This window comes from Natronolimnobius sp. AArcel1, assembly GCF_011043775.1.
Lineage (GTDB): Archaea > Halobacteriota > Halobacteria > Halobacteriales > Natrialbaceae > Natronolimnobius.
Genome location: NZ_JAAKXY010000004.1, coordinates 282,469 through 393,166 on the forward strand (window position 1 = coordinate 282,469; position 110,698 = coordinate 393,166).

General features: G+C 59.9%; 122 protein-coding genes (2 of these 122 running past the window's edge). 54 read left to right on the plus strand and 68 right to left on the minus strand.

Annotated elements, in window-relative coordinates; translation table 11 throughout:
* From G6M89_RS13680 to G6M89_RS13690, 3 genes are all read left to right on the plus strand, one after another.
* Positions 1-976, plus strand: the 3' portion of a protein-coding gene (locus G6M89_RS13680) for an ABC transporter substrate-binding protein (RefSeq protein WP_165162379.1). The gene continues 14 nt to the left of window position 1, outside the view; 976 of the gene's 990 nt are visible here — the last part of the coding sequence; its start codon lies off the left edge, out of view; it ends in the stop codon at positions 974-976.
* A complete protein-coding gene (locus G6M89_RS13685) occupies positions 973-1,473 on the plus strand; it encodes a desampylase (RefSeq protein ID WP_165162380.1) in 501 nt (166 codons plus the stop codon). Before G6M89_RS13680 ends, G6M89_RS13685 begins: the two co-directional genes overlap by 4 nt.
* A 62-nt stretch (positions 1,474-1,535) precedes the next feature.
* The gene (locus tag G6M89_RS13690; RefSeq protein WP_165162381.1) at positions 1,536-2,030 is read left to right on the plus strand and encodes an SHOCT domain-containing protein; all 495 of its coding nucleotides are present in this window, start codon (positions 1,536-1,538) and stop codon (positions 2,028-2,030) included.
* A gap of 36 nt (positions 2,031-2,066) precedes the next feature.
* On the opposite strand, the gene G6M89_RS13695 is transcribed toward G6M89_RS13690, so the two are convergent.
* The gene (locus G6M89_RS13695; protein ID WP_165162382.1) at positions 2,067-2,525 is read right to left on the minus strand and encodes a hypothetical protein; all 459 of its coding nucleotides are present in this window, start codon (positions 2,523-2,525) and stop codon (positions 2,067-2,069) included.
* A 75-nt stretch (positions 2,526-2,600) separates the two neighbouring features.
* A complete protein-coding gene (locus G6M89_RS13700) occupies positions 2,601-4,082 on the minus strand; it encodes a sulfatase-like hydrolase/transferase (protein WP_165162383.1) in 1,482 nt (493 codons plus the stop codon).
* Between the two features lie 114 nt (positions 4,083-4,196).
* Between G6M89_RS13700 and G6M89_RS13705 the strand changes: the two genes are divergently transcribed.
* Positions 4,197-4,553 (plus strand): hypothetical protein, encoded by a 357-nt coding sequence (locus G6M89_RS13705; RefSeq protein ID WP_165162384.1) that lies wholly within the window; start codon positions 4,197-4,199, stop codon positions 4,551-4,553.
* Positions 4,554-4,559: 6 nt separating this feature from the next.
* On the opposite strand, the gene hisS is transcribed toward G6M89_RS13705, so the two are convergent.
* The 4 genes from hisS to G6M89_RS13725 all read right to left on the minus strand — a co-directional run bounded on the left by hisS (position 4,560) and on the right by G6M89_RS13725 (position 7,439).
* The gene (gene hisS / locus G6M89_RS13710; RefSeq protein ID WP_165162385.1) at positions 4,560-5,858 is read right to left on the minus strand and encodes a histidine--tRNA ligase; all 1,299 of its coding nucleotides are present in this window, start codon (positions 5,856-5,858) and stop codon (positions 4,560-4,562) included.
* Positions 5,859-5,945: 87 nt separating this feature from the next.
* The gene (locus tag G6M89_RS13715) at positions 5,946-6,536 is read right to left on the minus strand and encodes an alpha hydrolase (RefSeq protein WP_165162386.1); all 591 of its coding nucleotides are present in this window, start codon (positions 6,534-6,536) and stop codon (positions 5,946-5,948) included.
* Positions 6,536-6,883 (minus strand): DNA-binding protein, encoded by a 348-nt coding sequence (locus tag G6M89_RS13720; RefSeq protein ID WP_165162387.1) that lies wholly within the window; start codon positions 6,881-6,883, stop codon positions 6,536-6,538. The genes G6M89_RS13715 and G6M89_RS13720 overlap by 1 nt, the downstream gene beginning before the upstream one ends.
* 100 nt (positions 6,884-6,983) lie before the next feature.
* Positions 6,984-7,439: a 30S ribosomal protein S19e gene (locus G6M89_RS13725; protein ID WP_165162388.1), complete on the minus strand. Its 456-nt coding sequence runs from the start codon at positions 7,437-7,439 to the stop codon at positions 6,984-6,986.
* 101 nt (positions 7,440-7,540) lie between these two features.
* On the opposite strand from G6M89_RS13725, the gene thiL reads away from it, so the two are divergent.
* The gene (gene thiL / locus G6M89_RS13730) at positions 7,541-8,449 is read left to right on the plus strand and encodes a thiamine-phosphate kinase (RefSeq protein ID WP_165162389.1); all 909 of its coding nucleotides are present in this window, start codon (positions 7,541-7,543) and stop codon (positions 8,447-8,449) included.
* Between the two features lie 95 nt (positions 8,450-8,544).
* On the opposite strand, the gene G6M89_RS13735 is transcribed toward thiL, so the two are convergent.
* From G6M89_RS13735 to G6M89_RS13745, 3 genes are all read right to left on the minus strand, one after another.
* Positions 8,545-9,702: a site-2 protease family protein gene (locus tag G6M89_RS13735; RefSeq protein ID WP_165162390.1), complete on the minus strand. Its 1,158-nt coding sequence runs from the start codon at positions 9,700-9,702 to the stop codon at positions 8,545-8,547.
* 295 nt (positions 9,703-9,997) lie between these two features.
* A complete protein-coding gene (locus tag G6M89_RS13740) occupies positions 9,998-10,243 on the minus strand; it encodes a hypothetical protein (RefSeq protein WP_054862461.1) in 246 nt (81 codons plus the stop codon).
* Between the two features lie 250 nt (positions 10,244-10,493).
* Positions 10,494-11,330 carry a molybdopterin synthase gene (locus G6M89_RS13745; protein ID WP_165162391.1) on the minus strand — a complete coding sequence of 279 codons (837 nt, stop codon included), beginning with the start codon at positions 11,328-11,330 and terminating at the stop codon, positions 10,494-10,496.
* A 119-nt stretch (positions 11,331-11,449) separates the two neighbouring features.
* On the opposite strand from G6M89_RS13745, the gene G6M89_RS13750 reads away from it, so the two are divergent.
* From G6M89_RS13750 to G6M89_RS13765, 4 genes are all read left to right on the plus strand, one after another.
* Positions 11,450-12,463 carry a GDSL-type esterase/lipase family protein gene (locus G6M89_RS13750; RefSeq protein ID WP_165162392.1) on the plus strand — a complete coding sequence of 338 codons (1,014 nt, stop codon included), beginning with the start codon at positions 11,450-11,452 and terminating at the stop codon, positions 12,461-12,463.
* 102 nt (positions 12,464-12,565) lie between these two features.
* Positions 12,566-13,312 carry a UMP kinase gene (gene pyrH, locus G6M89_RS13755; protein ID WP_165162393.1) on the plus strand — a complete coding sequence of 249 codons (747 nt, stop codon included), beginning with the start codon at positions 12,566-12,568 and terminating at the stop codon, positions 13,310-13,312.
* Positions 13,309-15,009: a lysine--tRNA ligase gene (gene lysS / locus G6M89_RS13760; RefSeq protein WP_165162394.1), complete on the plus strand. Its 1,701-nt coding sequence runs from the start codon at positions 13,309-13,311 to the stop codon at positions 15,007-15,009. The genes pyrH and lysS overlap by 4 nt, the downstream gene beginning before the upstream one ends.
* 91 nt (positions 15,010-15,100) lie before the next feature.
* Positions 15,101-16,942 (plus strand): site-2 protease family protein, encoded by a 1,842-nt coding sequence (locus G6M89_RS13765; protein WP_165162395.1) that lies wholly within the window; start codon positions 15,101-15,103, stop codon positions 16,940-16,942.
* Here G6M89_RS13765 and G6M89_RS13770 read toward each other — a convergent pair.
* Complete coding sequence (locus G6M89_RS13770; protein WP_165162396.1) at positions 16,939-17,463, minus strand: PadR family transcriptional regulator; 525 nt, start codon at positions 17,461-17,463, stop codon at positions 16,939-16,941. The two genes, G6M89_RS13765 and G6M89_RS13770, sit on opposite strands and share 4 nt — an antisense overlap.
* 183 nt (positions 17,464-17,646) lie before the next feature.
* On the opposite strand from G6M89_RS13770, the gene G6M89_RS13775 reads away from it, so the two are divergent.
* Positions 17,647-19,179, plus strand: coding sequence for a heme-binding protein (locus G6M89_RS13775; protein WP_165162397.1), 1,533 nt, complete (start codon positions 17,647-17,649; stop codon positions 19,177-19,179).
* A 51-nt stretch (positions 19,180-19,230) separates the two neighbouring features.
* Here G6M89_RS13775 and G6M89_RS13780 read toward each other — a convergent pair whose 3' ends face one another.
* The 3 genes from G6M89_RS13780 to G6M89_RS13790 form a co-directional block, all read right to left on the minus strand.
* Positions 19,231-19,404, minus strand: a complete 174-nt coding sequence (locus G6M89_RS13780) for a hypothetical protein (RefSeq protein ID WP_165162398.1) — start codon at positions 19,402-19,404, stop codon at positions 19,231-19,233.
* Between the two features lie 99 nt (positions 19,405-19,503).
* Complete coding sequence (locus G6M89_RS13785) at positions 19,504-19,893, minus strand: DUF5611 family protein (protein ID WP_165162399.1); 390 nt, start codon at positions 19,891-19,893, stop codon at positions 19,504-19,506.
* A 156-nt stretch (positions 19,894-20,049) separates the two neighbouring features.
* The gene (locus tag G6M89_RS13790) at positions 20,050-21,045 is read right to left on the minus strand and encodes a hypothetical protein (protein ID WP_165162400.1); all 996 of its coding nucleotides are present in this window, start codon (positions 21,043-21,045) and stop codon (positions 20,050-20,052) included.
* A 202-nt stretch (positions 21,046-21,247) separates the two neighbouring features.
* Between G6M89_RS13790 and G6M89_RS13795 the strand changes: the two genes are divergently transcribed.
* The 3 genes from G6M89_RS13795 to G6M89_RS13805 all read left to right on the plus strand — a co-directional run bounded on the left by G6M89_RS13795 (position 21,248) and on the right by G6M89_RS13805 (position 24,078).
* On the plus strand, positions 21,248-21,547 hold the full coding sequence (locus tag G6M89_RS13795; protein WP_165162401.1) for a DUF6432 family protein: 300 nt from the start codon (positions 21,248-21,250) through the stop codon (positions 21,545-21,547).
* Positions 21,548-21,676: 129 nt separating this feature from the next.
* Entirely contained in the window at positions 21,677-22,792 is a 1,116-nt protein-coding gene (locus G6M89_RS13800) for an aminomethyltransferase family protein (protein ID WP_165162402.1), read from the plus strand.
* 86 nt (positions 22,793-22,878) lie between these two features.
* On the plus strand, positions 22,879-24,078 hold the full coding sequence (locus tag G6M89_RS13805; protein WP_165162403.1) for a C45 family peptidase: 1,200 nt from the start codon (positions 22,879-22,881) through the stop codon (positions 24,076-24,078).
* Between the two features lie 30 nt (positions 24,079-24,108).
* Here the strand turns inward: G6M89_RS13805 and G6M89_RS13810 are convergent, their stop codons facing one another.
* Positions 24,109-25,194 carry a glutamate-cysteine ligase family protein gene (locus G6M89_RS13810; RefSeq protein WP_165162404.1) on the minus strand — a complete coding sequence of 362 codons (1,086 nt, stop codon included), beginning with the start codon at positions 25,192-25,194 and terminating at the stop codon, positions 24,109-24,111.
* Positions 25,195-25,556: 362 nt separating this feature from the next.
* On the opposite strand from G6M89_RS13810, the gene G6M89_RS13815 reads away from it, so the two are divergent.
* The 3 genes from G6M89_RS13815 to G6M89_RS13825 are packed head-to-tail and all read left to right on the plus strand — an operon-like array spanning position 25,557 to position 27,467.
* Complete coding sequence (locus G6M89_RS13815; RefSeq protein WP_165162405.1) at positions 25,557-26,165, plus strand: NAD(P)/FAD-dependent oxidoreductase; 609 nt, start codon at positions 25,557-25,559, stop codon at positions 26,163-26,165.
* A gap of 4 nt (positions 26,166-26,169) precedes the next feature.
* Positions 26,170-26,790 (plus strand): VOC family protein, encoded by a 621-nt coding sequence (locus G6M89_RS13820; RefSeq protein ID WP_165162406.1) that lies wholly within the window; start codon positions 26,170-26,172, stop codon positions 26,788-26,790.
* Positions 26,787-27,467 (plus strand): alpha/beta hydrolase, encoded by a 681-nt coding sequence (locus G6M89_RS13825; RefSeq protein WP_165162407.1) that lies wholly within the window; start codon positions 26,787-26,789, stop codon positions 27,465-27,467. The genes G6M89_RS13820 and G6M89_RS13825 overlap by 4 nt, the downstream gene beginning before the upstream one ends.
* A gap of 20 nt (positions 27,468-27,487) precedes the next feature.
* Here the strand turns inward: G6M89_RS13825 and G6M89_RS13830 are convergent, their stop codons facing one another.
* Positions 27,488-28,099 (minus strand): GNAT family N-acetyltransferase, encoded by a 612-nt coding sequence (locus tag G6M89_RS13830; RefSeq protein WP_165162408.1) that lies wholly within the window; start codon positions 28,097-28,099, stop codon positions 27,488-27,490.
* A gap of 132 nt (positions 28,100-28,231) precedes the next feature.
* On the opposite strand from G6M89_RS13830, the gene G6M89_RS13835 reads away from it, so the two are divergent.
* Entirely contained in the window at positions 28,232-28,675 is a 444-nt protein-coding gene (locus G6M89_RS13835) for a hypothetical protein (RefSeq protein ID WP_165162409.1), read from the plus strand.
* Between the two features lie 52 nt (positions 28,676-28,727).
* Here G6M89_RS13835 and G6M89_RS13840 read toward each other — a convergent pair whose 3' ends face one another.
* The 5 genes from G6M89_RS13840 to rpl18a form a co-directional block, all read right to left on the minus strand.
* Positions 28,728-30,365 carry a Coenzyme F420 hydrogenase/dehydrogenase, beta subunit C-terminal domain gene (locus G6M89_RS13840; protein ID WP_165162410.1) on the minus strand — a complete coding sequence of 546 codons (1,638 nt, stop codon included), beginning with the start codon at positions 30,363-30,365 and terminating at the stop codon, positions 28,728-28,730.
* Positions 30,355-32,073, minus strand: coding sequence for a nitrite/sulfite reductase (locus G6M89_RS13845; RefSeq protein ID WP_165162411.1), 1,719 nt, complete (start codon positions 32,071-32,073; stop codon positions 30,355-30,357). The genes G6M89_RS13840 and G6M89_RS13845 overlap by 11 nt, the downstream gene beginning before the upstream one ends.
* 414 nt (positions 32,074-32,487) lie before the next feature.
* On the minus strand, positions 32,488-33,912 hold the full coding sequence (gene ftsY / locus G6M89_RS13850) for a signal recognition particle-docking protein FtsY (RefSeq protein WP_165162412.1): 1,425 nt from the start codon (positions 33,910-33,912) through the stop codon (positions 32,488-32,490).
* A 35-nt stretch (positions 33,913-33,947) separates the two neighbouring features.
* Complete coding sequence (pfdA, locus tag G6M89_RS13855) at positions 33,948-34,403, minus strand: prefoldin subunit alpha (protein WP_165162413.1); 456 nt, start codon at positions 34,401-34,403, stop codon at positions 33,948-33,950.
* The gene (gene rpl18a, locus G6M89_RS13860; RefSeq protein ID WP_165162414.1) at positions 34,403-34,585 is read right to left on the minus strand and encodes a 50S ribosomal protein L18Ae; all 183 of its coding nucleotides are present in this window, start codon (positions 34,583-34,585) and stop codon (positions 34,403-34,405) included. The genes pfdA and rpl18a overlap by 1 nt, the downstream gene beginning before the upstream one ends.
* A 106-nt stretch (positions 34,586-34,691) precedes the next feature.
* Between rpl18a and G6M89_RS13865 the strand changes: the two genes are divergently transcribed.
* On the plus strand, positions 34,692-35,003 hold the full coding sequence (locus G6M89_RS13865) for an ASCH domain-containing protein (RefSeq protein ID WP_165162415.1): 312 nt from the start codon (positions 34,692-34,694) through the stop codon (positions 35,001-35,003).
* 39 nt (positions 35,004-35,042) lie between these two features.
* On the opposite strand, the gene G6M89_RS13870 is transcribed toward G6M89_RS13865, so the two are convergent.
* The 4 genes from G6M89_RS13870 to G6M89_RS13885 form a co-directional block, all read right to left on the minus strand.
* Positions 35,043-35,390, minus strand: a complete 348-nt coding sequence (locus tag G6M89_RS13870) for a hypothetical protein (RefSeq protein ID WP_165162416.1) — start codon at positions 35,388-35,390, stop codon at positions 35,043-35,045.
* A gap of 172 nt (positions 35,391-35,562) precedes the next feature.
* A complete protein-coding gene (locus G6M89_RS13875) occupies positions 35,563-36,228 on the minus strand; it encodes a translation initiation factor IF-6 (protein ID WP_165162417.1) in 666 nt (221 codons plus the stop codon).
* Positions 36,229-36,230: 2 nt separating this feature from the next.
* Positions 36,231-36,509 carry a 50S ribosomal protein L31e gene (locus G6M89_RS13880; RefSeq protein ID WP_165162418.1) on the minus strand — a complete coding sequence of 93 codons (279 nt, stop codon included), beginning with the start codon at positions 36,507-36,509 and terminating at the stop codon, positions 36,231-36,233.
* Positions 36,510-36,511: 2 nt separating this feature from the next.
* Positions 36,512-36,664 carry a 50S ribosomal protein L39e gene (locus G6M89_RS13885; RefSeq protein ID WP_165162419.1) on the minus strand — a complete coding sequence of 51 codons (153 nt, stop codon included), beginning with the start codon at positions 36,662-36,664 and terminating at the stop codon, positions 36,512-36,514.
* Positions 36,665-36,794: 130 nt separating this feature from the next.
* On the opposite strand from G6M89_RS13885, the gene G6M89_RS13890 reads away from it, so the two are divergent.
* Positions 36,795-37,811, plus strand: coding sequence for a M48 family metalloprotease (locus tag G6M89_RS13890; protein WP_241175346.1), 1,017 nt, complete (start codon positions 36,795-36,797; stop codon positions 37,809-37,811).
* Here the strand turns inward: G6M89_RS13890 and G6M89_RS13895 are convergent.
* Together G6M89_RS13895 and thpR are read right to left on the minus strand one after the other, a co-directional pair.
* Entirely contained in the window at positions 37,787-38,791 is a 1,005-nt protein-coding gene (locus tag G6M89_RS13895) for a hypothetical protein (protein WP_206335560.1), read from the minus strand. The two genes, G6M89_RS13890 and G6M89_RS13895, sit on opposite strands and share 25 nt — an antisense overlap.
* Before the next feature lie 127 nt (positions 38,792-38,918).
* Positions 38,919-39,476 carry an RNA 2',3'-cyclic phosphodiesterase gene (gene thpR, locus G6M89_RS13900; protein WP_165162724.1) on the minus strand — a complete coding sequence of 186 codons (558 nt, stop codon included), beginning with the start codon at positions 39,474-39,476 and terminating at the stop codon, positions 38,919-38,921.
* 114 nt (positions 39,477-39,590) lie between these two features.
* Here thpR and G6M89_RS13905 point away from each other — a divergent pair, with 114 nt between their 5' ends.
* From G6M89_RS13905 to G6M89_RS13920, 4 genes are all read left to right on the plus strand, one after another.
* Positions 39,591-41,234, plus strand: a complete 1,644-nt coding sequence (locus G6M89_RS13905) for an FAD-dependent oxidoreductase (protein ID WP_165162420.1) — start codon at positions 39,591-39,593, stop codon at positions 41,232-41,234.
* 93 nt (positions 41,235-41,327) lie between these two features.
* Positions 41,328-42,227 carry a tetratricopeptide repeat protein gene (locus tag G6M89_RS13910; RefSeq protein ID WP_165162421.1) on the plus strand — a complete coding sequence of 300 codons (900 nt, stop codon included), beginning with the start codon at positions 41,328-41,330 and terminating at the stop codon, positions 42,225-42,227.
* A gap of 9 nt (positions 42,228-42,236) precedes the next feature.
* On the plus strand, positions 42,237-42,530 hold the full coding sequence (locus G6M89_RS13915) for a DUF424 domain-containing protein (RefSeq protein WP_165162422.1): 294 nt from the start codon (positions 42,237-42,239) through the stop codon (positions 42,528-42,530).
* 146 nt (positions 42,531-42,676) lie between these two features.
* Positions 42,677-43,264 (plus strand): SHOCT domain-containing protein, encoded by a 588-nt coding sequence (locus G6M89_RS13920; RefSeq protein WP_165162423.1) that lies wholly within the window; start codon positions 42,677-42,679, stop codon positions 43,262-43,264.
* A 15-nt stretch (positions 43,265-43,279) separates the two neighbouring features.
* On the opposite strand, the gene G6M89_RS13925 is transcribed toward G6M89_RS13920, so the two are convergent.
* Both G6M89_RS13925 and G6M89_RS13930 read right to left on the minus strand, forming a co-directional pair.
* On the minus strand, positions 43,280-44,155 hold the full coding sequence (locus G6M89_RS13925; RefSeq protein WP_165162424.1) for an ABC transporter permease subunit: 876 nt from the start codon (positions 44,153-44,155) through the stop codon (positions 43,280-43,282).
* Between the two features lie 3 nt (positions 44,156-44,158).
* A complete protein-coding gene (locus tag G6M89_RS13930) occupies positions 44,159-45,172 on the minus strand; it encodes an ABC transporter ATP-binding protein (protein ID WP_165162425.1) in 1,014 nt (337 codons plus the stop codon).
* A 156-nt stretch (positions 45,173-45,328) separates the two neighbouring features.
* On the opposite strand from G6M89_RS13930, the gene G6M89_RS13935 reads away from it, so the two are divergent.
* The 5 genes from G6M89_RS13935 to G6M89_RS13955 all read left to right on the plus strand — a co-directional run bounded on the left by G6M89_RS13935 (position 45,329) and on the right by G6M89_RS13955 (position 49,380).
* Positions 45,329-46,396: a hypothetical protein gene (locus G6M89_RS13935; RefSeq protein WP_165162426.1), complete on the plus strand. Its 1,068-nt coding sequence runs from the start codon at positions 45,329-45,331 to the stop codon at positions 46,394-46,396.
* A gap of 120 nt (positions 46,397-46,516) precedes the next feature.
* Entirely contained in the window at positions 46,517-47,761 is a 1,245-nt protein-coding gene (locus tag G6M89_RS13940; protein WP_165162427.1) for an aminotransferase class V-fold PLP-dependent enzyme, read from the plus strand.
* A gap of 169 nt (positions 47,762-47,930) precedes the next feature.
* Entirely contained in the window at positions 47,931-48,320 is a 390-nt protein-coding gene (locus G6M89_RS13945) for a hypothetical protein (RefSeq protein ID WP_165162428.1), read from the plus strand.
* 111 nt (positions 48,321-48,431) lie between these two features.
* A complete protein-coding gene (locus tag G6M89_RS13950; protein WP_165162429.1) occupies positions 48,432-49,064 on the plus strand; it encodes an HD domain-containing protein in 633 nt (210 codons plus the stop codon).
* 76 nt (positions 49,065-49,140) lie between these two features.
* Positions 49,141-49,380 (plus strand): hypothetical protein, encoded by a 240-nt coding sequence (locus tag G6M89_RS13955; protein WP_165162430.1) that lies wholly within the window; start codon positions 49,141-49,143, stop codon positions 49,378-49,380.
* Between the two features lie 57 nt (positions 49,381-49,437).
* On the opposite strand, the gene G6M89_RS13960 is transcribed toward G6M89_RS13955, so the two are convergent.
* The gene (locus G6M89_RS13960) at positions 49,438-50,883 is read right to left on the minus strand and encodes an MATE family efflux transporter (RefSeq protein WP_165162431.1); all 1,446 of its coding nucleotides are present in this window, start codon (positions 50,881-50,883) and stop codon (positions 49,438-49,440) included.
* A 106-nt stretch (positions 50,884-50,989) separates the two neighbouring features.
* On the opposite strand from G6M89_RS13960, the gene G6M89_RS13965 reads away from it, so the two are divergent.
* Positions 50,990-51,613, plus strand: coding sequence for a hypothetical protein (locus tag G6M89_RS13965; protein ID WP_165162432.1), 624 nt, complete (start codon positions 50,990-50,992; stop codon positions 51,611-51,613).
* Positions 51,614-51,634: 21 nt separating this feature from the next.
* Here the strand turns inward: G6M89_RS13965 and G6M89_RS13970 are convergent, their stop codons facing one another.
* The 10 genes from G6M89_RS13970 to G6M89_RS14015 all read right to left on the minus strand — a co-directional run bounded on the left by G6M89_RS13970 (position 51,635) and on the right by G6M89_RS14015 (position 58,395).
* Positions 51,635-51,919, minus strand: coding sequence for a type II toxin-antitoxin system RelE/ParE family toxin (locus tag G6M89_RS13970; RefSeq protein WP_165162433.1), 285 nt, complete (start codon positions 51,917-51,919; stop codon positions 51,635-51,637).
* Complete coding sequence (locus G6M89_RS13975) at positions 51,909-52,205, minus strand: ribbon-helix-helix domain-containing protein (protein ID WP_165162434.1); 297 nt, start codon at positions 52,203-52,205, stop codon at positions 51,909-51,911. The genes G6M89_RS13970 and G6M89_RS13975 overlap by 11 nt, the downstream gene beginning before the upstream one ends.
* A 324-nt stretch (positions 52,206-52,529) precedes the next feature.
* Positions 52,530-53,240 (minus strand): PGF-CTERM sorting domain-containing protein, encoded by a 711-nt coding sequence (locus G6M89_RS13980; protein WP_241175348.1) that lies wholly within the window; start codon positions 53,238-53,240, stop codon positions 52,530-52,532.
* Positions 53,241-53,343: 103 nt separating this feature from the next.
* Positions 53,344-54,435, minus strand: coding sequence for a geranylgeranyl reductase family protein (locus G6M89_RS13985; protein ID WP_165162436.1), 1,092 nt, complete (start codon positions 54,433-54,435; stop codon positions 53,344-53,346).
* 87 nt (positions 54,436-54,522) lie between these two features.
* Positions 54,523-55,299, minus strand: coding sequence for a pirin family protein (locus tag G6M89_RS13990; protein ID WP_165162437.1), 777 nt, complete (start codon positions 55,297-55,299; stop codon positions 54,523-54,525).
* Between the two features lie 49 nt (positions 55,300-55,348).
* Positions 55,349-55,933, minus strand: a complete 585-nt coding sequence (locus G6M89_RS13995; protein WP_165162438.1) for a GTP-dependent dephospho-CoA kinase family protein — start codon at positions 55,931-55,933, stop codon at positions 55,349-55,351.
* A gap of 33 nt (positions 55,934-55,966) precedes the next feature.
* Entirely contained in the window at positions 55,967-56,164 is a 198-nt protein-coding gene (spt4, locus tag G6M89_RS14000) for a transcription elongation factor subunit Spt4 (protein WP_165162439.1), read from the minus strand.
* 2 nt (positions 56,165-56,166) lie between these two features.
* Entirely contained in the window at positions 56,167-56,739 is a 573-nt protein-coding gene (locus G6M89_RS14005; RefSeq protein WP_165162440.1) for a DNA-directed RNA polymerase, read from the minus strand.
* Positions 56,740-57,141, minus strand: coding sequence for a PIN domain-containing protein (locus G6M89_RS14010; protein WP_165162441.1), 402 nt, complete (start codon positions 57,139-57,141; stop codon positions 56,740-56,742). It abuts the gene before it with no gap.
* 21 nt (positions 57,142-57,162) lie between these two features.
* A complete protein-coding gene (locus G6M89_RS14015; RefSeq protein WP_165162442.1) occupies positions 57,163-58,395 on the minus strand; it encodes a translation initiation factor IF-2 subunit gamma in 1,233 nt (410 codons plus the stop codon).
* A gap of 188 nt (positions 58,396-58,583) precedes the next feature.
* Here G6M89_RS14015 and G6M89_RS14020 point away from each other — a divergent pair, with 188 nt between their 5' ends.
* The gene (locus tag G6M89_RS14020) at positions 58,584-59,591 is read left to right on the plus strand and encodes a DUF5787 family protein (protein ID WP_165162443.1); all 1,008 of its coding nucleotides are present in this window, start codon (positions 58,584-58,586) and stop codon (positions 59,589-59,591) included.
* 26 nt (positions 59,592-59,617) lie between these two features.
* On the opposite strand, the gene G6M89_RS14025 is transcribed toward G6M89_RS14020, so the two are convergent.
* Positions 59,618-60,448, minus strand: a complete 831-nt coding sequence (locus G6M89_RS14025) for an MBL fold metallo-hydrolase (protein WP_165162444.1) — start codon at positions 60,446-60,448, stop codon at positions 59,618-59,620.
* Between the two features lie 69 nt (positions 60,449-60,517).
* Positions 60,518-60,895, minus strand: coding sequence for a hypothetical protein (locus G6M89_RS14030; RefSeq protein ID WP_165162445.1), 378 nt, complete (start codon positions 60,893-60,895; stop codon positions 60,518-60,520).
* Positions 60,896-61,022: 127 nt separating this feature from the next.
* Here G6M89_RS14030 and G6M89_RS14035 point away from each other — a divergent pair, with 127 nt between their 5' ends.
* Positions 61,023-61,667: a DUF192 domain-containing protein gene (locus G6M89_RS14035; RefSeq protein ID WP_165162446.1), complete on the plus strand. Its 645-nt coding sequence runs from the start codon at positions 61,023-61,025 to the stop codon at positions 61,665-61,667.
* A gap of 42 nt (positions 61,668-61,709) precedes the next feature.
* Here the strand turns inward: G6M89_RS14035 and G6M89_RS14040 are convergent, their stop codons facing one another.
* Positions 61,710-63,164: an ATP-binding protein gene (locus G6M89_RS14040; RefSeq protein ID WP_165162447.1), complete on the minus strand. Its 1,455-nt coding sequence runs from the start codon at positions 63,162-63,164 to the stop codon at positions 61,710-61,712.
* Positions 63,165-63,309: 145 nt separating this feature from the next.
* Between G6M89_RS14040 and G6M89_RS14045 the strand changes: the two genes are divergently transcribed.
* The 8 genes from G6M89_RS14045 to G6M89_RS14080 all read left to right on the plus strand — a co-directional run bounded on the left by G6M89_RS14045 (position 63,310) and on the right by G6M89_RS14080 (position 70,375).
* Positions 63,310-63,681 carry a universal stress protein gene (locus tag G6M89_RS14045; RefSeq protein WP_165162448.1) on the plus strand — a complete coding sequence of 124 codons (372 nt, stop codon included), beginning with the start codon at positions 63,310-63,312 and terminating at the stop codon, positions 63,679-63,681.
* Positions 63,682-63,683: 2 nt separating this feature from the next.
* On the plus strand, positions 63,684-64,247 hold the full coding sequence (locus G6M89_RS14050; RefSeq protein WP_165162449.1) for an N-acetyltransferase: 564 nt from the start codon (positions 63,684-63,686) through the stop codon (positions 64,245-64,247).
* 155 nt (positions 64,248-64,402) lie between these two features.
* Positions 64,403-65,611, plus strand: a complete 1,209-nt coding sequence (locus tag G6M89_RS14055; protein WP_165162450.1) for a DUF4157 domain-containing protein — start codon at positions 64,403-64,405, stop codon at positions 65,609-65,611.
* A 2-nt stretch (positions 65,612-65,613) separates the two neighbouring features.
* Positions 65,614-66,555 carry a hypothetical protein gene (locus G6M89_RS14060; protein WP_165162451.1) on the plus strand — a complete coding sequence of 314 codons (942 nt, stop codon included), beginning with the start codon at positions 65,614-65,616 and terminating at the stop codon, positions 66,553-66,555.
* A 210-nt stretch (positions 66,556-66,765) separates the two neighbouring features.
* Positions 66,766-67,779 (plus strand): DUF4157 domain-containing protein, encoded by a 1,014-nt coding sequence (locus G6M89_RS14065; RefSeq protein WP_165162726.1) that lies wholly within the window; start codon positions 66,766-66,768, stop codon positions 67,777-67,779.
* 5 nt (positions 67,780-67,784) lie between these two features.
* A complete protein-coding gene (locus G6M89_RS14070; protein ID WP_165162452.1) occupies positions 67,785-68,702 on the plus strand; it encodes a hypothetical protein in 918 nt (305 codons plus the stop codon).
* A 90-nt stretch (positions 68,703-68,792) separates the two neighbouring features.
* Positions 68,793-69,467 carry a DUF4157 domain-containing protein gene (locus G6M89_RS14075; protein WP_206335561.1) on the plus strand — a complete coding sequence of 225 codons (675 nt, stop codon included), beginning with the start codon at positions 68,793-68,795 and terminating at the stop codon, positions 69,465-69,467.
* A complete protein-coding gene (locus G6M89_RS14080) occupies positions 69,464-70,375 on the plus strand; it encodes a hypothetical protein (protein ID WP_165162453.1) in 912 nt (303 codons plus the stop codon). Before G6M89_RS14075 ends, G6M89_RS14080 begins: the two co-directional genes overlap by 4 nt.
* A 129-nt stretch (positions 70,376-70,504) precedes the next feature.
* Here the strand turns inward: G6M89_RS14080 and G6M89_RS14085 are convergent, their stop codons facing one another.
* Positions 70,505-70,966 carry a universal stress protein gene (locus G6M89_RS14085; RefSeq protein ID WP_165162454.1) on the minus strand — a complete coding sequence of 154 codons (462 nt, stop codon included), beginning with the start codon at positions 70,964-70,966 and terminating at the stop codon, positions 70,505-70,507.
* Positions 70,967-71,080: 114 nt separating this feature from the next.
* Between G6M89_RS14085 and G6M89_RS14090 the strand changes: the two genes are divergently transcribed.
* Both G6M89_RS14090 and G6M89_RS14095 read left to right on the plus strand, forming a co-directional pair.
* The gene (locus G6M89_RS14090) at positions 71,081-71,545 is read left to right on the plus strand and encodes a universal stress protein (protein ID WP_165162455.1); all 465 of its coding nucleotides are present in this window, start codon (positions 71,081-71,083) and stop codon (positions 71,543-71,545) included.
* 69 nt (positions 71,546-71,614) lie between these two features.
* Positions 71,615-72,838, plus strand: coding sequence for a DHH family phosphoesterase (locus G6M89_RS14095; protein ID WP_165162456.1), 1,224 nt, complete (start codon positions 71,615-71,617; stop codon positions 72,836-72,838).
* A gap of 22 nt (positions 72,839-72,860) precedes the next feature.
* Here the strand turns inward: G6M89_RS14095 and G6M89_RS14100 are convergent, their stop codons facing one another.
* The 3 genes from G6M89_RS14100 to G6M89_RS14110 form a co-directional block, all read right to left on the minus strand.
* Complete coding sequence (locus G6M89_RS14100; RefSeq protein WP_165162457.1) at positions 72,861-73,559, minus strand: hypothetical protein; 699 nt, start codon at positions 73,557-73,559, stop codon at positions 72,861-72,863.
* 77 nt (positions 73,560-73,636) lie between these two features.
* Positions 73,637-74,071 carry a DUF5807 family protein gene (locus G6M89_RS14105; RefSeq protein ID WP_165162458.1) on the minus strand — a complete coding sequence of 145 codons (435 nt, stop codon included), beginning with the start codon at positions 74,069-74,071 and terminating at the stop codon, positions 73,637-73,639.
* A 54-nt stretch (positions 74,072-74,125) separates the two neighbouring features.
* Positions 74,126-74,581, minus strand: a complete 456-nt coding sequence (locus G6M89_RS14110) for a hypothetical protein (protein WP_165162459.1) — start codon at positions 74,579-74,581, stop codon at positions 74,126-74,128.
* Between the two features lie 194 nt (positions 74,582-74,775).
* On the opposite strand from G6M89_RS14110, the gene G6M89_RS14115 reads away from it, so the two are divergent.
* Both G6M89_RS14115 and G6M89_RS14120 read left to right on the plus strand, forming a co-directional pair.
* Positions 74,776-76,434, plus strand: a complete 1,659-nt coding sequence (locus G6M89_RS14115) for a methyl-accepting chemotaxis protein (protein WP_165162460.1) — start codon at positions 74,776-74,778, stop codon at positions 76,432-76,434.
* A 1-nt stretch (position 76,435) separates the two neighbouring features.
* On the plus strand, positions 76,436-76,906 hold the full coding sequence (locus tag G6M89_RS14120) for a chemotaxis protein CheW (protein WP_165162461.1): 471 nt from the start codon (positions 76,436-76,438) through the stop codon (positions 76,904-76,906).
* A 16-nt stretch (positions 76,907-76,922) separates the two neighbouring features.
* Here the strand turns inward: G6M89_RS14120 and G6M89_RS14125 are convergent, their stop codons facing one another.
* The 3 genes from G6M89_RS14125 to G6M89_RS14135 all read right to left on the minus strand — a co-directional run bounded on the left by G6M89_RS14125 (position 76,923) and on the right by G6M89_RS14135 (position 80,478).
* A complete protein-coding gene (locus G6M89_RS14125; RefSeq protein WP_165162462.1) occupies positions 76,923-78,464 on the minus strand; it encodes a methyl-accepting chemotaxis protein in 1,542 nt (513 codons plus the stop codon).
* 80 nt (positions 78,465-78,544) lie between these two features.
* Positions 78,545-79,681 (minus strand): chemotaxis protein CheW, encoded by a 1,137-nt coding sequence (locus tag G6M89_RS14130; RefSeq protein ID WP_165162463.1) that lies wholly within the window; start codon positions 79,679-79,681, stop codon positions 78,545-78,547.
* Positions 79,678-80,478: a ParA family protein gene (locus tag G6M89_RS14135; protein ID WP_165162464.1), complete on the minus strand. Its 801-nt coding sequence runs from the start codon at positions 80,476-80,478 to the stop codon at positions 79,678-79,680. Before G6M89_RS14135 ends, G6M89_RS14130 begins: the two co-directional genes overlap by 4 nt.
* A 343-nt stretch (positions 80,479-80,821) precedes the next feature.
* On the opposite strand from G6M89_RS14135, the gene G6M89_RS14140 reads away from it, so the two are divergent.
* From G6M89_RS14140 to G6M89_RS14175, 8 genes are all read left to right on the plus strand, one after another.
* A complete protein-coding gene (locus G6M89_RS14140; protein ID WP_165162465.1) occupies positions 80,822-80,977 on the plus strand; it encodes a hypothetical protein in 156 nt (51 codons plus the stop codon).
* A complete protein-coding gene (gene cheB / locus G6M89_RS14145; protein WP_165162466.1) occupies positions 80,977-82,041 on the plus strand; it encodes a chemotaxis-specific protein-glutamate methyltransferase CheB in 1,065 nt (354 codons plus the stop codon). The genes G6M89_RS14140 and cheB overlap by 1 nt, the downstream gene beginning before the upstream one ends.
* Entirely contained in the window at positions 82,029-84,032 is a 2,004-nt protein-coding gene (cheA, locus tag G6M89_RS14150; protein ID WP_165162467.1) for a chemotaxis protein CheA, read from the plus strand. Before cheB ends, cheA begins: the two co-directional genes overlap by 13 nt.
* A gap of 173 nt (positions 84,033-84,205) precedes the next feature.
* Positions 84,206-84,532: a hypothetical protein gene (locus G6M89_RS14155; RefSeq protein WP_165162468.1), complete on the plus strand. Its 327-nt coding sequence runs from the start codon at positions 84,206-84,208 to the stop codon at positions 84,530-84,532.
* Between the two features lie 167 nt (positions 84,533-84,699).
* The gene (gene cheY / locus G6M89_RS14160) at positions 84,700-85,056 is read left to right on the plus strand and encodes a chemotaxis protein CheY (RefSeq protein ID WP_165162469.1); all 357 of its coding nucleotides are present in this window, start codon (positions 84,700-84,702) and stop codon (positions 85,054-85,056) included.
* 6 nt (positions 85,057-85,062) lie between these two features.
* Entirely contained in the window at positions 85,063-86,277 is a 1,215-nt protein-coding gene (locus tag G6M89_RS14165) for a chemotaxis protein CheC (protein ID WP_165162470.1), read from the plus strand.
* Positions 86,278-86,716: 439 nt separating this feature from the next.
* Positions 86,717-87,490, plus strand: a complete 774-nt coding sequence (locus G6M89_RS14170; protein WP_165162471.1) for an SDR family oxidoreductase — start codon at positions 86,717-86,719, stop codon at positions 87,488-87,490.
* Positions 87,491-87,937: 447 nt separating this feature from the next.
* The gene (locus tag G6M89_RS14175; RefSeq protein WP_165162472.1) at positions 87,938-89,590 is read left to right on the plus strand and encodes a BCCT family transporter; all 1,653 of its coding nucleotides are present in this window, start codon (positions 87,938-87,940) and stop codon (positions 89,588-89,590) included.
* Between the two features lie 44 nt (positions 89,591-89,634).
* Here G6M89_RS14175 and G6M89_RS14180 read toward each other — a convergent pair whose 3' ends face one another.
* The 4 genes from G6M89_RS14180 to G6M89_RS14195 all read right to left on the minus strand — a co-directional run bounded on the left by G6M89_RS14180 (position 89,635) and on the right by G6M89_RS14195 (position 95,472).
* Positions 89,635-90,561, minus strand: coding sequence for a CheF family chemotaxis protein (locus G6M89_RS14180; RefSeq protein WP_165162473.1), 927 nt, complete (start codon positions 90,559-90,561; stop codon positions 89,635-89,637).
* A 78-nt stretch (positions 90,562-90,639) separates the two neighbouring features.
* Positions 90,640-92,313 (minus strand): type II/IV secretion system ATPase subunit, encoded by a 1,674-nt coding sequence (locus G6M89_RS14185; protein ID WP_165162474.1) that lies wholly within the window; start codon positions 92,311-92,313, stop codon positions 90,640-90,642.
* Positions 92,314-92,328: 15 nt separating this feature from the next.
* Positions 92,329-93,087, minus strand: a complete 759-nt coding sequence (locus tag G6M89_RS14190; protein ID WP_165162475.1) for an ATPase domain-containing protein — start codon at positions 93,085-93,087, stop codon at positions 92,329-92,331.
* Positions 93,088-93,093: 6 nt separating this feature from the next.
* Positions 93,094-95,472, minus strand: coding sequence for a FlaD/FlaE family flagellar protein (locus G6M89_RS14195; protein ID WP_165162476.1), 2,379 nt, complete (start codon positions 95,470-95,472; stop codon positions 93,094-93,096).
* A 333-nt stretch (positions 95,473-95,805) separates the two neighbouring features.
* Here G6M89_RS14195 and G6M89_RS14200 point away from each other — a divergent pair, with 333 nt between their 5' ends.
* Positions 95,806-96,618 (plus strand): flagella cluster protein, encoded by an 813-nt coding sequence (locus G6M89_RS14200; RefSeq protein WP_165162477.1) that lies wholly within the window; start codon positions 95,806-95,808, stop codon positions 96,616-96,618.
* 15 nt (positions 96,619-96,633) lie between these two features.
* Here G6M89_RS14200 and G6M89_RS14205 read toward each other — a convergent pair whose 3' ends face one another.
* From G6M89_RS14205 to G6M89_RS14225, 5 genes are all read right to left on the minus strand, one after another.
* Entirely contained in the window at positions 96,634-96,774 is a 141-nt protein-coding gene (locus tag G6M89_RS14205; RefSeq protein ID WP_165162478.1) for an archaellin/type IV pilin N-terminal domain-containing protein, read from the minus strand.
* A 104-nt stretch (positions 96,775-96,878) separates the two neighbouring features.
* Complete coding sequence (gene flaJ / locus G6M89_RS14210; RefSeq protein ID WP_165162479.1) at positions 96,879-98,606, minus strand: archaellar assembly protein FlaJ; 1,728 nt, start codon at positions 98,604-98,606, stop codon at positions 96,879-96,881.
* 106 nt (positions 98,607-98,712) lie between these two features.
* Positions 98,713-99,813, minus strand: a complete 1,101-nt coding sequence (locus G6M89_RS14215) for a FlaD/FlaE family flagellar protein (RefSeq protein ID WP_165162480.1) — start codon at positions 99,811-99,813, stop codon at positions 98,713-98,715.
* A 22-nt stretch (positions 99,814-99,835) separates the two neighbouring features.
* Positions 99,836-100,336 carry a flagellin gene (locus G6M89_RS14220; RefSeq protein ID WP_165162481.1) on the minus strand — a complete coding sequence of 167 codons (501 nt, stop codon included), beginning with the start codon at positions 100,334-100,336 and terminating at the stop codon, positions 99,836-99,838.
* Positions 100,337-100,912 carry a flagellin gene (locus G6M89_RS14225; protein WP_241175350.1) on the minus strand — a complete coding sequence of 192 codons (576 nt, stop codon included), beginning with the start codon at positions 100,910-100,912 and terminating at the stop codon, positions 100,337-100,339.
* On the opposite strand from G6M89_RS14225, the gene G6M89_RS14230 reads away from it, so the two are divergent.
* Positions 100,911-101,087 carry a hypothetical protein gene (locus G6M89_RS14230; protein ID WP_165162482.1) on the plus strand — a complete coding sequence of 59 codons (177 nt, stop codon included), beginning with the start codon at positions 100,911-100,913 and terminating at the stop codon, positions 101,085-101,087. The genes G6M89_RS14225 and G6M89_RS14230 overlap by 2 nt on opposite strands.
* Positions 101,088-101,129: 42 nt before the next feature.
* Here the strand turns inward: G6M89_RS14230 and G6M89_RS14235 are convergent, their stop codons facing one another.
* From G6M89_RS14235 to G6M89_RS14265, 7 genes are all read right to left on the minus strand, one after another.
* Positions 101,130-102,452, minus strand: a complete 1,323-nt coding sequence (locus tag G6M89_RS14235) for an RNA-guided endonuclease TnpB family protein (protein ID WP_165162483.1) — start codon at positions 102,450-102,452, stop codon at positions 101,130-101,132.
* 313 nt (positions 102,453-102,765) lie between these two features.
* A complete protein-coding gene (locus G6M89_RS14240; protein ID WP_165162484.1) occupies positions 102,766-103,248 on the minus strand; it encodes a hypothetical protein in 483 nt (160 codons plus the stop codon).
* 3 nt (positions 103,249-103,251) lie between these two features.
* A complete protein-coding gene (locus tag G6M89_RS14245; protein WP_165162485.1) occupies positions 103,252-103,842 on the minus strand; it encodes an Rrf2 family transcriptional regulator in 591 nt (196 codons plus the stop codon).
* Positions 103,843-104,069: 227 nt separating this feature from the next.
* Positions 104,070-104,636 carry an archaellin/type IV pilin N-terminal domain-containing protein gene (locus G6M89_RS14250; protein WP_165162486.1) on the minus strand — a complete coding sequence of 189 codons (567 nt, stop codon included), beginning with the start codon at positions 104,634-104,636 and terminating at the stop codon, positions 104,070-104,072.
* A gap of 44 nt (positions 104,637-104,680) precedes the next feature.
* Positions 104,681-105,622, minus strand: coding sequence for an archaellin/type IV pilin N-terminal domain-containing protein (locus G6M89_RS14255; RefSeq protein ID WP_165162487.1), 942 nt, complete (start codon positions 105,620-105,622; stop codon positions 104,681-104,683).
* A 286-nt stretch (positions 105,623-105,908) separates the two neighbouring features.
* Positions 105,909-106,880, minus strand: a complete 972-nt coding sequence (locus tag G6M89_RS14260; RefSeq protein WP_165162488.1) for an archaellin/type IV pilin N-terminal domain-containing protein — start codon at positions 106,878-106,880, stop codon at positions 105,909-105,911.
* Positions 106,881-107,541: 661 nt separating this feature from the next.
* The gene (locus tag G6M89_RS14265; protein WP_165162489.1) at positions 107,542-108,513 is read right to left on the minus strand and encodes an archaellin/type IV pilin N-terminal domain-containing protein; all 972 of its coding nucleotides are present in this window, start codon (positions 108,511-108,513) and stop codon (positions 107,542-107,544) included.
* 332 nt (positions 108,514-108,845) lie between these two features.
* On the opposite strand from G6M89_RS14265, the gene G6M89_RS14270 reads away from it, so the two are divergent.
* The gene (locus G6M89_RS14270; RefSeq protein WP_165162490.1) at positions 108,846-109,040 is read left to right on the plus strand and encodes a hypothetical protein; all 195 of its coding nucleotides are present in this window, start codon (positions 108,846-108,848) and stop codon (positions 109,038-109,040) included.
* A gap of 153 nt (positions 109,041-109,193) precedes the next feature.
* Here the strand turns inward: G6M89_RS14270 and G6M89_RS14275 are convergent, their stop codons facing one another.
* The 3 genes from G6M89_RS14275 to G6M89_RS14285 all read right to left on the minus strand — a co-directional run.
* Positions 109,194-109,700, minus strand: coding sequence for a hypothetical protein (locus tag G6M89_RS14275; RefSeq protein WP_165162491.1), 507 nt, complete (start codon positions 109,698-109,700; stop codon positions 109,194-109,196).
* Between the two features lie 9 nt (positions 109,701-109,709).
* Positions 109,710-110,267: a hypothetical protein gene (locus tag G6M89_RS14280; protein ID WP_165162492.1), complete on the minus strand. Its 558-nt coding sequence runs from the start codon at positions 110,265-110,267 to the stop codon at positions 109,710-109,712.
* Between the two features lie 182 nt (positions 110,268-110,449).
* A protein-coding gene (locus G6M89_RS14285; RefSeq protein WP_165162493.1) for a CheF family chemotaxis protein crosses the window boundary here: on the minus strand, positions 110,450-110,698 show its final stretch. It continues 615 nt past the right edge of the window; 249 of the gene's 864 nt are visible here — the last part of the coding sequence; its start codon lies beyond the right edge, outside the window; it ends in the stop codon at positions 110,450-110,452.

Below are 110,698 nucleotides of genomic sequence, written 5' to 3' on the forward strand. Positions count from 1 at the left end.
GACGCTTCCCTCGGCGACCGAGATCGTCGCCGCGCTCGGCCACGATCCGGTCGGCGTCTCTCACGGCTGTGATTTCCCGACGAGAGCCGCGTCGATTCCATCCATCACGCGCTCGCGAATCGACGCCGACGCCTCGAGCGGCGAGATCGACGAGCAAGTGCTGGAAACGACCGCTGAAAGCGACGACACCGGCGTTTACGACATCGACACGGCAACGCTCGAGGCGCTCGAGCCGGATCTGATCGTCACGCAGGGAATGTGTGACGTCTGTGCGGTCGACGAAGTGATCGTCGCGGATGCGGTCGACGAAATAGATGCAGATCCCGACATTCTGACGACGGACCCACACAGTATAGCGGACGTGCTCGAGGATATCGAGCGAATCGGGCAGGCGGTGGGCCGCGAGGACCGCGCTCGCGAGCTTCGGGCCGACCTCGAGGCACGGATCGACCGGATTCGAGAGCGAACGCGAGCCGCAGACCTCTCGAGTGCGGACCGCCCTCGAGTCACGGTTTTCGACTGGACGGACCCCGTCATGCTCGCAGGCCACTGGACGAACGAACTCGTCGAGTGGGCCGGCGGCGAGTACGGGCTGGGCGGAACCGGCGAGCGCTCACGGCCGCGCGAGTGGGATGAAATTCTCGAGTACGATCCCGAGTGCATCATCGTCGGCCCCTGTGGGTTCGACCTCGCCCAGACTGCAGCGAATCGAACCGACCTGACCAACCGCGAGGGCTGGGAAGAGTTGACGGCAGTGCAAGAGGGTCGCGTCTGGGCGATAGACGGCAATCACTACCTGAACCGACCCGGCCCGCGGCTGGTTGATACCCTCGAGACGCTGGCCCCGATCATCCAACCGGACCTGTTCGACCAGTCGGTGACGCCCGCGAGTGACGGTCGAATGGCCGCCCGCTTCAACAACCTCGAGACGCACGCCGCGGGCGACAGAGAGACTCGAGCAGAGACTAGGCCGTGACGCCAGCGCCGGACTCGAGCGACGAAGCGCGGACTGCACCTCCGGACCAACAGCCAGTGCTCGTCATCCCAACTGCTATTCGAGACGAGATTCGCGAGCGCGCTCGGGGCGGCTCCCCCGCCGAAATCTGTGGCGTTCTGGGCGGCGAGTTCGGTACCAAAAAGAGTCGCGTCGACTCGCAGTATCCCGCCGAAAACGTCGCCGACAGTCCGCGGACGCGCTATCGAATCGACCCCGAGGAGCAACTCGAGGTGTTCGAGCGACTCGAGGCCGGCGGCGAGGAAATCGTTGGCTTCTATCACTCACATCCCCGTGGGCCGGATCAGCCGAGCGAAACGGACGCCCGACAGGCGACCTGGCCCGACCGCTCGTATCTGATCGTCTCGCTCGAGCCACCCGCGGTGGGGTCCTGGCGGTGGCGAACCGGAGACGGCCGCGACGAGTCGGTGGCGTCCACCGGTGGTCAGTTCGAGCGCGAGCGACTCGTCCTCGAGTAGCACACAAAAGCGACAGCGCACTCATGGCCACAATTATGTCGGTCAAAGAATAACTATCCGATATGAGAGTCGATCTGCGCGAGTTCGTCGCGGAGGACCTCTGGTTACTGATCGGTCTCGTGACGTTCGTGTTGATCAGTCTCGCCGGCGTGGTCGGCCTCGAGATGCTTGCGGGGGTACTCGCGATCATCGGCTGGTTCCTTCTGGTACCGATTTTTCTCTTCTGGGGCGAGGAAGCCGCTGCGCTCATGTTTGACGAGGAGACGATCACCGCCACACAATCGCCGGATGGAGACCGTGATCGCGACCGCGATGCGTTCGAGGAACTCAAACACCAGTACGCCAGCGGGACGATCAGCGAAGCCGAGTTCGAACACCGACTGGACCGCCTGCTCGAGGCCGACGACGCCTTCGAGGACGGGACGCGACCAGACCGGGCGGGCACAAGCCGGAACGATCGGACGGGAACAAACCGGAACGGCCGGACGGGACCGAGAAAAGACAGACAACAGCGCGAACGAGAGCGGGAACGGGAACGAGACCGAGAGTTCGAATAACAATTCGCTCGAGTGTACCACTCGGAGGCGATTCGATTACGCGTCGTCTGCAGCGGACTCGAGGTCAGCCGCGCGCTGGCGCGCCTTCGCGGCCTGTTCGCGAAACTCGTCCATCTTATCTTGCAGTTTCTTCCCGACGAGGTATTTGAAATCGTCCGGCATCAGGCCGGGCTGAATGTCGATCGTAACCATCACGTCGCAGTCGTCGACGATTTCGGGAGCCCACTTGCCCTGAGCGAGTTTCGACTCGTCGGTGACGATTGCCTCGCCGTCCTCGATATCGATAAACGCCGTGACTATGTTCCAGATACCCGGGTTACTCGTTGTCGCCTCGTCGAACAGTCCCTCGAGTCGTGACTCTCGAATCGGCTCATCGCGAAGTTCGACGACCAGGTCCTCGAGTGCGTCGACGGTTTCCTCGTACTCGGCGGCTTCCGCGCGCAGGTCGGCGGGATCGGGGTCGGGATCAGCACCGGAATCCGGCTGTGGGGTCATGTCGTGACGGTAGCCGCTTTAGGACCGTAAACGTACGCTTCCCCGTCGGTGGATCACGGGGGAGACGGGCAGTTGTCACTCGTCCGCGCTCGAGGCGCGTTCTAATACATCGGGCACCCAGCCCTGATTCGGATCGTCCGTCTCCGCCATCCAGTCGATGAGTCGCTCGCGCATCTCCGCGCGAACGTCGCCGTACTCGGGGTGGTCGATCAGGTTGGTGAGTTCAGCCGGATCGCGCTCGAGGTCGTACAGTTCGTCGATATCGGGGCCGTTGTAGATGTACTTGTACTTCGCTGTCCGAACCATTCGCTGCGTGTAGAGGCCGAACTCGTCGCCGTGATACTCGGAGAACGTCGAATCGGGCCAGTCGTCGGGCGCGTTACTGTCCGCCTCGAGCAGCGGAACGAGACTCCGTGCGTCGAACGCGTCCGGCACCGGGACATCACCGATCTCGAGAAACGTCGCGGCGAGGTCGTGTAAGTGAACAGGTGTAGTACAGAGCGAACCCGATTCAGTGACGCCGGGCCAGCGAACCTGTAGCGGGATGCGGTAGGTGTCGTCGTACATCAGCGGCCCCTTGTTGAACTGGCGGTGATTTCCAATGAAGTCACCGTGGTCTGCAGCGTGGACGACGACCGTCTCTTCGGTGAGGTCGTGTGCCTCGAGTGCGTCGAGAACCCGCTCGAGTTGGTCGTCGATCAGGGTCACGAACCCCCAGTACTTCGCAGTTGCTTCGGCCCAGTGGTCCCACTCGAGGCCGTCTGCGCCCCGGTAGTGGAGATAGTTGTCCTGTACCTGCGGTTTGCCCGCGAACGTTTCGGCGTAGCTTGCGGGTGGCTCGATCTCGTCGGGGTCGTACATCGAGGCGTAGGGTTCGGGGACGACGTAGGGGTGATGCGGGCCGTAGAAATCCGCGCGGTGGAAGAGAGGATCAGTTCGATCGCCTGCTGCGTGGGCCTCAATTGCGTCGATGGTTCGCTCGGCGAGGAACCAGGCGCGCGTCTCCTCGACGTCGACCGGCGTCGTCGCGGCGACGAACGTTCCGTCGCTGCTCTCCCGTGGATCGTCGCCGGTGTACAGTTCGTCCTCGAGGTCGACATCACCGACTGGCACACCGCGCTCTCGGCGGTACTCACGGAACGCATCGTCGATATCGTCGTGATGGACGTCGCTGCCGCCGAGATACGAGAAGCCGAAGTCCTCAGGCGTCTGATCGCGGCCGACGTGCCACTTGCCGGTGTAGCTCAGGGTGTAACCACTCTCGCTCAACAGTTCGGAGAACGTCTCCAGTTCGGCCGGCAGATTCGGCTGGATCGCATCCGCCTCGTGGCTGTTGTTGAGCATCCCGTGACTGTGTGGATACCGGCCAGTCATGAGCGAGGCGCGTGCGCTCGTACAGATACTGATCGGCGTGACAGCGTGCTCGAATCGCATCCCCGTCTGCGAAAGGTGATCCATCGTCTCGGTCTCGACCGGTGGCCCATCGGGCGCGGTGCAGTCGTAGCGCTCCTGATCAGTGAGGATGAACAGCACGTTCGGTCGGGTGTCGTCAGCCATCGGCCGTCGTACACCGCCTGCGTAATTAACGCTGGGCCCGTCTCCTGAATCAGAGATGGCCGATGTGTGTGACAGTCCAATAACTACAAGTGAGCGGAACCTGTCAGTTAAAACATGTCACAGAGACGGGTGAACGGCGCCCTCGTCGTTGCGCTCTCGTCGTTCGGGTTTGGGTTTGCGTTGCATCCGTTCGTCGAGAATCTCAGTATCAGCCTCATGTTCTTCGGGCTGTTCGCTGGCGCACCGCTGTTTTACTTTCTGTACCCTATCGTTGGCCGCGACTCCAGCGACCAATCCACAACGGAGTCGGATACTGACCACGCCGATCCGCTCGAAACACTCAAACACGAGTACGCAGCCGGTCGACTCACTGAATCCGAGTTTGAGCACAAACTCCAACGACTCGTCGACCTCGAGGATGAACCCCCAAACCGTCACGCTCGCAACCAAGAATTCAATCGAGAACGGTAGAACGCCTTACTCGAAATCTGAAATCGTCGGGCGCTCGAGGTCGCCGGGGAACGCCTCGACTGGAACCTGCAACTGGTCGCCGGACTCCATGTCTTTGATCGTCACTTCCTCGTTTGCGAGGTCCTGTTCGCCGGCGATGACAACCGTTTCGGCGTTGATCGAGTCGGCGTAGTTGAGTTGCGAGCCGAAGGATCGGCCAGCAATATCGGTTTCGACAACGTGGCCCTTCTCGCGGAGGTCGCGCGAGATTCGGGCTGCCTCAGGGCGTGTATCACCTATCTGGAGCACGTAGTAATCCGTCGAGACTTCTTCATCGGGCCAGACACCGGCGCGTTGGCAGAGCAGCGAAAGGGTCGCGTGGCCGGGTGCAACACCGACCGCGGGCGTTGGCTGGCCACCGAAACTCTCGATCAGATCGTCGTAGCGGCCGCCACCAAAGATCGACCGCGAGACCTCGCCGGTCGAATCGAAGCACTCGAAGACGACGCCGGTGTAGTAATCCAGCCCGCGGGCCGTCTCGAGCGAGATCGTACAGTGCTCGCGCGCGCCGAAGTCCTCGGCGGCCTCGAGAACGTTCTGGAGGTTCGAAACCGCATCGTCGACCTGTTCGGAGTCCGCAAAGTCGGCAACCTCCTCGAGGTCGCCGCTTGCGATGAGGTCGTCGAACTCGGCGGCCTGATCGTAGGTTAGCCCGGCCTCGACGAGTGCGTCGTGATACTCCGGCGTCGAGAGTTTGTCCGATTTGTCGACGGCGCGAATCGCCTCGTCCAACTCGAGGTCGGTGTCGTAGCTCTCGAGGACGCCGCCCAAAATATCGCGGTGGGAGATACGGAACTCGAAGTGCTCGTCAGTCAGACCGAGATTCGTCAGCGCGTCGCCAGCCCACGCGAGAATTTCGGCGTCAGCCTCGGGTTCGCTCGAGCCAAAGATATCGACGTTCGTCTGGTAGAATTCGCGCTGTCGGCCCTGCTGGACCTGCTCGTAGCGCCAGAACGGACGGGTCGACACCCACTTGATCGGCTTCGAGAGTTCCTGCTGTTTAGCGACGACCATCCGCGCGACGGTCGGTGTGAGTTCGGGCGTCAGGGTTACGTGCCGGCCGCCCTGGTCCTCGAATGAGTACAGTTCGTCGACGATATCGTCGCCGCTCTTGTCGGTCCACAGCTCTGCGCGCTCGAGCGCTGGCGTGCCTATCTCCCGAAAGCCATACCGCCGAGCGGTGTCCTCGAGCGTGTCAATCGTCTCCCGACGCGCGGTCATCTCGCCGGGGTAGAAGTCACGAAAGCCCTTGATCCGGTCGTACATGCACATCCGTTCGGGCAGGGCTCACTTTTACCTTCCTTCTCGAGCCCTCTCAGAAAGCGGTGAAACCGAACGGCTGAACGACGGTGACTATTGGACGTCGGTGACGTACGTCTGCTCGTGGTCCGGGAAGAAGTCCCGAATCGCCTCGTGGCCGTCCTCGTCGGCGATGATCGCGCGCAGTTCGGCCTCGTAATCCGCGCGGCTGATCTCCTCGCTCGGTCCGACAGTGACCTCGAGTTGGGCCTCGACGAGTCGGTCGACCGCGCCGCGGCCAAAGCCTGACAGCGGCGAGATGTAGTCGATGCCGTGGCGATCCTCGAGACTCTGAGCCTGTGCGCGCGAGACGGTCGGCACGCGGTCATCGCGCCGGGTGCCGTCCGCGATGGCATCGAAGCCGGCGGCCGCGAGTTCCTCGAGGGCGTGCTCGTGGACGTGCTGGACGCCGTTTCGTGGGAATCCATCCTCGCGAATGCGGGCGACGGCTTCGTGGGCGATATCGGGGTCGAGTTCCAGCTGTTCGAAGGGGAACGCGAGTGCGCCAGCGGTCTTCTCGGCGTGTTCCCAATCGTCGGTGATCCCGAAGGTGGCCGTCACGAGTGTGACGTCGTAAAACTCCTCGAGAAGCAACGCGGCGAGCGTGGAGTCCTTACCGGCACTGTAGAGCAGTCCAAGCTCCATTACCGGCGCTGGATATCGAAGCTCTTGGAATCGGGCTTCAGCTCTTGGAGCAGCTGTTTCATCTTCTCGTCGTCAATTTTGCCCTGCAGGCGACCGCTGCGGGCGAGTGTCACGACCTGGCGTTCGACCTGCTCGCCGAAGTCGGGCTTGCTCATTTTGACCGTGTTGAGGCGCTTTCTGGCCTCGTCGGTCAGGTGCTGGCGCAGGACGGCGTTTTTCTGGGCTTCAGCTTGCTGCTGGGCGGCTTCCTGTGCCTCGCCGGGTTGGCCGTCAGCGCGGTCCTGAAGCTCTTCCATCTTCTGCTCGCGAAGTTCCTCGAGTCGGTCGTCATCTTGGCGTTCGCTCATACGTGTGACTTCAGGTGCAGCAAGGAAAATGATTACGGACGACACTCGAGAGGGCAGTCGCTATCGGTGAAACAGACAGGAAGTTGTGTCGAGAGTCCGATTAGGCGTAGCGCTCGAGTTCCGGACGGTCGAGATCCTCGAGAACAGCACCAGCGGTATCATCGAGCAGGCTGCGTCCGTCAGCAGTGATGCGTCGACCTTCACCCTCAGCGGTTTCGACGAGGTCTTCGTCCTCGAGTTGCTGAAGGATCGTTCGGATCACGTTGCGTGAGCCGTCGACGCGCTTGTCGGGAGCGACGCGGTAGCGGTTCGAACCGGGCTTGCCGCCGCCGTACTCGGTTGCGAGTCGGCCGACACCGATCGGACCGCGGTCAGCGACCTTTCGCAGGAGGCTTGCTGCTCGGACAGCCCAGAAGTCATCCTGTTCTGGAGGGAGTTCGCGGTCGACGCCAGTCTTTGCAAACTGCGCCCAGTCGGGTTCATCGAGTCGTTCCTCGAGGTCCTCGGCGAGCGCTTCGATGAGCGCATCCGCCGGAACATCGTACATCGTAGCCATTGGGGTTAGGTTCCCTTCGGCGGCATTTAAGACCATCGTATCGCCTGCGTCAGCGAGGGCCGTCCCGGACCGCTTTTCGTCCTCGAGTCAGAACGTGGCGTATGGACGAACGCGGGGCGCTGGCGCTGCTTGCGGACGAACTCGAGCCGGTTGGTGATGATGCGGCCGTCGTCGACGACCTCGTGGTGACGACAGATATGCTTCACGAGCGGACGGACTTTCCGCCAGGGACGACCCGCTACACCGCGGGTTGGCGGGCCGTTGGTGCGTCGCTATCGGACGTCGCGGCAATGGGCGCTGCGGCGCGCGCGGCGGTTGCAGCCTACGCAGCCCCCACGTTCGAGGACGAGGAACTGCTCGCCTTCGTTCGTGGCGCGAGTGACGTTTGCGAGGCTGTTGGGGCAGAATACGTTGGCGGCGACCTCGATGGCCACGAGGAGTTTACCGTCTCGACGACTGCTATTGGCCGGACAGACGACCCTGTTCTACGCAGTGGCGCGAGCGTCGGCGAGATCGTCTGTGTCACCGGTACGCTCGGGCGAAGCGCCGCCGGCCTCGAGTTGTTCGAGCGCGCGAGCGACGAAGACGACGCGCAGAGTGCGGCCAATCTTCGCGAACGCGCGAACGACCTCTTTCGATTCGAGCCGCGAGTCGACGCCGGGCGCGCGCTTGCAACCGAGGCAACCGCAATGATGGACTCGAGCGACGGACTCGCGCGCTCGCTCCACCAGCTATCAGAGGCCAGCGACTGCGGGTTCGAGATTGACTCGGCGACGGTGCCGGTCGACGACGCCCTCGTCGAACTCGCCGCAGACGACAAAAGCGCACTCGAGCGCGCGACGACCTTCGGCGAGGACTTCGAACTGGTCGTGACGCTTCCCGAAGCCGCCCTCGAGCCGGTACGGAAGGCCGCCGATGTCCCAATTACGGCAATCGGTTCGGTAACGGCTGCTGGATCGGGCGTGAAAATGGACGGGGACGCACTCGAGGATCGCGGATTCACCCACTGAGACGGCCTACTGTAAGTCAGTATCGCTGCACTCGGAGGATAGGTCTCGAGTGTGGCGGTAAACAGTTACAGCGATTCGTATGAACGAGGGGCGCGTTACTGAATAATCTCGATTGGGACTGGCATAAAGCAGAGCACGCCAAGTGCGAACGTGAGGATTCCAAGCAGGAATCGACCAACGCCGAGGCGTTCGTCTTGGACTGGCTGTGCTGGTCCGACAGAGGCGAGTACGGCCGTGAAAATGCCCCAGACACCCCAGATGAATACGGAGTCTGCGCTGTGACCACTGACGTAGTAGAGGTATGCACCGAGGCCAAACAGTGCCCCCGGGACGAGCGCGGCGATCAGTTGCTGGGATCGACCAGCCATCGCACGCAGGATGTGTCCGCCATCGAGTTGTCCGACCGGAATCAGATTCAAGAACGTAATGAACATCCCAACCCAGCCGCCGATAACGACCGGATGCACCGCAGTCGCTGGATCGTCCCGATACAACGGCTGATCGAACGCCGCGGCAAGGCCCTCGAGCAGCGGCGGATAGCCGAGTTGGATCTGGATCGCACCGGGGTCTTGAACGACCGATTCGGGTGCCGTCACTGGCGGCAGATGGAGCCCGACAATTGTCACTCCAACCGTCGCGATGAGGCCCGCAAGAGGGCCGGCAACACCAATATCGAACAGTGCCTTCCGGCTTGGCATTCGGCCGTTCATCTTGATGACCGCACCCATCGTCCCGATCAGCGTCGGAATCGGAATGAAGTAGGGTAGCGAGGCATCCACGTCGTGGTACCGACTCATCACGTAGTGGCCCATCTCGTGGACGCCAAGGACGCCCAAAATTGCGACCGTAAACGGCCACGCGCGCCACATCTCACCCGGGTTCGCAATCGGGTCGATATGGTACCACATCGACCCCGCAAACAGCGTCGAAAGGATCGTCAACCCGAGTAAGATGAGATTCGTCCACGGAATGCCGTCGATCCCGACGTTCGTCGGTTCCGCGACGAGGACAAACGATCCCTCGCGCGTCGTCAACTCGAGGTCGTAGCCGTCCTTGTGAAAAAGTGGCCACAGCTCGCGAACAGCCTGTTCTGGCGACTGCAGCGGCTCGCCGTAGTAACAGAGCCGCTCATCCTCGATTCGCGTCTCGTAGACCGCAAACACCGACTCGATGCGCTCGAGTGCGGGTCCGACCTCGAGTTCTCGAGTGCCGGGTCGCGGTGGGGCGAATTCGGACGGATCGCCGTCATCCATCATCCATGGTTCACTATTGGAACGTATATATCGCCTGTGGTCAGTCACAACAACAAAGACAGCAAGGAGAGGGGGGACGTGATCGATGGAGCGATCACGAACAGGGCGGTGTGCCGGATAGCGTCAATGACGCGCCGACACGGACGGGGTGGCGCAGTTTCGTGTGTGTCTGCGAGTTGTGCGTGTGTGTTTGAGTCTGCGGTTGCGAGTGTCGGAGTGTGTGATGTGTCCGATGGCGCAACGTGGGTGTGTGCGTGTGCTCGTCAGCGGAGTGTTCGTTCAGGGGCGAGCGTCATTAGGCTGGCTCGACACGCCAGGTAGTCGCGCTCGTATACGACCATTTCTCGATCTCGAGTTCGGTGGCCGACTCGGAGAGTTTGACCATGAGCGCGCCGATCTCTTTCGGGGACATACCGACTTCGTCCGCGATGAACTTGCCTTTGAAGTACAGTTCGCCTTCTTCGGCGCGGTCGCGAAGGTACTGTTTGAGGCGGCGTTCCTTGGTTTCCGTGGAGGGTTGTGCTGTCGTGCTCATCGACATTACCTGCTTGTGGCGACGATATGTTATAAAGGAAGGTTACTTCGGGAAATTTCGATTGCCTTCAGAAATCCAGCGGGTAATAGACCTTTTATCTTCAATTACGATACGTTTTACAACGGCCGCAGATCGCTCGAGAAATTTTAAAACCGGTTCTAACGTATTATCTCCGTTCAGTCGGTCTCGAGTAGTAAAGAGTCTCCGACTGGTGACGTTCATTCATTGCTTGAAGTCCGTAGGTAAATATTTTCCTCTATGGCCGGTCGTGGACCCAGAACTCATCGTCGACCGTCACTTCCTTTTTGAAGAGAGGGACCTCGTCTTTCAATCGATTGATGCCGTCTTCGACTGCCCGGAACGCCTCCTCGCGGTGGCCTGCGAGCACGACAACGAAGACGATATCCTCGCCGTCTTTGATCACGCCCGTTCGGTGCGCGAGTTCGACCTCGAGAACGCCCGCGCGGGCCTCGAGTTCCGTTTCGATTGTCTTCATGCGCTCGTCGGCAACACCATCGTACTTCTCGAACTCGAGGTACTCCGTGCGCGCATCGTCGTCGCTATCTTTCGCCCGGACACGACCGGTAAAGGTTGCAATTGCACCCGAGCGCGCCGCCTGTGGCGAGCGTTTGACGCGGGCGACGAGCGACTCGAGCGTGTGGTATGGCTCGGTGGCCTCAAGATCATCGATGAGGTCATCAGTAAGGTCGATGGCACCATCGATGGCAGCGAGCACCGGACCGCCTGCGTCGGCGGTCTCCGTACTGTCCGTACCGATTACAACCGACGGATACCGTAGGTCCGAGACACCGATGACGAGTGCGTAGTCACAGTCGAGAGCCAGTTGGTCGAGGGCACCCTGTACCGAAAGTCCGGTGCCAGTCGCCGTCCAGTCACCGTCAGCGCCGAGTTCGTAGGTTACGTCGCCGCCGACCGTTCCTGCCTCGTGGATCGCCGTCCCATCAGCGATCGTCGCATCGTACCTAATTACACCGACGCGTCCCGCCTGCGAGAGCACATCGACGGCTCGGTCGACGACCTGCTCGAGTGTATCCTCGTGTGCCCCGCGACCATAGATACCGAGTACGTGCATAGTCAGAAGATGGTGGTGTTGGGGTTTGTAGCTGTCGGCGAGAGGCAGTGTCGTGGTTTCGTCGGGCGCTATATGAGCGATGTACAGCTATATCTCGAGGCGGGCGAAACGCCCTCCGTATGCACGCCTCGCGCTATCCAACCGTGTCACTGCACAACGTTGCTGCACTCGAGACAGCACCGTGGGCTGACGACGGACAGCAACTCGTTCGGCTGCCACGTGACGTCCGCGAGCGACTGAACGTGTCCGCTCGTACGCGGACGCGCCATCCGGCGGGCTGTGAGCTTCGATTCGTCCCCGCTCGAGACGAGTGTTCGATTACAGTCACGCTGTCGGCAGCGACCGACACACAGGTGCTGCCGTACTGGGGGCCGTTTCAGTCGACCGAAACGATTCCAGTCGGTCCGGAACCGACGACCGCCACGTTCGCGGTTCCCGACCGGGTTCGCCGCCTCGAGTCGAGGTCGATCTCGAGTGCGTTTGACCCGCGGGTGTGTCGGCTGCGGTTCGATCCCAAATCACCGATAGCCATCCACGCAGTGAGTGGCGACTGTCGCCCGCCGCGTGCGGACGAGTTGCCTGCCCGGCGCTATCTCGCTTACGGGACCTCGATTACGGCGGGCTATGGCTCACTGCCACACTGCTCCTATGTCGCACAGGCCGCACGCCACCTCGCGCTCGATCCGATCAATCTCGGGCTGGCGGGGGCCGCGTTCTGTGAGCCCGCGATTGCAGACTATCTCGCCGCGCGCGAAGACTGGGACGTTGCCACGCTCTCGCTGTCAGTGAATATGGCAAATCGCGGCTTCACGCAGGAGCAGTTCCGCGAACGCGCCGGCAATCTGGTCGAAACCGTCGCTGAGGCCCACCCGGAGTCACCAATCGCTTGTATCACGCTGTTTCCGTACCACGCGGACCATGTTCGTGGTGATGATCCAGCGCGCGCAGCGGCGTTTCGAACCATCCTCCGCGAGATTGTTGCCGAGACAGATCATGATGACCTGCACATCCTCGAGGGACCGGACCTCCTCGAGCCGACCGGGTTGACGACCGATCTACTTCATCCGGGCGATGAGGGACTCATCGACATCGGGCGTGGCCTTGCAGGCGAACTTGATGGGATTCTCAAGTAAGGTCTCGAGACGAATGCGCGGGTGCGTGCACCCTGTGGGCCAGCCACGCTCGCTCGCCAGTTGGCAACCCTTAAGATAGCAACCCGGTTACTCCGGGGTAGTATGAAAGTGGTCGTTTCTATCGGCGGGAGCGTGCTCGTGCCCGAACCGGGCGGGGCTCGGGTGGCTGAACACGCTGACGTTATCGAGGAACTGGTCGCGGATGGCTGTCGCGTCGGTGCTGTCGTTGGGGGCGGCGGCGTCGCACGCGAATATATCAGTGCCGCACGCGATCTCGGCGCAAACGAAATCGAACTCGACCAGTTGGGCATCGACGTCACGCGACTGAACGCTCGATTGCTTATCGCTGCACTCGGTGAAGACGCTGTGACCGCACCGGCGACAAACTACGATGACGCCGGCGAAGCACTGCGACGGAGCGACGTGTCGGTCATGGGCGGCGTCGCGCCGGCCCAGACCACCGACGCCGTCGGTGCCGCACTCGCAGAGTACGTCGACGCCGACTTGCTCGTCTACGCGACGAGCGTCCCCGGCGTCTACAGCGACGACCCTAACGAAACCGACGACGCGACGAAGTACGACCGCCTCTCCGCGAACGACCTCGTCGACGCCATCGCCGGCCTCGAGATGAACGCAGGCGCTTCCGCACCTGTCGACTTGTTGGCCGCCAAAATCATCGAGCGCTCGGGAATGCGCACCATCGTCCTCGACGGAACCGATCCCGACCGCATCGCTCGAGCGGTTCGCTACGGCGACCACGACGGGACGGACGTGATCCCGGACGGCGTTGGCGAAGAACCGACCTACTGGGCAAGCCACGAAGCGGAGCCCGACACTGACAACCAATGAGCGCGGACGAGCCAGACACCGACCAGACGGCGGTGCCTGCAGAATACAGCCCGTACACGCTCCAACACGACGACGGCGACGAACAGCACGTCTTCTGGGCGGATACGGTCGCGGATCGAATCGAAGCCCGCGACCCCGACGAGCCAATCGTCATCAAAGGCGGCATCTCTCCCTCTGGCGTGCCCCACCTGGGCAACGTCAACGAAATTATGCGCGGCTACTTCGTCGCCGAAGTGCTTCGCGAACGCGGCCACGAGGTTCGCCAGGTGTTCACCGCCGACGACCGCGACCCACTGCGCGGACTGCCACGCACCCTCTGTGACCTCGAGGGGAATCTCGTCGACCTGGGCGATGTCGATGCGGGCGCACTCGGGCGCAACCTCGGCTCGCCCTATACTGATATTCCGGACCCCTTCGGCTGCTGTGACTCCTACGGCGACCACTTTGCGACGATCATCGCAGACAGCGCCGACGCCGTCGACGTTCCCATCGAACTGCTCTCGAACACCGAACTGTACGAATCGGGCGACCTCGAGGACGTGACCCGATCCGTCCTCGAGAACCGTGAGCGCGCACGCGAAGTCCTCTCGAAGTATCAGGACTCCGTCGACGCGGACGGCGATTATGTGCCGTTCAACCCCATTTGTGAAGAATGTGGGAAGATTACGGAGACAGTCACGAGCGTCGACCTCGAGAGCGAGCCCGCGACCGTCGACTACGAGTGTACCGACATGGACGCCGGCGACCAGACGATCAGCGGCTGTGGCCACGAAGGGACCGCGACGCTTCGTGAGGGCAAGCTTCCGTGGCGCTTCGAGTGGCCCGCTCAGTGGCAGGAACTCGGCGTCGACTTCGAGCCCTTCGGCAAGGACCACGCCGAAGGCTCCTGGCCGAGCGGGCAAGATATCGCCCGCAACGTCTTCGAGAACGAACCACCCGTCCCGATGGTTTATGAGTGGTTCACACTCGAGGGCGAACCGTTCTCCTCCTCAGCTGGGAACGTCATTCTCGTCTCGGATGTCCTCGAGTTGTTAGAGCCCGAGGTTCTGCGATACTTCTTCGCGAAAGATCCCTCGAAGGCACGGGATTTCAGCATCGAACGCCTCGATCAGCTGGTCGATGAGTTCGACCGCCTCGAGGCGATCTATTTCGACGAGATCGACGCCGACGAGGACGAGCAGGCGTTTGCCGAGCGGGTGTATCCGCTCGTCGTCGAGGACCCCAGAGCAGAGCGCATTCGGCTGCCGTATACCTTTGCGGCCGTGTTGGGCATGACCGACGACCCGGACCTGCGCGAAGAGATCGCGCGCCGCGAGGGCCATATTCCCGAGGATGCTCCCGAGTGGGCGGTCGAGGGCGCACTCGAGCGGGTCGAGCAGGCCAGAAACTGGGCGCGACGCACTGAAAACGAGTTCGACTACGAACTCAAGCGAGCGACAATTCCCGACCACGACTTCGACGAAGCGACCGAAGCCGCGCTCGCGGATCTGGCGGACTTCATCGAGGCTGGCAACGACGCCGAGGCGATTCAGGGCGAGATCTACGAGGCAGCCAGACGCCACGACGTCGACGTCGGCGACTTCTTCAGCGCCGGCTACCGGCTCTTTTTCGACGAAGAACAGGGGCCAAAGCTGGGGCCGTTCCTCGCGAAAGTCGACCAGTCGTTCGTCGTCGGTCGGCTTCGGCGCGAACAGTAGCGAGGCGACTCGAGGCACACGTTTTCGACTTTCGGGGCCGGCCGCAGACAGACAAAAGCCATTTGAGACCGCCACCCCTGAGAGAAGATAGATGGAATACGGCGTGTTTACGTTCGTCTCGGTGCCCGAACTCTTCGGCTCCGAACTACTCACCTGGGCCGTCATTGGATTGGCGCTCTACTGGCTCGGGGTTATTGCGCTCAGACAAGCGGATCTTCTCCCCTCGTTCGTCGGAACACAGGGACCAATGTTGACGTTCCACACGAAGCGTGGGCGAGAGTTTCTCGACTGGGCATCCGGGCCGAAACGGTTCTGGCGCGCCTGGGCGAATCTCGGCATCGGCATCGCGGTCATCGTGATGATTGCGATGTTCGGCTTCCTGTTGCTGGCAGCTGTCGGCGCGCTTACCTCGCCACAGCCGTCGACAGTCCAACAGCCACGGAATGTTCTCGTTATCCCCGGCGTCAACGACTTTCTGCCACTCTCTGCGACGCCTGGCATCGTCGCCGGCCTGCTCATTGGCCTCGTCGTCCATGAGGGTGGTCACGGCCTGCTCTGTCGTGTCGAAGACATCGACATCAACTCAATGGGCGTCGTCATGCTTGCCATTCTCCCGATTGGCGCGTTCGTCGAACCCGATCAAGAAAGCAGCAAAAAAGCCTCTCGAGGCGGTCAGACCCGGATGTTCGCCGCTGGCGTGATGAACAACTTCGTCATTACGATCATTGTCTTTGCACTCCTGTTCGGTCCTGTTGCCGGCGCAATTGCAGTCGCACCCGGAGCCGCAATCGGCGGTGTCGCTCCCGACTCGCCCGCCGCGGACGCCGGTATCGAGCCGAACGACCGGATCACCGCGATCAACGGCGAGCCAGTCGACGACAACGACGCGCTCGCGGACATGATCGAAGCCACGGACGGGAATCAGGTCACCGTCGAACTCAACGGCGAACAGACCGTCGACGTTGATCGCTCCTTGCTCGTCACTGCTGCAATTGAGACCGAGATGACCGGCCTCGAGATCGGTGATGTCATCGCTACCGTCAACGGCCAAGAGGTTGCGACCGAAGACGAGTTCCTCGCGGCTGTCGGCGACGACGACCGGGCAACGCTCGAGGTGTCCCCGGTCGATGGTGACGGCGAAACTGACGAGCGCGAAATCCCAATTGGTGCCCTCGTTCAGGTCGCTGAAGATGGACCGCTCGAGGCTGCGGGTGCGCCAGTTGACGAGTACATGATCGTGACGGAATTCGACGGCGAGCAGGTCCAATCCCACGCCGAGTTGACGAACTTGCTCGGCGAAACTGACCCCGGTGACGAGGTGGCGTTCGGTGGCACGGTCAACGGCGAGCAGGTCGAATACGATGTCACGCTCGGCGAGCGCAGCCAGTCGACCGACGGCGGCACCGCCGGCTTCTACGGCGTGCCGGGCATCTCCGGAATTTCAGCAGAGACACTCGGGCTAGAGCTGTACCCAGCCGAAACGTATCTGGGGGTGCTGGGCGGTGACACGGACGAAGGCTTCGGTGCGGTCACTGACTCGTTCCTCGGGAAGATTGGCGTGGCGCTCTTCTTGCCAATTGCCAGCCTCCTCGAGGTGTTGCCGTACAACTTCGCGGGCTTTACCGGGGGCGTCGAGAACTTCTACGAAACGCAGGGGCCGCTCTCGGCACTTGGTGACTGGACGGTGTTTGCCATTGCGAACATCCTGTTTTGGACCGGCTGGATCAACGTCCAGCTCGGGTTCTTTAACTGCATTCCGGCGTTCCCACTCGATGGCGGGCACATCCTCAGAACCAGTACAGAGGCAGTCATATCCAGACTGCCAATCGATGCGACACGCGGAATGGTCCGCATCGTCACGACGACAGTCGGGTTGACCATGCTCATTAGCTTCCTGGCGATGCTGTTCGCGCCGGGACTGCTTGCCGGCTAGTCGTCCTCGTCGACGCCGTACCGTTCGTAAAATTCCTCGGGCGTCGACTCGATGCGCTCGAACTCGGTCTCGAAGTAGTGTTCGTGATGGCGCACGACCTGTTCGACGATCCACTGGCTGAACGTCTCGTCGAAGCGCCACTCGCCGTTTGTCTCTGGAATTTCGAAGCGTTCGTCGGTTGAGAACGCCGCGTAGACGTGGAAAAAACCCAAGATCACATCAGCAAAGTCCTTGGCTTTCTCCGTCCCCCGTTCGCGTCGCTCCTCGAGTTCGTCGTAGCCGTCGTCGGTCAGTTCGAAGTATTTCCGATCCGGTTCGTCTTCCCGTTCGATCCGTGCTGCCCACCCCTTGTCCTCGAATTTGTAGAGAATCGGATACACCGACCCGTAGGATGGCTCCCAGTGTCCCCCACTGATTTCGCGGATTTCTTTGAGTATCTCGTAGCCGTATCGCGGCTTTTCCTCGAGCAACTCGAGGACGAGATAGGCGATAAGTCCTTTCGGCGGCCCACTTTTCCGCATACGAGATGGTATTTAAACGGACGGACGTAAAGGGTTTCGGTCGCTGGAGTTGTGGCCGACAAAAACCCGGATTAGCGGGCCCCTGTGGCGTCTACGGACGGTGAAGGCAACGGGGTTACTCCTCGGGAGGACGCCGCAGCCGAAACCCGGTCCTTCTTAGCGTCGCCGCCACTACTGACGGCCATGGAACGACGGCAGCCACCACAGACCGAAGAGGGTTGGTACGTCCTGCACGACTTCCGGTCGATTGACTGGGATGCCTGGCGCGACGCACCGGACCACCGGCGCTCGCAGGCGATCGACGAGGGAATTGAGTATCTCGCCGCCGCCGAGCGCGTCGACGACGCTGACGAGGGCGACTCCGCGACGTTCTCCGTCCTCGGGCACAAAGCCGACCTGCTCGTTCTTCACCTGCGGCCGACGCTCGCCGATATCGACGCTCTCGAGCGCAGTTTCGAGCACACCGCGCTTGCGGCGTTTACCGAGCGCGAGGACTCGTATCTCTCGGTGACTGAAGTGTCTGGCTACATGTCTCAGGAGTACTTCGAAGAGGGTGAAGAGGTCGAAGACACCGGGATGAAACGCTACATCGAAACCCGGATCAAACCCTCGGTTCCCGACAGCGAGTTCATGAGTTTCTATCCGATGGACAAACGCCGCGCCGCCGAAGACAACTGGTACGACCTGCCATTCGACGAGCGCGCCGAGCACCTCTCGAGTCACGGCGAAATCGGCAAGCAGTACGCGGGTCGAGTCACCCAGATCATCTCCGGCAGCATCGGACTCGACGACTACGAGTGGGGCGTCACGCTGTTCGGAAACGATCCCACGGACGTCAAAGACCTCCTCTACGAGATGCGATTCGATCCGTCGACCTCGCGCTACGCCGAGTTCGGCCAGTTCATCTCCGCGCGACGATTCCCACCCGAAAACCTCGGCGCGTTCCTCGCCGGTGAGCCTGTTCCACAGGAAGGGGCCTCGAGTCCGCACCCATCCGACCATCACCACGGTAACTCGGACAGCGACGGACACCACCACGGTGACGGCGAGTCGGGCGGACACCATCACGGCGGAGACGATGAAAGCGGCGGCCACCACGGCGATGACGGCGAGAGCGTCCGCACCGAACTCGAGGAGTTGGGCGTCTACGCAGGCCAGCCCCACGGCGAGGATATCCACGCCGTCGTGTTGTACTCGGCTGCGGACCCGGACGAGTTGTATGATGAAATCGACGGACTCCGTGCGAACTTCGACCACTACGATACGCACGTGAAAACGGCAGTCTACGAGTCGACCGGCGACGAGGACGCCGAAACTGGCATCGTCAGTCTCTGGGAAACCGAACGGGCGGCCAACACTGCAGCGGGCTTCCTTGCTGACCTTCCCGACGTCGTCCGACAGGCCGGTGACGACGAGGACGACTCGTGGGGAACGATGGGGATGTTCTACACCGTCAAACCCGAACACCGCGGCGACTTCCTCGGCACGTTCGATGAGGCCGGCGAACTCCTCGCAGAGATGGACGGCCACCGGAAGACCGACCTCCTCGCCAACCGCGAGGACGAAAACGACATGTTCATCGCCAGCCGCTGGGACTCGCGCGAAGACGCCATGCAGTTCTTCCGCAGTGATGCCTTCGCCGAAACCGTCGAGTGGGGCCGCGACGTCCTCGCAGACCGACCTCGGCACGTCTTCCTCTCGAGCGGACAGGACTGAGACGGGAGACTTGCTGTGTGCACAACCGCACGAAAAACGTGTTTTCGGACGTTATGCTGAGTCTTCGTAGAAGAGGTAGCCGGCAATGCCTGCAAGCCCGAGTGCGAGCGTAATGTACGGCCAGTTGCCGGCTTCTTCGCCCGTAAACCGTGCGTGGCCCGCGACCATAATCGCGAACCCAATGTGGGCAACCGCGGTCGCGAGCAGGAACGCTGCGATATCCATTGTCTGGATATACGACGGTGCGCAGATAGCCATTTCGAAGCCGACTGAGTTGTCAATACTACTCGGACAAACCGATAGCAAACAAAGAGCTACGCTCAGTTACGCGTCGACGTCGTGATCAGGGTCGTCCTCGACAGAGCGCTTCAGCGAGTCGCGGCGAGCCTTGGCGTCTCGGCCAGTCGCCTCGAGCAGGAAGTCGTTTTTCGCGTCGACGGCCTCACCAGCGGCCTCGAGTTCGTCGGGTCCGAGTTCGGTTGGGTCGCGTTCGTGGAACTCGACGCCGAGTTTGTCCTTCTTGCCAGAGTATTCGACGGTACCTGCGACGATTTTCTCGAAGACGGGGTTGTCGGGTTCGCCGATGACGAACAGATCGCTGCCCTTGAACTCCTGTGTATCCGTGATTGGGCCGAAATAGTCCTCAACAGTTGCCTCCATATCAGGGATTCGCTCCTCGAGGTACTCACCGCGGCGCATCTTGTACTCCTTCATGGATTGGAGATACACGGCGGACTGTTTACCTCTTTTCATACCCGACGTTTCGGCGAACCGACACAGTAGCGCACTGAAGCGGTTCACTCTCTCGAAAACACGGCGAAATGGCTGAAAAGCAATCACAGAGACGGGCTGAGTAGCCCGATTGGTCGGTTAGCGCTGTGGTCGCTCACCGAGGTAGCCCTTGCGACAGTCGGGACAGATATCGCCAGCACGCAGGGAAGCACGCGTTTCTGCGGCAACAAACTCACATCGCGGACAAAAGTACTCCATCGGCACGTCTCGGGCGGGGCCAGTGTCCTCGGCCGGGACGGGCGCGTCAGCTGCGCGTTCGATGCCACTGTCGGGAACGGACTCAGCAGTCGATTGCTCGGCTTCAGCGTCACCACCGGCGACAGCAGCCGGTTTCCGACCTGCAGCGAGGTCACGGACTGATACCTCCTCATCCGTTGTGGCATCGCCAGCACTGTCGGCACCGTCGACGGTGTCCGATTTGACCGCCGTCTCGTCGCTGTCGTCATCCGTTCCAGAATCATTCTCGAGGACGACAGCGTCGTCTTCGACTGGCGGTTCGTCGTCGGTATCGGGCCAGGCGGCCGGGTCGTTCTCGGCACCGACTGGTGGGCCGACATCGTCGGTTTCGGGCCACTCGCCGCGCTCACGGTTGCGCTCGCGGGCGGGTTCGTCATCCGAGTCCTCGAGGATTTCTCCGTCGTCGGTTATTGGCTCGCCGTTCTCGTCAGTCGGATACGCTGTGTCCGAATCGGCGTCAGCTGTGTCTGCCGGGGCCGACGTGTCTGGCGACGAGGTGGCGCCAGCGTCGTCCGGGTCCGGGTTCTGGTCCGCCTCATCATCAATAAAGACGGCATCTCGTCCATCAGTGCCTGGTTCGTCGGGTGATGGAGGGTCAGTACGTGCGTTCGCGGTTTCAGCCGATTGGTCGGCTTCGGAGGGCGACTCGAGGGAGTCATCAGCCATCGAGAGACTCGTGACTTCAGTATTTTCACTGATAACGTGTCGATCACCGCAGCGAGCACATTCTTCGTACTCTTGGACGGTAACGACCACCTCGCTGCCTCGTTCTTCGCGTTCGCGTTCAATATCGGGGTCACCGTAATCGTGACCGAGCAGCGAACATCGCAGGACCATTGCTCCACCGTTCCAACTCAGGCCATAAAAAACGTACCGCCTGAAGCGTTCGTCGGGCTGTCATCTCAAGGCGATTCTCTCGAGACAGTCCGGATCAAAGCAGAGAGTGACAACGTGGTGTCGAGAGAGGTTGTGAATTCGTGGCGAAGAATTGTTGGGCAACGACAAACGTCAAATCCCCGGTCATCGAAGGGACAGACGAATGAGAGCCAAGCGGGAGTTCCGAAATCGAGACGGAACGGAGGTTGCGGTACTCGACGAACTCGTCGATCGCGCCGACGACGGAATGACCGTCCTCGAGATCCGAGCGGCCGTCGAGGCAGACATCGATGGACTGGAAGAGGCTCTCTCGAGGCTCAAGTCCGACGGCCTGATCGACGTCGAACGCGACGGTCAGCAGACGGTGATCAAACCGAACGACCGCGTCGTTCCGGACGATCCAGCCGATGCGGAGACTGATGACTCGCTCGTTGAGCGACTCCGCGACCGATTCGGCTTGTGAGACGACTAACCAACAGTCAGTGACGATTTTCGACCCCTTATTCGATCGAACAGCTGTCGGTCGTGTTGTCCGGCCGTATGAACAGCGACAATCGAAACGCCTGTGCCCGTCAATCCCCAGATGATAGCCATGAGCGTTATCGAGTCCGTCCACGAAGCCCACGGCGCGACGTTTGGCCAGCGCGACGACCGGACTGTCGTCGAACACTTCGGCCGACCCGAACGCACCCACCGGGCGGTTCGCAACGGCGTTGGCCTCCTCGAGATGGCCTACGGCGTCATCGTCATTGAGGGCGAAGACCGCCTCGAGTACGTCGATAACGTCGTTTCGAATCGCGTGCCGAGCGAAGATGGACAGGGCTGTTACGCACTGGTGCTTGACCCACAGGGCGGTATTGAGACGGAGCTGTACATCTACAACGCGGGCGAGCGACTGCTGCTCTTTACGCCGTCGTCGAACGCCGAGCCACTGGCAGAGGAGTGGGCAGAAAAAGTGTTTATCCAGGACGTCGAAATCAGCGTCGCGACCGACGAGTACGCGATTTTCGGCATCCACGGGCCGAAGGCAACCGAGAAAGTCGCGAGCGTGCTCACCGGCGCTGGCTCGCCAGACGAGCGCTACTCGTTCGTCCGGGGGTCGATGGGCGATGAGGGTGTCACCGTCGTTCGAACCGATGCCCTGACCGGTGAGGAAAGCTACGAGGTGATCTGTGCCGCCACAGACGCTGCGGCCGTCTACGACACACTGCTCAATCACGGCATCAACGCCGCCCCCTTCGGCTATCAAACCTGGGACACGCTCACGCTCGAGGCCGGCTCACCCCTCTTTGGGACCGAACTCGAGGGAACGGTCCCGAACGTCCTCGGTCTTCGGAACGCACTCGATTTCGAGAAGGGCTGTTACGTCGGACAGGAAGTCGTCTCCCGCGTCGAGAATCGCGGACAGCCGAGTCGGCGACTTGTCGGCCTGCGACTCGAGTCGGGCAGCGATAGTGGTGATGAGAGAGCCATGGTCCCCGAGTCGGGGGCGGCCGTCTTCGACGGTGATGCCTCCGTCGGCGAAGTCACTCGCGCAGGCGAGAGTCCACTACTTGAGGACGTTCTTGCGCTCGCAGTTGTCGACTACGGCCTCGAGAGCGACGCGTTGGCAGTCCGCGTCGACGGCGAAGAGAGATCGGCGACGCGGGTCGCACTCCCGTTTGTGGAGGGATCCGATCAGTCGGATCGTCTGCCAGAGTACCAGTAACTCGAAGCAGCGCTAGAACCGTATAGCGCCGGCCACACCGGCATATCAAGCCGACGATACACGAGGCTCGAGCCCAACGGGTGTGTATGAACGAGACGGTCAGTTGGAGTGAGGTGAGTGCAGCCACGGAACCGATCGAGGCGGTCGATGGGTTCGCCGAGCAGGCACGATGTCGTGCCCATCTCGAGTGCGAGGCAGTCGAGTGGGCGATTGGAGAACTAGCGACGTTCATCGACGAGCGCGAGGTTGACCTCGAGCCGTTGCTCGAGTACGCCAGGCGCAGTCGCAAGAGCCTCCCAAATCGTCACGACAAGGCATACGAGGCGATGGCGGACGTCTTCGATGTCGATCCAGCGGTCTACGAGACCTACGTCTTCGCGTATTCGGAACTGTGCGAAGAGTTGTCGGATACCGGACGTTCTGAGAAGCATCCGCGAGGCTGTACGAATGCATTGGTCTCTCGGCCAATGGTCGATCTCGAGGGTGAAACGAACGGGCCACTCGTGCTCAAAAATCGCGATATTGCGGGTCGTGGGCTCCGCCCGAAAGCAGTCGTCGAACAGCCGCCGATCGATGACTATTATGGCTTTCTGACGGTCGACACCTGCGGGACGATTTCGATCTTCAAAGGCGTCAACGATCAGGGATTGGTTGCAGCCAACACCTACATCGACAGCGAGCGCGATGATATCGACCCCGCCGTACAACTGCGAAACGGCACGGTCATCCGAACCATTCTCGAGGAGGCAGCCACTGTCGAGGAGGCCCGTACGCTGCTCGAGTCGTATCCGACGCGCCGACTGATGGGCCAGACACTGTTTCTGGCGGACGAAACTGACGCCGTTTTGCTTGAGGTCGATCCCGTCGCCGAGCAGATTACGGCTGTAGACGACCCCGTCGTCACCCGGACGAATCATTTTGTATGCTCGCACTCGACGGAGACAGCGAGTTCGACGATGCGACGGGAACGCGCACAGGAACTACTCGCAGACCATGGCCACCTCGACCGAGACGATCTCTGGCGACTCGCGCGCGATCACGAGCATGGACCGGGTGACGACTCGATCTGTCGCCATCCCGAACCCGAGATGGGCGAGCACGCCTTTGGCCAACTCACGACGGCGAGTGCAGCACTCTTCGAGGGTGGTGTGACAGAGGTCGAAATGACGCTGGGCACCCCCTGTGACGGTGAGACAACACGCTGTGTATTCGGAGAGTCGATACCAGCGCCATTGCGGACAGGGAAGCGGTGGCTCGAGCGCTGTGCGAGTCAGGAGACGGACTGAAAACGGACCGACTCCCCTGGCAAAAAGAGCCTACGCGTGAACACGGCGCGTCGACAGTTCCGATTCGAGTGCGTCTGCGGCCTCGAGCCGGAGTGCTGCTGCCTCCCGATCCGAGAGGTGTTTGTCCGGTAGCTGATCTGCCAACGGCGTGTACGACGACGGATCGAAGCCGAGTTGTCGAAGGTACTGTTGGACGCTCGAGTCCTCGAGGCCGTGCTGGATGGCCGCATCAACTGTCGATTCGACAGTGTCGAACGCAGGGAGCGCAAGCGGCTCGTCGCTACGGGCGTCTGAGGTGGGTTCGCCGTCGATTGCCGTTCCGTGCGCATCGGCATGACTTACGAGCGAGCCAATCGATTCTACGAGCGGGAAGATCTGACTTGGCAACGCCGTATCAGGCGAGCGCCACTCGACGGTTGGCACTTCTTTCCGAAGTCGGACCGGCGTCCAGACCGCACCGTAGGGCTCGAATTCGTCTTCGAAGGCCGCGGTGTCGACGCCATGCTCGAGTGCGCGCTCGCGGAACGATTCATAGGCCGACTCGAGGCGCTGTTCCCACTCGTCAACGCTGTCAACATACGACCAGAGCTGGCCCTGTTCTGGGCAGGCGCTGTAACATGAGCGCCGATACAGATAGGGGCGCGCACAGCCAAGGATCGGCTCGCCACGGTAGTGGGATGCGCTGTTGACGAGGGCAAACGCGGGATCGATCGCGGTCAGTGTATTGAGTTGGTCGGGAACGTTCGACTGTTCGAAGTGAACGTGTGTGCCGGCACAGACGCGGGCGTCATCGAACGTCGGGCCGACAATCTGTCGCTGAAGGTCAGTGCCGCGTTTCTCGCGGAACGGAATGTCAGCCGGCGATGACGACAACGGGGTTGCAAGCGGTACGAGGCGTTTGTCCTGTTCGCGCGCTGCGGTGATGACGCGCTCGAGCAGGTCGAGAAACTCGCCCTGCAGTTCGGTCATCGAATCGCACGGCGTCGTCTTGAGTTCGATCATCGGCTCGACGAACTCCGGATCGATCTGTTCCGACATGTCGAGCAGTGTGCCAGGTGAGACCAGATCGCCGCTCTCGTCGACGACCCAGTACTCTACCTCGAGACTGGTTTTCATGGATGTGTCTGTGGAAGTGAAATCGGTGGCCCCGACGCGAGCGCGGGGAAGCGATTAGGAGACAGACACCCGAACTGCACAGCCGAGTTCGGGTCCTGTCTCGCGGTTTGGTGTGGAATAAGATATAGCCCGCTCCAGAGTGAAACGATTGAGCCTGCGAGCGCAGGGCGAGGGTATGGATGGTAACGACGCCATACACGCACAAAAAACCAGTTTGGGTCATATTACGCACGACGGCAACAGCCACCATGCATGTGTATGACTATCTTACCGGCACCAGCACCCACTAACACGAGTGTTACGTGATTGTGACAATGTCTCTGCTGGGTTCATACGCGTGCAGTAACATAATGTAACTGTATATGACTGAGACGACTGACGATGCAGCTGAATCGGTACTTGTTGTTGGCGGTGGCCCCGCAGGCCTGAGCGCAGCGCTATTCACCCAGAAAAACGGCCTCGAGACGACAGTGTTCGACAGTGATGGGACGTGGATGCACAAAGCGCATCTGTTCAACTACCTTGGCATCGGCTCGGTCGGTGGCAGCGAGTTCATGGCGACAGCGCGCCAGCAAGTCGATGATTTCGGTGTGGACCGCAAGCAGGGCGAGGAAGTGACGAGCGTGACCGATGCAGACGACGGCTTTGTCGTCGAAACCGACGAGGGCGAGTATGAAGGTGACTATCTCGTGCTGGCGACGGGTGCAAACCGCGACCTCGCGGAAGAACTCGGCTGTGCGTTCACTGACGACGATGTCGTCGACGTTGGCGTCGAGATGGAAACGAGTGTCGACGACGTCTACGCGACGGGCGCAATGGGGCGCAAAGAAGAGTGGCAAGCAGCGATTTCGGTCGGCGACGGTGCCGCCGCTGCACTTAACATCCTCTCGAAGGTACGTGGTGAACACTACCACGACTTCGACGTTCCCGCGGACGCAGCGCGCGTCTTCGGCGACGAAATCGCGGAGTGAGCCTATGTCCAACAATCACGAGACCCCAGTCACGCCCGAGTTGCCAGAGAGTGCCTTCCACACGACCGGAACCGATCATATCACGGTCTGGGGAAGCAACGAGGCGGATACGGTGGCGTTCTATCAGGATCTGCTTGGAATGCCCCTCGTCCTCCGCCAGCCAAATCTCGACGACCCCTCCCAGACACATCTCTTCTTCGACACCGGCGATGGGCGCATCCTGACCTTCTTCGTCAGCGACGACCGCCCCTCTGCCCGCGGCCAGCGCGCCGGCGTCGGGGCCGTCCATCACCTCTGTTTCAGCGTCGACCCCGACGAGTACGAAGACATTATGGACGCCTTAGAGGAGGCCGGCCACGGCTACAACGTCTTTGACCGCGGAATCTTCCACTCGATCTACACGCGGGATAACAACGGACTCGTCATCGAACTGAGTGCCGACAAGTACGAGATGCCAAACGACCGCTACGGCGAAATCCTCGCGAAAGCACAGCAACTGCGCGAGGCTGACGGCGCAGAGTACGCCAAAGACGAGCATCTGCGCGGCGCACTCGAGGAACTCGGCCTCGAGGTCGTCAAGAACGACCTGCCCGCCGCCAGCGCGGGTGTCGGTGGTGTCGAATGAGCGGGCGCGGACCCGGGGGACACGACGGCGACAGTCCACATCAGGGCCAAGAGCTAGCAACGGCCGGGACCGACCTCGAAGACGCCGAAGCCGCAATCGTCCTCGTCCACGGACGGGGCGCAACCGCCCAGAGCATCCTCCAGATGGGCAGCGAACTCCACCGTGAGGGTATCGCCTTGCTCGCCCCGCAGGCCGCCCAGCGAACCTGGTATCCGAACTCCTTTCTCCAACCCGTCGAGTCGAACGAACCCGGCCGGACCTCCGGCCTGCAGGCTATCGCAGACGCAATCGGCGAAGCGACTGATGCGGGCATCCCCACCGAGCGCATCATGGTGCTTGGCTTCTCGCAAGGAGCCTGTCTCTCGAGTGAGTTCGTCGCGCGCAACCCTGACCGATACGGCGGCCTCGTCGCCTTCAGCGGCGGCCTAATCGGTCAGGACATCGATCGTGAGGAGTACACGGACATCGACGACAATCTCGAGGGAACGCCAGCCTTCCTCGGCTGTAGCGACCGCGACCCACACATTCCCGAAGAACGCGTCCACGACACCGCCGACGTCCTCGAGGCCCTCGGCGCAGACGTCGAGACGCGCATCTACGAGGGAATGGGCCACGGCGTCAACGAGGACGAACTCGAGTACGTCTCAGGACTGGTTGCGGACCTGCTCAAGGCGTAAGCCCGCGGCACTTCCAGAAATCACAGTTGGAGCGTCGTCTCACCGACAGCAAGTAGCTCTTCGAGTCCCGCAGTCTCACGCAACTCATCAAACGGCGTAATCGGCTCTGGCTCGGCCGGCTTCTCCGACAGCGGCCGTCGCCACCAGGCCACGTCGCGCCACTCGCCATTTGAATGCCCCATCGCCGGAAAGTCGACGAGACGCTCGAAGCCCAGTCGCTCGTGGAACGCTTCGGTTTCGGGATTCGGCATCGTTGTCACCGCGTAGGCATCATAGATGCCCTGGTGCTCGAGCACGGCAAACAGCGACTCGTAGAGTCCACGCCCAACACCAGCGCCGCGGGCCGACTCGGCCACGTAGACCGAGAGTTCGACAGTCCACTGGTAGGCCCGGCGTTTTCGCAGTCGGCTCGCGTAGGCGTACCCAAGGATCTCGCCGTCGCGTTCGCAGACGAGCCAGGGGTACGCCTCGAGTGTCGAGTCGATCCGGTCAGCGATCTCGGCGGTGGATGGTGCGGATTCTTCGAACGTGACTGCTGAGGAGTCACAAAACGGTGCGTAAATCGACTGCACCGGCTCCGCGTCGGCTGGCGTTGCAACGCGAATCGCTGCCGTCCTCGAGTCCGTTGACATTGGGTGAGACAACCCAGTGAGCGGAGAAAAAGTCGCTGATCGCCAGTCGGTCTATCACATTGAGGCCCCTACGAGTCGCACCAGCCGAGAGCCACACCAATCCTTTTGGCCGCAATCGATGTGACGACGGCTATGAACACCACCCAGCGAGTGACGGAACTAGATGCATCGACGGCAGAGACACTCGCCGCTCAGGCCCTCGAGACCACGTCGGTTACACGCCTCAAGTCACACTTCGCCGACGCGTACGACGAGACGGTACCGACGGACGAGCCTCGAGCGTTCGAACGCGACGACGGCGTTCGAGCCGTCACCTTCGAGGCACACCCGGATGGAGACAGCCAGCCAGACCGCGGAATTACAGTGCATCTCGACGGTGAAACGGTTATTCAGGCGACTGGCGAACGCCGCGGCGAGGCCGTCGATGGCGACCTCGAGTTGCTGTTTCCAACCGAAACGGCACCGAAACCGGAAACAGCGGTCCGAGAGCTGTACCAGCCCGAGGGTGACGCACTCGAGGTTGAGGTGACCGTTACTGAGACGGACGACGTGACATCGTATACTATCGACGCCTGAAACGGACGTGTCTACTCGTTCGAGTGGGCGATGAAAATGCAGTTGCAGCCAGTCAGTGGCCCTGATCGTGCGGGTTCAGCGCCGTCCCGTAGTTCTCAGCGTGGTCCGTGTAGTCGATGAACCGAGGTGCGTCAGGATCGAACGGCCGCTCGAGGCTCTCGAAGGCCTTCTTCTTGTCCCAGCCTTGGAGTTTGCCGACTGCCGATTTGTCTTCGAGGTCGTGGTACTCGAGGTTCGGCTCGGTGAGGTCCCATGCCTTGACACCCTGTTCGGTTCGGAGGATGACACTCGAGTACTCATCGGAGGAGCCGACGGAGCCGACTGTCACGTCGGCACAGAAGCCGGTGAAGTCAGCACACTCGTCACAGCCTTTGAGCGCGGCGTCGTGGAAGTTCTTGATGTCCTCCTCTAAGATCATCTCGCCGTCGTGGCCGTAGATCATCATCTTGCCGTGAAGGACGTCCATCTTCCCGATGTCTTCGGGGTCGATACCGCGCTGTTCTTGAACCATCTCACCCATGAGGCTGTGATAGTTGAAGTTCTTCGTACACATCAGGGCGATCGTGTAGTCGATGGCGCGGACGCCTTCGTTCTGCTTCTGGTAGTCCCACTCGAAGTCCTGCAGCGCGCGGATGCCTTCGATCTCACACGGCGTGCCGACGAGTGCGAGCGAGAGGTCGTCCCAGTCCTTGTCCGGGAGTTTGTCCTCCCACTGCTCTAAGTTGAGGTGGCCGAGTGCCATCGTCTGGTTGTAGACGGTGCCGGCGTTTGCGATGAGTTCCTCTTTCGTCGTTGCGAGGAAGCTCTCTGCTTTCCAGGCGTCCTCGTCGCTTTCGGTTGCGATGAGTGCGCCGTCGATTTCGCCTTTCTCGAGCAGCGTCGCGAGCATGCCGGTGACGACGCCGCCGTCTTGGGCGTTGTCCGTCCAGTCGTCGTCGACCTTCGCGGAGAACTCCGTGATCGGATCGCCAGCGCCCTTGACGTTGTCCTCGCCGCCGGTGATCTTCCACTGACGCTCGTACCGCAGACCACCACGGGGACAGAAGTCCCAACAGAGCGAACAGCCCGTACACATTTTGACGAGCTCTGGCAGGTCGTCGTCGCCGATGCCAATCGAGTCCGACGGACAGGCGGCGACACAGGTCCCACACTGGATACACCGGCCCTCATCGATGACCGCCTCGTCCAGTTCCATGAACCACGTCTTCTCGTCCGGCGTCTCGATATCGTTCATCTGCGAGCGAATCGAGTACTCCGGCGTCTCGAGGTCGACACCCTCCGGAATCCCGACGCGGGTATCCGGCGAGTCCTCGTAGATGTCCTGGCTGACGTCTGTTGCGGGTTCGGTGAACTCGAGGTCGCCGAGTTCGCCGTTTTCGTCGACGTTTGCGACGCCTGCGCCGTCCGTGGCAACGCGCTGGTCGCTCGAGGTGTCCGCCGTCTGTTCGCCGCACGTACACGTGTCCGGCGAGCAACTCTCGCCGTCGCTGCTGGTTTGGGTTGCACCCTCTCGAGAGCGCGGCGCACCGGAGCTTTCCGGAACGATGACAGCGTCTTCGTTGTCGCTCTCGGACGCGGGAACGCCGGGGAACGTGCGTTCTTCGGCGCGGCTCGCGTGTCGCTTCGCTCCCGCTCGCGTCTCCGAGGACTCGCTTCGCTCGTCCTCGCTATCCTCGCCGTCAGTCTCCATGGGCAACACCTCCAGCAACCGGGGCCTGTGCCCCTTGCATGATCTCTCGCAGTCGCTCGTTGTCGACACGGCGACACCACGCATAGAAGCGCTCGTCGTCGTTTCGGTCCTCGCCATAGGCGTCGAACAGTTTCTCGAGCGCGGGAATCACGGCGTGGGCGGGCACAGCGGTCTGGACCCAATCGAGGAACTCATTGTCCGTTCCGAGCGAGCCGCCGAGGCCGAAGTCCATCCCTTCGACGAGATTGTCGCCCTCCTCATTGGGGGCCTGAATATCGTCCGGAGCCTCGTCTTCGTCGAGTTTGACAGTCTCACCGCGGAAACCAATGTCCGCGATCTGTGGCTGGGCACAGGAGGCCGAACAGCCGGACATGTGCATCCGGACAACCTCGAGATCGTCAGGCGTGTTGATTCGCTCGTCGAGTTCTCGAGCCCAGCGCTTGGTGCGTTTCTTGGTCTCGATAATGGCGTAGTTACAGAACTCGTTGCCCGTACAGCCGACTGCGCCCCGCGAGAACGGACCGGGATCAGGCTGGTACTCCTGAGCGAACGGCTCGGCCAGTAGGTCCTCGACGTTTTCCTCAGGGATGTGGCTGATGAGGAAGTTCTGGTCAGTCGCGAGACGCACAGAGGCGTCCTCGGTGCCGTACTTCTTGGCGGCGCGGGCAGCTTCGGCGAACTCGTCGCCGCCCATACGGCCGGCGATAACGTTGAAGCCGACGTATTTGAGACCGTCCTGTTTCTGGTCGTGGACGCCGACGTGGTCGCCCTTGTAGCCTTCCGTCAGACCCTCGCCGCTTTCTGGCAGGTCGACGGTACAGCGGTCGCGGATGGCTTCCTCGAACTTCTCGGGCCCCATCTGCTCGACGAGATAGCGCATGCGACAGACGCCGCGGTTGTGCCGGTCGCCAAGCTCTTTGAACGTCTGGGCGACAGCGCGGCAGAACTCGACGGCGTGTTCGGGCTGGATGAAGACATCGAGTTCCGAACCCATCCGTGGGCCATCCGAGAGGCCGCCGCCGACACGGGCGTGGAAGCCGTAGTAGTGCTCGCCCTCGAGTTCTTTCTGTGCGGGGACGAGTCCGAGATCATTGATTTGGGACTGAGCGCAATCGTGTTTGCAGCCTGTGATCGTGATCTTAAATTTGCGGGGGAGGTTTGCGTACTCGCGGTTTTCCGTGAAGTAGTCCGAGACGGCGTTGATGACTGGCTGGGCGTTGAAACACTCGTGGTCATCGAGTCCGGCTGCGGGACAGCCAAGGACGTTCCGGGCGGAGTCACCACAGCCCTGAATCGTCGTCAGGCCGACTTCGTCGTAGCGTTCCCACATCTCGGGGACGTCTTCGACGCGAATCCAGTGTTTCTGGATGTCCTGTCGGGTCGTGATGTCGAGATAGGCGTCGCCCCAGAGTTCATTCTGCTCTTCGCCGCCGTACTCCTCGGGCGCGACTGCGAGGTCGTCCGTGACCTCGCCAATGACCTCGGCCTGCTCGGGCGTGAGATAGCCGCCCGGGACCTTCGTCCGGATCATGAAGTAATCGTCGTGCTTCTGGGAGTACATCCCGGCCCACTTCAGGCGCTCCCACTCGCCGCCGCCAGCGCGTGCTTCGATCTCTTCGTCCGTGAGTTCACCCTCGGCGTACTCGTAGACGTCTTCGATAACGTCGAGTGGGTGCTTTTCTTGTTTGTGCTGTTCAACTGTATTCATGCGAACCACCGAGAAGCGATAGGAGCCAGTGAATCGCAGACGCTACCTTCAACAACCATCGTTTAACGGGTACTAGAACTAGACACCTATACCCTCCCGCAACAAGGCGAATCCTGTCGTGGGTCAGCCGAACAAGTAAATATTGCCACATCGTTTCGGTCCCGAATATGGCTGGTTCCGGAAACCACACCCACAGGTCAGTACGACCGTGCCGTGCTCACCAAGCCAACAAAACCGTCATCAATAGCGGAGATATGCCCCGGTACATCGCAGACTCGAGATGTGGTGTTTCAGCACCATTGGTACCATATGACGCGATAACTACCCACATCGAAGCAGCCTGAGTCACTGCCTTCGTCCGAACTGGGCTGGAAAAGTGGGTGTCAACCGATCTGCCGTGTTCGCGACGGGTCCCTATGCGTCGTCCTCGCCCTCGAGCAGGCGATTCACCATGTCGTCGGGATCGAACCGCTCGAGGTGATTGTACTCCTGCCCGACGCCGAGGAACAGAATCGGCTTCCCGGTGACGTGAGCGACCGAAATCGCTGCACCGCCGTTCGAGTCGGCATCGGCTTTCGTCAGGATTGCGCCGTCGGTTTCAGCAGCGTTGTTGAACTCTCGAGCACGATTGACTGCGTCCTGTCCGGCGACGGCTTCGTCGACGAACAGCGTCATGTCGGGATCGACGACGCGGTCGATCTTCTCGAGTTGATCCATCAGGCCCTCGTCAGTGTGGAGTCGACCTGCCGTATCGCCGAGGACGACGTCGATGTCGTTAGCCTCGGCGTACTCGACGGCGTCGTACAGCACCGCGGCGGGGTCGCCACCCTGTTCGTGGCTGATGCACTTCGTGTCGAGCGCGTCGGCGTGTTCCTGAATCTGCTCGTTCGCGCCGGCGCGATACGTGTCGCCGTTTGCCATCACCGACGAGTAGCCTCGTTCCTCGAGATAGCGGCTCATCTTCGCAATTGAGGTCGTCTTTCCGACGCCGTTGACACCGGTGAAGACGATGGTGACTGGCTTGTCTTCGATGGCGATGCGCTCGTCGAAATCGAACTGGCCGACGCTGATCACGTCGTAGATGGCATCGCGCAGGGCCTCCTCGATGACATCGCCAGTCGACGTCGTGAAGGCTCGCGTCTCGCCAATGAGGTCGTCACGCAGGTTGTCGAGAATCTCGTCGACGACGCCCATCTCCACGTCACCCGACAGGAGCGCCAACTCGAGTTCGTGGAGTGGTCCCTCGAGGTCTTCTTCCTCGATGACGAACTTCCCTTTGACGAGTGATTTGGCCTTGCGGCCAAAGCCGGTAGAGCCGTTGTCGTCGTCCTCGTCATCGTCGTCAGTGTTGAACGCTGGATCGGCGATGACGTCAGGACCGCCAGACGAGTCGGCATCTGCGTCTGCGGTGTCGGCGGCTCCATCATCGTCCTCGATCATTCCCTCGAGATCGAGACCAGAGTTGTCTTCGGCCTCGAGTTCAGGCTCTGAGTCCGCTGCAGGTTCGAGGTCGGGGTCCGCCTCAGGCGCTTGGTCCGGTTCAACGGCGGGTTCGACTGCCTCGCCTGCCGTTGTCGCCTCGGCTGGTGTTCCCTGCTGCTCGGCACCGCCATCGTCGGCTGCGGCAGTCTCCGGGGCGTCCGGCTCGGCTGCGTTCGCCGCGTCGCTCTCAGCTGAGGACTCGGCGGCATCCGCCTCGAGGTCGGCGTCGGCTTCGATCTGCGTTTCGTCTATCTCCTCGAGGTCAGCGTCGTCTTCGACCTCCTCGACGTTCTCTTCAGCCGCCTCTTCGGCGTCTTTCCGGAAGCTCCCGAGTTTCTCTTTCAGGTTATCGAACATGGTATCTGCGGGTGCGAATCGTCAGATTCGCGGCGTTATTCGTCGGCGTCAGGCTGGCCCTGTTGGCCCATCTGCTGCATCTGCTGTTGCATGGCCTGCTGTTGCATCTGCTGGGCCTGCTGTTCGAGTTGCTGGCTCTCGGCCTCAAGTTCCGTAACCTCGTCGTTCAGCTCGGAAATCTGCTCGTCGACGAGTTCTTTCTTGCTCTCGAGAGCGTCGACAGCGCCGTCCTGCTCGAACTCTGCGGCGTAGTTCGCGCCGAGTTCGACGATTGCCTCGTCGATATCCTCAATGGTTGCACGAAGGAACGCGCCACCGCCGAGTGGGACCTGCACGGTCGATCCAGACTCGAGCGTCTCGAGGGCGTCCGTCGCCTCGTCGATCTCGGTTTTCTCCTGGCGCAGCGACTCGACTTCACCCTCGAGGGCTTCGATCTGCTGTTCGAGTTCCTGCAGTTCCTGGGAGAGCTGCTGAAGTTGCTGCTGACCCATTAGTTGTCACCCTCCTCGACGGTTTCGAGGTCGATTTCCGTGCGTTTGAGCCCGTGCTGGCTCCCGAGTTGGGAGAGGGCGTGTTCGCGGGCGACGTTTTCGTTTTCGGCGTCGATTGTCGTTTCGAACTCCGCGAATCCGTCGCGGGCCTTGAACTGACCGGTGACTGTGAACTGACTCATGGCTACACGTGCGGCGGGCAGTCGGAAGAGTCTTCCCTTCTTTGCCTGGATACGTGCGTCGCGGTACGGCCAAACGATTTGCCAATTGAGCCCGCACTAGCGACTGATGAGCGAAATCGAACCCAGCGAGTTACTGCCAAGCGACCGAATGCAACAACAGGCACTCGAGGGCACCGTCACACAGATTCATCGCGGCCATCAGTACGCCGACGAGAGCGACACGTTCACCATCGAGGACACGACGTTCGAGGTGACCACCGTACGCGAGCGCACGCTCGGCGACCTGACCGACGAGGACGCACAGGCCGAAGGCATGGACGACCTCGAGGGGTATCAAAAACTGCTCGAGCGCGCCCACGACAATTTTGAATGGGACGACGACAGCGAGGTTGTACTCCACGAGTTCGACAAACGCTGAGGGACAAGCAAAGACGGTCTCATTCAACGATCTATTGCGCTATCGATAGTGTAAGAGCCAACCGGACAGATACCCGACACCCATAGCAAACACTCCGTTGAAAAACGTTGTACTTGCGACGTATGTTTGGAAAAGGGAGACTGTTACAACCAGTGAAACAGCCCACAGGACGAATGCAGCAGAATCAGAGAGGCTCTCCCCAGCAGTCAGTTCACGGTTCTCTATTGCATAGAGGAACATGAAGCCGTAGTGGAAGCCAACAATGACAGCACCACCTGCAATCTGTAACTCAGAACTGGTTGAATAGTATCCGATCAATCCGAGTGTGAGTAATAAGACTACTATCAGCAGGTGCTGCCTCGCGCTTACAAACTGATTTGTTTTCATATGACCATTTGATTTAGACAACATAAGTAAAATGGAGACTAGTCTGAAATAAATTATGAGGTCTTACTTGTCGATAGTTGTGGGCTTGACTGTCGAGGCTGATCAGCCGTTTAAATCTGTTTGATCGAACCAAATTGTGACATATAAGAAACTGTACCGGATATAACGTCCGCTAATCCAGATAGCCGAGCGCGTCTTCGATCCGGCCGAGTTCCGGTCCGGTCGTGTCTTCGCCGACGACGTAGCCGGATTCGTTTGCGAGCAGTCCGGAGCCGACGAGTGGCGCGCCGTAGTTGACGGTGCCGACATCGGCTCGCACGTCGAGCGCATCCTCGAGGAAATCGAGTTCCTCGTCGGTTGCTTTCGGATGGCAAAGCACACCCGCGTTGGTCGCGACGGCGGCGGTTCCGACCGTGCGGACGCCAGCGAGGTCACCGCGTTCGACGGGGACTGCGAGGGTATCTTTGATGATCTGGATCGCCTCTCGGGTCAGGTCGGGGTGGACGTACGCGCCGTAGTCGTTCGCGAGAACGACGTTTCCGGCGGCGTTGACGTTGCCCGGGAGTTCTGCGACAGGGACATCGAGTTCGTCTTCGAGTCGCTCGCGTTCGTACTCGAGGACGCGCGAACTGACGAGTAGGCCGTTTTCGTTACCCGTCGCTAACGCGCCGACTGTCGAGGAGCCGCCGACGGTCGACTGGATGGCGGGCACCTCGAGTTCGGCTTCCAGATCGGCAACGAGGTCATCGTCGAGGTCCGGTCGGACGAGCACGCACGAGTCGGTCGCGCGGGCGAAGACGCCGACGTAGGACGACCCGGCAAAGGCGAGACGTTGCAAGTTTAGTCGGCGACCTCGGCCTCGACGACGGCCTCGCCTTCTTCGTCGAAGCGAGCGGCGCGAACGCGAAGCTTACGCGGCGGGTTCGCACGCCCCTTCGACCAGATCGCCTCGTTGATCGAGGGATCGAGGCGGATGGCGTCTTCGTCGACAGAGAAGTGTTTCGCGAGGTGCTCGCGGATGAGTCGCATGGCGAGATCCGCGGCCTCGTGGTTTGCGCCCTTCTTGACGTCTCGCAGCGGAACGGTAACGACGCGTTCCTCGAAATCACTTGCGCTCATCGTTACTCGTCAGTGTTGCTGCGCCGCCAGTTGCGTCGTTTCGGGTTCCGCTGGACTTCCATGTCTGTCTTCATCATGACCCAGGCCGGAACGCGGCTGTTCTGGTTCTCGAGTTTGGCAAGTCGCTTCTTCTTGCCCTTCGATTTCTTACCCATAGTAGCCGAACGTAGCCCACGGTGGCTTAAAATCTTGTCCATTGGAGAGCGAGCGCGCGTCACACCATCACAGTCCCGCAGGCGAATATAGATCAATACGCTGAAGTCATCTCTGAGTCGACGAAAAACAATGAGAGCAACGCTTGAACACTCGCTTGTGGTTCGGATGGTGTTCTCCGTTGTGCTGTTGGGTGTCGCAACGCTTGGATTCATCACTGCAGTTTGGGGTGTCTTTGTCGGTCTGCTGGTCTTCTTTCGTGTCTCACTGTCGAACGCGATGACAATTGCGACAGTTCCAATGGCTAGTGTTCTTCTCGCCATTGCGGTTCTCGAGTGGCGTAGTCCCCGAACAATTGAGCGCGCTGGGGCAGAGACAACGGTCGACAGCAGCGAGTATCCAGAACTCGAGGCCACGGTCACCCGTGTCGCAGCGATCCTCGATGTACCGACACCAACGATTGTCGTGTCAGAAACACCCGTCCCAGAGGCGTTGGTTGTCGGGTTCCGCCCATCGTCGATTCGGCTCGTACTGTCGACCGGAACGCTCGCAACGCTCGAGCAAGACGAACTGGAGGCCGTCGTTGCACACGAACTTGCACACGTGAAAAACCGTGATGCGATGGTAATGACGGTGCTCTCGTTGCCAACGGTTCTCGCGTCCGGACTCGTATATCGGTGGAACGAGACCTCAAGGCTCGACTTGACGATTGCAACGTTGCTCGCAATCGTTGGGCTCGCAGGCATGATCATCACGCAGGCCATTATCTCTGTCTGTGCTCGGACGCGAGAGCTCGCGGCGGATCGGGCCGCTGCCAATGTGCGTGGTACCGGCGCGCCGCTTGCGAGTGCGCTTCAGGCGCTGGATCAAGAGATTCAGAACACGCCATCGACGGATCTTCGCGAGGTGCAGTCAGTCTCTGCACTGTCTATCCTTCCGCTCGAGAGCGATGAGAGCGAGCCTCCGTTGACACACTGGGAAGACGGCGGAATCGAACCCCCACTCTGGTCGATTCGCGAACCGCTGATACAACTCAGAATGCGACTGTTCCGGACACACCCGACGACAACAGAGAGACTCGAGCGTCTGGTAGCGATGGAACAAGAGTCGGCACAGCCAGTCACTCAGAAAGACGTTCGCTCGAGATAGCGTGTCACTGCCTCGAGCGTGGCCTGGCTGAGTTCGGTGGTGTAGGTCCACTCATCGACGTTCTCGAGGCCGTCGTGGTGGTGAAACTCGTCGTGGTTGTGACAGCCGCGGCCGTGGAAGCGGGTGCCGCCGCCGAGTTCGTCCGGGCCGGCGTAAGCGGTCGCCATAGGCGTGACTTCCATCGTGCGGTCGTCCTCGCCAGTTCGTACCGCAGCACCCAGATTGTGATCGCACACAGAACCACCGACTTCGTCGGCGACTTCCGGTGAGAGAAACGTATGCAGCGTTTCGTGGATGGCCATGTTTCGCGTGACCGCTCTCGAGTCCCAGATTTCGGTTGCGCCGAGGTTTGCGACCGTCAGTGCGCCGTCGACGTATTCGTCTGCAGTGTCGTCGCCCGTGCCGTCCTCGTGATCACCGTCGCCAGCGCTCGAGCCAAGTTCTGCGTTCGGCGTGAGCGTCCCGCCGTAACCGACCCGGAAGTTCAGCGGCGACCAGCAAAACAAGACGTGTGCGGTTCGCTCGGCGAGAGCGCTGCGCTCGCGCACCTGCTCGCGAAAGTTCGCAAGCACGGTCGACAGCGACGGCACGACGGCCTCCGACGACAGCGGGGCGTCCGAGAGCGGAAACCGAACTGGAGCACCCCGCTCGAGGCGGATCTCGAGGCCCTCGAGTCGTGAGGTGGCGTTCGCATACTCGAGGACGCGATCAAGTGACGCCTCGACGGCTGCCATCGCATCGCGATAGGGCGCAGGCCAGTCGCTGCGCATACCCTCGAATCCGGCGTGTACCCAGCCATGAAGCGGGACGGGGCCGGGATAGATACGGACGGTTACGGGCGACTCACTCGCGGTCGCAGTGGTCGTCGTGGGAACGACCGTCGACGCTGCGGCTGCGCCACCGACTGCGGTCAGCAGTTCACGTCGACTGACGACTCGAGGCCGTCGACTCCCGTCTCTGCCGCGGTCGGAGCCAGCCATAGCGACGCTGGAATCCTACACCGATCACAGCCATCATACCTTTTCGTCGTCAGGCAGACAAACGCGTGTGCGTGACAGTTGGTTACTATGACCGATCAGCGGGCCTGAGCGTTCGAGAATCGAGGAGCTACTCGAGCGAGAAGCGTTCGACGGTCGAGTACAGTGGCCCCTCGTCGGTCAGGGTGCTCTCGGTCAGGCGAATCTCATCGACGCGCATCTCTCCAATAGTCGGGTCGCGCTCGGTGACGAGGTCCTGTACCAGTTCCTTCCCGCCAGCATGTTCCATTCGCGCGAGTGTGACGTGTGGCGTAAACTCGTGGGTTTCGGGCTCGAACCCCATTGCCGTCGTTCGCTCCTCGAGTGCCTCGTGCAGTCGCGTCAGTTCCTCGCCGCCGGTTTCGGTGCCGAGCCAGACGACGCTGATGTACTCGAGGCTTGGAAAGACGCCGAGACCGCCGAATCGGGCCTCGAACGGAGAGACGTCGGCATCGGCAACTGCGGCGGCGAGTTCGCGTGTGAGGTCGGGCAGTCGCTGTTCCTCAACATCGCCGAGGAATTTCAGCGTCATGTGGGCCTGCTTGGGGTCGGTGAGCGTGAGGCCGCTCGCGTCGCCACATTCGTCTTGCAACGCGCCGATCGGTTCGGCGAGGTCGTCGGGAAGGTCGACGCTGACGAACAGTCGCATACTCATAAGCCGTCTACGCCGGCGGTCTCCATTGAGAATTACGCTTGCGAACTATCGAGAGAGCCAGCATCGTTAGGGTCGGGCGTTATTCCGATCCAACCCGGACACAGAGACATGACAGACGTTGCCGTCATCGGTGGGGGAATCGGTGGTCTCACTGCCGCTCACGAACTCGCCGAGCGCGGGGCCGACGTGACCGTCCTCGAGGCAAACGACCGGTTCGGCGGGAAAGCGCGGTCGATGCCGATTGCGGGCGGTCCCTCGTCATTGCACGGCGAGCACGGCTTTCGCTTTTTTCCGGCATTTTATCGCCACGTCATCGATACGATGGAGCGGATTCCGACCGACGACGGCACCGTTTCCGACAATCTCGTCGAAACCGAAGCGACCCTGATCGCGAGCGCAACCGGACCCGAAACCATCGCTGAGACAACCACGCCCGACTCGATTCAGGGGTGGCTCGAGGCGCTCCGGCCAGCCTTCGCCGAGGACCTCCCGCCGGCGGACGTGCGCTTTTTGCTCGAGCGATTGCTCTATTTGCTGACCGCCTGTGAAGCGCGCCGCGAGGAGGAACTCGACGATATTTCGTGGTGGGAGTTCATCGACGCCGAGCACCGCTCGCAGGCGCTTCGTGACCGGCTCGCCTACGCCACGCAGGCACTCGTTGCACTTCGTCCGCAGGTCGGCAGCGCCCGGACAATTGGGACGATCTACCTGCAACTCCTGTTCGGCCAACTCGACCCGACGCGGCCGACCGAGCAAGTGCTGAACGGGCCGACGAACGAGGTCTGGATTGACCCCTGGATCACCACCCTCGAGACGCTCGGCGTCGATTGCCGCTCGAACACGCCGGTCGAACGGCTCGAGACCGATGGCACACGCGTCTCTGCGGTCGTGCTGTCCAATGGCGACCGAATCACGGCCGACGAGTACGTCCTCGCAGTGCCAGTCGAGGTTGCCCCCGAGCTCATCGAGCCGACTCTCGCCCGGGTCGCGCCCGAACTCAGGCGGATCGAACGCCTCGAGACCGCCTGGATGAACGGCATTCAGTTCTATCTGAGCGAGGATGTCCAGCTCACTCGTGGGCATCAAGTCTACACCGACTCGCCGTGGGCACTGACATCAATCTCTCAGCGTCAGTTTTGGACCGGCTACGATGTTGCGGGTCGCGGACCCGAAGCTGTCGAAGGTGTTCTCTCGGTGATCGCCTCGGATTGGGAGACGCCCGGAATCAGCGTCGAGAAGCCAGCCAGATCGTGTACGCGCGAGGAGATCGCGATGGAGGTCTGGGCACAGTTGAAACAGCATTTGAACGACGGGACAGCAACGGCGAGACTCACCGACGACATGCTCGTCGACTGGTTTCTCGATCCGGCCATTGTCGAAACCGACGACGGGGTCACGAATCGCTCGCCGCTGTTGATCAATACGGTTGGCGCGCTCCGGAATCGCCCACGCGCGGACGTTGGTGTGGATAACCTCACGCTTGCGAGCGACTACGTGCGGACGAACTCCGATCTGGCGTCGATGGAATCTGCGAACGAAGCCGGTCGCCGCGCGGCGAATGCCATCCTCGAGCGCCAAGGCTATCGCGGCTCTCCTGCGTCAATCTGGGACCTCGAGGAACCGGCGGTGTTCGAGCCGTTCAAGCGCCAGGACCGAATTCGCTACCGGTTCGGCCTGCCACACCCCGCTGCGGTGACACAGTCACTGCGGACGGTAACGAGACACTTTTCGGACGGGCCACGAACCCGATGAGAGAGCGCCAAACGGGGGCGACGACGAGATTAGGACTGAGACGGCGATACACGGGTCGCAGCCCTTAACAGTCCTCGCCGCCAAAATCGGCTCATGACTGACCGAGATGGCGAGGACGGTCGCCACGAGTTCTCTGAGGGTGAGGGCTTTCAGGATCCCTACGACGAGTTCGACCTCGACCCGCCTGAGTTGGGCGTCGATCCCGGAAAGGTCGACCCTGTCGACTCTCGCGTCGTCTCCGATACGCTCGACGCAGAGAATATCGGGAGCGACGACGTCGACGCCACGGAACTGCTCGATGTCGGCCTGAACTACATGCAGATCAACCGCTACGAGCAGGCCACCGACGCCTTCGAGCGGACTGCCCAGTTCGCAGACGACGACCGCCTCGAGCAGGAAGCCTGGGTCAACAAAGGCGTTGCCCACGCCGAACTCGAGGAGTACGACGCGGCAATCGGTGCCCACCGCGAGGCACTCCAGATCGACGGCGAGAGCGAGCACGCCGCGACGGCAGAGACCAACCTCGCCTACGCCCTCTGGGAGTTCGGCGAGATTTCCGAAGCACTCGAGCACGCCGAACGCGCCGTCGAAATCGACGAGCGCTTCGCTGAAGGCTGGTTCAATCGGGCCTTTTTCCTCTCAGAGCGTGGCCTCTCCGAGGAGGCGCTGCACTGTATCGACAACGCGATTCGGCTGGGACTTCGCAACGCCAAAGTGCTCGAGGAAAAGGCAGAAATTCTCGAGGAACTGGGCGAGTACGACGAGGCTGAGGAAATTGCCGACGAGGCAAACGAGATGCGCGAACGCGCCGAACAGCGCGTCATGGAAGAGCGCCAGGAAATGCAGGGCCAAGGTGTCGCCGGGGCAGGCACACAGCAAGGCCAGCAGTCAAACACTCAGCCGCGACACACGCCGGAGGATCCGACCGTTGACGTGACCGATCCCGGTCCCGCACCGAAAGATGAGGACGACCGTGAGTGGCAACTCGAGTAGGGCTGTGCGATGATCGTCAACGAACGGGAGACACAGGAAGGATTACTCGTCGCGGTCTGCGATAGCGATGTCCTCGGCGAGACGTACGAAGCTGACAACCTCTCGCTGACCGTCACCGAGGAGTTCTACGGCGGCGACGAGGTCGACGAACACGCTGTTATCGAGAGTTTAGCACGAGCCGACGTGGCCAACATCGTCGGCACCCGCTCGGTCGAACTCGCCATTGAGGAAGGGTTTGTCGACGAAGCGAACGTTCTCGAGGTCGGCGAGACCCTGCACGCACAGTTGCTGCGGCTGTACTGAAATCCTCAGCTGTGTTCTGGCACAACCGGGACTGACCTGAGAGTGCGTCGGTGATCGACGGATGGCTCGGTACCGACCATTGTTCAGTACGCCGTATTCTCCAGTACAATGACTAGACTGATAGGAGTGCGAAACGTTGAGTGAGTATGCCTGCACCCACGGAACTGCCCTCTCTTGGGTCGAGCATCCGACGACTTATCGAGGCGTATACCCCCGACGGAACAGCCGGCCGTCTCGGACTGGCGACGGTCACTGGTGCAGTTGGCGGCTACGCACTGTTACTCGCGTTCGGATTCATGATCAACCCCTGGGTTGGCTCCTTGCTGCTTGTTCCGCTGGGTGCCATCGCTGGAATCGGTCTCCTGATCACCACAGTGGTAACGCTCTGGCCGATCTACCTTTCGCTGATTGGTCATCTCGAGTCTCCGGCAGACTATTCAAAACAACCAAAAGACGATCGGCCGCCAGTCGATGCCGATACTTCGGCGGATCGCAACAACGAAGACGACCCGATAGAACAGCTCAAGAGCGAATACGAGCAGGACGCACTGTCTGAAGAAGAATTCGAACGTGCACTCGAGGCGATACTCGCAACTGATCAGTCAGTCCAATCGGAGGCAACCGCAACGAATCGGCCCTCAAGCAAAGACAAAGAGGCATCACATTCCGAGACACTCAAGTCAGACCAGGATGTGGAGTCAACGCGAGAGAGAACGTCAGAACGCACGCAATGAGCGCTGTAGCGTCAATTACAGATCGGCTCGGCTGAACCGATAGTACCCAATCAGCGCAGGCACGAGCAACCAGCCGAGCAGGACGACGATACCGAACCATTCTTGCAAGTAAAACGGTGCCTCACCAGCGTAGCGTTCGGCCGGCGTCAGCTGGGAGGCTTCGAAGCTCTCGAGGCCGTACTGGAAGGTAAACGGCGGAATCGTGCCCTCGACGATCTCGGTTGCAAGCGTCGTGTAGGCCATCAGTGGATTGAGTTGCTCGAGGACGAGATACCACGTCGCGGGCTCCGTTCCGGGTCCCTCCCCGTAGAGTAGTCGGTAGGGGCCGGCGGTAACGAGTTCCCAGAGGGCGACAAACAGCATGTAGCTGCCGACGACGATGGCCATGGATTTTCCTCGAGTCGAGACGGCTGCGGAGACGCCGACGGCGAAGCTGACGAAGGCGACGCCGAACAGCAGCGTCAGAAGGCCAAACTCGACCAGCGCAAACAGGGGGACTGCGCCGAAGAAGATCGAACTCAAGACGAGTGCGGTGATGAACGCGAGCGCGATTGCCGTCCCGATGACGGCTGCCCGGCCGAGGAGTTTGCCGAAGACGACATCGGCCCGGTTCGGTGGCAGGCCGAGCAGGAGTTTGATGCTCCCCGACCGGCGTTCGCCGACGACGGCCATGTAGCCTGTAATGAGTGCGGCTATCGGGACGAGCGTCTGGAGCGGAAAGCCAAGGAAGCCAAGCACTTCAGACGCGCTCGCGTCGTCGACGACGTACCAGATTCCCGCATAGCCGATGGCGACCATCCCGACGAGCAAGCCGATCAGCGCCCAAAGGAGTTTCGAGCGACTGGCATCGTCGAAATCCTTGCGGGCGACGGTAGCGATATGAGAGACCATGGATTACTCGCTCGCCTCCGCTTGCACCGGTTCCGTCTGGGACTCTGACTCTGCTGGCGACTGCTCGTCGTGCTTCTCGTTGGGAGCGCCAGTCTCACTGTCCGCATTCGGCTCGTCAGTCAACTGCGTGAACAGCGACTCGAGCGAAACGTCCGAAATCTGAACATCACGTATCGTCGCGCCAGCCTGATCGAGTGCAGTGATCAGCGGCGCTTTCGCCTCGGGTGTCGCGACGGCACACTCGAGGGTCCGTGCCGTTGGCGTCACCTCGCTGATTCCCTCGACCGACTCGGCGGTCTCGAGATACGCCTCCGGCGAGTCAGCAAACGTCAGCGTCACTGTCGCGTCGCCGCCGAGTGAGTCCCGGAGGCCGTCAATCGTATTGACGGCGACGAGCGTGCCGTTCGTCAGAACACCGATTCGGTCACAGATCGCGTCGACGTGCTCTAAGATATGGCTCGAGAAGAAGACGGTCGTGCCGCGGTCGGCTTCCGCGCGGACGAGGTCTTGCAACTCGCGGATGCCGTGAGGGTCGAGGCCGGAGGAGGGCTCGTCCATGATGAGCACGTCGGGGTCGTCGACGAGTGCCATCGCCATCGCGAGGCGCTGGCGCATGCCGGTCGAGTAGCCGCCGGCCGGTCGATCCCACGCATCGGAATCGAGGGCGACACGCTCGAGGAGTTTCTCGGGATCGTCGTCGGCCCGTTTCGTCTCGATGGCGAACTCGACGTGTCGGCGGCCGGTAAGCCGTGGGTAGATATCGAAGCCTTCGGGAAGGATTCCGACCCGCTCGCTGATCTGGTCGGCCTCCGTCTGGGCGTCGTAGCCAAGCACTGTCGCAGAGCCACTTGTCGGGCGGACGAAATCGAGCAGCATGTTGATCGTCGTCGACTTGCCAGCCCCGTTCGGTCCCAGAAAGCCGAACACCTCTCCCTCCCGGACCGTCAACTCGAGGCCATCGACGGCGGTGACGTCGCCGTACTGTTTCGTCAAGGCGGTCGTTTCGATTGCTGTCATTACGGTGACCTACCACGATAGGCCATATAAGCCGGTGGGGCGGTTTCAGCCCAGGAAAACGGTAGTGTTTTTCAACAGGTCTCGGACGACTCTAAACGCGAGTGGATGACTCCCAGTAGGTGAAGATTTTTGAGGAGGTCTTTCCTCTGTATGAATATGGCACTCGAACTTCCAGGACCGGTCGAGCAACTCCGACAGGATGAGTATACCGGGGCAAACCGCTGTGTCCCATGTACCGCAGTGAACCTCGTAATCGCCGTCGTGGTCGCACTCGCCGTCGGCATCATTTTTCTGCCCGCTGGCGCAGCTGTCTTCGCACTCTCACTGGCGACGATCTATCTCCGGGGCTATCTCGTCCCCGGAACGCCGGCCCTGACGAAACGATACTTCCCCGACTGGCTGCTCGCGAAGTTCGACAAAGAACCGCTCACGCTCGAGGAAGCCGCTGCCCTCGAGCAAGAGGCAGAGACTGGCCTCGAACACGAAACGGACGCAGACACAGCGGTTGAACACGAGACAGACACCACTCTTGAGCAAGAAGCAGACGCCGCGCCAGCGGCTGCCGATGAATCCGACACTGAGACGAGCGACGAACAGGCAACGGCCGCTGCACCGGAGCCAGAGCCACCGGAACACGTCGATCCGGAGCACCTGTTTCTCGAGCACGAGATTCTCGTTCCCTGTCCAGGGCCGGAAGCGGGGGTTGTAGACACAACGGAAATGTCGGCTGCGGACGAGGAGAGTAGCGAAACTGACGACATCGCCGACACCGCCGACACCGAGGAGGCAGACCTCTGTCTCACCGCCGACGTTGAAACGATGTGGCAAGCCGAAATCGACACCCTTCGCGATGGCGACCGCGAGGAACAACTCGCGGAGTTTCTCGAGACCGACGCCGAGGCTGTCGAACTCGAGACCAGCCGCTACGCGGTCGCCCGGGTCAACGGACGGCTCGCAGCACGCTGGGAATCCGAGGCCGCGGTGCTTGCAGACATCGCCGCCAAGCGCGTCCTCGCCGAGCGCCTGCCCGAGTGGGATCGGCTGACCCTTCAGCAATGTAGCCAGCTCGCAAACGGCCTGCGGGCGTTCATCGAGACGTGTCCCACCTGCGAGAGCGACATCTCGCTGGACGAAGAGACCGTCGAATCCTGCTGTCGCTCGCGGCAGATCTATGCGATTACGTGCAACGACTGTGGCGTACGGGTTCTCGAGGTTTCACAGTAGTCTCGAGGGCGGTCACAGATGGGGAACACGGGCGGCTCAACAAAGATAGCTCCACCGGCAGTTCCCGCGGCGACGGGTGGACCGAAGGAGTGTTTTGTCTGGACTCCCTCCTAGACGCCAATGAGTCAGCAGAATCTCGAGTCGCTCGACGTCGAGGCGATCCGCGAGGAGTTTCCCATTCTCGAGCGGGAGTTCGACGGCCAGCAGGTCGTCTATCTCGATAACGCGGCGACGACCCAGACACCGGACCCGGTCGTCGACGCGATGAGTGAGTACTACCGCGAGTACAACTCGAACATCCATCGCGGAATTCATCACCTGAGCCAGGAGGCCTCCATCGCCTACGAGGAGGCTCACGACCGCGTCGCCGACTTTATCAACGCCGACGGGCGCGAGGAAGTCATCTTCACGAAGAACACGACCGAAAGCGAGAATCTGGTCGCGTATTCGTGGGGCCTGAACGAACTCGAGGCGGGCGACCGCGTCGTGCTGACAGAGATGGAACACCACGCGTCGCTGGTCACGTGGCAACAGATCGCCCAGCAGACAGGTGCCGATGTCGAGTACATTCAGGTCGACGAGGATGGCCGACTCGATATGGACCACGCCCGCGAGTTGATCGACGACGATACCGCACTCGTCTCGGCGGTCCACGTCTCGAACACGCTCGGGACGGTCAATCCCGTCTCCGAACTGACCGACCTCGCCCACGAACACGGCGCACTCTCCTTTATCGATGGCGCGCAGGCGGTTCCCAACCGCCCCGTCGACGTGAGCGAGATTGATGCCGACTTCTATGCCTTCTCGGGACACAAGATGGCCGGACCCACCGGCATCGGCGTCCTCTACGGCAAGCAAGCGTTGCTCGAGGACATGCAGCCCTATCTCTACGGCGGCGGGATGATCCGCAAGGTCACGTTCGACGACTCGACATGGGGTGACCTGCCCTGGAAGTTCGAACCCGGTACACCGCCAATTGCCGAGGCAGTCGGTCTCGTCGCCGCCATCGACTGGCTCGAGGAGATCGGCATGGAACGAATCGAGGCCCACGAAGAGGAGATTGCCCGCTACGCCTACGAGCAACTCGAGGCGGAAGGCGACGTGGAGATCTATGGCCCCGAACCCGGACCGGACCGCGGCGGCCTCGTCAGTTTCAACGTTGAGGGCGTCCACGCCCACGATCTGGCCTCGATTATGAACGACCACACGGTCGCCGTCCGCGCGGGCGATCACTGTACCCAGCCACTACACGACAAACTGGGCGTTCCGGCCTCGACTCGAGCGTCCTTTTACGTATACAACACGCGCGAAGAGGTCGACAAGTTGGTTGCCGCACTCGAGGATGCGCGGCAACTGTTCGCGTAATCGTTTTACAGGCGGAGTGAGCGGCTTTGTAGTCTCTTTTCGAGGAGTGTGACCGAACTCGTTGAGTCCAAAGGCGCAAGTGTAGTACTGGTTCAGAACCACAGAACTACACAATTGTTAGAATAATACAGTCGGTTGAAATTTATAGCCGGAGGCCGTGGACGCACATATGTCCGATCACCCCCACGATGGATCGACAACAGACAATCGCTGGAACCACGTCTTCGTGGCGCTGGCAGCGGCGCCACGACGCCGACTGCTGGCCGCGCTTACCGACGAACCGACACGCACGGTTTCGCTTCCAACAGCCGCAATGGCACCGAACTCCACCGTTGCACCGCAGACAGTCGACCTCGAGTTACGCCATCATCACCTTCCGCTGCTCGAGGCCTCCGAGTACGTCGACTGGGAGCCAGAGCCGCTGTGTGCCACGCGTGGTCCACGGTTCGACGAGGTCCGGGCGGTCGTCGATGGCGTCGCCGCGAACGCATCGGCGATTCCCAAGCCGTTGTCGACGACCGATCACGTCTTCGAGGCCGAAGCGTCTCGAGGCCAGTAAATCATCACGTTCGGCCGGCAGCGGAGTCACGGTTGAACGCAGTGGGGAATACCATTCGATTGGGGGCGATCGAATCAGTGGCGACTATACCACAAGTGCCTAACATGCGGTATGCTCGAGACAGTTCGCCGTCGCGCACGGCCGTATTTGGCGGATGCACCGCCGGCCCACGACTGGCATCACGTCGAGCGAGTTGAAACGCTTGCAGAGACGCTTATCGACCGCCATCCGGACACAGTCGACGAGCGAACGGTCCGACTCGCGGTCTTACTCCACGATATCGGCCGGGAGCGCGAGGATCGCGGCAAAATAGACGATCATGCACAGTGGGGTGCCCGCGAAGCCGCGACGATTCTCGAGGAGGTCGGTGCCGGACCGGACACCATCGACGCCGTTACTCACTGTATCCGTTCCCATCGGTACTCGAACGCGATTGAACCGGAAACGCTCGAGGCGAAACTCGTCTCGGATGCGGATAATCTCGATGCGCTCGGCGCAGTTGGCATTGCGCGGGTGTTCGCCCACGGCGGTGCAGTTGGATCGCCAATTTTCGATTCGGAGACGCCGCCTGCTGAGGATACGACGACTGTGGGGAAGACCCAGTACAACCACATTCATGCAAAAATCCTCGACTTACCGGATCGGATGTACACTGACGCTGGCGCGGCCCTCGCCGAGACGCGAGTGCAGTTCGTCCGCGAGTACATCACACAGTTCGATCACGAACGTCGTGGCGAGCAGTAAGGGACAAACCGTACACCGCGGGCCGGGAGCTTTTCAGTGCGACCGACATACAACGCCATCGCCGAGGTGAGAACAGATGTTTGTGTGTCCCGATCACTCTAAGTGGACGCCGCTCGAGACGGTGAGTCGCGTTCTTGCCGCGGCCAGTTGGTACGATTTCCTGCTTGGGATCGTCCCAGTTGCATTCGCGGGTGCGCTGGTCACTGCGAACCTGACGAGTGTCTCGCAGATTCAGATGCTGGCTGTCGCCGCGGCCGTTGGAGTTCTCGTCATCATCGACGCCTGCTACAGAAATCCGCCAGTCGAGCAGGAGTGAGCGTCACAACAGCGACCAGCACCCGCCCACCCGATTTCTCGCATCCGTTGTAGACTCTCAGCTCGCCTCTGAGGAGGGGCGATACCGTCGACTCACGGCACGCCAGTCACCACGGCGGAACAGCCAGTAGGTGATCCCGCCCGGAACGAACGTCTCGAGCAGAAACGCCAGATAGAGGCCGGCAACGCCAAGCGGCGTAACCAACCCGAGCGCGGCGACCGGCAGCGCGAATCCATACCGCCCGATCAGCGAGGCGGCAAACGGTTTTCGAGTGTCGCCGGCACCCAGAAGCGCACCGCTTGCCGTGCCATCGATGCCGAGACCGATCGCGCTGATTGCACTGACCGCGATGAAGATAGTCGTCTGCTCGAGGTTGCCGTTCCCGCCGAAGAGCGTGGCGATAGGTTCTGCAAGGGCGATGACGACGACAGCCATGACGAGATACGCTGCAACCGCGATCCGGATAATCGCAGCGCCGTAGGCTGCGGCCTCGTCTTCGTCGTTCGCACCAAGGTGTTGCCCGACGAGCGAACTCGAGGCCAAGCCGAGTCCCCAGTTGACGCTGTTGATCTGGCTGCGGACACGGCGGCCGACTTCGACGGCGGTGACGACGGCAGGGCCAAAGGTTGCGGCGATCCACAGCAGCGGGAAGACAACGAGTCCCTGTGCGAGTCGGCGGCCGACTTCAGGCGCGGAGATTTCGATCAGTTGGCGAGCCAGCGCGAGGTCGATCCATGCGCTCGTTCGGGTGATGGGGACCGGGCTTGGTTCCATCCCGAGACGGCCATAGGAGCGCCCGGTCATCCCCCACGCGAGGACAACAGTGACGAAACCAGTCGAGAGCGTCGTGCCGATAGCTGCGCCGGCGACGCCCATGTCGAAGCCGAAGATGAACAAGCCGCTGAGGAGGATGTTGAGCACCGCGCCACCCGCGCGGGCGACCATCTCGGTGAACGTGTCGCCGACGCCGGTGTAGGTGCGACTGGCGATCAGATTCAGCATCTCGAAGAGGGCAGCGGGTGCGACATAGACGAGGTAAGTGCTCCCGTACTCGAGCGTTTCACCCTCTGCGCCGAAGAGGCCAATCAGCGTCTCCGAAAATAGGAGGAAGACCGCCATAATCGGCACTGCGAGGGCAACAACCAGCAGGATGCTCTGGATGACCACCAGCGACGCCCGTTCGGTCTCATCCCCGCCGTAGTTCTGCGAGACCAGCGAGATCGTCCCGCCCGCGAGACCAAGTCCCAACATCGCGACGATTTCCCAGTATGCAAGCGCGAACGCGAGCCCTGCGGTCCCCGAAACGCCGACCGCGACGCCGACCATCGCCAGATCGGCCGTCTGCTTCGACATGATTGCAAACCCCGTGACGATGCGGGGCCAGGCCAACTCCATTGTCGGCCGGAACCGCTCGGCGTCGATAATCCCGAGGCGCTCGAGGAGGCGAGCGAGACGGTCGATGGCCGCCTCACCTGGTCCGCGCTCGCTCCCGCGTCCTGTCATTACCGGTGCTTTCGGGAGGCCCCTCTTCGGTCTATCGTTGAGCGCTCGCGTTCCCGCAGATACGATCAATACAAAAACACTTTACAGTAGCCTTCGAGCGAAGCGTATGAGACGACGAACGCTCCTTGCCAGCGTATGCGGCTCTGCGGCGGTGCTTGGCGGCTGTACGGTCCCCCAGTCTGACTCGCGTGACCGGTCGTATATCCCGCGTTCGGCGGACGGGTTTCCAACCCACACAACTGGTTTTCGTGATCTGAATCCATGGGACTTCGATGAACGCGAACCCGCACAGACGATAACAATCGGGAGCGAAACGGACCTCGAGGACTCATTCGAACCGCACGACATCTACCTCTGGAATACGCTCGCGGAACGCGATATCGACATTCGACTCATCGATATGTGGGAGCGAGAGATCGTCTTCGACGAAACCGAGACTGTGCCGTCCGATTCGATCTATTCGTTCACAGTTTGGACTCCAGCAGTGTATCTCCTCGAGCTATACGTTCCAGACACTGACACGCAGCAGGTGTTACGAATCCGCTGCCGTTTCTTCGATTGTAACATCTCCTCAACGCGCGTTGCACTCGAGGCCGACGACCAGTTCGAAGCAATTGCACAGTCGACGTTGGCACTGTGCCCGAATCCAATCTGTGAGTCAGGAGAATCCATCGAAGAGCGGGCAGCAGAGATAAGTATCAATTTGAGTCCAGACGTAGACCTCGAGTAAGACCCGACACAGAGTCGCCTATCAATCGTCAGCTGTGTATGCGCCGCTTCGGTGCTCGATTCGATGCACTTCGAGGACCGCTGTGCCGTGGGTGAGCGTACAGGCCAGTCGATACTGTCCGATACGAAGTTTGGAAAACGGCCCACCGGTTAGTGGCTCGAGAAAATCTGTTGGATCTCGCCAGGCCGAATCCACGACCTCGTCGAGTTTCGACACGATTCGGTCTTGAACATGCGGATCCAGTTCAGCGAACTGGTCGGCAGCACGCGGCGTGAATTTCCAGGTCCAGTCCTCGTTACTCGGCATCGTCGTTCTGCTCCATCAACTCGAGCACTTCGTCTCGCGAAACGAGGTCATCGTCACCAGATCGAAGTTCGTGTTCGCTTGCCGCGATCTGCTTCCACCCTTCGCGAGAGAATTCCGGATGTTTCACCGCATCTCGAGCGGCGTAGCGAAGGAATTCACTTCGAGAGTTGAAGCCCTCTTCTTCCCACGTTGTATCGATATCCTCGAGAAAGGCCTTGCTCAAGCGGAGGTTGATCTGGACCATCTCCGGTCCGTTCTCGCCGGTCCCGGTATCTGTACCAGACATATACGTCTGTGTTGCCTGCGTATATGGATAAATCTTCGTGCGACGCGTCAGAACCGGATCAGCCGCGAAGCCTCGAGAGCACCACGCGCAGATGATCCGCCGACAGTAGCGACGTGGCCAGTCCATGTGGACACCGGTTTCGCCAGACAATGTGCTGAATCCCACCCGCTGGACCCGCCCCGGGATCGGGATAGTCGACGGCAGCTGTGTGCTTTCAACGCTCGCTCCCCCGTCAGTCAGTATTCATTTCTGGGAGTTCTCGCTTCGATCTGTCTTGGGCGCTCGAGAGAGCGCCGATCACTCAGAGCGACCGACAACAGGGTATCAGGCGTGATCGTCGCGGTGGTGGTTCGCCAGAAGGTATCCGACTCCACCGAGCCCAGCGAGCGTGCCGAGGACGCCAAATCCAGGAATCGAATCGCTGTCGCCAGCCGTGTCGGTTTCGTTGTCTACGGCATCGGCGTCGCTCGAGTTGGCACCATTGTCGCCACTCGTCGTTTCGTTCACGGAGTCGCTTTCGCCATTGAGGTCGTCGTGCGACGTGTCGGTCTCATTCTCAGCCGGCCTCTCGTCGTCTGTAGACTCGTTGTCGTCGTCCTCGTCGGCCGCGCCGTCCATGGATCCGCCCAATGGTTCCGGTTCCTCGTCGTCGCTCACCTCGTCGATAGTGATCGGGACTCCGTCTCGAGACTCCTCGAGTGCCGACTGGGCCGCCTCTTCGTCCGAGGTGTACACCGTGACGACGAAGACGTTGCGTTCGCAAATTTCGTCCTCACCGGACGAGCGACCGATCCTCTCGAACCAGGGTTCGTCTGCCAATTCCGCGTACAATTCGTCCGCGACATCACGCGAGCGTTCGACCTGGTCCCACCACGCTTTGGGAACTTCTTCAGTTGCAATGACCTCATCACCCGACATGGCTGTCGCAATCTCAGTCAGTTCACAGTCATCTTCGTCGGAGCGTGCACTCGCGGCCCCGGGGACCGCGCTCACAGAAAGACAGCCAAGAGTTGCGAGTACCTGCCGTCGGTTCATATGCTCGTTGTTGTTTCTATCACACATAAAGAAATGGAAAGCTAAAACGAACTTTGCACTGAAAGGGTGCCCTATTCGACCGAGTTACCCGTCACTCGAGGGATCAGCCGCGAAGCCTCGAGAGCACCACACGCAGATGGTCCGTCGAGAGCAGCGAGGTCGGCCGATCCATGTGGACACCGATTTCGCCCGAGAGCGCGCCGAGGCCGACTCGCTGGACCGGCTCTGGTAGCGAGTAGGCACGGCGAATCCAGTGGGCCAGTTGCTGTTCTCGAGCCAGATCATCGCGCCAAGCGTGCTCGTAGGCTGCAAGCGTGGTCGGTCGATGGGGGTCGATTTCGCGGGCGGCGTGGTCGGCACAGGTCATGCCATAGAGGATGCCACCGCCGGTGAAGGGCTTGGTCTGGGCGGCCGCATCGCCGATGAGAAAGACGCGCCGGGAAGTGACGCGATCCGCTGGACCGACGGGGATCGCTCCGGAACACCGATGCGAGACGTCGATTTCGTAGCCGTCGATTAGTTCCTCGAAGTGCTTGTTCACGTGCACGCCCGGTGGGGCAGCGAGTCCGTACTCGACACCGGCCTCGCCGCGGGGGATGCGCCAGGCAAAGAACGTGGGAGCGGTGAGGTGGACGTCGACGAAATTGTCGTGATCGTCCTCATCGGAAAAGGCGAGTACACCATGGAGGAGTTCGTCGGGTTCGGGAAGGCCACACTCATCGCGCACTCTCGATCGCGGGCCGTCGCAACCGGCGACCATGCGGGCCTCGTGGGTGACGACGCCGTCAGGGCCGCTGGCAGTCACCGTCGCGTGGTCTGCATGTTCCTCGACGTCGGTGACGGTGTGGTGTTCACGAACGTCCGCGCCGGCCTCGCGCGCGAGGTCCGCGAGGTGCTGATCGAGCCCAACACGGTCGATGACGTTCGAAGCGACCTCGTCCTTATAAAACGGGTAGGCATCGCTGTGTGGACCGCCGACGTGGAATCGCGCGCCGTAGACCTCGTTCTGGAAGAGCTCTTCGCGTGCATTTTGGCCGGTGTATTCCCAGATATCGGTGCTGACGTGGCCTGAGCAGGCAAGCGGCGTCCCGACGGTTCCTTGCTCCAAGGCGAGTACGTCGTAGCCCTTCTCGGCGGCCCGTCGCGAGAATCGCGCCCCAGCTGGGCCGACGCCCACGACGACGAAATCATACATGTGCAATACGTTCACGTCGGCGAATAAATATCCTGCCGAAGGCTGCACCTCGAGTGGCAGTGGTGTCAGCGTCGTCTGGTTCCTGTACTACAGGACGAACGGCCCCTGCTGTCGAATTTCCTCATCATTCGGACGGCCGGCGACAGCGACAACGCGGAGTTCGCTTTCGGTCTCGGTCTCGGTCTCGTTTCCACGCTCGCTCTCGAGGACGACCGACCGAGACTCCGTGAGCGGGAACACATCTCCTTTCTCGAACTCGTGGCCATCAACGGTTCCCGTCCCGGACACGCCGTACAGAAAGCCCGTCCAGCCGTCCGGTAGTGTCCACGTCCAGTCGTCGGTCACTCGCACGTCGTGGTAGGTGAGTTCGGTCGTTGGCTCGAGTGGCGATCCCCCACCGACGACGGTTGTGATCGTCGCGCCGTCTTCCTCGAGCGTTGGCAGGTCGTCAGCCGCCGCGTCTGCGTAGTTGGGCTCGCGGTCTTTCTCCTCGCGGGGCAGGTTGACCCACAGTTGGAGGCCGCTACAGCCCGCGCCGTTTGCGGGGAGTTCCGAGTGGCGAATCCCCTTGCCAGCCGTGATGTGCATGGCCTCACCCGGTGTTGCTGTGTGGGAGACTCCAAGCGAGTCCTCGTGGTCCATCCCGCCCTCGAGCATGTAGGAGACGATCTCGAAGCCGCGGTGTGGGTGCATCGGAAAGCCGTCGTCAGGGTCGATATAAAAGCGCTCGAAGAGAACGAACGGGTCGAGGTGGGTCGGACACGCCGTTGTTGGAAACGCGCGCGTCGAGTTGACGCCGGTTCCGTGTCGGACCGTCTCGCCCGCAATCGGCTCGCTCGAGGCGTTGGATGCGTCCGGATTCATGGTCAGATTCAGGTCGCTATCCGGATAAGCGACCCGGCTGGTGAGAGCGTCACTCCTCGAGCAACGTCCACAGTCGTTCGGTATCGCCGTCGAAGCGCTCGAGGAGCGCACGCATCTCACGGCGGTGGTCGTCGGTCACGGTGACGTGGACCATTCCCTCGCCGGGTTGGCCGTAGACGACGCTTGCGCCCTCGGGCGCGGCGACGATTGCGGGGAGGGCAACGAGGTCCTCCTCACCGTCGACCAGAATTGTCGTTGGCTCTTCGCGGTCCAACCCCTCGCGGAGCGCGCGAATCACGTCCGCAGAAATCTCCGCGGGCGGATTGACAGCCTCGAGGTGGATTTCATCAGTGACAGCCGCCTGAATCTCGTCGTCGACGGCTTCGCGCTCGGTTCGTTCGTCGACGAGTGCAACGTCGGGCGTCCGACCGGCCTCGAGAAGGTGGTAGGTAACGACGTCGCCGACGGCGATCAGTGGACCCTCGACATCGGCGAGGAGTGCGTCGGCGTCGGTCTCGATCGGTCCAATCGGGTCTTTGAGTTCGCCACGGAGGGCATCGGGGAGAACGAGCAACTGGTCGTCAGACGCATTCGTGGCGGCGTCGGTAGTCGAGTTAGTATTGTCTGAAGTCACGGTAACAAGCAGAACGAGCGTTAAATCGGGTACTTAGCGAACTTTCAGTGCGTACGCACCGGGTTCGGTGACCTGCATCTCGGTTGCAATCTGGCTGTCCTCGGGGTGGGCGATGACGACGTAGCCGGCCCAGTCCTCAGTCAGCGACGAGGAGTTACAGGCGTCACAGGTCTCGTTGTCCGGGTCGTTGACCCGGTGACACTCACGACAGACGAGACGGTCTGCGGCCATGGTTATTCACCCTCTGCGGGGGCTTCCTGGCGCTCGTGTTCGTCTTTGAGCCAGCCGTGTTTGCCGAGGCCGGGCTGTTTCGCGGTGAGCCCGATCTTCGAGTCACGCGGGTTGCGCTCGTCGATGCTCTTGGTGACGATTCGTGCGCGGACGGCGTCTTCGACGCCAAGTGTTCGGTTGGAATCGTTCGATGCCAGTTGCTGGTTCTCGCCATCGAAGGCGAGATACTCGTCGGAAATCTGGGAGACGTGGAGTAGGCCGTCGACGGGGCCGATCCCGACGAACGCACCGAACTCGACGACTTCGACGACCGTCCCGTCGACGACTTCCTGCATCTGTGGATCGAACGTGACGGCATCGAAATCGGCTTCGTAGTAGACGCCGGGTTCGTTCGGGAGCACCGTCCCCTCACCGATGTCGTGGACATTCGTCACCGAGACGATGCTGCCGACTTCTTCGTCCATTCGGCCTTCGAGTTTGTCCTGTAGCAGTCGCTTCACGAGGGTCGGCGAAACGTCACCGAGCGCCTCCGGCGGTACCTCCACCGTATCTTTCAATCTGACCCGTTTGTACATCTATGGTTGAGTTATCGCTAACTTGTTTCTCCCGCGTAATGCAATTACCGGTACGCTCGCCTCGAGCACCCGGTCACCGAGCGGGCGATCGTTCGTGACGACGTAGTCGACAGTACCCCGGCGGGCGAGTTCAACTAATGCGTCGTCGGCGTACGATGCCTCCGTATCGACGATAAGACAGCGTTCAGTCGCCAAGTCATGGCCGACGTTGGCGGCCGTCCCCTCCGTGCCGCCTTTTTCCGAAAGGCGACGAAGTTCTTCGATGACGGCCTGGGGCGCAGTCGGCTCATAGCTCTCGAGTATGCGCTCGAGTTCGTCGAACAATCGCACGTCGAGTTCGACTGGCATCATGAGCGCACTCGTGTCCAGTGCGATCCGCGATGGTCCTGTGCCTGTACTCATTCGTCGTCAGTGCCCGTCGAGTTACTCCGTGAGTGTTCCAAGTCCGATCAGTCGCCAGCGGGCACCGATACGGCGATTGATCGCGATTTTTGCGCCGGGTTCGGCTGCAACGGGGCGCTTGAGTTTGACCTCACACTCGCCTTCACGCGCGCTGGTGACCGCACCAACGGTCGTGGCGGTACCGACAGTCATCATCAGCGGCTCGCCCGTGCTGATCTCGTCGACGGTTTCGCCACCGTCGACGCCGACGACGCGCTCGAGGAGGTCGACATCCATCGTGAACGACTGCCAGGTTGGCGGGAGCGAGCCGGGTGGGCCTGCCAGCCGCCCAGCGAGTGCGTCACCTTTCGTCAGCGACGGGTCGAGTCCCGTCCCGACACCCAGCAAGCCACCGGGTGTCGCGGTGTCGACGTTTTCGCCACCGGCTTGCAGCGAGCGAATCGTCGTCTCGATTGGGACGTACTCGGTCTGGCCGCCTTCTTCGATTTCGCGGCCGGGTTTGATCTCGATATCGTCGTCGACCTCGAGTTCGCCCTGAACGAGGCTGCCACCGAGGACACCGCCAGCGAGGTTGTCGGCAGTGGTGCCCGGTTTGTTGATGTCGAAGCTGCGGGCGACGTGCATCCGCGGATCGTCGTCAGGATCCTGGTCAGGCGTCGGAATTTCGTTTTCGATTGCCTGGATGAGGAGATCGAGATTGACCTCCTGTCCGGCGGAGACGGGGACGACAGGCGCGTCTTCGGCGACGGTGCCTTCGACGAACTCCTGGATTTCCTCGTAGTTGCGCCGTGCCTGCTCCCCGCTGACGAGGTCGACCTTGTTCTGGGCGATGACGATGTTCTCGATACCGATGATATCGAGCGCCATCAGGTGCTCTTCGGTCTGGGGCTGTGGGACGGGCTCGTTGGCGCTGACGACCAGCACGGCTCCATCCATCAGCGATGCTCCCGAGAGCATCGTCGCCATCAGGGTCTCGTGACCCGGGGCGTCGACGAACGACACGGTCCGAAGCGGCTCGCTCTCCGAGCCATCCGAACACTCCTCTGAAACGGTGTAACAGTCGGGTTCGTCCAGGTCTGGACAGTGACGGAACGTCGCGTCCGCGTAGCCGAGCCTGATGGAGATACCGCGCTTCATCTCCTCTGAGTGCTGGTCGGTCCACGAACCACTCAGAGCCTGGACCAGCGTGGTCTTGCCGTGGTCGACGTGACCGACGAGCCCGATGTTCACCTCCGGTTGTTGATTTCCTGCCATAAGACGGTGAGTAATCTTAGCTATGGCTTCCGTCGTGCGCTTGATAAAGGTTGCGAGCTATCCCCGCAGTTCGGCGATCAACTCCGCTCCTCGAGGTCGGTCACTCCGCCACATCGTCGCGCCACAGTGCAGTGACTATTGTCTGCCATCCCGACGAGCTTTTCTCGAGTGCGCCCCTCTTCAGTAGCGTGTCGGAATTCGCGTTCGAACTCGAGGTATGTGCTCGACTCGAGGCCGACAAACCGGGACTTATTGCCCGCCAGCTTGGCGCAAGCGTCGCCGATCCGGGCGGGCGAATCCTGGACGTCGTCTGCGTCGAGCCCGGCCCCGAGTTCGAGGAGCGACTCACACTCACGAGCGAGACGATTCCGGACGCGGCTATCGCCTCCGATGTCGGGCCCGGCCGTGCTCGTTACTGGAAGCATGCGTTCCCCGACGACTGTCATCCGAAACAGGCGCGCCGGGCGATGGAACGAGCCTGCGAGATCGGCTTTTTTGAGCGCGAACGGCGGAATGGCCGCGACTACGTCCGCCAGGTTGCCCGCTATCCGGACTGGTACGGACGACTGGTCGGCATCGAAAACAAACCCGACCTCGGCCGGCCAGGCGACCTCGAGGCGCAGTTGCGAACGGACGTTAGCCTCGCGCTGGTCGACGAAATTATCCTCGCGACGGAAAGTTACGTGACGCGCGCGCATCTGAATCGCATTCCCGACGAAGTGGGCGTCTGGCGCGTCCACCGCGGCGATGGGGACTTCCCCCAGCCGCTTGAGGTCGAAATCAACGTGATTCGTGAGCCAACGCCCCTGCCGACTGGGGAGGCCGGTGTCGAGCCGCTCGAGGCCCATCCCGGCCGGACAGAGATCGCTGTCGTCGACGAGGCAGCCAAAGCTCGAGCGCGTCGGCGACTTGCCGAACGGGCCTACGGCAAAGGCTGGCGGACGTACGAGATGCCGGCCTGTACGGCCTGTACGTCGACCGACCCCGACGAGACCGGCGCGACACTTCCACACTGTCAGTGGGCCGGCGAGATCGTCGATGCCGGCTCGAGGTGTGGGCCATCGTGTCCAGGCTACGAGCCAGTTGCGGACCGAGAGTTGGTTGATCTCGAGGCAGAACGGGCGATGCGGACGCCCTGGCGGGCTGATCCAGCGGGTCGCCAGCGACGCCAATCAGGGTTAGATCAGTTCGAGTGACGGCCGGCAGCGTACCGCTGAGCAACTCACTCGGGTAGCTGGTACTGCTCACCGTCGACGGCGAGTGGCTCGTCGAACGCCTCCTCGAGCGGATAGTAGTGCGCCAGATGAACGAGTCGCGTCCGTTCGGCCTCGAGATCCGATGCTAACGCGAGGGCACCTTCTCGAGTCATGTGTTTCGTGCCGAACGTTCGAGGGATGCCGTCTGGCCCTTCGTGGCGACCACCGGCAGGATGGTGTTTGCAAAATCGTGCGGGAACGATTGCCTCAGCCAATAGGAGGTCTGGGTTAGCGAGCACCTCGCGAGAGCGGGCTGGAATACCATAGCTCGTATCGCCCGAAATCGACAACTTTGCGCCCGTCTCGGGCTCTTCGATGGCGAGGCCGTAACACAAAAGCGGCGGGTGTTCGACCGGTACCAGCGTCACGTCGAACCCACAGATCCGGACCGGTTCAAGTGGCGTCGTTGGCTGGACCGTCACAGTATCGAGGTAGTCGTAATCGGTGGCGACGGTTTCGGCGACGCTCGAGTCGGTGTTGGGATCGGTTTCGTTCGCGGCGTAGACGTCGAGCGAGTCGAAGACGCGAAAGGCGTTGCCCAGCCCATCGAGATGATCGAAGTGGATGTGGGTGACGATGGCGGCGTCAGGGAGCGAGACGTCATCACGCAGGAATTGATACCGAAAGTCGGGACTGAAATCGACCAGCAGCGACTCACCGGTGCGGTCGTTCTCGACGTGGACCGAAAATCGTGTTCGCTCGAGGCCGCGTTCGCGGGCGGCTTCGCACGTCTCGCAGCCACAGCCAACAGTCGGCGTGCCGGTCGTATCGCCAGTTCCGAGCAGGGTGACGCGCATCAGTGTGTGCCTCCGATGGCCACCCTCGCGCTTAGTACTGGCTGGCCTCGAGCAACGCGCGTACGTCGATCAGACATACACCTCGCCACCCTCGAGAGCGTCTGTGATGAACGGGTGGTCCGACGCGGACTCGACTCGGTCCGCCGGGAGGACGTAGAGTTCAACGACCGTGTCGTGTTCGATTCCGACCGTCTCAGCGAGCGCCTCGAGTTGTTGTTCGTGTTCCTCGAGGGCTTCGTCTGTCTCCGTCTCGAGGACGACAAGTAACTCGACGGCGGCGTGAACGCCGCGGTTGTCGCGGATCGCGTCGCCGAACGCAACGAGTTGGTCGATCACGTCGTCGTGGTCTGCTTGTGCGCGAGTGGCGAACGCGGCGGCAACGTCGCCGTCGGATTCAGCGGTCGTTCCGGTGGGAGTCGTGTCCTCACGAAGCGCGCTGTCTCTCATTGGCGGCTGTTAGAACCCGCCGCATAAAGGGTATGCTGATCGGTGCCAGCCGCTGCGTGCTCGAGGAGCGTATCGTCCACCGTGGAACGGCACAACACTTACTTTTCACTCGAGTGTGGAAGGAACTATGTCGCTCGAGCGGTCACGGCGGAATCTGCTTGGCTCACTCGGAGCGAGTGTTGCAGTAGTTCTCGCTGGCTGCCAGACGGGAGATGAGGAGGCGGGCGATACCAACTCGAGTGCGGCTGAAGACGGTGACGAACGTGATCCAGTCGACGAGACTGAGACGGCTGACGACGAGGAGGACACGGCTGGTGGCGAAGACGAGACCAATGATGACGAGAGCGACACAGCCGACGCCGACACCGTTCACGCCGACTACGAGACGACCGACGTTCGGGTCGTTGGGCCGGATGGCACAGAACGCGGCGCTGTAACCGCTGCGATTGCCGATACCTCCGATCTTCGCTATCTCGGATTAAGCGATACCGACGAACTGCCGACTGACCGCGGCATGCTGTTTACCTACGACTCCGTGGCTGACCGCACGTTCGTCATGCGCGAGATGGACTTCGGTATCGACATCATCTACGCAGACGCCGACGGCACGATCACCGAGATTCATCACGCGCCAGAGCCCGAACCCGACGAAGATGGAACCGACCAGCGCTACCCTGGTCGCGGCCAGTACATCCTCGAGGTCGGCTACGAGTGGACAGCCGAGCGCAACGTGAACGAGGGTGATCGCCTCGAGTTCGATCTCGAGGGGTAACAGCAGCGAGAAGCGTACTATCAGCGAAAAATCGGAGCGTCGTCAGTGGCTATGATCGTGGTCGTGGTCGTGATCGTGACTGTGATCGTGTCCGCTATCTGTCTCACCGCCATCACTCGCCGCCCCGCCGATATCGCCGCCGGCGACGAGGGCGTCGTGGTCACCTTCGATCATATCCATGTTCTTCAAGCTATCGCGCTCTTCGAACTCCTCGACGGCGTGAACCAGATCCTGCTGGGTCAGCGTCGTCCGATCTTCCGTCAGCGCCTCGAGGACGGCCTCGCGAAGGACCATCCGGAGATCGCTGCCAGTTAGCCCGGAGGTAGCCTCAGCGATGAGGTGTGGGTCGAACTCCTCGATTTGCATCTGGCGCGTGATGACAGAGAGGATGTCCGCGCGCATGCCCGAATCGGGTTTCGGGAAGTTGATGATCTCGTCGAAGCGTCGCCAGGCGGCGTCGTCTAGCTGGTCGGGGTGGTTCGTCGCACCGATCAACAGCACGTCGTCGTCGATGAGCGAAATGTTGTCGACGGCTTTGAGCAGGGTGTTGACGGCGCGTTTGAGCGCGGCGTGTTCGTCACTGCGGCGGGTCTTAGCGACGAAGTCGAACTCGTCGATAAAGAGGATACACGGCGAGAGTCGCTTTGCGACCTCGAAGGTCTTATCGACGTTTTTCGCCGTCTCACCGAGATACTGACTCGTAATCATCGAGAGTTTGACCTCGACGAACGGCAGGTCCATATCCTGGGCGAGCGCCTGTGCTGTCGACGTTTTCCCGGTTCCCGGCGGGCCAACGAACAGCAGTTTGCCAATCTCGCGCAGACCAATTGCGGATAGGTAATCTCGATGCTCGATAGCTTTCGAAATCTTGTCGAGTTCGTTCTCCTGATCGTCGGTGAGCACGAGGTCGTCGAGGGACATATCGACTTCCTCAGGTGCGCGCACGTCGACGAGATCCAACATCTCCTCGTCGTCGTCCTCGTTGAAGTACTCCTCGAGCAAGCCGTCGATCCAGACGCGGTCAGCGCGGATCGGGCGGTTTTGCTCGCGTGCGGCCTCGTGGGTCACGTCGAAGCTGTCGTGATCTTCGAAGCGCTTTGCGAGCGTCGGGTTCGCAAGCAGTCGCTCGTCGTCGACGCGGTCGGCGAACCAGCGCTCGGCGAGGTCCATCTGGGTGAGACTGATGGTGCCGGAAAACTCGTCGCGTTCGGTAAACATCAGCTCCGAGACGGCGTTCCAGGGCTGGTCGACGCCGGTCGCCTCTCGAGCGGTGCCGGTGGTTGCCGAGAGCGGGCGAGTGATGCCGGTTCGGTGGCGATCAGACGACGTGGTTGACTCCTCCTCGTCGTCATCGTCGCTCTCGTTACTGCCGGTTCCGCCGGTCCAGAAGACTCGGCGATACGATGGCGGCAGATCGTTCTCATCAAGCGTCCTGTCATCCGAATACACGCTCGTCGTGAGCAGGAACTCTACGACATCGAGCGCCGCGTCACTCATTCCGTCATCGTAGTTGCTACACGGCCTTAACAGCGTCGTCACGCGAAACGTGTGTCAGACAGTCCCAGCACTCGAGGGTCCAACCGGTGGCCTACTGTCTGCATACGGCATAACGGTTTTCGTGTGTGCGGTCACAAGCACGTGTATGAACATCTTATTGGGGCTCGGAGGCAGCGACGAATCCATGAAAGCCCTCCGGCGAACAATCGACCGCACACTCGAGGTCGATGACGACGACCTCACCGTCGCAATCCTCGAGAAACCCGAGTCGAAGCGCTCGCAGGCAGAGATGCAAGCCGACGCCGAACAGCATCTCGAGGAGGCGGGCATCGACGCGGATATCATCCAACTCGAGGGCGACCCGGGAAGTTCACTGGTCAACTACGCCGAACAGGGCGAGTTCGATCAGGTGGTCATCGGCGGCGGGACGCTCTCACCGATGGGGAAAATTCAGCTCGGGCCGATCACGGAGTTCGTTCTCCTGAACGCGCCGACGACCGTCAAACTGGTGCGATAACGATGCACGGAACGCGACCGTACCCGGACGAACCCGTCGGTGCGTTTCCGGCACCACCGGCCACCTTCGAGGACGGTGATGGCCGACAGATCGACGTTCGGGCACCAGATACGTTCGAAGACGTCATCGAAGACTGCGTCACAATGTACGACGCCTTCGACCCCTCAGACCGTGCCCAGGGGATTCCACCAACCGGCGAGCAACGAATCCGCAACTGGCTCGAGACGATTGCAGACTACAGCGTCAACGTCGTTGCCTGTCACGACGGCGATGTGATCGGTCACGCCGTCCTCGTCCCCGATACCGACGACGTCGCAGCAATCGACTCCCGTGGCGAAATCGAGTGGGAACTCGCGATTTTCGTCCTGCAGGAGTACCAGCGCGCCGGTATCGGGACGCAGTTGCTCGAGCATCTGCTCGGCCACGCCAGCAACGTTGGCATCGACCGCGTCTGGCTCACCGTCGAGCGCTGGAATAAGCCCGCGATTGCACTCTACGAGCGTGTCGGCTTCGAGGCGACTGGGACCGAGAGCTTCGAACAGGAGATGGCCATCCTGCTCGAGTAGCGATATACATCAGTTGCTCGCGACTTGATTCCGTTTATGAATAGTCAGCATAAGAGAAAGTGTTATGATGGTGCTATTAGAATCGTAGAAAAATGAACGTCCGGACGCCCATATCTCAACTAGCCCCGGACCTGACTGGAACGGAGGGGCGATAGATGGGACCAAAGAAATCGCGGACACGCGAGCAACAGTCAGCAGAGCAGGACGAAGCGAATGACTCGTCGTCCATCCAGCGATCAACACAGGAATCAGCGTCCCACTCGAGCGCGGCGATGGGCTCGCAGGGACTCGGCACGACGGCTGAGACGGCAGTCCACGGGACGAATCCGAACCGCGTTGGCGACCCGACACCGTCCTACGAGTTCGGCCATCCCGGACTCGCTCCCTCCCCCAGCGAGCACAACATCCAGCGCGCGCTGGCGGGCACCGACACGAGTCAGGACGAGGTTCCTGACACGGTGCTTGATGTGCTCGGCAACGGTGGTCAGTCGCTGGATCAGCCGATTCAGCGCGCGCTCGAGGAGCGCATGGATGCGGACTTCTCGAACGTGCGCATTCACACAGGTGCGAAAGCAGCGGAAGCCGCCGACGCAATCGACGCGAAGGCGTTCACCTGTGGCAACGATATCGTCTTCAATTCGGGTGAGTACGACCCCGAGTCGGGTGAGGGTCAATTTTTGCTCGCGCACGAATTAGCGCACGTTAGGCAGCAGACTGGCGCGGCGATCAGCATGATGCCTCAGGAAGGGGCGGATTTAGAGATTGATCCAGATCCGCACCTCGAGCGGGAAGCTGATGAGACGGCAACGCAAGCGCTGTCTGATAACGAGCCGGTGGTCGTGAATCGGCTTGGAACGGACATCCACATCCAGCGGCTTTCTATCGGTGATGATGGGCCGGATCAAGCGACACTGGATGCGTTCGAGAACGGAGAGTTTGACGGAACAACAACAGACAAGAGCCTAGTAGAACGAATTATCGAGAAACTCGATCCGCGTCAGGCAGTTCGTGAAACTGGTCGCGACACCATCGAGAACGTAGCGGAGAGTGACACTGTCGTTCGGATTGCTGCGAATCTGGCTGCGTTCGTTTCCGTCACTGCTCCAGTTGGGGCCGCAACCGGCAATGTCGAGAAAGCTGCGACGACTCAGGCCTCCGCAGCCGCAGTTATCGAACGCGTCGGCGCTGAGCAAATACGTTCACTCAGCGCTGCAAGTGCGGCTCAAATCTACGATGCGCTCGTTGACGTTGGCTACAAGCAACTCGCGAGCGTTTGGCAGGACGCAGTTCAACTCATTCACAGTGATACAGAGGAGACCGGCTCTGATCTCGAAGGCAAGGCAGAGAGCCGAAAGGAGAACTAATCATGGACGCGATTATCACCGGCGAAGGAGAGGGAATCGTTGGTCTAAGCATCATTGATAATAACGATGTAGAACATCTAATCGAGATCAATGATGGTGGAGAAATTACTGCCCACCAACAAGATGGCTATCCGGATGACCCGGACGAACGAACATTTGAAGAGAGTGAAGCTGTCGGAACGTCTCGACGATTCGCGAAATGGCATGTCTATCGCGAGCGTGGCTATCCGACGCTTCCGCCACACGAAAACCCGGATCGAATCGCTGCGACACTCGTCGCCATCGCACAGCTTTCTGACGAGGACTTCGACACCCTGTTTGGTAACTACTACCGCCAACACGCCCACCACTTCCAGCCCGACCTCGAGGCGCCGATTGAGCCACCGGCAGATATCGATGCCGACGAATTCCTTCGGTACGAACTTGATGTTTACCTCGGAGTCGATGAGGGCCTTGAAGAGACAATTCAGGAGTTCGTTGCTGTGGGGTTCGACGAGGCAGCCGGGCGGACGCTGAAATCACTGGCTGAACCGGTCGATGTTGATTTTGATCCACAAGCTGCACTCGGTCTCGAGGTTGAGGCTGTGTCGGATATCCGCGTGGCGTATCAAACCGGACCCGGTAACGAACAGGTGCTCGAGATTGAGTCACCGCGTGAGCGCGAGCCGGATACGATCATCCAGTTGGTCCCGCTCCCGACGGGATCGCTGGACATGTTCCGGCTACTCTTGTGCCACCATCTCGGTTGCCAGATCCGCGATTGCTACCTCGAGATGGGCGTCGAACCGCCCGAAGCGTTCCGGTTGGTGGGCCATGGGTTTCACCAGTCTGCACAACGGTACCGCCTCCTCGAGTATTTCAAGGACTACTTCGATTTTGGTGCGGATATCCCTGGCTATCGCACGATTGATCTCGGTCAAGACTCCGATCACGCGACTCTCTAGAGGGGAGCAATGCGAGCACGAAAAACGGGGATTGAACGCCAAGCAGATGTGAACATAAACACGACGCAGAGTGAGTCGTCGGTCAAACCGACTCGCACTGAAACTGTCTCTGCGGTCCCCCAACAGAACGCACTGGTCGGGAACGCCTCTACCATCTCGGTACTGTTTGATCACCACGCCGCGGTTTCTGGCGTCGCTGCCGGCCCCACAATGGTCAACGACCAGCGAACTCATCATATCCAGCGCGCGCTCGAGGGGACTGGCACGAGTGAAGACGAGGTGCCTGATACGGTGCTTGACGTGCTCGGCGACGGTGGCCAATCGTTAGAGCAGCCGATTCAGCGCGCGCTCGAGGAACGCATGGACGCGGATTTCAGTAATGTTCGCATCCACACGGGCGCGAAAGCGGCAGAGGCTGCGGATGCCATCGACGCGAAGGCGTTCACCTGTGGCAACGACATTGTTTTCAATTCCGGTGAGTACGACCCGGAGTCTGGTGAGGGTCAATTTTTGCTCGCGCACGAATTAGCGCACGTCAAACAGCAAACTGGGGCAGCGATCAGCATGATGCCCCAGGAAGGGGCGGATTTGGAAATCGATCCTGATCCGCACCTCGAGCGGGAAGCTGATGAAACGGCACAGCAGGCACTCAGTGGTGACAAACCGCTGGTCGTCAACCCGATGGGGGCGGACATGCACATCCAGCGGAGCACGAAAGGCCCACAGATGAGCCGTCGTGAACTCGTGACCCTCGGAAACCCTGAGAAGGGAACACCGTCTTCGTCCACGGATCAGGGCGGGAAAATCAAGCAATTTCTCGATGACTTCTCGACGGTCAAAGTTCGGTTGTCGGTCGACGAACTGAAATCGCTTGTCACCAGCGTCGACACTGTCGATGACATGTATTCCTACCTCGCAGAGCGTGATATCGAACCCTCGAGTGACCTCGAAGAGTGGATCAACAGCCCGCTACTCAGGGGATACCGTTCTGCAGGAGCAACCTCGAGTGTGTTTGGGTTACTGGCACTCGGATTCACGCCACAGGCGGTCGCAGCACTTTCTGTGGGTGTCTCAGTTGCTGCGGTATTACGGAAATACGGAGACGAAATCGGAGACGAAGCGAGAAAGTGGTTGCGCAAACGGCTTGATGAGACTGAGGAAACCATCGTCGAGGAGGAATCTGGAACCGGAAGTTCGACTGGTGATGCCCAGAGTAGGAGGTAATCATTATGGACGCAATTATAACGGGAGAATCCGAACGAGTTGGTCTTAGCATAATCGATAACAACGATATTGAACATCTGATTGAGATGGATGAAACTGGTGAGATCAAGTATCACGAACAAGATGGCTATCCAGACGACGCAGTAGAACGTACTAATAATGAGAACTCACATGTCGGGGAGGCTCGACGGTATGCCAAATACTACGTCTACCGCGAGAAGGGATACGAAACCCTGCCGTGGAATCTCCATCCAGACCGCTTCGAAACAGTCAGAGAGGCCTTGCGTACCCTCTCGAGTACAGCTATTGAAGACTACTTTGGAGAGTTATTGCAACAGAGCCTGAGCCATTACGAGGACGACCCCTCTGTTGAGACAGGTGCAAGTACACGTCCCGTTACGTTACCGGAGACAATGAGCACTCACGAAAACGCAGTGATCTACCAGCAAGAGATATATCTCGATGACGACGATGAGGTTGAGGCTGTTTCCGGGATTCTCGTAAACTACTACGTTGCAAAAGGCGAGCGACGCACTGACCGACACGGTGAGTCGCCTGATCGCGACCCTGACGCACGAATCGAAATGTCACCTGTGCCGATCGTCGCAGCCGACCCGTTGCGTGAGTATCTGTGTTACAACCTCCGGTGTCAAATCCGCGATTGCTATCTTGGAATGGGAATCGAACCGCCAGAAGAATACAGAGTACTCGGGCCAGGTCAGGACCGATTTACGAGACGGTTCCACATCGTCGACCGCTATCCCGAATACTTCGACAAACAAGCGACCATCCCAGGTTACAGCTACGAGTTCACACCGAGTTCGCCTGTCCCGCTGTCTGACCTTACTGATTCGATGGCCACTGGTGACGAAGCGTCACTGTACGACCGAGTACGACACAAACTATTCACCAGAAATGGCTGAACTCACTCACCGCGTGGGTACGGAGACCCTACTCAGTCACGGAATCAGTCAGGCCAGCGTGTACTGGATGACGGCGTGACCAACGTTCTAGTGACTCACGGATTATCTCATGTCAAACAGCAAAATGGCGGCGCGCCGTTGTCGATGATGCCTCAGGAAGGGACCGATTTGGAAATCGATCCTGATCCCCACCTCGAGCGCGAGGCCGATGAGGCTGCCCAAGACGCACTCACGGATGGCCCTGTGACGATCAACCGCCTGGGAACAGCGGTGCATGTGCAGCGATATCCCGGAGACGCTGTCGTCGAAAAAGTTAGCGGGTTACTTGAGACCGGCGAAGAGAAGGTTGACGATGCCACGAGCAAAACCTATCGTCTCAGCAAGGAACAACTACTGGACCTAGTCGACTCTGTCGAGACCTCGAAAGGGGTGGCCCAGTGGATCGAACACCACGATGTCGATGTTGCAAGTCGGGTGCAGGATTCCACAAGTAGTATGGTCAAAGGGGCAAGCAGAGGGTGGACAATTGGGACGACGGCTGGAGCAATGGCTGGTCCGGTCGGGGCAGTCGCTGGTGGTCTCGTTGGCGCTCCCCTCGGCGCAATCCTCAGTACGGCATTCGGCGAACAGGTCGCCGGCAAAGTACAACAGGTCCTGCGAGACCAACTTGGTCTCGAGACTGATCAAGAGTTCAACCTCGAAGAAGATACTGGCGAAGGCTATTCGAGTGGCGATGTCGACATGGATCAGGAGTACGAACAATGAAGGCTGTTATAACAGGCGAGTCTGAGCGTATCGGTATTAAGGTCCAAGATAACAACGGAGTAGACCACGGAATCGAGATGGAGTTCGACGGGGAAATCAAGTACCACGAACAGGATGGCTACCCTGACAAGGCAGCCGAACGAACCCATAGTGAAGGCGAACACGTCGGTCATGCCCGAAAATATGCCCAGTACTACGTTGCGCAGGAAACCGACTACGACACCATCCCGTGGGACATCGACGCCGACCGCTTTGCGGACGTTCGCCAAGCACTCCAAGCGCTTTCGACCGACGACATCGAGCACTTCTTCGGGGACGTCCTCGAGCAGAGTCTGAGTCACTATCGCGACGACCCAGATGTCGATGTCGGTGATACGACACGTTCACACGAACTCCCTGCCGAGATGATCGGGTCTGACAACGCAGTCCGATACAAACAGGAGATTTATCTCGACGACACTGGTGCGGTTGAGGCCGTCTCTGGGATTGGAATCGAGTACTACGTCGCCAGAGGTGACCGAACCACAACCTGGCACGGAGACAGTCCCGACAGAGAACCTGACGCCGCCGTTGATATCGTTCCAGCGCCGCTCGTCGACCCTGTCTCATTTCGAGACTATCTCGACTATAACCTCCGCTGTCAGATTCGGGACTGCTATCTCATGCGAGGAATGGAACCGCCAGAACAGTATCGGGTGCTTGGTCACGGACAGTACCGCTTTACTGGCAAGTACGAAAACTTCGATCTCTACCCACCGTACCACGATTTCCAGGCCGATATCCCAGGCTACTCCCACGAGTTCCGACCTGACCTCCCGATCACCTGGGCGGAGTTGCGCGGGATGACTGACCCGAATCACTCCGGGTCACTCTACGACCAAATCAAAAACGCCCTCTTCATCCGATAGCTGTCCGCCCGCTTCGGTATGCCTACAGGGGCCACGTGGATGCTGATCTCTCGAGCGTGCGCATCGATACGGATGCGAAAGCTGCCGGTTCGATTGACAGCGGATGATCATTCCGACCGCTATCGACAGTTACACCGAGAGCACAGGCTGACTCGCGTACGATAGCACGTACTCGGCTGCCTTCTCGAGGACTTCTGCAGAGGCTGCATCAGTCACTGGCTCGCGCGGCAGGACGATGAAGTCGGCGTCGATGTCGTCGGCTGTGTCGAGCACGACGTTGCCCGGGTGCAGCGTTTTGCGTGTCTTCGAAAAGCCGTCGTCGACCGAGGTCGCCAGCGATACGTCAGCGCCCTCGGCGATTCTGGCGACGTCCTCGAGAAATTCTTGCGTGTCTTCGGCGACAGCGGCTTCCTCGACGGTGCCGGCGTCCATTCCGCGGACGACGCCGCGCCCGAGCACGAATAGCGCGTGAACGGATGCGTCGTAGCGGTCAGCAACGGCAACAGCGTACTCGACGGCGGTCACGGATTCGGCGCTGCCGTCGACCGGCGCGAGCACGGTATCAACGGTAAACGCCCTACTGTCGTCCATACGCGCCAGTGTGTTCGGATCATGCAAAAAACCTCCCCCGTCTCCCACTCGAGCACAACTCGTTTTGAACAGTGAGCGGGGACGTTTAAGAGCGCGGAGCGCAAACCGACGCCTATGTTCGATACCGTCGTCGTCGCCACTGACGGCTCCGAGAGCGTCAAGCGGGCTATCGACGTGTCGCTCGATCTAGCTGATCGCTTTGACGCCGACGTCCACGCACTGTCAGTTGTCGACGCTACCGAGGTCGATGCCTCACCCGAGCAACTGCGCACAGAACTGCGAACGGCCCTCGAGACGCACGCGGATGCCGCACTCGGGACGGTCGAAGATCGCAGCGACCGAACGCTGACGACGGTCGTCCGCGAGGGCCGGCCAGCGGCCGAAATCTGTGAGTACGTCCGCGAAATCGACGCGGATCTGATCGCGACCGGCACGCGCGGGCGCCACGGCGAGAATCGCCTCTTGCTTGGCAGCGTCGCCGAGCGCGTCGTCCGCACCTCGCCGGTTCCCGTATTGACGGTGCGCCAACTCGAGCCAACCGCCGACCCCGAGGAGAACGCAGCCGAACCCGCCGGGTAGACAGCGCGCTAGCGACACCCGACCAGCAGAAAGGGAAGTCACTTCCGCGATGACCCCGCAGTAGCGGGTATGTACGACGAACTCATCGACAGCGGTGACCTGCCGCTCGCCCGCAAATCGGTTTTGCCGGGCACCGGCTTTTTCCTCCCCGATACGCTCGAGGAAGACCTCGAAGAAGAGCAGACTGAAGCCGCACTCGAGGGCAGCGACGTAGCCGTCATCGCCGACCCCGACGCCGACGGACTGGCCTGCGTCGCGCTGATTCGAGAGGCCTACGGAGACGTACAGAACGTTCCCGACCCTGACGACGACGAGGACGACGAGGGCGACGATGATGACGCAGCCGCCGGACTCGAGGGCGACGCGGACGCCCCACTCGAGGAACCAGAACCCACGCCACACAACGTTGCACTTGTCCCCGCGAGCCCGCACAACGTCGAAGACGCACTGGCTCGCGTCGCCGAGTACGGCACGGAGGGAATCGACCTCTACGTCTGTGATCTCTGTCCTGATAGATACGAGTACGTCGACGAGGAACTCGAGGCCGCCCTCGAGACCGCCTCGAGCGTCGAGTGGTACGACCACCACCAGTGGGGCGACGACGTCGCCGAGTCCGTCCGCGAAGCCGGTGCCGAACTCGAGGTCGGCGACTCCGAAGAGGAGTGTTCGGCCGACGTGGTCTATCGCTCGCTCGACTACGAGTTTTCACCGATGTACGAGGAGTTAGCTGCGGTCACGCGCGATCACGACCTCTGGCTGCGCGAGGACCCACGCAGTGACGATCTGGCGGATTACGCCTACTGGACCGACCCTGCCGAGTACGTCGAAATCGTCCGCGAGTACGGCGTCGACCTCCCTGAATGGGCGCAGGACTTCCTCGAGGAGCGCCGCGTCGAGAAGGAGGCACTGATCGAGCAGGCCATCGGGCGCGCAGAGTACCGCGAGGTCGGCGAGTACACGGTTGGCGTCACCTACGGCCGCTGTTCGCAAAACGAGGTCGCCGAAGCGATGCGTGAAGCCGGTGCCGACGCCTCAGTAATCGTCAAACCCGCTGGCTCCGCCTCAATCCGCGGCACTGATGCGTTCGACCGCTGTCACGAGGTTGCAGGGCAGGTCAACGGGGGCGGCCACCCGAAAGCCGCCGGCTGCAAGCCCGACATCTACGACGACATGCTCGATTATGCGACCCACTGGACCTCACGCGGTGCGGTGACGAAACGCGTTATTCTCGAGGCCTTCCGTGACGTTGTCGAGCGCGAGGAAGACGCTGCGGACGACGAAGGCGACGACTAGCGCGGTAGAAGGCCGACGACGCTTACTCCTGCGAGGCCATGTATCGGATCACAAGTTGCAGGACGTGGACGAAGACACCGGCGACGGCGATGTAGACGCCGATGGTCTGCAGTGCGGTCGAAGCATCACGATTGTCTCTGACCTGCCAGACTTCGTATCCAAGTCGGAGCAGGAAGCCAAGGAAAATCAAGGCGAAGCCGATGAGCAACAGCTCCGAGAGGACGAACGAGCCGACGAGGACAACGCCAGCACCGCCGAGGAACGCGAAATTGGCGAATCGACCCCAGTGCTCGAACGTCTGTGAGCGCGCATAGACGTAGCCTGTAACCACGGCCGTCATGAGTGCGGTGATGACTGCCGTCAGACCAAGGATTGTCAGCTGTGTGTCTGGCGGAGCGAATCTGAGGACGCCCGCACCGAAGACACCGAACGCGAACTGAAGGATCACCATGCCAGCGAACGCAGTGCCCATATTCCCAGCTTTCACGCCGCGTTCGGCGATCAGTTCGCCGGCCATGATCGCCAGCCCGTAGGCGATGAGGCCGACAATCGGTGCAATCCCGAACAGGTAGTCGTTGATTGTGGCAAGCGGTGTCGCGATGAACGCATACATCAACGCCACGTTGATCGCCATCAGCGCGCTTGCACCGCCGACGACGCGCCCTTCGCGCCCGGTCAGCGTGAACCGCTGTGTCTCGTGAGACGTATCGAACGAACTCATTTCCAACCCCTAGCCGTCGGAATCGCAAAAGAATGGTCCTTGAGAGGGCGCTATTCGCCGTCTGTGTCCGACTTGAGTCAATCGCTAGACTCCGGATTCCACCGATCCGAGTACGCCGTCCCGCAGGTACACTGCGCGTAGGCGTGGATCACGTCGCCCTCGGCGTAGAGGCCGCCCACGTCCTCGTTCTGTTCCTCCGCGAAGGCGAAGATGTACTGCGGTTCGTGGGTCGCTGTGTCGTCGTCGGCGTCCGGACAGACGCCGTCGGTCAGGTCTTCGTCGATGTCACCCTCGAGATCCATCGCGGATTTGGCGAACTGCATCGCGCCGGTGCCGGTCGCAGCCTGAAACGCGCCGCGGCCGCGTTCGCCGTCGACAACGATCAGTGTGCCACCATCGACGCGCTCGCCAAATTGCTCGAGGCGGTCATCGGAGACGTATGAGTCGGCGAGAAAGATCGCAACGTCGTCCGGTCGCTCCCCAGAGAGAAACTCCGCGCGCTGGTCGTTCATACAGCAAAATCGACGCTCGAGGGGGATAAAAGCCGCGAACCAAAAGATGGGTCGTTAGCAATCGGGGAGCGGAGACACCAGTCCGTATTTGAGGCGGTAACAGACGGCACCGATCGACGAGCCAACGCCGAGACTGTGTGAGTTGTGCTGGTCGTCGACAGCGAGAGTCGCTTGCCCAGCCCAGATCGCTGCGATCAGCGTCCAGCGACGTGCACGCGAGCGTCGAAGGCCAGCGATATCGCGGTCCAAAAGATAGCGATACAGGATGGCGCTTGCAACGCCGATACAGAACCAGTCAGCGCGAAGTGAGGGTGTCTCAATCGCTGGTTCGGAGTGGGTGGGTGCGTGCGCCTGGGAGGAACAGCTATCGTTGGCTGTTGCACAATTGGCGTCCGCGGTCACTCGAGGCGAGCGCTCGACGAGACCACCTCGTCGGAGCAAGAGCACGAGTCCGAGGACGGCCAGGTTGGTAGCCCAATCGAGTCGTGCCCGCGTTCGTCGGGAGAGCATACACCACCCGACTATCTGTTGGATGATAATAATTTCGCGGCCGATATCGTGGTGGCGGGGTTGCGCGGGAGACCTCGGTTTCGATCGAAGACGTCACGTATCGCCCGTCACTGACCCACACACGGACGCGTACCGAGGGCGCGCCAACAAAATCTGCCATAACGGTTATCTGTCTTACCTTCGGTTTCATGACTATGTCCGGAATCGACAGGAAAGCGTCTCACCTGGAGGCTGAGTACGGTGCTGCCGTCGCGAACCTCGCCATCGACCGCGATGCCGTCGACCGCGCGAGCGACCTCGTCGGCCTCCACAGTGACGACCAGCAACGACTCGAGTCACTCGAGTCCGTCTTCGAGACCGCCCGCGAAGAAACCCCCGCGGCGTACGCGAACACGCTTCGCGCACAGCCCGCCGTCAGCGAGGCACTCGACCAAACCGAGACGACCGAACAGGCGCTCGAGGCAGACTGCCGTGCGTATCTCGACGCGCTCGAGAGTGGGGCCATCGATTCTGACGGCCTGACAGCCCGCCTGCAGGCACAGTCGGCCGCACCGGCGCTGTTCGAAGCGGGACCAGACGCCTACCTCGGCTCGTTCGGCGTCATCTACGAACAGCTCCTCGAGGCGATTGCAGCCGACGTGACGGCCGAATACGAGGCGACAGAGACGGAATCGTCCAGCGCCGGTTCGCGGCTCAAGCGCCTGACTGATGGCGGCGCTGCGACGGCCTCGAGCGTCGAGGCACCAGTCGAAACGGCCGTCGAGACGGTCGCAGACCGAACACTTGCAGCCCTGCGCGTGACGATGGTCGACCAGCAGGTTGGACTCCGCGCCTATGAGGCCGCACGCGAGGACCAACTCGAGGCGTACGAGGCTGAACTCGCCGAGAAAGAAGCGGAGATCGAGGAGTACGAAGCCAAACTCGCAGAGAAGGACGCGGCAATCGAAGAGTACGAAGCCAAAATCGAAGACCAGGACCAAGCGCGTGGCGACGTTGAATCCGCCCGCGACAGTATCCGGCGCACGCTCGAGGCGATCAGCGACTCGGCGAAGCAAGCCAGTGCAGGGACGGGACAGATCGAGTCGGTTGCGACCGAGCAGTCCGAGTCAATGAGCGAAATCGCCCGCGAAGTGTCGGGACTGTCGGCGACGGTCGAAGAGATCGCCTCGAACGCAGAGGAGGTCAGCGCGACCAGTGAGCAGGCCGAAGACATCGCTGGGGATACGACCGCGACCGCAGAGGAAGCGATCGACAAAATGGAAGGCGTCCAAGAAGCAGCGGGCGAGGTGACCGACGATGTCGAAGAGCTTCGACAGGGCGTCCAGCGGATCGACGAAATCGTCGAGGTCATCAACAACATCGCGGATCAGACGAACCTGCTCGCGCTCAACGCCTCGATCGAGGCCGCAACCGCGGGCGAGGCAGGCGACGGGTTCGCTGTCGTCGCGGACGAGGTCAAAAGTCTCGCCGAGGAGTCCCAGGAGGAAGCGGCAAACATCGAGCGGATGGTCGATCGCATTCAGGACGACACCGAAGAGACCGTCGACAGCCTCGAGGCGGCAAACGAGGAGATCGACGACGGCGTTGAACTGGTCGAAGAGACCGTCGACAACCTCGGGCGGATCGAAGAGTCGATCGGCGAGGCCAGCACGGGAATTCAGGAGGTCGCCGTTGCGACAGACGATCAGGCCGCAAGCACCGAAGAGGTCGCGAGCATGACCGACAGCGCGATGGAGCGCACCCAACAGATCGCAAGCGGGGCCGACGAAATCGACGCCATGACCGACCGACTGCGTGACCTCGTCGACGACGCCGACGACGAACTCGAGCGCCTCGAGCACGCGGAGAACTAACATGTCTACATCGAAGCACCCACACGCCGACGAACCGGAACAGGCTGAGCCGACCGAGCAACCACAGAGCGCACACGTCCTCGAGTTTACGCTGGGCGAGAACCGCTACTGTGTCGATATCGGCTACGTCGCCGAGATCGTCAACACGGAGCAGTTGACGGCGGTGCCAAACACAGCCGATCACGTCGAGGGCGTCATGGATCTGCGCGGCGAGACGACGAAGATCGTCAACCTGCGGACGATCTTCGGCGAGCGCGACGAAGACGAGGAACTCGGGAGCCGTATCATCGTCTTCAAGCGAAAGCGTGGCTCGAACGAGCGAATCGGCTGGCTCGCCGACGAAGTGTATCAGGTACAGGAAGTCCGAACTGACGCGGTCGACACCTCTGTCGACGGCGAGGGGATCGCAGGCGTCATCCGCCGCGAAGACGAGTTCGTCTTCTGGATCGATCCGACGAGCGTTCGCGTCTGAACGCTCACTTGGAGTACTACTCGTCTGCTGTTTGTAACTCGTCAACACGATCGACGAGTTGATCGATCGTTTGTTCCTGCGTGTCCGTTGCATCGACGATTCGATCAGCCGCGGCTTCGCTTGCTTCGGAGCGATCGCGAACCGTCTCGATCGTCGCGGTGAGTTCCTCGACACTCGCCGACTGATCGTCGATGACGCGAGCGACTTCCGCAATACCAGTCGCGGCTTCATCGACCGAGTCCTCGATCACCTCGAGTGCGTCGACAGTCGTTTCGATCTGTGTCGCCGTGTGCTCGATGCGGTCATGTGAGCGCTCGACTGCAGCGGTCGTGGTATCGGATTGAGCGTGTAACGCCTCGAGGTTCGCCGTGATTTCGTCGGTGTGGCGCTGTGTCTCGTCGGCCAGTTCCTTGACGTGATTTGCGACGACGCCAAAGCCATCGCCGCTGTCGCCCGCTCGCGCCGCCTCGATGTTCGCGTTGAGCGCGAGTAAGTTCGTCTCGTCGGCCACGTCTGCAATGACATCAACGACCTGCTCAATTTCGTCCATCCGTGTCGCTAGCGCGTCGACGTGGTCGACGAGGTCCTCGCCAATGGAGACGACATCGTCGGTCGCCGCCCGGGCGTTCGCTCCTGCCTCGAGGCCGTCGGCGACGGCTGCCTGTGCCTCAGTTGCGGCAGTGTCCACCTCGTCAGCCTGCGCGGTAACCTCCTCCATGCCGGCCGCAAACGACTGCATCTCGCCGACGGCGTCCTCGAGAAGGCCGTGCTGTTCGCCGACGTTGGTAGCGATGTCGTCCGCTGCGGCGCTCGTGTCATCGACGGCTGCCTGCATTTCCCCCGTCTGGTCGGTGACGCGCCCGGCCAGCGTCTCGAGGCTGTTGACCATCTCGTTGACGCCGTCGATAACCGCGAGCAGATCGCCCTCGAGCGGGTCGAACGCCGCGTTGTGTTCAACGCGAGCGGTAAGGTCGCCGTCACTGATCTCGGCTGCGGTCGCGTTGATTTCGGTAACGAGGGCTGCCGTGGCGTCCCGTTCCGCGACGATAGCCGTCTGGTCGACGACGACTTCGATGACGCCGAGTAACTCCTCGCCGTCGTACAGTGGCGTCGCCGAAAAGTCGATGTGTTTCTCCGCGCCGTGATGGTCGACCATCGTACTCGTATCGCCGTATCGATTCTGTGCGGGATCACGGCGCTCAACGCCGAACTCGAGGTGGGCACGTTCGGGTGCCTGTAACACCTTGTCCGCGAGCGTGTCGGCGCGGCGGCCATCCGGATAAAAGTGCTCGGAGGCATGTTCGTGGCCGAGCGCCGTCTCGCGGTCGACGCCGGTTAGTTCGGCAAGTGCACTGTTCCACTCGATGATGACGCCGTCGGCGTCGAGGATAAACGTCGGCACACCGGTCGCATCGAACAGTTGCTGATAGCCAGCCCGACGCACTAGATCGCCCTGTGCAGCGGCTACCCCGTCGGCGCGTGTCGATTCCCCAGACGCTGACGCTCGAGACGCAGCACTCGAGTCGTCGGATCGATCACCTACCCGCGGTTGTGACATTGTGAGTCATTCCCATGACTCGCCGAGAAGGAGGTAAAGCTGATGGCAACGTGGCATTCCAGAAACATAACGGCGGTCCCTCAGACGCGTTGTTCGTGGCCGATCTCGCCGAGGCCGTGGTCCATGCTCGTGTTTTCGATGAGGTCGTCGACCGCGAGCCAGGCAACGAGTGCCGTCTCGCCGTTGACCTCTTTTTTGATGATGCCGTCAACGTATTCGTGTTGGCCGGTACCGCCGTCCATGACCGAGCCTGTGTCGTCAATCTGGGACTCGCGGTAGGTCACGGCCTGTGAGACGTCCGTAACGCGGATGCCGAGTTTCTGCGTGTCGTCATCGCGCTCTAAGACGACAATATAGTGGTCATCAGATGGTTCGTTGCGCTCGACATCGAGCATCGCCGTCGGATCGAGCACACCCGTGATCTCGCCGCGCAGGTCGGTTACACCGTCAATTGCGTCCGGCCCGCGTGGGAAGCGGGTGATCTCTTTCATCTCAACGATCGCGCTGATGCGGTCGATCTCGATCGCATAGCGGTTCTCGTTGAGGAAAAACTCGAGCATCTGGACCGTCTCCTCGTCGTTGTGCGCCGAGGCGACGAGCGAGTTGTCGCGGTCGAACACCTGCTCGCCGTCGGCCGTCGCTTCGCCGTAGGTGTTTGCACCCTGGCCGATCGCCGTCGCGTCGACGGTCGCTTCACCAACGCGTTCGTCGATCGTAACCGTATCCGACATCCCCGCGATTGCACCCTGCAGTGAGGCCGCCGCGACGCCGTCGTTCTGTTCGTCAGTCGATGGCTCGAGGGTGCGCTCGTCGTAGGTGACTGTCTCACCGGCGCTGTCAGCGTCGTCGCCGCTGGTGTCAGTTTCTGCGCCCTCACCTGCAGCCACAGCATCGTCAGTTGTAGACTCGTTGGCTTCGCTCGAGTCAGCAGGTTCTGACTCGTCAACGTCACCGGTTTCGTCCGGTTCGTCGTCCCCGGCGGCTGCGTTTTCATCAGCCGTGTCTGCGTCATCATCAGCCGCATCGACGGCATCGTCGTCGGTAGCCGCGTCTGGTGCGTGCGTTTCAGCACTCGAGTCAGTCTCATCCACATCGCCGTCAGTACCGACGGTGGTCTCCTCGGGCGTCTCCGCATCGTCCCCGTCCTCGTTCGAGTCGCTCGAGTCGCTTGTGCGATTCCGAATGTTTCGGATTCGTTCGGCTCTGTCGTCAGTCATGCCGGCACCTCTCTGTCTCGGGTCGTAACGCGTGTCTCAATCGTCTCAGCCATTGTTGTAAACTCCGCTTGCATATCGACTTCCTCTTCGACCGCAAACACCGATGAGCCGGCTTCGAACGCCCGCTGGAGCGCGACTCGCTTGCGGATCTCGAACAGTGGCACGTCCGGCAGCGCCTCGTCGAACCACTCGAGCATCTGGTCCGCCTGATTCGTGTGTTCGACGCGGTTTGCGACGAGTGCAATCGGCTCGATCTGGACATCGTGGTCCATTTCGAGCGAGCCAGTGTAATCGAACAGTAACTCGAGCGAGCGCTTGCTCGTCGATTCGGCGAGTGCGGGGATCACGAGCTGTTCGGTCGCACAGAGTGCGTTATCGGTGATTAACCCGAGTTGCGGTGGACAGTCAACGACGACAAAATCGTAGCCACGGGCCGCTTCGAGCGAACTGAGAAGGGCGTCGAGTTGCATCTCAGCGTCGTCCTGTTCGACGAGGACCGAGTGCGCGGCGTTCATGTCGACGTTGCTCGCGATGACGTCCATCTCGGGGTGGTCGTAGACCAACTCCTCGGCGGTGACACTCGTCGGATCGACGAGGGCGTCAAGCAGCGTCGGCGGCTCAGCGTCGTACGCCTCGAGCAAGCCGAGCCCCTCGGTTGCGTTGCCCTGTGGGTCCAGGTCGACGAACAGGACGTTCTGTCCGCGTTCGTTCAACGCACCGGCGAGGTTGATCGCCACGGTCGTCTTGCCGACACCGCCTTTCTGATTTGTCACACACAGCCGAGCAGATCCCGCCATTCGCTTGGGTCGTTTCAACTCTGCCTACATAACTCACACGGCCAACTGGGCCGAGTAAGCGGTATTTCTGCCGGATTCGCTCTCTCGCGTGTGTGCGATCTGAGACGCAGTCAATTCCTGAAATAAATCAGAGAAATAAACCTCGTCGGCCGAATTCTTTATGCGGCGAACATCACAACCCAGTTCCATGGCAGTGAGTATATCGACCGTCGACGACATGACCACGCGCAGTCGCCACACCCAGCAACTGGGTGCGTTCGACCGCCGTCGGTCTCTCTGGAGCCGATCCGGTCCGTCGACGACGTCGACACAACTGCCAGATCGACATCGACCGAGAACCAGTATGATACGTCTCGTCGTCACCACCACCTCACGACCGCATCGACCGATCCCCACACTCAAGCCCACCGCTAACGCTGTCGGTGGCTGCGAGACGGGAAGCGCACACCCGGCGGCCGCCCTCGCGGCGACCGACCGCCACTGTGCAGGCACGCACTGATGGTCCGAGCCGTCATCGCTGACGACTCTGCGGTCATGCGCGAAACGCTCGGAAAGATTCTCGAGGCCGGCGGCTTAGACGTCGTCGGTCGGGCGAAAAACGGCACTGAAGCGGTCGAGCTCATTACCGATCTCGAGCCCGATGTTGCAACGATCGACATCCAGATGCCGGGGCTGACTGGCCATGAGGTGATTGAACAGGTGATGGCCACAAAGCCGACGCCGATGCTGGTTATCAGTTCACAGACAACGAAAAACGCGGATGCGACCTTCGACGCGCTCGAGGCGGGCGCAGTCGACTTTATCGCGAAACCATCTGGGGACAACTCGGTTGATATCTGGTCGAAACAGGACGAGATCGTCGATCAGGTGCGGGCAGTCGCACAGGCAGCAGTCGGGCAGGTAGAGACAAACTCGCGACCGACACGCGAGACACAGCGCCCCGAGTCGACGGCGATCGACGTTTCGGCGGAGTTCCCGAACGATCCGACGCTGATCATCGGTGCATCGACTGGCGGCCCGCGGGTCGTCGAACAGGTGCTCTCCGAGCTTCCCGAGCGAGCAGGGTTACGAATTCTGGTAGTTCAACACATGGCTGATCATTATACGGAACGGTTTGCGAATCGACTGAACGAACGAACGACCTACGAGATCAAAGAAGCCCGCGAGACCGAGACGGTCGGTCCGGGCGAGGCGCTCTTGGCGAAAGGCGGCACACATATGGCCGTCTCCGGCTGGTCTCGAGGCGAACTGACCGTGGTCCACGACGACGGCCCGCAGCGACACAACGTCAAGCCAGCAATCGACGTGACGATGGAGACAGCCGCTGACACCGTCCGTGGCAATCTCGCGGGCGTCATCATGACCGGCATGGGCGCAGATGGTGCCGACGGACTGGCAGCGATCAAAGACGCTGGTGGCAAAGCTATCGTCCAAGACGAGGCTACCTCTCGCGTCTACGGCATGCCCAAAGTCGCCGCTGAGCGCGTCGACGTGGATATGACGCTGCCGAAGGACCGACTCGCCGAGGGCGTTGTCAACGCCTTCCGGGGGTGGTCCGCATGAGCGACGCCATGAGCACGTTCGTTCAGGAAAGTCAAGAGGATATCCGCAAACTCAACAACGCCCTGCTCGACCTCGAGGACGACCCCTCGAGTTCGGATGCCATCGAGACGGTGTTCCGAGTCGCACACAACCTGAAAGGCAATTTCGGCGTGATGGGCTATACGAAAGCGAGCAATCAGGCCCACGCAATCGAGGACTTACTCGATTGTATCCGCGATGGCGAACTCGCCGTCACCGGCGAGCGGATGGACCTTATCTTCCGCGGCGTCGACAACCTCGAGGCGATGGTCAACGAGATTTCGGCCACTGGCGAGACAGAAACCGAGCCGGAGGAGTCCATCGCAGAGATTCGCGAGTCGATTGAGGCGGGCGACGACGGCGACGCCGTGGCCGCTGGCGACACTGCTGATGACGACGCAGACGCCGCAGTCGACGGCCACGAGGTGCCACTCGAGGCGCTCGCCGAGGACGTCGATCTCGAGGACGACGCACAACTGTACCGCGCGGTCATCGACATCGACAACGAGGACGCGCCACACGTCGACGCGATGTTCGTCCTCGATGCGACCAACGATGAGTACGACCTCGTCCGAACGGTCCCCGGCGACGACATTCTCGAGTCCGACGAGTTCGGTGGCGTCTTCGATGCGTATCTGTTGACCGACTCGGTCGTCACCGCCGACGACATCGCGGGCTTCTACGAGGAGAGTCGCTACGTCGCCGACGTCAATGTCGAGTCCGTCACGGACGACGTCCTCGCCGGGCCGGCCGATGAGAGCGACGACGCAGACGAACAAGAGGCGGACGACGACAGTTCCGGTAGCAGTTCCGGCGCCTCACAGGGCACCCAGGAAGTCGAGTCCATCCGCGTCGACGTCGATCAGGTCGACCAACTTTACAACCAAGTCGAAGAGATGGTCACCAGCCGGATCAAGCTCCGTAAGATCATCGAGGAACACAACCTCGTCGAAGCTGAAGACGAACTCGAGGAACACGGCAAGATCACCTCGAGTCTCCAGGATACCGTCCTCGAGATTCGACTGGTGCCACTGAAGAAAATCGTCGGTAACTTCCCGCGAGTCGTCCGGGACATCTCCCGCGATCAGGGCAAGGAAATCGACTTCCAGATGGATGGCGTTGATATCGAGATGGATCGCTCGATCCTGAACGAACTGGGTGATCCGCTGATGCACCTCATTCGAAATGCGGTCGATCACGGAATCGAGTCACCCGACGAGCGCGAGGCAAATGGCAAGTCACGCGAGGGGACGATCAAACTCATCGGTGAGCGCGAACGCGACCGCGTCTCGATCACCGTCGAAGACGACGGCAAGGGTCTCGAGGTCGAAGAGATTCGAGAGAAGGCAGTCGAGCAAGGTGTCAAGACCGAGGAGGAAGCCGCCGTACTCGATGACTCGGAAGTGTACGATCTCATTTTCCACCCTGGCTTCTCAACGACCGAGGAGGTCACCGAGGTCAGCGGCCGTGGCGTCGGCATGGACGTCGTGAATCAGGTCGTCCGCGGTGTCGATGGCTCGATCAACGTCGAAAGCGAACCCGGCAACGGAACGAGCATTACGCTGATGCTACCCGTCAGCGTCGCCATTGTTCGCGTCCTGTTCGTTACGGTTGGTGACGAGAACTACGGCGTCCCGATCAAAAACATCGACGAAATCTCGGAGTTCGCAGACGTCTCGGTCGAATCTGTCGAGGGACGGCCGACGATCACGCACGACGGCAACGTCTTCCCACTACTCTCGCTCGGTGAGCACCTCGATGTACCCGAAACTGACCCCGGCGAGGACGACATGGTCATCCGGATCAAGGACACGGTTCGGCAGGTCTGTCTGCGCTGTTCTGACGTCGTCGGCCAAGAAGAGGTCGTCATCAAGCCGTTCGAGGGTATCCTGAGCGGTGCCCCAGGCATCAGCGGTGCGTCGGTACTTGGTGAAGGTGAAGTCGTGATGATCCTCGACGTCGAAACGCTCTAAGCAACTCTCTTTTCGTGGAACTGAGAGCGAAACGCCGACTCAGCAACTGAGTTGAGGGCAACGGCTATTTGACCCGTTCACGCAGGGTAGCAGTGTATGTTGGACGGAGAGCAGCGCAGTCACCGCAGGAACAGGAGTGAGCGACGAGTACGCTGGGCTCTCGGAGGGTGCTAATGGCCGACGTGCCGGAACAACTTGCGCCGTCAGATATCGATATCGAAGCCCGAGAGCCACGTCACCGCCTCGACGACCCAGTTCTCCTGGCGTGGGCTGTCTCCGAAACCGAGGTCATCGAGTGGGCCATTGACCTCTCGAGTGACGGAATCGCCCACGTCGTCTGTCGCGATAGCTACGACAAGGCGGCACCCGAAACCGTTACGAGCGAAGTAATCCCGACTACGGAACCGATTCCACAGGAACTGGCGCTGGCACTGACGAACTACGCGGGCCAGTTCGGGCCGATCGAGACGATTGTCAATCCTATAACCTCGAGCGAGTGAGTCCAAAGACGCCGCTCGAATCGGTCGCACAAATGACCGTTCGTCGCCCCCTCGAGTCAGGTTTGGACACAGGTACCGACGGCGAGTAATTTCGAGGAGGACAGACACAGAATAAAAATAGTCAATCGGGCAACATTGTTAAGTTATCTGGGTGTATTGGACCGTTCATGGACGTACTGATTACGGATGATTCTGGGTTCATGCGGGATCTCCTCCGCGAAATCCTCGAAGAGGATCATACGATCGTCGGCGAAGCCGAGAACGGTGTCGAAGCAGTTGAACTGTATCAAGAAGAGACACCGGATATCGTCTTTATGGATATTGTGATGCCGATCAAAGACGGCATCGAAGCGACCGACGAGATCACGGATCTGGACCCCAACGCGAAAGTCGTCATGTGTACCAGTGTCGAACAGGCCGAGCAGATGAAAGAATCGATCAAAGCTGGTGCTGAGGGATACATCACGAAGCCGTTCCAGAAGGAAAGCGTGCTCGAGGAACTCAACAGCATCGTCGCCGGGTAATCCGCCATGGAAATCGATATTCGGGAACTCGAGACCTACCAGGAACTCGCACACGACGGCGCACAGGCGGCTGCGGACTCACTCTCACAGCTAACGGGGATCAGCACGAACGTACAGGTGACGAACGTCTCATTGATGTCGTCATCCGATCTGCAGTATGAATTTATTGGCGACGAGTTTGCCGGCGTCAACATCGATCTCTCGGGCGAAATTGAAGGCGAGGTTGTCCTTGCGTTTGACGAACAGGGTCGGCGCGCAATTACTGACGAACTTGTCCCCGCAGACGACCCCGAAAAGAAACGCAGCAGCATCGAAGAAGTCGGCAACATCATGTCGAGTGGCTTCGTCGATGGCTGGGCGAACTACCTCAACGCGAAGATCAAGAACTCGCCACCGACGTACATCGAAGGCACCGGGACGGACGTCCTTCCGACATCGGCGACCGAAGACGACACGCATCTGTTCGTCTTCCGCAGTCGCGTCGAAGCTGCCCAGGGCGATGTCAACGAACCCGTCGACTTCCGTATCCTGCTCGTCCCCGAGTCGGATTCACTCGGCCAGACACTCGAGCCCCGAACCGACGACGGCGTCTCCTTCGAGAAACTCGAGGTCTTTACGGATATGACCAAAGAGGGCGCAGAGAAGGCCGCGACAAACATTTCCTCGATGACCGGCATCGAGACGAACGTCAACGTGAGCCGGATGACGCTCGTCCCGATTGAGGACATTCCACGCGAGGTCGGCAACAAACGCTACGTCGGCAACGTCATGGAGTTCGAGGGGAAACTCGGTGGCCACCTCGTCATCCTGTTCGACCAGCCCTCGGGCCGTGCCGTCGTCGACGCGCTGGTGCCGATGGAAACCGACGGTGAGTGGGGTAGCACGGAACAGGGCGCGCTCAAGGAACTCGGCAACATCATGACGAGTGGTTTCATCGACGGCTGGGCGAACGTTCTCGATGCCGAGATCAAGCACAAACCACCCAAGTTCGTCGCCGACACCGGCGAGTCGATCCTGAACCCGATCACCGCGAAAATCGCTGAAACCGACGACCACGCGTTCATGCTTGACTCGAGCATCCAGACAACCAGCGATCAGGTGTTTACCTGCCAGATGCTCGCGCTCCCGCGACGAGACGAACTCGAGGACGCACTCAAAGACCTGCTGGTCGAGAACTCACAGAATACGCGTATCGATCCGAAAGAGTTGTTCGACCGCTAAGCGCGGGTCGCTTCTATTCGCAGTTGGTGTGCACCCGGTTTTTGTTTCAACGTCATTTGAGAGTTCGTGCTCAGTCGCGATCAATCAGCGACGAAAGCGTCAAACTGCAGCAGTTATCTGTCATTTGAGGGACTGTCATCTTGGTTTTGAGAATGCCACTTGATGGCCCAATTACGGAGAAAAAAGAGCACTAGTGCGGCCAAGACGAAGAATATCATCGCGAAGAGTTCTATCATCACTTGTGTATAACCTGTGACGTATGATAACGTTCAGGGGGTCTTCTATAGTAGCCACTGCAAGTCAGTGCACACCTGATCGACAGACGGGTCGGCGATCAGTGTGTAACTAGTTGCAGTTGTTACCATAGTCACATGGGGCTTCCTACGGCACCACTTGCTGGGTAGGGGTTTATGCTTTCTCCAGACATAGATCATGTGCAATGTCCCCATTACTCATGGACGACGTAGCAGTTGTTACAGGAGGTTCAAGTGGAAACGGGCGCGCGATTGCCCGTCGGTTCGCTGCAGAGGGGGCCGACATCGTCGTTGCGGATATTCAAGAGTCCCCTCGAGAGGGTGGAAAACCAACCCACGAACTGATCGAGGACGAAACAGACGCACAGGCGGTATTCGTGGAGTGTGATGTGACGAAAATCGATGATCTCGAAGCAGCGGTTGACGCTGCTGAGGAGTTCGGTGGTGTCACTGTCATGGTGAACAACGCAGGAATTTTCCACGGCGAGGAGTTCCTTGACGTCGATGAGGATGCGTTTGACCGAATGATGGATATCAACGTCAAAGGTGTCTTTTTCGGCGCACAAGCGGCAGCAAAGCGAATGGTCGAGGCCGATGGTGGCCAAATAATTAACCTCTCATCGGTCGCCGGTCTCGAGGGATCAGGTGAGTTCGTCACCTACTGCGGGACGAAAGGGGCAGTCCGACTATTCACGTATGCGATGGCAGGGAAGCTAGGTCCTGACGGGATCCGGGTGAACGCGATTCATCCAGGGCTGATCGAGACAGCGATGACAACCGACGACTATCCAATCATGGGCACAGATGCCGAAGCGGACTTCATGGAGGGCATCCCGTCACAGCGGGCAGGCCAACCTGAAGATGTAGCGGACGCTGCGCTGTATCTTGCAAGCAGTCTCTCAGATTACGTGACCGGAGAATCACTCATCGTTGACGGCGGAATGACGAACACCCAATAGCCGCCGATAGCTACTGGAGAGACCACCCACCTATTTATGTCAAAAACAACGCAAAATGCCGAAGCTACGAGACGAACGGCTAGCGGTTGTTCGCTCGAGTCTCCTCTAACGCCTCGAGTGTCCCGCCGGCGTTGATGTTTCCGATGCGCTGGCTGACGATGGGCCGTCCCGTGACCGTCAGGACGGCACCAGTTGGAACGTGTTACAGAACCCCAATCCAGCACCGCGGAAACGAGATTGTAGAGCAATATATACTGCTGAACCGGCGACGGTGAACACTATTCTCTCGTGCAAGCCCAGTTCATTTGTCTGTACTTGGTATACCGTCACGGGTATGACTCGAGGTTTTGTCCCTCGTTTGGTCACGGTCGGTGGTGGGTGCCCAGAGATAGCGATAGTCAGCTGTAATCGACTACGGTCGACGATTGGTCTCGAGTGCACGGACCGATGACTGACACGGATCACCAGGACGGCGACGAGGGGTTTCTCGAGGAACTTGACACGATTGTCTTCGGCGTCGGCTTCGCGATTGCCGTCGCTGCCGTGATCGCGTTCGTCGTCGCCCCAGGGAGAGCAACGGGGTATATGGACGTCGCGAACGACGTCATCTGGACCGGCTTCGGCTGGTGGTATCTGATCGTGATGTTCTTTCTCGTCGTGTTCGTGATCTTCCTGATCTTCGGTCCCTGGGGGAACATCAAACTCGGCGAGGAAGACGAAGAGCCGGAGTTTGCCTTTCTCTCCTACTTCGCGATGTTATATTCGGCAGGCATCGCCGCCGGAATCGTCTTCTGGGGTCCGGCAGAGGCGGTGTCACACTACGACGACGTCTCGCCCTTTGTCGGGGCGGAAGCGCAGTCTTCTGAGGCCGCCGTCGGCGCAATTCAGTACACGTTCTTCCACTGGGGCGTCTCCGCGTGGACAGCGTACGTCGTCGTCGCCTTGCCGATTGCCTACTGTGCGTATCGCTACGACGCGCCAATGCGAATTTCGACGGTCCTCGCGCCATGGGTCGGCATCGACAATCTCGAGACGCCCATTGCGAAAGCCGTCGACATCCTGGCAGTGTTCGCGACAATCGGCGGCGTCGCGACAACCCTCGGCCTGGTCGGCAGCCAGTTTCTGGTCGGCCTCGAGTGGACCATGGGTGTCTCGGTCGGCGATCTGGGGACGATCCTTATTATCACCGGGATGACCGTCGCGTTCACGGCGTCGGTTGCGCTCGGCGTCCAGAAGGGGATCCGCCGGATATCGTACGTCAACCTCTCACTGTTCGGACTGCTGACGGTCGTCACCTTCCTGCTCGGGCCGACGAACTTTATTACAGCAATCGGAACTGAAGCGCTTGGCACCTACATCAGCCAGTTCATCCCGATGAGTTTCTACACTGGAACCGCTGAGACGGGGTCCGGTGGCGTCTCCGCGTGGGTCGGCGATTGGACGATCTTCTACTGGGCGTGGTGGTTCTCGTGGACGCCGTTCGTCGGACTGTTTATCGCGCGGATTTCACGCGGGCGAACCGTCCGTCAGGTCGCTGCGACGGGCGTCCTTGCGTCGACTGGAATTACGATCCCGTGGTTCGCGACGATGGGTGGAACGGCAATCTACCTGCAGGACGACGGCCAGGCCGATGTGCTCTCTGCAATCCAAGCGTACGACGAAGCGGGTGCGGGCTACCCGCTCTTTGAGGCGCTCCCGCTCGGTGGACTGTTGACGGCGCTGTTTCTCCTGCTCGTGCTCCTCTTTCTGATTACGTCTGCGGATTCCTCGACGCTCGCCCTCGGCATGCTTACGACGGGCGGGGCACAGCGGCCCTCGACAATCAACCGGGTCATCTGGGGCTTTCTCATCGGGGCGCTCGCTTCGTTGCTCATCGTTACGGGCGGTGTCGAAGCCCTGCAAGCAGCGGCGATCATCACCGGCGGTCCGTTCTCCATCATCACGCTGATCGCCGTCGCCTCGATGGCGCTTGCGTTCGGAACCCAACGGTCGCTGTTCCTACGAGAGGAAGACGAAGTCGACGTGCCGAGTTCGAGCGCCGTCGCCTCGAGTGAGTCCGATCCTGACTCCAATTCTGATCCGAAAACCGAAAACGACTGAGTAGAGAAGGCGGTTGCATACCGAAACTGCGAGACGAGTTGTTGCTACCGATTGTTCGCTCGAGTCTCCTCTAAGGCCTCGAGTGTGCCGCCAGCGTTGACATCTTCAATGCGCTGGCTGACAATAATCCGGCCGGTGGCTGTCAGCGAAATTCCCGAGCCGTTCTCGACGATCAGGCCTTTGTTCTTGACGGAGTTCAAGACGTTCGTTACGTAGGCCGGGTCGCCATCGAGCATGTTCGTAAAGTCGATGTCGCCACCGGTTGCGTGGACGCCGACGAGGACGCGCTTTTCGGGATTCGAGAGTTCGATATCTTCGGTTTCCTCGCGCAGTGCGTCGTACTCGAGGCGGAGGAATCTGGCGAGGAGGTTGACGTACTGGCTCTTTGCGGGGGCGATCAGTGAGGTGGTGGTCTTGCCCGTGTCGGGGTCGGCGTGTTTGACGACGAGCGTGACGCGGTCGTCGCTGGTGCCGATTTTGTTCGTCCGGTCGATCTGCATGACGGTTTCGACATCGAACCCGAACGTACCGCCTTTCGAGCGCACCTCGATTCGGTGGTCGTCGAGGCGGATCTTCCCTGGAACGACCGGTGAATCTTTGACGCGCCCACCGACGCGAGCAGGATGTTTCACCGCAGCTTTCTGTCCGTTGAGCAGGCAGCGAAACAGGATCGTGACAAACGTGTCGACGGTCTCGCCGCGGCTTTCGATAACGGCGCTCTGCGTTCCCTCGTCGGTTTTGTACCCAATCGTCAGTGTATCATCGAAGAACTGCTTGACGTGGGGTGGAACGGTACCAACATTGATGTCTATAACCCGCGACAACGGGACGGTCTCTTTGGCATCCTCTGCAACGAGGACGACGCGTTTTTTCGTCGCGATAACCCGGCCAGTAAGTGGCGTTGCATCGCCGTCACTCCCGCGAGGAAAGAAAAAGCGGCCGGTGAAATCAGCGACGATATCCTCTGTCATATGTGTGGTACTCGAGTGAATTATCTTAGCAGTTAGGTATCCATTCGCGAGACAACTGCTGAATTATTGCGCCCGACATTAGTCCGGTCGGGTGATGTGGAACGGCAAGCCTTCGACGCCGTCGCGCTGGAAGCCCTCGATTGCTGCGTTGACCTCGTGGTACTCGAGGATGTTCTCCTGAATCATGCGCTCCATGATGTCGGCGCGGAACTGGAGGTCGTCGTAGATATCTCGAGTTTCAGCGTAGCCAAGCAGGGTTGCGATCTGGTCCTCTAAGACGTAGGAGTTGTTCATCCCCTGGAAGACGATTTCGTCCTCGACGGGGTCCCAGTAGAACACCTGCCGGGTGACGACGCCGTCCATCTGTTCGGAGTAGCCTTCGATCTCTTGAACCGACGTAACGCGACGCAGGACGTCGTCACCCTGCTTGACCCGGTTCTGGAACAGCGCCACGTCGGCGTTGTCCATGAACGTCTCGGGGACGTTAATCGGGTCCCCAGTAAAGCGCTGGATCATGGAGACGATATCGCTCGCGTGGAACGTCAGCATGACGGGGTGGCCGGTCTGGGCCGCCTGGAACGCCATCCGACCCTCCTCACCACGAACCTCACCCACGACAATGTACTCGGGGCGAGACCGCAGCGCCGCCTCGACCAGTTTGAACATGTCCACGTCGACGCTGTCTTCGCTCTGGCTCTCACGGGTCAGAAGCTGCTGCCAGGTGTCGTGGGGCGGCAGCACCTCGGCGGTGTCCTCTGCCGTGTAAATCTTCGAATCCCGCGGAATAAACGACATGATCGAGTTCAGCGTCGTCGTCTTCCCCGATGCCGTCTCCCCGACAACGAACACCGTCTGCTCGTTCTCGAGGCAGAGCCAGAGATACGCCGCGAGTTCGGGCGAAAGCGTCCCCCAGTTGGTAATCTGGGCGACCGACAGGGGCACCTCAGTCCCCTGACGGATCGTCAGCGAGGGTCCTTTGACACTTACGTCCTCGCTGTAGATGACGTTCAGACGAGACCCATCGGGCAGCGTCGAGTCGATAATCGGCTCGGCGTCGGTCATCGGATTCCCGATTCGTTCACCCATATTCGAGAGCCAGCGGTCGAACTGCTCGCGTGTCCCGAAATCAATCGAGGTCTCGACCATGCCGTACACACCGTGATCGACGTAGCACTCGCTTGGGCCGATCACGTGAATGTCCTCGTTCTCCGGGTCACGCATTACTGGCTCGAGCGGACCGAGACCGACGATATCCCGATTCAGCCGGTAGCGAATGTTCTCGTAGGTCTCCTGTGGAACCTCTTCGATACCGGGATGGTACCGAACTTTCAGCTCCTCGAGCAAATTATTCGTCTCTTCGCCTTTGATGTGGGTCGATTCGCGAAGCAGTTCCTCGATCCGGTCGTCGTACTCGGCTTCTTTTTCGGGGGCCTTTTTCGAGGCGCTGCGACGAAGCAGCGAGTCTTTGACGTTCTCGAAGACGGACTGTTCTTCCTCCGAGAGCGTCGGTTCGACCGCGAAGTACTGCATTTTTGTCCCGACGTCGCCGTAGACGTGACTGAAGATCGGCCCGCCAACCGGATACAGAATATTCGGGTGAGCGACTTCGTGTTCCGAAGACGGTTCGTCGACTAACTGTGGAAACTCGCCGGTAATCTGTCTAAATTTCTTTAGATGCTCCCGAAGATGTGGGCGACGGGCGGCGATCTCTTGCAACTCGTCGGACGGCTTCGGCGTTCCCATTTCGGTCATACGCGACCAGCCTCGTTAGGCGACACTGCGGTTCTCGATGACGATTCCCGTTCCCGAGCGAACCGAATACCCGACTCGGTCGCCAACCTGTTCACCCATGCCCGCAAACCGCTTGATGAACAACTGTCGGCGAATGTCGTTTCCAACCTCGATCATCTCGAGTTCGATAAACACGTCAGCAATCGACCGGAACGGGCCAATTGCTTCCTCGCCGACGGTCGATGGGTCGACCGTCAGCACGACAACTTTCCCCTGTGAAATGATGTTCCGAAGGAACGAAATGATCTCGAGGGCGGCCTGACGTTCCTCGTTCTGGCGGACCAGCGCCTCGAACTTCGGATCATTTCGCAGGATGGCATCGAACGTGTCGATAATGACGATATCTGCGGACCAGAGCGTCTCCTCTTCCATGAGATCCGTCAGCAGATCCTGCCGATTGTCTTCCTCACTCGAGGAGGATAACACGCTGCCGCTGTCTAAGTCGCCATGGAGAAAGAGCATGTTCTCGAACAGCAGATGCTCCTCGACGTTGTAGTTTAGCGAGTCCATCTGGTTGATAAAGCCCTTGACCTCGAGTTCGGTCGAGAGGAAGGTGACGGATTTGCCGGTCTCACACAGGCCGTAGGCAACGCGCTGTGAAATCGCGCTCTTGCCAGCCCCGTAGTCGCCTTCCATCAGGACGATACTGCCCGTTGGTATGCCGCCACCGAGTTCTTTGTTCAGCCGGTCGCGGTCGTCCAGTCCGATAGAGAAGATGTTGTTTGCTTTACTCATAGTCACTCACTGCGTTTCTGTGTCCTCATCGTGTACGAGCAGCAACTGCACCGACTCGAGGGTGAGGTCGCCGTTTTCATCGGGGATGAACAGAGGCTTGAGATGGTCCTCACGTGAGTCTTGTGTCTCGACTGTGGTCGACCCGACGCTGCCGGTTCGGCGCGACCGACGGGTAAACTCGCGTGTGTTGTACCGCTCGAGGCCAGCCTCCGAAAGGACGACATCCGAGTCGACCCAGATCATCTGGCCGTTTTCGGCCTCATCGCTTTTGGGGCGCTCGCGAAGCATCGTCGTGTTGTCTGTCCAGGTTGCCTGCGTCTCGCTGGTGTCGTCTCCGGCGTTCGCCTCGGCTACTGAGGTCTCTGACTCGGGCCCGGACTCATCGATCTGAATCGTCTGTGCACCGGAACCAGTCGCATCGTGTGTCTCCGCAGGCGTCTCGTTCGCCTCACTCGAGTCGTCTCCTGGCTCGGTCTCTGCATCGGCGTTAGCGTCGGTCACCGTGTCTGTGTCAGACGCCTCGGTCTCGTCATCGACCGTCTCGACAGCCGTGTACTCGAGTTCGTCGACTGGGTCGACGGTATCGTCGTTGTTTGACTCTGGCTCGACGCCAGCAACAGACTCGGCGTCCGCATCGGCCGTCGTCTCGGGGTCTGCGTTGTCCGCCGCCGTTGCGCCGTCGGAGGCTGCCTCGTCAACGTCTGCCTCGTCGTCGCGTTCGGCGACAGCTTCGCCCTCGAGGTCGTCGAACAGTTCGTCGACCGCGTCGTCATCGTCTGGCGCGTCAGGGTCATCGTCTGCATCGACCGTCTCCGCACCATCGGCTGCGTCTGCGTCAGCAGGCTCAGCGTCGTCGATGAACTCGACTTCGACATCGGCATCGTCTGCGGACTCTGTATTGTCGACTGTGTCTGCGTCTGCGTCTTCTTCGTCCTCTTCGTCTTCCTCAAGGACCAGTCCACCGATTCCTTCCGTCTCGAGCCAGTCCTCGTAGGACTGACGGTCTTTCTCCGGCGTTTTGATCTGGCTGATGCGCCAGAGGCTTCGTTTGTGGTCAACGCCGAGTGCGGAGCGCGGTTCCGGATCGTCGACGTCAGGACCGCCGCCAAAGCCGTTCAGCGTCGTCTGCAGGTGGGCCGCAACCGGCGAACTCACCCACTGAATCGACTCGTAAAACGAAATCGTTCGCGCTGCGCCGTTGAGGCCGGCTTCACCGACGAGATAATCGAGCCAGTCCATCACCGCAAACTGCGTCTCATACTCCGAGGGAATCGACTCGAGGTATGGCCGGCCGCCGTCGTCCCACGGAATATCGGCGTCCATTGCGGGCGCTGTGGGTGTCGTGGCTGCGGTCTCTGCCTCGAGTGCATCCTCGCCAGCCGATTCGTCGTCGAACAGCGTGTCGTCCGCCTCGGCTGTCGACGTATCCTCCTCGAACTCGAGGGAGTCGTCGGCTGCTGGCGCGTCTGTCGCGTCGGCGTCGTCGAACGGATCGTCCGCGGCGTCAGCCTCGGCCGCCTCCTCCTCGTCCCACTCTGCCTCGCCCGAGTCAAACTCGGATTTCAGTTCGTCAAACGAGAGGTCGCCGTCGTCCGTGCTGTCCGTCTCTTCTTCGAGATCGCCAAACTCGTCGTCGCCCTCGAGGTCGTCGTCTTCGAACTCGTCGTCGAACGCAAAGTCCTCTTCGTCGTCTTCCTCGCCAATGCTCTCATCGAGAAAGTCCTCAGCCTCGGCGTCAGCGATATCTTCGTCGATATCCTCGTCTGCGTCGTCGTCAATGTCGCTATCAAAGAGGCTCTCGCCGCCAAAATCGCCCGATCCCTGTGCGCCACCACCGCCGCTGCCGTGCTGGAAGGAATCACTCAGCGAGTCGCCTTCGACGAAGGGGTTGACTCCTTGTGTGACCATCTCGTACACCTCGAGCAGTTTGCGGATATCCTCCTCGATTTCGCCGAGTGAGTCACTGATCTTCTCGTTTTCGCTCTGAACGGTGTTGACCGTCGAGGAGAGCGAGCCGACTTCGTTTTCGATCTCGTCGACGCGCGACTGGAGTTCACTCGAGGGACCGTCATCGCCTCCCATCTCGTCCATGGACATCTGGCCGCCCATCTCATCCATGCCACCCATCTCATCCATGCCACCCATCTCATCCATGCCGCCCATCTCGTCCATCCCACCCATGCCGTCGCCGAGGAAATCGTCGCCGCCGCCATCACCGCCGCCTCCGCCGGTGTTCGCGCCGGGCATCAATCCCTGATCGCTCGTACTTCCAGCAAGGTCGCCACCCATGAGTTCATCATCAGTAGTGGCACTCGAGCCGGAGCCGGTGTTTTGCCCGTTGCCGTCGTCGTCGCCGAGTAGATTTCCGATTATGGACAGTAACATAGTTCACTCACCACCATCGCCACGACGCAGCCTCGCACAGCCCATCGGGCGAAGTCCCGTTCGACCGAAGAAAGGTACGTCCCGATTCGGGCTGCGACGAGTAGTCATTGAAGAAAGCTATATGAACGAACCTATTAAGCCATTATGGCTATTCAGGTAATCAAACCTATTTCCGTACTGAAATTCTCTCGAGGAGCAGCCATTGCCTGTGACACGGTCGTTCGCTCCGTGCGTTTGCGTCCAATATCAGATTCAGACCACAGTGATCGACCGATGAATACGGACAAAGCATTCTTTTTCCTGTATCTCCAAAGACGCTAGCAGTGGCTGGCTATGACAAAGGGTAACGAGGGTTCGGACCCGAAAGAAAACGCCGACGTGCCGCCCGTCCTCCCGAATGAGAAACAACCGTCGACCTCCTCGAGGTCTCGGGGTGCGCTCTCACCGGAGGATCTCGATTTCACGGATAGTCCGTACGTCGATGAAATCGACGACGGGCGCTACGTCGTCTCGGCCGACCGGCGACCGTCCAGTGGACCCAGTGGCACCCAAGGAGCACGTAACGCGACGTCCACCCAGGCCAGCGCGAACGACTCGGCGACACAACAGGCAACATCAGATACACATGGCGGATCCGGCGACAATCCAGGCTCGAGCGCTCACGGTGGTGATACACCTGCAGCCGAGAGCAATCCACCCGATCCAGCACCCACACAGTCACAGCCAGCAGCCTCACCGCTCGAGAGTTCCCCCCACAACTCGAGTGCGTACCAATCACCACAGTCGCCACAGCCACCACAGGAACCATCACGCCCACAGAGTCCCGAAGCCGCACGCTCGCTTCTCGCCAGCGAACTCGAGCACGTCGAGACGCGCTATGCGATCGATATCGTCTCACGCTTTGGCGACGAAACCGCCCGCCACCGGACTGCCTCCGACGACGCCGTTGGGACGTTCAACAGCCTCCTGTTCTGGTATGCTCGACACGTCTCTGGGCGAACGCCGACGAACCGTGCAGCCGAGTTGTTACTCGAGAAATCCGATTTTACACCCGCCCTGTCGAAACGCCAGGTCGAACGCGCGATGCGAACACACGACCTCGATGGCTCGAGCACTCTCGATGAGTTACTCGAGGCACTCGAGTAGCGGAGTGTGCGGTGCTCAGGCCGCTGCGCCGTTGAGGAAAATGACGATTGCCATGAATATCGAGAGGACAATCGCAAACGCGAACAACAACACTGCGCTGTGTACCGAACTGATCGCGCGGGCAGAATCCTGAAACCGTGGCCGAGTTGGAGACATCGTAGGCGGAGTTTTTGACTGGAGGATGTTTGCTTTTGTGGCCCGACGAGATACTCGAGAGAACGGATCCACTCGGTCTGGGTGGCTTGGAGGCGCTCGAGCGATTACAGATCGATTGTGATGAGCGCGTCGATGAGCCGTTCGGTAAGCGCGCCGGTCACTGCGCCGAGCCAGAGCAGCGCCGTAAAGTGAATGTAGGAGTTGCCAAAGTGCCCGCCATCGGCCACGCGAAGCATGAGCGAAGAGATGAGCGCGTTAAAAATCAACACGAGCACGATCAAGAATCGGAGGACGAGAATATCATACTGCTCAGTGTGGATCAGGCCACCACCGATATCCTGCCCACCGGTGTCGATATCGAAACTCGAGAGCAACACGGCGAGCTCGAGGCCGATGTAGAACGCAAACGCCGACGCAGCGGTGATGCCGTACAGGACACCGATCAGCGTCATCGTCTGTTGCTTGCGCTCTTCGCGCAGGTTGATAATCACGCTCATGTTCTGGCTGATGAGTTCGCCCAGCCGTTTCGGGCCACCACCCATCTCACGGCCGACGAGATACATCTCACTGAACTTCTGGATCAAAAACGAACTTGCATCACCGGTGAAGTATCGCCATGATTTCTCGGTGCTCAGGCGCATATTCAGCCGCCGGTAGAGATCGTTGACGTTCTCTGTCAACGGTCCGAAGTCTTTCGTCCGCAGCGACGAGAGAACTTCGGAGGTCGTACTCTGGCGGGCACTCTCACTTGTCCCAAGCGCCCGGATAAAGTTCGGAAACGCCCGATCTCGATTGAACGTCTTGCGCTCTGCGTACCAGAAGACGATACCGGGGATCAACAGCGGACTCGTTGCGAGTGGCAAGTAGAGCAACAGTGGCAGCATGTGGATATACTGCTGGCCTGGCAAGATGTTGAACGAGACGAGCGTCATGATGAGCACGAAGACGCTGCTCAGGAGCACGCCGGCTAGGACCGACCCGAGCATGAGCTTCTTCGTTCCCGTCCGATACCCCTCCTCGAGATACCAGAGCGGGTCGTCGGGAACGACTGCGCGGACGACGAACAGAAAGCCAAGCTGGACGAACACGAACAGGACGATCACGAGCGTCACGGTGAGCGTCGGATCGGTGCCGGTCAGCAGCGGCAGGACGACCGCGAACACGAGCGCGAACGTCATCGAAATGACCAACGCAAGATAGAGGTCCTTGAGCACGTCCAGATTGCTCAGGGACTGCCTGTAGACCGTCGAGTACTGCTCGATGAGGACTTCCTGTTCCTGATGAAGGAACTCATCGAGTCCCTGTCCCGCGTTAAGCGTGTAAGCCATCCGCTCTAAGAGGTCAGATACCGAATCGCTTGGAACCTCTTTCGCACGACGGCGACAGGCGTCATCTAAGCTCAGGTGCCAGACATCGACCAGGTCGACGACACGTTGCATCTCGGCTGCCAGTTCACCGTACTCGTCTTCGTTTGCGAGATTTCGAATCACTTCCATGCGGTCGATATTCGTCGTCGACAGCACCGTCATGTGGATAATGAACAGATGGAATCGATTCTCCATCTCGATGCGGCGGCTGTCGACAGCCAACCGCGGATAGCCAATGGCAGAGCCGAGCGCTAACAGGCCAAACACCGGAATAAGCAACTTGACGAACAACAGTGCATCGATGAGAATTGCAACGGTGACCGACCCAATGAAAAACAGCGTTGCTGGGAGCAACACTGCCAGTACGTACAGCCGCACCGGCATCTCCATCTCGTCGTATGCGCGGATAATCGACCGACTGAAATCGGTGACACCCGTCTTATTCGTCGCCGTGCTCGTTGCCATCTCTGTGTTTACTCCAGTTTCGAGTGCCTGCTCGGCCGCATCGAACAGTCATCGCTCCGTAGCCCGACGTTCTGAGGCACCCGATACAAAACTTCTGGCCCCATTGCTACTCCGTGGCAGTATCTGCGAGGACGTCATCTGCGCCCTCGATCAACCCCGGCTTCCGCTCCGGCGTCGCAATCCAAGCAATATACTGGAGACTGCGCTTATGTGCGTCCGGCGTGAGCACGGAGCGCGCCTCGAGGTCGTCAGCCTCGAGTTCCTCGTGAGAGTCGCTGAATCCCTGCAGGAGCGAGAGGAGGTATGTCTCGACACCCGGCGAGATCCACTCGACCGACTGGTAGTACGAAATCGTCCGCGCCGCGTCCTCAAAGCCCGCCGTATCGACGAGATAGCGCACCCACTCAAGGGTCGCAATCTCCGCGTCGGGCCGGGACGGATGGCGAACCAGATACGGCGGCTCGCCAATCTCACCGTTCTCGCCGAGTTCGACCGCAGGGCCTGACTCTTCCTCGAGTGAGTCCGCCTCGACAGCGTGAGCATCCGGGTCCGCCTCCGCCTCGAGCGGCTCCTCGAAGTCGTCGGCCGCCTCTGTGTCCTCGAACGGATCGTCGTCTTCAGCGTCAGCGTCGTCTTCCAGGTCGTCCTCGAATTCGTCGTCGAGTGGTTCGTCTTCCAGCTCGTCTTCGAACGGGTCTGCATCGTCGTCGACCGCATCGAACTCGTCGTCGAAGTCGTCGGCCGACTCGTCCAAGTCCTCGAGGTCGTCATCAAGGAAGTCCTCAGCCTCGGAGTTCATGATGTCGTCGTCGATATCGTCCTCGGGGTTGTCACCGCCGAAAACGCCACCCTCGGTTGCGGTCTCGAAGGCGTTGCCAATCTCTTGATCGCCGACAAAGGGGTTGATCCCCTGCGTGACGATTTCGTACATATCGACGAGGCGGTCGACGTTTCGCTCGACGGTTTGAATCGAGTCGCTGATTTTCTCGTTTTCCCCGCGGACGGTTTCGACTTTGCCTGAAAGGGAGTCGATCTCTTTTTCGACTTCGTCGAGACGATAGGAGAGTTCATCCTCGTCGTCGTCGCCGTCGTCATCATCGGCGAAGATTGCATCGTCGCCCATCAGCCCATCCTCTGCACCACCTAGAAGGTCGTCGCCGCTGTCGTCCGGTTCGGTGCCGTCGTCGCCGTCGAGTAGTCCGCTCATTGTGTGCTCACCTTGTCTCCGTTCAGTCGTCGCTTCCAGCGTAGAACGCGACGCTGTCTTCGTTGTCCTTGACAATCGCCGTCACTTCTGTATCGCCCGTCAGTGACTCGTCCTCCTCGACGAGATTCGCTTCCTCGAGATCGATTGTCGCTTCGATGACGCCACCGGGTCGCCACGAAGACGCCTCGACATCGACGCGCTCGACTGTGGTCGCATCGCTCGAGACGTAGCGTCCATCAAGCAGCAAGTCGATCGTGGAGGTATCCGCCTCGAGACTCGAGGAGCCGACGTTTTTCACCAGAATAGTCACGTTGTTCTCCTCCTCGTCGTAGATCGATCCGGGGTGGCGCTCGTCGCTCGCAACCGCAATGTCAGTCTCGATCTCCTCGGCGACGTTCGAGCCACTGGTCTCGATCGCATTGCTGAGGTTATCCACCTCGAGAACGACCGTGCCAGCGATACCAGCCGCGACGATCATGCTCGCGACGAACAGGATGATATGGGAAGCCGGGACGCTTGCCATCTAGTCGCCCTCCACGTCGCTCTCGAGTTGCTCGATTGCGGCCGATTCCGTGATGGCGGTCTCGGTGACGATCTTTACGTCCGCTATGTCGTCTGGGTCCGTCTCATCGTCCGTGACCGCAGCGTCAATCTGGTCGCCGTCGACATCGAACTCGAGAACCGTTCCGGGCGACCAGAGAGTTGAATCCGGTCGCTCGTCCTCGCCGTCATCAGCAATGACGGTCGTCTCGAGGTCTTCGTGTGGGATGAAGACGCCGTCGATCAGAAGGTCAGTGGTACTAACGTCGAGGGAGTTGGTGCCATCGTTTGTGACGGTGACAGTGAGGTCACCGTTTTCGTCGTCCTCGCTATCTGTCTCGTAGGGGTCCTGCTCGGCGCTCGTCACGTTGATTGCCGTATTCGCCTGATCGCGGGTCTGGTCGGCCTGGGCGGCGAAGGCATCGCCAGTATCCGAGCCGGTGGCGAACACCGTCGGAAAGATGACGCTGGCCGCGATGAGAAACGCGATGAGCATGACGGCAGCGGCGGCGCTCGTACTAAACCCCATTCCGTTATTCGGGTGAGAGGAAAGCCACATGCAAAAACGCTCTGGCCAGTTGACTGTCACCGACGGCGACCTGTTTTGGGTTCGTAACCAAGTGCTCGAGCGGTCGTTCTGTGGGTTTGAATCCCGCACTGTCGAACTCATCCGGTCGGTGATTCTGGCCGATGAGTGGCGACGAGTGACTCGATTGACTTCCACCTCCGCCTGAAGGCGGAGGAATCCCACGGAACCGCACCGCTGAGTTGGGATATTAAGGTTTGCAGTCTACCACCTCTGCCCGAGGTTGGAATCCTCGGGTGAGGTCATGAAGGTAGACTGAAGGCTGAGCCAACCAGCCGGTACTCCTATCCTCGTCCAAACTGGCCGAAGACTCGGAGTTACTTTCGTTGTTGGTGTCGAGGCGGATGTTCTCCGCCCCATTCACGTCAGCGTTGAACGCCGCATCGCACTCCTCACACACGTACAAGCCGCGTTCAACACGTTGACTATCGTCTTCTCTACCGCACACGCAACACGTCTTGCTCGTGTTTCGCTCTGAAACTTCTACGACTTCGATGCCCTTAACCTTCGCTTTGTACGTGAGAATCGACGTGAAGCGGTCAAACGCCCACCCGTGTAAGTCAAGGTTCCCGTGCTTCCCCCAGTTCTTCGACTCGCCATTCTCGTCCTCGCGGACACCAGCGAGTTTCCCGATGTTGATGCGCCCCACACCGTTTTCGATACATCGCTGGACGATGTGTTTAGCGAGGCTGTGGAAGAAGTGGGTTCGACGCTCCGACCACTTCGCGTGGAGACGAGTGGCCTCAGAACCTCCTGAATCGTCGCACTTGGCAATCTCTTTCGGGAAGTAGTACCCATCTTGTTTCAGACGGTTGCCGGGGTACAGGTCGGCCTGTTCGGTACTGTACGCGACCGCCGCGAAGTTGCAGATACCGAGGTCGATGCCCGCTGTCTCGGTGCCGGGTGCGGTGGGCGTCTCGATTTCGTATTTACAGACGAGGTGGAGTTCCCACCGCTGTTTCGCCTTGTCGTAGACGGCGCGGACTTGTTGCAGGTTCTCGACGGTGACGCCGGGGCGAGTCTCGTACTCAACGAGGATGTATTCCCACGCTTTCGGGTGTTCCTTGTGATTCGCACCCTTTGAGAGTCGGACACGGTTGTTTTTGGCGTTGTGTTTGATGCCGTTCTGTTTCCACGTCAGCGTACTGCGTGGGTGTTCTTCGTGGACGCGGTTGCCGTTGTCGTCGTAGTAGTTTTTCTTGCGGTAGCCGGGCGGATTCGCTCGACTGTCGGATTTCCTCTTTTCGTACCACGAGTTGAAGGATTCAGCGAGTTCCTCCAGAACGCGCTGACTGGACTGACTGTGCAGTCCCTTGTATTTGGGGTGAGTCTTCAACTCGTCTTTGAGGTCGCCGTGGTCGGGAATCACGCCCGTTTCCTCCCAGACTTCTCGGGAGTGGTAGTTGGCGACGTTCCAGAGTTTGCTGGCGCTCCACCCGTGCCGGTCGAGCGAGTCCTCTACCTGACCGTGGTTGAGGATTTTCGCCCGATGGGTTCGGTGGACTTCCAGCATTCTGAACGTCTGTATAAGCACTTATACTCACTTCTCTTGTAAAGATTGGGTTTGAGAACGGTGGAATATCCAGCTGAGCTATCGACGGTGGGTTGTGGAGGTGTTGTCGGATTCATCCCGCGCCTAAAGGCGCGGGTATTCTCCTTGCGTTCGTATAAGGGTGAGTCAGAACGAACTCAGTTGTGGGGGTGTTAGTCAGGGAATGACACAAGCGTACAGCACGAATGCAGTCCTCGGAACGGTGGTTGGAATACGTACCCTCGAATCTGGGCCGGGACAAGACCGACCACTGTTGAGAAAATACTGTGGATTGTCAGGGTGGATTGCTCCCTGCGTTTAAGGGTGAAAGCGATTCGGCATGGTAGGCAACTCGCCACAGTTTGAGGACTGCCCGCGTAACCAGGTTCTCCGGTGATTGGGTAATACAAGAATCCTCAACCTCACTCGGGTCCGAGGATGCATTTGGCGGCGGGTGGTAATGTTCGAGATCACGGACGTTGACGTACTCGTTGTTGTGTGGATGGGTCCCCCATCGAAGATTCACGTCACATGAATCTGTATAGTGAAACTTGTAATCATCTTGTGTCGTCCACTGGACGTCAATGCGCGCTGTGTCGGCTCCACAAAGACCATCATCGAACGTAACTTCGAGCGTACTTGGATTGAGATAGTCGTCTAACTCTGCGGTCGCTAGCGGCTCATTGTCGGTGACCACCTCTCGAATGGCGAGAAGAGCAGACCGATCAATCGGACCTCGAAGCGAGTGGTCTTCCGTCGTCGTGTTGCGCCCTCCCATCTGTTACTGAGCGAGCGCGCTTCCGTTCAGTTGTGACTCCTCGCCGACGAACCGTTCAGCGTTGGCGATTGACAGCGCAGCGTTGGCGAACGCGAGGTTCCGACGCGTCGTCTGCCATTCTCGAATCGTTTCGGAGTCGAGATCGTCGTGGGTTGTGGCCGCCTCGGACAGGGTTTGATTCGTTCGATCAACGAGTAATTCCGCTGGTGATTCGACACCGTATTCGGCCTGAAAGTCGCTAATGCGCTCTCGCATTTCCGAAACGCGGGCGATCAACTCGTCCGTCGAGACGTGTTCTCGAATATCCGCCGCCTGCTCGACGACGAGTGACTCGGGTGACCGGCGGTAGGTCGTCCCACCGTTCTCACTGGTGTCGGTCGTGACGAATCCGTCATCGGCGAGGACGGTGAGGTGTTTTCGTGCCGTCTTCGGCGACGTGCGTGCAGTATCGGCAACGGCATCCGCGGAAACCGGGGTGTAGGCGCGACTAATGACTTCCCGGACGCGCTCGTAGGGAGTCGTCCCGTCTTCCCACGCCGCACCAACCGCCTCGTTGACATCGTCAAATTCGTCGGGGGTAGTGGAACCAGTCATACGCGCATTTCGCACTGAGGTAACATAGGTCTTTAGTAACGTAGTATGTTCCTTCAGAATATCCGCCACTTTCCCTCGCTTCGTCGCTTTCCACCACGGCAGAGACGATCTCCTATCCGTCAGTTCCAATGGGGCCGCGACTCGAGTGGTGGTCCTGCCAGTACATCGGTACAACAGTCTGTCCCAGACGGTACAACTCACCAAGAACTACAAAGAAACAACAGACGTCACAGACGCACACTCGAGCCTTCGTTCTCGAGCGTACTGGGGACGGTAATCGCCGTCGTGGTCTGGACGCCCTGGCCGGTCATAATCGTCACCGACGCGTCGTCATCGGCCTCGAGTGGCCGATCAACCGCGTCCTCGACGTCGATCGACAGCGTGGCGCGGTCGGAACCGCTCTCGAGGACCGTCCCGTCGTCGCCGTCGACGGTGATATCCTCGTCGTCGAGGACGAGATACGTCTGCCCGCCGGGGCCGACGTAGTTGATCGTCGCCTCCTCGAGATCGATCGCGCTCGAGCCGGCGCCGGGGCCGACGGTGATCTCGAGGGTTGGGATTTCGTTGTCGTCCTCGATGGTCCCGACGGCGGTGTAGACGTCGAGCGAGTCGGAGACCTGCGCGGTGCTTTCGGCACCGGTGGCTTCAGCCTGTGTCTGTAAGGAACCGGCAACGCTGAGCAGCACGGCTGCTGCGATGGCCGCGACGAGTACCATCGCGACGAAGATAATCAGCGTGCCAATACCGACTTGCCCGCGGTCGCTGCGGGCGTCGTTTGAATCCGACTCTCTCATCAAGTATGTGTTTGCGTATTGAAAATATGGTCGACAGACCTAGATTAGAGTGTGACTGCGGAGGACTCCGTCAGCGTCGACGGTGCCATCAGCAGTTCAACGGTCTGGGAGCCGTCAGCGGTCGTGATCAGGAACTCAGCGTTCTCACCGGACTGGATTGGTGAGAAGTCATCGTCACCTCGCAGTTCGAGATCGATCACAAGCTGAGTGTCGGACTCGAGAACTGGGTCAAAGTCAGTGCTCGTGTCGTAGGTGTCACCATTCTCGAGTTCCTCGATATCGAGGTCATCAAGTTCCTCAACCGTACCGCGCTCGGTCTGGTCACCGACGAACTCGAAGGTGGCAGCGCTCAGGTCGACTGGGTCAGAGCCAGGTCCGAGCGAAACCATCAGTGAAGCAGATTCGACGTGGTGGTCAGTCTGGAGGGAGAGTACTTCCACATCCACACTGTCATCCTCTTCACCAACTAAATCAATGATAACTTCGTCATCAGAATTTATATTTGCTTCAGTAACTTCGATCGTCGTTTCGAAGTCAAGATCATCATCGAGGTTAGTATTATCGCTACCATCGATTTCAATGGTCACTTCATTGTCATCCTCACTCATATCGACATTATCAACGGTGTGTTCTGGATCCTCACTCGCATCAGTATCTGTACTTCCTGCTCCGTCAGGATACGTGATATCAACATCAGTTATCTCTTCACTGTGTTCATCTCCAACAATAATATCAAGGTCCCCTTCAAATGTTCCGTGATCATCAGGCTCTGCGACATCACCTGTTGCAGAGTCAATCTGGACGACGTTCGAAACCTGTGCCGTACTCTCTTGACCCGTTGCTTCTGCCTGGGACTGGAGCAGTCCCGCTGTGTTGATCAGGACACCTGCCGCAATCGCGGCGACAAGCACCATCGCAATGAACACGATGAGGGTACCGATACCCACCTGACCGCGCTCTTCGTCATCTGTTACTCGTTCAAACATGGTTTGTTGTGGTTTTGCGTCCGGAACACGCAGGTGACCCGATGGTCCCGCTGGTAGTTGCCGGAACGTATCAGCTACTTCCAACTAATCTGTATTAAGTCTGTTCGCCATTTTTACACTATATAGGTCTTATTGCCGATATAGAAGGATGAATTATCGAATATAAGCAGCTATAGAGCGATCTGGGCGCCATAGCTACTAAAACTAGTGAAGATTCGATATATAATAAGAATCGATAGATCGGAGATATCCAGAAAGAAAGATTCTGAATCAGTTACTGCTGCGGTTAGAGCGTGACTGCGGACTGCTCCGTCAGCGTCGAGGGAGCCATCAGCAGTTCAACGGTCTGGGAACCGTCAGCGGTCGTGATCAGGAACTCAGCAGACTCACCCGAGTGGATAACGGAGAAGTCATCGTCGCCATCGTGGAGCGTCAACTCAATCTCGAGTTGGTTATCGGACTCAAGCACTGGGTCGAAGTCCGAAGACGTGTCGTAGGTATCGCCGTTCTCGAGTTCCGCAATGTCGAGGTCATCAAGTTCGTCGACAGTACCGCGCTCGGTCTCGTCACCGACGTACTCGAAGGTGGCTGCGCTCAGATCGACTGGGTCAGAGCCAGGACCGAGCGAAACCATTAGTGAGGCCTCAGTGACAACGTGTTCCTGAGCAGTTCCGTCACCACTACTAACGATTTCAGCACTTGCATCCTCGAAGCCTTCGTCAGTCGCGCCGTCACCTTCACCATCAATTTCGACAGTGATTACTCCATCTTCGACATCTTCACTTTCAATAGTAGATGTGGTGTCGTCACCTGACTCCTCAGCTTCAACTTCTACATCGTAATCGTCGTCAGTAAGGTCCAGGTTAGTGAACGCATCAGTATCAATATCACTGAGATCTTCCCCTTCCTCTAGTTCAACCGTTTCGACAGAATCAGAACTATCGTGCAGTATAAGATCAAACTCAATCTGATCAAGATCATCATCACCATCCGCGACCTCAAACTCAAGGTCTACATTCTCGAGTGGGTCAATGTCAATCTCTTCTACATCCCCTGTTGCAGAATCAATTTGCACGACGTTGGAAACCTGTGCTGTACTCTCTTCACCCGTTGCCTCTGCCTGGGACTGGAGCAGCCCCGCCGTGTTGATCAGGACACCTGCCGCAATCGCGGCGACAAGAACCATCGCAATGAACACGATGAGGGTACCGATACCCACCTGACCGCGCTCTTCATCATCTGTAATTCGTTCAAACATGGTTTGTTGTGATTGCTGCGTCCGACACCTCCCCACGGCGTTGCGCGCGCTGGACAGTTGCCGGAACGTATCAACGCTTTCTAACTACCGTGTAATAAGGCTACTCGCCGTTCTGACACTATATAACTCTACTTGCCGAAAGGGATAGCACTTAAATCTGCTTGCCAGAATCTCTTCTTTCACTTAACCCTATTTGCCGACCGGAAGGACACTATACACTAACCATTGAAATATTTCTGCCACATTCTGATTGAATAGTTAGTGCACTACTGTGGTTGAGCGGACACTACTAACACAGGAATCAAAGGGAAACAATAGTAGTCTGAGATACCAGCATCCCACTGCGTGACTCAGGACAGTCACACAGCAGAGTGACGATGGAAAATCCGCGCACACGACCACCTACGAACAAAAGTCACACGTAGAATAGAGTAACGCCAGTAAGTAATAGAGGATATAGTAGCCACTGGAAACCAATGACTCCCGATCGCCAGACCGTGGTACGACCTGCGTGAAGGGTTACAATTGCTACTAGAGAATCCCTAAGAAGCAGTGAAGATATCCATGTACGATGGATAATGAGGGAGTTGCAGAGATGACTCTCATCAAAACACGAGTCACCCACGCGTCGAAAAATAAAATAACTGAAACCGTTCTCGGTTTAGAGCGTGACCGCAGAGGACTCCGTCAGCGTCGAGGGAGCCATCAGCAGTTCAACGCTCTGGGAGCCATCAGCAGTCGTAATCTGGAACTCTGCAGATTCACCGGCTGCGAGTGGGGAGAACATGTCGTTGTTCTCGTTGAGGTGTAGTTCAATCTCGAGTTGGTTGTCGGACTCGAGAACGCCCTGGAAGTTCTCGGCGCTGTCGCCCAGCGTCTCACCGTTGCCGTTCTCAAGTTCGTGGACATCTAAGTCCTCGAGTTCCTCAGCAGTACCACGTTCGGTGTAGTCGCCGACGAACTCGAACGTTGCTGCACTGAGGTCAACTGGATCCGAACCAGGACCGAGCGAAACCATCATCGAAGCCTCATGGACCATATGTTCGTCTGTGCCATCACCTTCGCTGGTGATTTCTGGAGCGTCTGCACCACTGTTGAGGCCGTTATTGTCTTCGTTGTCGTCGATTGCAACAGTGATGGTTCCATCCTCAACATCTTCTGCTTCAAATGCGCTTGTTTCAGGGCTGTCTTCGTTACTTTCAAATTCAATGTAATACCCACCAGCACTGAGGTCTAAGTTAGTGAAGTCGGAGGTGGAAACTGCATTTAGACCTTCATCCTCGGCAATTTCAACAGTTTCTATAGAGTCATCATTATCGTCCTTTAGAACGATATCAAAGCTAATATCGTCTATTTCACCTTCTGCCCCTTCCTGTAATTCGAAGTCAATGTCAACGTTCTCGAGCGGACCGATCTCGTCAACATTGCCAGTTACAGAGTCAATCTGCACAACGTTAGAAACCTCTGCCGTACTTTCTTCACCAGTCGCCTCTGCCTGCGACTGCAGAAGTCCGGCCGTATTGAGTAATACACCTGCCGCAATCGCTGCGACGAGCACCATAGCGATGAACACGATGAGGGTACCGATTCCCACCTGACCGCGTTCCTCGTCATCTGTAAGTCGTTCGAACATTGTTGTGAATATCTGCGACCGACACCCTTCCGACCACCACACCGTGGTACAGACGTTGCCGGCGCGTACACTCCGCTTCTAACTACCCGTTATTAAACTTGTTCGCCAACCTGACACTATATAAGTCCACTTGCCGACCACCAATCACTGATAAAGCTACTTGCCGATGTTCCGTCCCCCTACTTAGGTATTCTTGCCGTTTCGCTCCCCCCTAAGACCCATCTCCCCTTACCATTCGAACAGAAACCCCTCAGAATTCAGACTCCAATCGCCAGCCGCCGCGGCCCCACCGGCCGAGACACTTATCCCACTGCTGAGACCATATCTCCAGCATGAACATCATCGATGGGGAGAAGGTGGAATGTGGGCGCTGCGACGAGGTCATCTCACTCGAGGATGCAAACGTCCTCGGGAAGACGAACAATCGCTCCTATGCAAAGCCACTGTGTGATGGCTGTCTCAAGAAAGTCGGCGTCCCCAAGGGCTACGAACTCGAGCGCGACGTGAGCTACCTAATCGAAAACTGACGACGTTCCCCGCGACGGAGAGACTGTTTCTATCGACCAACAGTTCTGATCAGTCACGCAACAGCGTCGAATCCACCAGTGAGAAAAATCAACAGCGACGGCTACGCTCGAGATCAGTACTGAGAGTACAGTGTATACTATGAGCAACCGATATCAACGGACCGCCTGCGTCGGAACGTGTGGAACGGACTCGACCCACGTCACTGCCTCAAGGATGGATACGAGATCGTCGATTCGCTGATCAAACACATTCAGCGGATGCGAATCGAGAAACGTGGCTGTCTCTCGTTGTACTGTTTCTCCATCATAGTCAATCTGGAAGTGGCACTCACCGAGGTCCGCGTGCGTTTCGTCCTGATGCCAGCCGATCATGAGGTCCCGTTTGGGTTCGACCCACTGAATCGCGTAGAAATCGTACGCGTAGGACGGCGGGAAATCGAACGAGACCTGCAACTCCGCTTCGGTAACTGGGTACGACGTGCCGAGAAACGCCTCCGGCGTGACCGTGGCGTGGACGCCAACTTTGTTCCCTCGAGACGTCTGATACCGGACCTGTTCGATTGGAGAGTCCTCGTCGGGGACCTGTGTCTGCAGCCGGTTGTGGATTCGGGTGAGAAGCGTTCGTGTATCGAGGTTCGCACGATTTGCAAGGAAAATCATCGGACTATCTTACTGCGAGAGTGAGACTGACGAGTTTGATGAGCCGTTTTGCACCGGATACAGTTCTCGAGCATCGTCATAGAGTTCAAGTGCGTGTTTGAGCAGGCGCTTGTTGTCCTCGTAGCGGTCCCACTGTCGAAGCACACGGTTGCGTTCCCGAATGGCGTCGCTGTCGAGCCCATCATCGGTAAGCGTCGATTCCAACTCACCCCGCGATTCAACGGCGAATTCGTGCTTCCAGTCGTCGATTTCTGCCTGGATAGCTGCGAGTTCGTCGCGGAGTTCCTCTCGCGTGTGGCTGTTGATCAGCGCAGTCACTTCGTTGACGTACCGAAGTTGATAGTTCGGTGCATACTTCGTGTTGCCGTCATCACCGTCGACAGCCTGCACTTGCCCGAATTCGACGAGCATCTCGAGTTCGTCTTTCGCGGTCTGCCACGAGGAGATCTGCGCTTCCTCGCGCACCCACTCGACGGAGCGTGGTTTAGTGAGGGCCGTAGCGATCTCTCTGACGCGCTCCCGTGCAGTAAGATCGTCCGTCCACGAGCCGAGGCCGGAATCAGTCATACACAGGAGTACGCGCCTGTATCTATTATATTTTTGGATGGGTCACACATATACGAGAGGGAGACAACGCAGTCATCATCGGCTACGACCTCGTCGCGAGAAAAACGCCGCTCTCGAGGAGACGAAAGTACGCACCAACACTCGAGAACACGGCCCCTCGAGCACCCACAAAACCTGAACCGCTACTTGCTGTTCATCGCTTCGCTCGCAATATTCCGTCCGCGTGGCTTCAACGCGACTTCCCGGCGAACTCGTACTTCCTCTAACACGTCCAACTCGATCAGGCGCTCGTAAATCTCCTCGACTTCGTCGGTGTTGATGTCCAGAAACTCGGGGACTTCGAACGGCGAGACGCCGGAGTAGATAGCCATCAGTACCTCCTCTTCCTTACCGGATAAATCGATCTGTGAGGCGTTTTTCTCGGCCCCGCG

Bases quoted from the DNA above. Each gene is read 5' to 3' on its own strand.
- G6M89_RS13690 (WP_165162381.1), top strand. From the start codon at position 1,536: ATGAGAGTCGATCTGCGCGAGTTCGTCGCGGAGGACCTCTGGTTACTG.
- G6M89_RS13695 (WP_165162382.1), bottom strand. From the start codon at position 2,525: ATGACCCCACAGCCGGATTCCGGTGCTGATCCCGACCCCGATCCCGCC.
- G6M89_RS13700 (WP_165162383.1), bottom strand. From the start codon at position 4,082: ATGGCTGACGACACCCGACCGAACGTGCTGTTCATCCTCACTGATCAG.
- G6M89_RS13705 (WP_165162384.1), top strand. From the start codon at position 4,197: ATGTCACAGAGACGGGTGAACGGCGCCCTCGTCGTTGCGCTCTCGTCG.
- hisS (WP_165162385.1), bottom strand. From the start codon at position 5,858: ATGTACGACCGGATCAAGGGCTTTCGTGACTTCTACCCCGGCGAGATG.
- G6M89_RS13715 (WP_165162386.1), bottom strand. From the start codon at position 6,536: ATGGAGCTTGGACTGCTCTACAGTGCCGGTAAGGACTCCACGCTCGCC.
- G6M89_RS13720 (WP_165162387.1), bottom strand. From the start codon at position 6,883: ATGAGCGAACGCCAAGATGACGACCGACTCGAGGAACTTCGCGAGCAG.
- G6M89_RS13725 (WP_165162388.1), bottom strand. From the start codon at position 7,439: ATGGCTACGATGTACGATGTTCCGGCGGATGCGCTCATCGAAGCGCTC.
- thiL (WP_165162389.1), top strand. From the start codon at position 7,541: ATGGACGAACGCGGGGCGCTGGCGCTGCTTGCGGACGAACTCGAGCCG.
- G6M89_RS13735 (WP_165162390.1), bottom strand. From the start codon at position 9,702: ATGGATGACGGCGATCCGTCCGAATTCGCCCCACCGCGACCCGGCACT.
- G6M89_RS13740 (WP_054862461.1), bottom strand. From the start codon at position 10,243: ATGTCGATGAGCACGACAGCACAACCCTCCACGGAAACCAAGGAACGC.
- G6M89_RS13745 (WP_165162391.1), bottom strand. From the start codon at position 11,330: ATGCACGTACTCGGTATCTATGGTCGCGGGGCACACGAGGATACACTC.
- G6M89_RS13750 (WP_165162392.1), top strand. From the start codon at position 11,450: ATGCACGCCTCGCGCTATCCAACCGTGTCACTGCACAACGTTGCTGCA.
- pyrH (WP_165162393.1), top strand. From the start codon at position 12,566: ATGAAAGTGGTCGTTTCTATCGGCGGGAGCGTGCTCGTGCCCGAACCG.
- lysS (WP_165162394.1), top strand. From the start codon at position 13,309: ATGAGCGCGGACGAGCCAGACACCGACCAGACGGCGGTGCCTGCAGAA.
- G6M89_RS13765 (WP_165162395.1), top strand. From the start codon at position 15,101: ATGGAATACGGCGTGTTTACGTTCGTCTCGGTGCCCGAACTCTTCGGC.
- G6M89_RS13770 (WP_165162396.1), bottom strand. From the start codon at position 17,463: ATGCGGAAAAGTGGGCCGCCGAAAGGACTTATCGCCTATCTCGTCCTC.
- G6M89_RS13775 (WP_165162397.1), top strand. From the start codon at position 17,647: ATGGAACGACGGCAGCCACCACAGACCGAAGAGGGTTGGTACGTCCTG.
- G6M89_RS13780 (WP_165162398.1), bottom strand. From the start codon at position 19,404: ATGGATATCGCAGCGTTCCTGCTCGCGACCGCGGTTGCCCACATTGGG.
- G6M89_RS13785 (WP_165162399.1), bottom strand. From the start codon at position 19,893: ATGAAGGAGTACAAGATGCGCCGCGGTGAGTACCTCGAGGAGCGAATC.
- G6M89_RS13790 (WP_165162400.1), bottom strand. From the start codon at position 21,045: ATGGTCCTGCGATGTTCGCTGCTCGGTCACGATTACGGTGACCCCGAT.
- G6M89_RS13795 (WP_165162401.1), top strand. From the start codon at position 21,248: ATGAGAGCCAAGCGGGAGTTCCGAAATCGAGACGGAACGGAGGTTGCG.
- G6M89_RS13800 (WP_165162402.1), top strand. From the start codon at position 21,677: ATGAGCGTTATCGAGTCCGTCCACGAAGCCCACGGCGCGACGTTTGGC.
- G6M89_RS13805 (WP_165162403.1), top strand. From the start codon at position 22,879: ATGAACGAGACGGTCAGTTGGAGTGAGGTGAGTGCAGCCACGGAACCG.
- G6M89_RS13810 (WP_165162404.1), bottom strand. From the start codon at position 25,194: ATGAAAACCAGTCTCGAGGTAGAGTACTGGGTCGTCGACGAGAGCGGC.
- G6M89_RS13815 (WP_165162405.1), top strand. From the start codon at position 25,557: ATGACTGAGACGACTGACGATGCAGCTGAATCGGTACTTGTTGTTGGC.
- G6M89_RS13820 (WP_165162406.1), top strand. From the start codon at position 26,170: ATGTCCAACAATCACGAGACCCCAGTCACGCCCGAGTTGCCAGAGAGT.
- G6M89_RS13825 (WP_165162407.1), top strand. From the start codon at position 26,787: ATGAGCGGGCGCGGACCCGGGGGACACGACGGCGACAGTCCACATCAG.
- G6M89_RS13830 (WP_165162408.1), bottom strand. From the start codon at position 28,099: ATGTCAACGGACTCGAGGACGGCAGCGATTCGCGTTGCAACGCCAGCC.
- G6M89_RS13835 (WP_165162409.1), top strand. From the start codon at position 28,232: ATGAACACCACCCAGCGAGTGACGGAACTAGATGCATCGACGGCAGAG.
- G6M89_RS13840 (WP_165162410.1), bottom strand. From the start codon at position 30,365: ATGGAGACTGACGGCGAGGATAGCGAGGACGAGCGAAGCGAGTCCTCG.
- G6M89_RS13845 (WP_165162411.1), bottom strand. From the start codon at position 32,073: ATGAATACAGTTGAACAGCACAAACAAGAAAAGCACCCACTCGACGTT.
- ftsY (WP_165162412.1), bottom strand. From the start codon at position 33,912: ATGTTCGATAACCTGAAAGAGAAACTCGGGAGCTTCCGGAAAGACGCC.
- pfdA (WP_165162413.1), bottom strand. From the start codon at position 34,403: ATGGGTCAGCAGCAACTTCAGCAGCTCTCCCAGGAACTGCAGGAACTC.
- rpl18a (WP_165162414.1), bottom strand. From the start codon at position 34,585: ATGAGTCAGTTCACAGTCACCGGTCAGTTCAAGGCCCGCGACGGATTC.
- G6M89_RS13865 (WP_165162415.1), top strand. From the start codon at position 34,692: ATGAGCGAAATCGAACCCAGCGAGTTACTGCCAAGCGACCGAATGCAA.
- G6M89_RS13870 (WP_165162416.1), bottom strand. From the start codon at position 35,390: ATGAAAACAAATCAGTTTGTAAGCGCGAGGCAGCACCTGCTGATAGTA.
- G6M89_RS13880 (WP_165162418.1), bottom strand. From the start codon at position 36,509: ATGAGCGCAAGTGATTTCGAGGAACGCGTCGTTACCGTTCCGCTGCGA.
- G6M89_RS13885 (WP_165162419.1), bottom strand. From the start codon at position 36,664: ATGGGTAAGAAATCGAAGGGCAAGAAGAAGCGACTTGCCAAACTCGAG.
- G6M89_RS13890 (WP_241175346.1), top strand. From the start codon at position 36,795: ATGAGAGCAACGCTTGAACACTCGCTTGTGGTTCGGATGGTGTTCTCC.
- G6M89_RS13895 (WP_206335560.1), bottom strand. From the start codon at position 38,791: ATGGCTGGCTCCGACCGCGGCAGAGACGGGAGTCGACGGCCTCGAGTC.
- thpR (WP_165162724.1), bottom strand. From the start codon at position 39,476: ATGCGACTGTTCGTCAGCGTCGACCTTCCCGACGACCTCGCCGAACCG.
- G6M89_RS13905 (WP_165162420.1), top strand. From the start codon at position 39,591: ATGACAGACGTTGCCGTCATCGGTGGGGGAATCGGTGGTCTCACTGCC.
- G6M89_RS13910 (WP_165162421.1), top strand. From the start codon at position 41,328: ATGACTGACCGAGATGGCGAGGACGGTCGCCACGAGTTCTCTGAGGGT.
- G6M89_RS13915 (WP_165162422.1), top strand. From the start codon at position 42,237: ATGATCGTCAACGAACGGGAGACACAGGAAGGATTACTCGTCGCGGTC.
- G6M89_RS13920 (WP_165162423.1), top strand. From the start codon at position 42,677: ATGCCTGCACCCACGGAACTGCCCTCTCTTGGGTCGAGCATCCGACGA.
- G6M89_RS13925 (WP_165162424.1), bottom strand. From the start codon at position 44,155: ATGGTCTCTCATATCGCTACCGTCGCCCGCAAGGATTTCGACGATGCC.
- G6M89_RS13930 (WP_165162425.1), bottom strand. From the start codon at position 45,172: ATGACAGCAATCGAAACGACCGCCTTGACGAAACAGTACGGCGACGTC.
- G6M89_RS13935 (WP_165162426.1), top strand. From the start codon at position 45,329: ATGGCACTCGAACTTCCAGGACCGGTCGAGCAACTCCGACAGGATGAG.
- G6M89_RS13940 (WP_165162427.1), top strand. From the start codon at position 46,517: ATGAGTCAGCAGAATCTCGAGTCGCTCGACGTCGAGGCGATCCGCGAG.
- G6M89_RS13945 (WP_165162428.1), top strand. From the start codon at position 47,931: ATGTCCGATCACCCCCACGATGGATCGACAACAGACAATCGCTGGAAC.
- G6M89_RS13950 (WP_165162429.1), top strand. From the start codon at position 48,432: ATGCTCGAGACAGTTCGCCGTCGCGCACGGCCGTATTTGGCGGATGCA.
- G6M89_RS13955 (WP_165162430.1), top strand. From the start codon at position 49,141: ATGTTTGTGTGTCCCGATCACTCTAAGTGGACGCCGCTCGAGACGGTG.
- G6M89_RS13960 (WP_165162431.1), bottom strand. From the start codon at position 50,883: ATGACAGGACGCGGGAGCGAGCGCGGACCAGGTGAGGCGGCCATCGAC.
- G6M89_RS13965 (WP_165162432.1), top strand. From the start codon at position 50,990: ATGAGACGACGAACGCTCCTTGCCAGCGTATGCGGCTCTGCGGCGGTG.
- G6M89_RS13970 (WP_165162433.1), bottom strand. From the start codon at position 51,919: ATGCCGAGTAACGAGGACTGGACCTGGAAATTCACGCCGCGTGCTGCC.
- G6M89_RS13975 (WP_165162434.1), bottom strand. From the start codon at position 52,205: ATGTCTGGTACAGATACCGGGACCGGCGAGAACGGACCGGAGATGGTC.
- G6M89_RS13980 (WP_241175348.1), bottom strand. From the start codon at position 53,240: ATGAACCGACGGCAGGTACTCGCAACTCTTGGCTGTCTTTCTGTGAGC.
- G6M89_RS13985 (WP_165162436.1), bottom strand. From the start codon at position 54,435: ATGTATGATTTCGTCGTCGTGGGCGTCGGCCCAGCTGGGGCGCGATTC.
- G6M89_RS13990 (WP_165162437.1), bottom strand. From the start codon at position 55,299: ATGAATCCGGACGCATCCAACGCCTCGAGCGAGCCGATTGCGGGCGAG.
- spt4 (WP_165162439.1), bottom strand. From the start codon at position 56,164: ATGGCCGCAGACCGTCTCGTCTGTCGTGAGTGTCACCGGGTCAACGAC.
- G6M89_RS14005 (WP_165162440.1), bottom strand. From the start codon at position 56,739: ATGTACAAACGGGTCAGATTGAAAGATACGGTGGAGGTACCGCCGGAG.
- G6M89_RS14010 (WP_165162441.1), bottom strand. From the start codon at position 57,141: ATGAGTACAGGCACAGGACCATCGCGGATCGCACTGGACACGAGTGCG.
- G6M89_RS14015 (WP_165162442.1), bottom strand. From the start codon at position 58,395: ATGGCAGGAAATCAACAACCGGAGGTGAACATCGGGCTCGTCGGTCAC.
- G6M89_RS14025 (WP_165162444.1), bottom strand. From the start codon at position 60,448: ATGCGCGTCACCCTGCTCGGAACTGGCGATACGACCGGCACGCCGACT.
- G6M89_RS14030 (WP_165162445.1), bottom strand. From the start codon at position 60,895: ATGAGAGACAGCGCGCTTCGTGAGGACACGACTCCCACCGGAACGACC.
- G6M89_RS14035 (WP_165162446.1), top strand. From the start codon at position 61,023: ATGTCGCTCGAGCGGTCACGGCGGAATCTGCTTGGCTCACTCGGAGCG.
- G6M89_RS14040 (WP_165162447.1), bottom strand. From the start codon at position 63,164: ATGAGTGACGCGGCGCTCGATGTCGTAGAGTTCCTGCTCACGACGAGC.
- G6M89_RS14045 (WP_165162448.1), top strand. From the start codon at position 63,310: ATGAACATCTTATTGGGGCTCGGAGGCAGCGACGAATCCATGAAAGCC.
- G6M89_RS14050 (WP_165162449.1), top strand. From the start codon at position 63,684: ATGCACGGAACGCGACCGTACCCGGACGAACCCGTCGGTGCGTTTCCG.
- G6M89_RS14055 (WP_165162450.1), top strand. From the start codon at position 64,403: ATGGGACCAAAGAAATCGCGGACACGCGAGCAACAGTCAGCAGAGCAG.
- G6M89_RS14060 (WP_165162451.1), top strand. From the start codon at position 65,614: ATGGACGCGATTATCACCGGCGAAGGAGAGGGAATCGTTGGTCTAAGC.
- G6M89_RS14065 (WP_165162726.1), top strand. From the start codon at position 66,766: ATGGTCAACGACCAGCGAACTCATCATATCCAGCGCGCGCTCGAGGGG.
- G6M89_RS14070 (WP_165162452.1), top strand. From the start codon at position 67,785: ATGGACGCAATTATAACGGGAGAATCCGAACGAGTTGGTCTTAGCATA.
- G6M89_RS14080 (WP_165162453.1), top strand. From the start codon at position 69,464: ATGAAGGCTGTTATAACAGGCGAGTCTGAGCGTATCGGTATTAAGGTC.
- G6M89_RS14085 (WP_165162454.1), bottom strand. From the start codon at position 70,966: ATGGACGACAGTAGGGCGTTTACCGTTGATACCGTGCTCGCGCCGGTC.
- G6M89_RS14090 (WP_165162455.1), top strand. From the start codon at position 71,081: ATGTTCGATACCGTCGTCGTCGCCACTGACGGCTCCGAGAGCGTCAAG.
- G6M89_RS14095 (WP_165162456.1), top strand. From the start codon at position 71,615: ATGTACGACGAACTCATCGACAGCGGTGACCTGCCGCTCGCCCGCAAA.
- G6M89_RS14100 (WP_165162457.1), bottom strand. From the start codon at position 73,559: ATGAGTTCGTTCGATACGTCTCACGAGACACAGCGGTTCACGCTGACC.
- G6M89_RS14105 (WP_165162458.1), bottom strand. From the start codon at position 74,071: ATGAACGACCAGCGCGCGGAGTTTCTCTCTGGGGAGCGACCGGACGAC.
- G6M89_RS14110 (WP_165162459.1), bottom strand. From the start codon at position 74,581: ATGCTCTCCCGACGAACGCGGGCACGACTCGATTGGGCTACCAACCTG.
- G6M89_RS14115 (WP_165162460.1), top strand. From the start codon at position 74,776: ATGTCCGGAATCGACAGGAAAGCGTCTCACCTGGAGGCTGAGTACGGT.
- G6M89_RS14120 (WP_165162461.1), top strand. From the start codon at position 76,436: ATGTCTACATCGAAGCACCCACACGCCGACGAACCGGAACAGGCTGAG.
- G6M89_RS14125 (WP_165162462.1), bottom strand. From the start codon at position 78,464: ATGTCACAACCGCGGGTAGGTGATCGATCCGACGACTCGAGTGCTGCG.
- G6M89_RS14130 (WP_165162463.1), bottom strand. From the start codon at position 79,681: ATGACTGACGACAGAGCCGAACGAATCCGAAACATTCGGAATCGCACA.
- G6M89_RS14135 (WP_165162464.1), bottom strand. From the start codon at position 80,478: ATGGCGGGATCTGCTCGGCTGTGTGTGACAAATCAGAAAGGCGGTGTC.
- G6M89_RS14140 (WP_165162465.1), top strand. From the start codon at position 80,822: ATGATACGTCTCGTCGTCACCACCACCTCACGACCGCATCGACCGATC.
- cheB (WP_165162466.1), top strand. From the start codon at position 80,977: ATGGTCCGAGCCGTCATCGCTGACGACTCTGCGGTCATGCGCGAAACG.
- G6M89_RS14155 (WP_165162468.1), top strand. From the start codon at position 84,206: ATGGCCGACGTGCCGGAACAACTTGCGCCGTCAGATATCGATATCGAA.
- cheY (WP_165162469.1), top strand. From the start codon at position 84,700: ATGGACGTACTGATTACGGATGATTCTGGGTTCATGCGGGATCTCCTC.
- G6M89_RS14165 (WP_165162470.1), top strand. From the start codon at position 85,063: ATGGAAATCGATATTCGGGAACTCGAGACCTACCAGGAACTCGCACAC.
- G6M89_RS14170 (WP_165162471.1), top strand. From the start codon at position 86,717: ATGTCCCCATTACTCATGGACGACGTAGCAGTTGTTACAGGAGGTTCA.
- G6M89_RS14175 (WP_165162472.1), top strand. From the start codon at position 87,938: ATGACTGACACGGATCACCAGGACGGCGACGAGGGGTTTCTCGAGGAA.
- G6M89_RS14180 (WP_165162473.1), bottom strand. From the start codon at position 90,561: ATGACAGAGGATATCGTCGCTGATTTCACCGGCCGCTTTTTCTTTCCT.
- G6M89_RS14185 (WP_165162474.1), bottom strand. From the start codon at position 92,313: ATGACCGAAATGGGAACGCCGAAGCCGTCCGACGAGTTGCAAGAGATC.
- G6M89_RS14190 (WP_165162475.1), bottom strand. From the start codon at position 93,087: ATGAGTAAAGCAAACAACATCTTCTCTATCGGACTGGACGACCGCGAC.
- G6M89_RS14195 (WP_165162476.1), bottom strand. From the start codon at position 95,472: ATGTTACTGTCCATAATCGGAAATCTACTCGGCGACGACGACGGCAAC.
- G6M89_RS14200 (WP_165162477.1), top strand. From the start codon at position 95,806: ATGACAAAGGGTAACGAGGGTTCGGACCCGAAAGAAAACGCCGACGTG.
- G6M89_RS14205 (WP_165162478.1), bottom strand. From the start codon at position 96,774: ATGTCTCCAACTCGGCCACGGTTTCAGGATTCTGCCCGCGCGATCAGT.
- flaJ (WP_165162479.1), bottom strand. From the start codon at position 98,606: ATGGCAACGAGCACGGCGACGAATAAGACGGGTGTCACCGATTTCAGT.
- G6M89_RS14215 (WP_165162480.1), bottom strand. From the start codon at position 99,813: ATGAGCGGACTACTCGACGGCGACGACGGCACCGAACCGGACGACAGC.
- G6M89_RS14220 (WP_165162481.1), bottom strand. From the start codon at position 100,336: ATGGCAAGCGTCCCGGCTTCCCATATCATCCTGTTCGTCGCGAGCATG.
- G6M89_RS14230 (WP_165162482.1), top strand. From the start codon at position 100,911: ATGCAAAAACGCTCTGGCCAGTTGACTGTCACCGACGGCGACCTGTTT.
- G6M89_RS14225 (WP_241175350.1), bottom strand. From the start codon at position 100,912: ATGTGGCTTTCCTCTCACCCGAATAACGGAATGGGGTTTAGTACGAGC.
- G6M89_RS14235 (WP_165162483.1), bottom strand. From the start codon at position 102,452: ATGCTGGAAGTCCACCGAACCCATCGGGCGAAAATCCTCAACCACGGT.
- G6M89_RS14240 (WP_165162484.1), bottom strand. From the start codon at position 103,248: ATGGGAGGGCGCAACACGACGACGGAAGACCACTCGCTTCGAGGTCCG.
- G6M89_RS14245 (WP_165162485.1), bottom strand. From the start codon at position 103,842: ATGACTGGTTCCACTACCCCCGACGAATTTGACGATGTCAACGAGGCG.
- G6M89_RS14250 (WP_165162486.1), bottom strand. From the start codon at position 104,636: ATGAGAGAGTCGGATTCAAACGACGCCCGCAGCGACCGCGGGCAAGTC.
- G6M89_RS14255 (WP_165162487.1), bottom strand. From the start codon at position 105,622: ATGTTTGAACGAGTAACAGATGACGAAGAGCGCGGTCAGGTGGGTATC.
- G6M89_RS14260 (WP_165162488.1), bottom strand. From the start codon at position 106,880: ATGTTTGAACGAATTACAGATGATGAAGAGCGCGGTCAGGTGGGTATC.
- G6M89_RS14265 (WP_165162489.1), bottom strand. From the start codon at position 108,513: ATGTTCGAACGACTTACAGATGACGAGGAACGCGGTCAGGTGGGAATC.
- G6M89_RS14270 (WP_165162490.1), top strand. From the start codon at position 108,846: ATGAACATCATCGATGGGGAGAAGGTGGAATGTGGGCGCTGCGACGAG.
- G6M89_RS14275 (WP_165162491.1), bottom strand. From the start codon at position 109,700: ATGATTTTCCTTGCAAATCGTGCGAACCTCGATACACGAACGCTTCTC.
- G6M89_RS14280 (WP_165162492.1), bottom strand. From the start codon at position 110,267: ATGACTGATTCCGGCCTCGGCTCGTGGACGGACGATCTTACTGCACGG.